The following is a 115,343-nucleotide window of genomic DNA, read 5'->3' on the forward strand; positions in this document are numbered from 1 at the left end:
CCTCTCGGTCCTCAACCACGACTCGGCGATCGCCGCGGCGGCCTCCCGGATGGCGACGGCCGCGGGCGGGCGCCGGCTGATCGAGATGGGCGCGCGCCGTACGCACGAGCTGGCCGCGGTGGCCGCCGCGCGCGCCGCGTACGTGGGCGGCTTCGACGCCACCTCCGACCTGGCCGCCGGGTTCCGGTACGGCATCCCCACGGTCGGCACCAGCGCGCACGCCTTCACCCTGCTGCACGACACCGAGCGCGACGCCTTCCGCGCCCAGATCGACTCGCTCGGCCGCGGCACGACGCTGCTGGTCGACACGTACGACGTGGCCGAGGCCGTACGGACCGCCGTGGAGATCGCCGGGCCCGAGCTGGGCGCGGTACGGATCGACTCGGGCGATCTGCTGCTGGTCGCGCACCGGGTGCGGCAGCAGCTCGACGAGCTGGGCGCGGTCAACACCAAGATCGTGGTCACCTCGGACCTGGACGAGTACGCGATCGCCTCGCTGGCGGCGGCGCCCGTGGACGCGTACGGCGTCGGCACCCAGCTCGTCACGGGCAGCGGGCACCCCACCTGCTCCATGGTCTACAAGATCGTCGCGCGGGCCGCTTCGGCGGACCCGAAGGCCCCGCTCCGGCCGGTGGCGAAGAAGTCGCTGGGTGGGAAGACCTCCGTCGGCGGGCGCAAGTGGGCGGCGCGCCGGCCCGACGCGCAGGGGTACGCGGAGGCCGAGGTGCTCGGCACCGGCCCGGTGCCGCCGGAGCTGCTGGACCGGCAGCTCCTGGTGGAGCTGATCAAGGGCGGCGAGATCGTGGCGCGCGAGTCGCTGGACGTGGCGCGGGAGCGGCACGCGGCGGCGCGGGCGGGGCTGCCGATGTCGGCGATGCAGTTGTCGCGGGGAGAGCCGGTGATTCCGACCGAGTACGTGTGAACGGGGTGCGGACGAGCAGGGGAAGAGGGTGAGTGTGATGCGTATGTCCCGTACTGGCGTGCGACCTCTCCCCTATGGCGGCCGGAGTCTCTACGCTCACATTCAGCCGCCCTCCCCCGGCCTCCGCACCGCTTTCCCTACCGCTCCGTCTCCTGTCCGCTCCCCCACTGAAGGACCCCCGCCATGCACCGCGCACTGATCGTCGTCGACGTACAGAACGACTTCTGCGAGGGCGGCAGCCTCGCCGTGGCCGGGGGCGCCGATGTCGCCGCCGCCATCACCGACCTGATAGGCCAGGCGACCGCCGGGTACCGGCACGTGGTCGCCACCCGTGATCACCACATCGACCCGGGCGACCACTTCGCGGTGGCCCCGGCCGAGCCGGACTACGTCACCACCTGGCCGGTGCACTGCGTGGCCGGTACGGAGGGCGTGGGCTTCCACCCGAACTTCGCCCCGGCGGTCGCCTCGGGCGGGATCGGCGCGGTCTTCGACAAGGGCGCGTACTCGGCGGCGTACAGCGGCTTCGAGGGCGCCGACGAGAACGGCGTCGGGCTGGCGGACTGGCTGCGGGAGCGCGAGGTGACCGCGGTCGACGTGGTCGGGATCGCCACGGACCACTGCGTACGGGCGACGGCGCTGGACGCGGTCCGCGCCGGCTTCGTCACGCACGTACTGCTGGACCTGACGGCGGGCGTGGCCGCGGGGACCACGGAGCGGGCCCTGGAGGAGCTGCGGGACGCGGGCGTGGTGCTGACGGGCAAGCCGGTCCTCTGACGTCCGCGAGGGCGCCGGGCGGGCGGGGAGGGCCGGGCGGGCCGGAGGGCTGGGAGCAGGGCTTCCAGGGGCCTCCTGGGCCTCTGCGGGGCTTCCCGAGGGCTTCCCCGGGCTCCCCGGGGACTTCCCAGGGGCTTTCCGTGCGGGCCGGGGGCTTCCCGTGGGGCCGGAGGGTTCCTCGCGTGTCAGTACCCCATCACCGCGGGTCTCAGCAGCGCGCGGATCGGCTGCCAGAGCTGGTCGGCCGTCCCCGTCCCCGGCGCGCCCGGTGTCGTACGCCAGAGCAGGCCGTCCGGGTGGTGCAGTACGGCCGTGACCTCGTCCGGTGTGGGCGGCTCCGCGTTGCCGCGCAGGTAGACCGCCCGGAGCCCCAGGTTCCGCAGCCTGGTCAGGGCGCGGGCCCGGTTCACCGCGTGCACCAGGACGCGTACGGTGCCGTCCTCGGCGGCCGGGCTCGGCAGGGTCAGTGCCACCACCACGGTGCCGTTCGGGAGCTTGCTGAAGCCTCCACTTGCCATGTCTTCATCTCCCCCGTGAGACGTCGTGTCAATAAGAGATCCGTAGGACGCACCTAAACACGAACGGCCGCCGCCCGCTAGGGGGCGACGGCCGATCACGCATTTGACCTGCGGTTACTTCCGGTTACTTGCCGGACTTACCTACCTTGACCGTCATCGTCGAGCCGTCCAGCGGCTGGCTGATGATGCTGATCTTGGTGTTGGTGTCAGGAACCTTGACGCTTCCGCCCTTGTTCTCCTCGCTCCAGTAGGTGCCCTTGCGGTCGTCGAAGACCGGGGCGCCCAGCGACGGGGAGATCCGCGTCAGCTTGTCGGCGCGGTGGAGCGAGAGACCGGTCGTCGGCCACCAACTGAAGGTGGAGTCGTACGACTGGATCCGGTTGCGCATCAGCGTGCCGTCCGACCACTTCAGCGGCTTGGCGTGGGCGTCGATCGGCAGGACCAGGCCCTCGCCCGGGTGCTGGCTGGTGTTGTTGTCCTTCTGCGAGGTGTCCCACAGCCAGATCAGCAGGCCGTTCTGGTACGGGAAGTGCTCGACCTTGCCGTCGTTCGGCGCCGTGAAGCCGAAGTTGTACGGGCCGACCTTGAGGGTCCGGTCGTACGAGACGTACTGGCGGTTCTCGGCGATGTAGTACTGCTCGTAGTCCTGGGTGAAGGACTCGCCGATGCGCGAGAAGCCGTTCGCGGTCCAGCCCGCGTCGTCGCCCTCGGCGTTGTCGGTGAAGACCGGCGCGCCGTCGGCGGTGACGGTGATCGCGTCGGCCGTGAAGCCCTTGCCGGCCACGCCGCCGTCCGTCTGGTAGCGGAAGCGCAGGTCGAACTTCTGGCCCGCGTAGGCGTCCAGCGGGAAGACGAGCTTCTTGTTCGTGCCCGAGACACCGGTCAGCGCCGGCTTGTCGGCGGCGTCGCGCGTCAGGGACTTGCCGTCGGCCGTGCCCTCCAGCGGCGTCCAGTTGGCGCCGCCGTCCGTGGAGACCTCGGTGTAGAGGTAGTCGTAGTCGGCCTCGATGTCCCACCAGCCGGTCAGGTCGAGCGACGCGGCGGACTTGCCGGTCAGATCCACCGAACGGGTGAGGGTGTTCTTGAGGTCGTCACCCATGTCGCTCCACCACTGCTTGGAGCCTTCCGCGGGCTTCACGACCGTCGTCGTCTTCTCCTTCTTGGGGAGTTCGACGACGAGCGCCTGCGGGTTCTTCGTGTTGTACGCGGAGACGCCCAGCTTGTGGGTCGAGTTGGTGGCCGCCTTGGCCTCGGCGTAGTTGAGCCAGCCGAGCTGGAGCTTGTCCCAGGCGGTCATGTCGCCGGGCAGGTCGCCGATCTCGTTCTTGCCGGTGCCCAGCCACGAGCCGGACGACATCAGCGTCCAGAAGGCGGTGGAGTTCTCGCCGCCCGCGGTGTCGTACAGGTCGGGCAGGCCCAGGTCGTGGCCGTACTCGTGGGCGAAGACCCCGAGGCCGCCGTTCTCCGGCTGCATCGTGTAGTCGCCGACCCAGATGCCGGTGTCGCCGACCGGCGCGCCGCCGGCCTTGTTGCCCGCGGGGCCCGTGGAACCGGCGTTGCTGCCGTACGCGTACCAGCGGTGCGCCCACAGGGCGTCCGTGCCCTGGACGCCGCCGCCCGCGGACTCGTCCTCACCGGCGTGGACGATCTGGAAGTGGTCGACGTAGCCGTCGGGCTCGTTGAAGTTGCCGTCGCCGTCGAAGTCGTACCGGTCCCACTGGTCGTACTGGGCGAGGTGGTCCTTGATCTCGGCGTCGGTCTTGCCCTGGGCCTTCTGGCCGGCGGTCCAGGCGGTGAGGCCGTCGCGGACCAGGTCCCAGACGTTGGCGCAGTTGGTGGAGCCGCAGTAGTTGGAACCGTAACGAGCCTCGTTCCACGGGACCTTGACCCAGTCGGAGACCTCGCCGTCGACCGAGTAGCGCCCGGAGGACGTCTTCTCGTAGTACGTCTTCAGGGAGTCCTTCTGCCGGCCCTTGGCGTCCTTGCCGGTGCCGAAGTACAGGTCCTGGAAGTGCTCCTGGCTGTAGTCGGCCTGCCAGGCGGTGGAGTTGTCCACCTTCCGGTCGGGCTCGGCTATCTCGTTGTGCAGCGGGCCGGGGTCGCCGCCGTACCTGACGACGGGCGGCAGGGGGCCGTCGGGACCGTCCGGGTCGTACGTCGTCGTGTTGTCGACGTCGTCGCCGAACTCCACGAGGATGGTGAAGATCTTGTCGGTCTTCTCCCGGCCCAGCTCGACGTACTTCTTGTTGTCGAGCTTGACGACCTGGGAGCCGCCGCGCTTCTCCACCTTGGCGTCGCCGGATATGACCTGCTGGAGCGCGGCCTCGCGCTGCTTGGACTGCTGCTTGCTGAACGGGCCGTCCAGGTCGTGGTCGACCTGCCCCTTCTGAGGCGCCGGGTCACGGCGCTCCGCGCCGGATGGGGCGCTGGAAGCGGAGGCGGGGTGGTCCTGGGCCTGAGCCGTGGTGAAGGCCGAAGCCGTCGCGGCGGTCGCGGCCAACGCCACGATCACTGCGGACACTCTTCTCGCCCGTCGGTTTCTGATCACTTGGTGGTGTTCCTCCCCGGCGCACGCGATCCGCGGACCGGGAGTGGAGGATCCGCGCGCGTCTGCGCGTCATAAGTGACGACATTGGACCCGAGTTGAGAAAGAAAAGACAGACCTTGACTTGAACCCGTCAATTGCATTATGCGGCCTTCCGGTTTCACTATCCGGACGGAGGGAGTGAACCGGCCAACCGATGCATATATTCGGCCTGTTGACAGGGGGGCGTGACTCGATGCGCCCCCCATGCACCGGGCCCGGAGGTCAGGTCACGCTTACCGGCCGTTCCGCTCGGGCATCCACCGTCTTAGAGTCGGTAGGCAGTGCGACCGCCTTGCCACGGCCTGGTCCCACTTGTCCCACTGCACGAGACAGCACCAGACACGCCAGACGCACCGAACATCCCCAGAACCACCGAATCCCCATAACCCCACAGATATTGACGCCCCCGAGGGACGGATTCCGCCATGCCGCGTCCGACTGCCGCACAGCTCGCCTACGGCTCCGCCACCATCGTCTGTTCCACCCTCGCCATGCTCCTGCTCTCCGGTACGAGTACGGGCATCGGCGTCGCGGTGATCGGCGTCGCCGCGCTCGGTCTGGGGCTGTTGGTCGCCATGACCGTGCCGTTGCCCCGCAAGGACCGGGCGGCGCGGGCGGCCACCCCCCGCCACCGGACCGGCGCGGACACCACGGCGCGCGCCACGGTGGCGGCACCGCGTACGCAGGGCTCGGGCGTGGGCGCTGAGGCCCGCCGCTAGCGGTTCAGGACGCCGCCACCGCGTCGCCGCCCGCCACCGCGTCGCCGCTCACTGAGTCGCCGTCACCACGACGGTCCTGGCCGCCTTGTCGTGCAGACCCTGCCGGTACGGCCGGCTGGCCAGGATCGTCACGATGATGATGAGCCACCAGAGACAGAGGCAGCAGAGCAGCGCGGGCACCCAGAGCACCAGGGCGCGCAGCAGCGACGCGTTGGACTCCGGTACGGATCCGTCGTTGAGGCATCGCCACCCGCAGCTTCAGCCAGCGCTTGCCGAGGGTCTGCCCGTACTTCTTCGTCATCAGGGTGTCGTAGCCGACGTACGCGATGATCGAGATGAGCGACCAGACCCACTGGGTGCCGGTGTTCACCTGGTTGGTGACCTCGTCCCAGTTCCCGGTGTTGTTCGACGAGTGGCGCCAGCCGCCGGTGAGCAGCGAGATGACCGCCAGCGGGATGAAGATGATCAGGGCGTCGATGATCCGGGCCGCGAGCCGGGTGGCGAACGGCGCGAGCGGCGGCATCCCGGCGAGCGGATCCGTACCGCCGTAAGGGCCGCCGCCCCCTCCCCCGTAGGGGTCCCGCCCGTAGGGAGAGCCGCCGTACGCGCCGCCGCCCGGGTCGTTCGGGTCGTAGGGCGGCGCCTTGGGCGGGCCGTGCTCGCCGCCGTAGGGAGAGCCGTACGGGGAACCCCCGGAGCCCCCTGAGCCCCCGGGCCCCTGGGGCGGCGGAGGCTCCTGGGGCCCCTGGGGCTCCTGAGGTCCCTGGCCCTGGGGCCCCTGCGGCTTCTTGAGGAAGGGGTCGTCCTCGGGGGGCTGGCCGGGCGGCGGCTGATCATTGCTCATGGGGGCAGTGCACCCCGGGCAGGAAGGGCCCGCAACGGCTGGGACGCCGTTCGGAGGAACGCCCCGCCGCCGCCTCACACCCCGTCAGCAGGGGTGTCGCCGGAAGGTCAGCGCGCCACGAAGGTATGGGCGATCTTGTCGTGCCAGCACTGCCGCCACGGCCGGTCGATCAGGCACCACAGCACATTGCCGAGCCCCACGACGAGCACCCCGAGCACGCTGTAGACCAGCCAGCGGCGCAGCGCGGCACCGAAGGCCGGGGCCTCGTGGGTCTCGATGTCCCGTACGTCGAGCCCGCACAGCTTCTTGCCCAGCGTGCGCCCCCACTTGGCGGTCGGTACGGCCTCGTAGACCACGCCGACGACCAGCAGGGCGACGAGGACGCCGCCGAGGTAGCCGGCCGTGGTGGCGTCGAGCAGCCAGACGGTGACGGTCTGTCCGGTCTGCCTGGCCGCCTCGACCTTGTCGTCGATATGAGCCAGGGCCCGGGTGATGAGCGGTACGGCGATGGCGCCGACGATGGCTCCCAGCACCAGCGTGTCGATCAGCCGGGCCACGACGCGCTTGCCGAGACCGGCGGGGCGTGAGGCGGCCTGGGCGCGCGCGGCCTGGAGGAACGGGTCCTCGACCGGCGGCTTCCAGGGCACCACGGGCTGGTCGGCCTGGTCCGGCTGGGCGAGCCGGTGCACCTGCTGGGCCCAGGAGGTGGCGCCGCCGCCGCTGCCGGAGCTGATGGGCCCCGGGTCGGGCTCGGGTACGGGCGGGGGCGGGGGCGCGTAGGAGTGCGGGACCGGCGGGGACGGCTGGGCCGGTGGCTGCTGGTGCGCCGGCTGACGGGCGGGGAGCTGCGGCTTCGGTCCGGCGTCGAGCGCGCGGATCGCCATCGTCCCCTCGTCCCTGGCGGGGCGCTCCGAGGCGGCGTCCTCGTCCTTCGCGCGCCGGGCGGCGCGCAGGGCGCGGATGGTCATGGTGGAGTCGGCGGGCGGCTTCCCGCCCTCGCGGGGCGCCGGGGCCCGTCCCGGTCCGGCGCCGCCGAGCCGCTGGGGGCGGATCGCGACCGTACCGTCGGGAACCGGCGCGTCGTCCCCGTCGCCGGTGCCGTCCCCGGTCCCGGGGCCGAGGGAGCGTACGCCGGGCAGCGCGCCCCCGGTCGGATCACCGGCCGGGGCGGGCGCGGGCGCGGGGACCCGGGGGTCCTGGCCGGTCGGGCTGGTCGGGCCGGTCGGCCCCGTCCCGCCCCAGGAGACCCGGGCGTCACGCTCGCCGCCGAAGCCGGTCTGGCGGGAGGCGTCGGCCTGCCACGCGGAGGCGGGCTCCTGCCGGGGCCGCTCGGGCGGGTCCTCGTCGAGGAAGACCGGCCCCGTCTCGTCCACGGCGGGCAGCGCGGGCGGCGTGGCGGCGGCGGGCAGCGCGGCCTGCGCGCCCTCGCCCTCCCGGGGCGCGGGCCGCGAGGTGCCGGGCACCCAGGCGGCACCGTTCCAGTACCGGACATATCCAGGAATGGAAGGGTCCGGGTAGAAGCCTTCCCGGGGTACGTTCCCACCGTCACCAGGAGGAGTAGCCACTGACCCCAACTCCGTTCGCTCACACCATGATTGACCTGAAAGGGCCGCCCGGCGCCGGAACGGCGACCGGATTCGTACTCCCGCTTGTCCAGGAAGACATTAACGAAGAACTCGGGGCCCGGAAGATGGCGCCCGGCAGAAAGAACCCCGTTCGGCCGCCAGGTCGGCGGCGCTGCTGCGAAGCGTAAAGCTGCGGGGTGGGATCTGTTCGCGGACCTGCACCAATTCAGCACACGAGTTCGATGCGAAACGGGTCCCCACGGGCCGGAAGCAGGGGAAAGCACCCCGCGCAAGAGCCCATCACCCGGACGGACCGGCAAACGCCCCAGAAGCTGACGCCCCGCCCCGGTTGCCGCCCGGTGACAGCCGGCCGTGAGCACGTGCGTGCGCTACGAGGGCGCGTGCCGCCGTCGGTCCTCTTCCGCGCGAGCCACCTCGGCGTCGTACTGGCAGGCTTCGAAGTGACATTCCGGCGGCGGCACCTCCAGGTGGGGCACCTGCCAGTCCGACCACCACACGATGTCCCCGATCCGCTGTACGGCCACGGACAGAAAGCCGCAGCAGCCGCCGGTGCACTCGGGCTCCCCCAACTCCAATCGGCGCCTCTCGCCGACGGCGCGCAGGGGGCTGGGGCGGCCGACGGGCAGCATCTCGGACACGTACGGCCCACGGCCCCCTTCGCCGACCGCGCCTGCCACCACGTCCTCACCGTTGACCCGGAATCGCAGGTGGGCCGCGAACCGGGGCCCCGGCGGCAGCACACGTATCTCCAGGTGATCGAACACCGGGCCACCCTATGGTGAACGGGGGTGAGAGGTTCCCTCACTCAAAGTCATCGCCGAAAGTCGCGTCATGAACCACGAGGTACTGCCTCTCTCCTGGTAAGGCCCCGCCGCTGGGCCCCCTGCCAGGAAAGGAAGTGCCCGCCATGCACTCTGTGGTCGAACGCGAGCTGGAACTGAATCTGGTGCTGTCGCCCGAGCGCAGCATCCCCGTGCCGGCTCGGCTGACGTACCGTACGGACGATCCGTATGCCGTGCACATCACCTTCCACGTCGGCTCGGACGCGCCCGTGAACTGGACCTTCGCCCGGGAGTTGCTGGTGGAGGGGGTCTTCAGGCCGTGCGGGCACGGGGATGTCAGGATCTGGCCGACCAAGGTCTGCGGGCGGCAGGTGCTGTGTGTGGCGCTGTCCTCACCCGACGGGGACGCCCTGCTCGAAGGGCCGTCGGGGGCGCTGTCGGCGTGGGTGGAGCGGACGCTGCGGATCGTGCCGCCGGGGACGGAGGCCGAGCGGCTCGGTCTGGACGACGCGCTGGCCGCGCTGCTGACTCCGGTGGCGACCGACGAGCTGTGGCTGCGGGACCCGTGGCCGTCGGACGAGTCCGTGGACGGCGAGGCGTGACGCCGGAGGGCGCGGGTCAGACGTTCAGTTCGCGGGTCTCCTCCACGAAGTCGCGGACGGTCGCCGCGTTCCGTACGGGGAGGTCGCACCGCCCGGTGCCCGTGCGGACCCGCAGCCGGGACGGGCCGAAGGTCGTCGTCTCCGCCAGCTCCGGCCACTCGATCACGGTCGGCGCGGCGGCGCCGCCGCTGTGCAGGGTGACGCCCTCGTCGGTGACCTCCAGGTCACCGAGGCGGACGCTGCCCTCCGTGTCCAGGGTCGCGCGCAGCCGTTCGAGCAGCCGGGGGCGGATGCCCGCCTCCAGCGCCTCGGCCAGCTTGTTCTGCCGTACGACATGGGCCAGGACGACCGGCTGCTCGCGGCCGGCCGGCCAGATCGCGGTGACGGGGGCCCGTTCCGTGGTCCGGAAGCCGCCGGGGGCGAGGCCGATGTCGCTCTCGCCCAGGTCGTGGCCGGTGGAGTCGATCTCCTGCCAGGCGTACGTGACCGGCTGGGACCGCGGGTGCCCCAGCAGCACGCCGCCCTCGTACACGACGGCCATCCGCACGCCCTCGGCGGGCGGTATGCGGCGCAGGCCGGCGAAGCCCGCGTAGACGAGGCCGGCCACCACCGGCACGTACAGGAAGGGGGACTTGAGGGTGAGGTAGGCGATCACGCCGGCCATGGCCGCCGGGACGAGGAGGATCTCCATCCAGCGCAGCCCGCGGTGGACCCGGTGCACGGAGCGCCGGTCGCCCAGGCCCCGTCTGCCCGCGGTCGTGTCGTACTCGGTCAGCTTGCTCACACGTACCTCACCCGTACCGCCGCACCCTCGGCCTCAGAAGAGCTTGCCCGGGTTGAGCAAGCCCAGCGGGTCGAAAGTCTGCTTGATACCGCGCTGCAACTCCAACCCCACCGGTCCCAGTTCTCGCGACAGCCACTCCTTCTTCAGGGTGCCCACGCCGTGCTCACCGGTGATGGTGCCGCCCAGCTCCAGGCCGAGCCCCATGATCTCGTCGAAGGACGCGCGGGCCCGCCGGGACTCGTCCGGGTCGGCCTGGTCGAAGCAGACGACGGGGTGGGTGTTGCCGTCGCCCGCGTGCGCGCAGACGCCGATGGTCAGGTCGTACTTCTCCGCGACGGCGGCCGTGCCGTCGATCATCGCGGCGAGCCGCGAGCGCGGTACGCACACGTCGTCGATCATCGTGGCCGACCGGACCGCCTCCAGCGCGGGGAGCGCGAGGCGGCGGGCCTGGAGCAGCAGTTCCGACTCGGCGGCGTCCTCGGCGGGGACCACCTCCGTGGCACCGGCCGCCGCGCACAGCTCGCCGACCGCGGCGAGGTCGGCGGCGGGGTCCGGCGTGTCGAAGGCGGCGAGCAGCAGCGCCTCGGTGGACTCGGGGAGGCCCATGTTGGCCAGCGCGTTGACGGCGCGGACGGTCGTACGGTCCATGATCTCCAGCAGCGACGGGGTGTGCCCGCTCTCCATGATCCGGCAGACGGCGTCGCACGCGGCGGCGGCCGAGCCGAACTCGGCGGCCAGGGCGAGCTGCTGGGGCGGCTCCGGTTTGAGCGCGAGGACGGCCTTGACGACGATGCCGAGGCTGCCCTCGGAGCCGACGAAGAGACGGGTCAGGTCGTACCCGGCGACGCCCTTGGCGGTGCGGCGTCCCGTGGTGAGGAGCCGGCCGTCGGCGAGGACGACGTCGAGGCCGAGGACGTACTCCGCGGTCACGCCGTACTTGACGCAGCACAGCCCGCCGGACGCGGTGCCGATGTTCCCGCCGATGGTGCACATCTCCCAGCTCGACGGGTCGGGCGGGTAGGCGAGGCCCAGCTCGGCGACGGCGCGGGAGAGCGTGGCGTTGATGACGCCGGGCTCGACGACGGCGATCCGGTCGACGGCGTTGATCTCCAGGATCCGGTCCATTTTGGTCAGGGAGAGGACGATGCACCCGTCCGAGGCATTGGCGGCGCCCGACAGCCCCGTACGGGCTCCTTGCGGGACGACGGGGACGCGGAGCGCGGTGGCCGTGCGCATGACGTGCTGGACCTGTTCGACGGTGCGCGGCAGCACGACGACGGCGGGCGTTCCGGCCGGGCAGAAGCTGGCCATGTCGTGGGCGTAGGAGATCGTGATGTCGGGATCGGTGATCAGGGCGTCGGCGGGGAGGCCGGTCCGGAGCCGTACGAGGAGATCGTCCATGATCCCAGGCTCGCACCCGGGGCCATCGGTGTGAACCCGTGGGCGATCCACAACTCAAGACAGTGTGTGCTCTTCATATTGACGCACAGTAATCATCATGAACGCCATGAAGACGGAGCAGGTCAGACAGGTCAGAAGGGCGGCGCTGGCAGCCGGGGTCGGCGCCGCGCTGGTCGGGGGCGTCCTGCTGTTCGTACCGGACCGCGAAGGGGCGGGCGCACCGACCCCGGAGGAGCGGGCGCTCGCGGCGGTGAGCGCGGGCGCGCCCGCGTCGCTGCCGGATCTCGACGCGCTCATCCTGGACCGCGAGAAGTGGCTGCGGACGCATCCGGAGGACAGCACGGCATGGGCGGTGCTGGGCGCGGCATACGTGGAACGCGGCGAGCGGCGCGGGGACTCGGCGTACTACTCGAAGGCCGACGAGGCGCTCCGGCGCTCGCTGAAAGGGCCGCCGGTGGGAGCGGCCGGCCCCGAGGACCACGGGGCCCGCGCCGCCGACGATCCGGACGGCGACGGTACGGACGGCGGCGACGGCGACGGTGCGGACGGCGGGGACGACGGGGACGACGGCAAGCAGGGCGGGCTGAACGCGCCCGCCCGCACCCGCGCCCTGGCCGGGCTCGCCTCGCTCGCCAACGCCCGCCACGACTTCACCACCGCCAAGAAGTGGGGCGAGACGCTCCGCGCCCGCCGGCCCGGGGCGTGGACGGCGTATCCGGTGCTGATCGACGCGTACACCGGTCTGGGCGACTACCCGGCGGCGGGCAAGGCGCTCGACAAGCTGAAGGAGCTGCGCCCCGGCAGCCCCGCCGTACTGGAGCGCGCGGTGTCCGTCTACCGCGACCGGGGCTGGCGCGAGGACGCGGAGGCGAAGGCCAACGAGGCCACGGCGCACGCCGACTCCCCCACCGCGAAGGCGGAGGCGCTGTACACGCTGGGCGAGCTGGCCTGGGAGCGCGGCGAGCCGACCGAGGCGATGGGCCACTACGACGCGGCGCTCGCGACGGTGCGCGACCACCCCGCCTCGCTGGCCGGCCGGGCGCGCGCACTGGCCGCGCTGAGCAGGACGGACGAGGCGTACCGCGACTACCAGGCGGCGCTGGCGAAGCTGCCGCGCCCGGAGTACGCGCTGGAACTGGGCGAGCTGTACGACGCCAACGGCCTGGACGGCGACGCCCGCACCCAGTACGCGACGCTGCGCGCGCGGGCGGCGCGGGCGCAGGGGCACGGCGTGAACGAGGAGCTGGTCCTCGCCCGCTTCGAGACCGACCACGGCGACCCGGCGGCGGCCGTGGCGCGGCTGCGCTCCGAGTGGGCGCGGCACCACAGGAGCATGGAGGTCGCGGACGCGCTCGGCTGGGCGCTGTACCGGGCGGGCCACGGCAAGGAGGCGCTGAAGTACGCGAAGAAGGCGACGGAGCAGGGCCGGCGGAGCGCGCTGTTCCTGTACCACCGGGGCGAGATCGAACGCTCCCTGGACATGTACGGCCCGGCCCGCCGCCATGTCGGGGACGCGCTGCGGATCAACCCGTACTTCTCACCCCTGCTGGCGCCGCGCGCGCTGACCGCGCTGGAGTCGCTCGGGGAGCCGGCGGAGGGCGGCCCGCGCGATGTCGAGGGGGCGGGGTCGACGCCGCAGCCTGCGGAGATGGTCCGGCCGACGAAGCCTCCGACGAGCGCCACGCCTTCGGGAACACCGAGCGGGAGCCCGGCCGCGCCGTCGAAGCCGGTGGCCGCGCCGTCGCCTTCCTGAGGGAGGGGTTCACGTACGCCCGGCCGCACCCACACCCACTGCGGGATGCGGCCGGACCGTGCGACCGACGATGGGTGAAGAAGCACCTTCTGCGCGTCGTACAGCGGTCCAACCCACCTGCCAACAGCGCAGGTTGGAAGTGGCTCGATATCTGAGCACAGATTGACTTTGAAACGCCTGTGACGTGAGCAGACCTGTGGGCAAACATGACCGTCGCCGGACAGCCCTGCCCGGCATTCCTTGAACCACCGTTCTTCAAGGGGTTGATCACGTGTCCCGCCTCACGAACGTCATCAAGGGAAGTGTTCGCAGCCGCGCCGTACTGGCCGGCATCGCGTCCGTCCTGGCCGTGGGAGCCACCGGTGTCACCGCCGGCCCCGCCGCCGCGGACGGAGCCTCGGTCCAGTACGTCCACTACGGGGACGGCACGTACTACAACACCGGACTCGGCGCCTGCGGGTGGACGAACAACGACAGCCAGCTCGTAGTGGCTGTCTCGCAGCAGTGGTACGGCACCGCTCCCAACCCCAACAACTCGGCCGCGTGCGGCAAGCAACTGAGAGTCCGCGGCCCGCTCGGCGTGGTGTACGTGACGATCGTCGACAAGTGCATGGGCTGCGCCACGGACGACCTGGATCTCAGCCCCGCCGCTTTCCGCAAGATAGCGAACATCAACGACGGCCGGGTATCCATCCGTTGGGTCTGGGCGTAGTCACCTCGCACGGCTGACGGCAGTACGCGTACACCGTCGCCGTCCGCGTCGGCGACCAGGTCCAAGGCCGGGATCTGGCCGCCGTCCGGGGCGACATACCGGTCCCGGGCCCGGGTGGTCCACGCCCGAAGCACCTCCCGGCCACGCGACCGCTTCCGCCGAGGGGGGTGGGGGTGTCAGACCGCCGCATGCGCGGTCCGCGCCGCGAGGTTCTGGGTGAAGAACGGGAGGAGTTCGGCGGTGACCTGGGGTACGTAGCGGTCGTAGAGGTCGACGTGACCGGCTCCTTCGATCCGGTGCAGCCGCTTGGGCTCGTTCGCCTTCTTGACCGCTTCCTCGGACATCCAGGCGGTGGCCGCTTCGTTGCCGGCGACCATCAGGAGCGGTCGCGGGGCGAGCAGGCCGACGAGGTGGAAGGCGTCGAAGTTCACGATCCTGTCGACGCTGGAGAAGGTGAACTCGTCGGCCTGGCGCGGGTGCCGGCCGCGGTCGGTGCTGTAGTACTCCCAGGCTTCGTAGGAGTAGCGGCCACCGGCGCGTGCCTCTTCCTCGGTCGGGCGCACGGACATCGTCGGGAGCGGCTCGCCGGCCGCCTCGGTGGTGCGTGCCGCGGCCGCCGCGTCGAGCAGCGCCTGGAGGACGGCGGGGTCCTGGGTGCCGTCGGGGCCGACCCGGAAGTACAGTCCGAGGTCGACGGCGCTGGCCGTCGCGACCGCGCGGATGCGGTGGTCGGTGACCGCGGCGGGAATGACGTAGCCGCCGGAGGCACAGATGCCCAGGGCGCCGATCCGGTCGGAGTCGATCTCCGGGCGGGTGGTGAGGTAGGAGACGGCGTTCTTGATGTCCTCGACACGCTGGGCGGGGTCCTCGGTGCCGCGGGGGGTGCCGCCGCTCTCGCCCTGGTAGGCGGCGTCGTAGGCGAGCGCGACGAATCCGGCGTCGGCAAGTCGCTGGGCGTAGGCGCCGGCGGTCTGCTCCTTGACGCCGGCGCCGGGGTGAGCGACGACCACGGCGGCGAGCGGGCCGTCGGCAGCGGTGTCGGGGGTGTACAGGTGGCCGGCGAGGGTGATCCCGGCGCTGGTGAAGGTCACATCGGTGCGCATGACCCCACCGTGCCCGCTGTGCCCCGTGTGCGGGAGAGGAAGGTTCCTGCCTGGGGAAGGGCGTGCCGGGGAAGATTCTTTCCCCCCTTGACGGCCCGAGTCCGCGGCCCAGCGGAACCATAGTGGTGTCATGTCCGATTCGCGTTCATCCCGATCCGAGTTCGGTGCGTTCCTCAAGGCTCGCCGGGCCGAGCTGACGCCCGCGCAGGTGGGTCTCGCCGATGACGGGACCCTGCGGCGTGTCCCGGGGCTGCGCCGCGACGAGGTCGCCCGCCTTGCCACGATGAGCACCGATTACTACACCCGTATCGAGCAGGGGCGCGTGCGGGCCTCCGCGACCGTCCTTGCCTCCCTGGTACGGGCGCTGCGGCTCGATGAGGCACAGCAGGCTTACCTGTACGAGCTGGCGGGCAAGACCCCCGCCCCGCGCCGCCGCGCTGGGTACCGGGTGCGGCCGTCGGTGCAGTGGATGCTCGACGCCCTCGGCCACTTGCCGGCGATGGTGCTGGGCCGCTACAACGACATCCTCGCCTGGAACACCGCCGCAGCCGCCCTCTACCAGGACTTCGGCAAGCTGACGCCGTCCGAGCGCAACTACACCAGACTGCTGTTCCTCGACCCGGCCATGCGCAGCCTCTTCACCGACTGGGAGGACACGGGCCGGCTCAGCGCGGCACTGCTGCGGATGGAGACGGCCAGCAACCCCGACGACCCGCGCCTGGCCGCACTGGTCGGCGAACTGTCGGTACGCAGCCCCGAATTCCGCGAGTGGTGGAACGGACGGATCGTCTCTCACACCACCTACGGCGCCAAACGCTTCCGGCACCCCCTCGTCGGCCCCCTCACCCTCGACTGCGACACCTGGACCAGTCCGAACGACCCCGACGTCATGTTCATGGTCCTCACCGCCGAACCCGGCACCCCTGAGGACCAGGCACTGCGGATCCTCAGCTCCTGGCAGACCGCCCCCGTCCCGACCACACATCCGGCCGACACCCCCCACGACTGATCCGGCGGTCCGACGCGTCCGTACCCGCCGCTCCATCGCCTTGGCGCTCAGGCACCCGGGACAGGTGGGGCCTTCGGTGTCGGCCGGTGCCTGGGCCGAGGGGCCTGGGGGCCGGGCCCGGCTCCTGCGCCGGAGTCTCGATCTTCGAGTCGGGGTACTGGATGCGCTTCCCTATGACTCGACGGCTACTCATCCGCGAGGGTAGCGCCTCGACGAAGGCCCCCCTCGGCTCAGTCGAGGCGATGCTCCCAGCTCAGGTCGGGCGCCCCTTCGATCCAATAGTGGTGGGACGCCTGAGTGATGCGGAGGTGAACGGAGTCAATCCCGGGGTTTCCTGCCGCCTCCCAGGCGACGAGCGCCTCCTCGATCCGGTCCCACAGAGGCACAGGGCCGCCCTGCCGAACCGTCCATCTGCCGTCATGGGCGATGAACTCGGCGAAGGACTCCCGGTCGGGGTCGAAGAGGTAGAGCAGGGGCGTTCCGTCGCTCCGGGCGGCACGGACGAGATGTGTGCCGGGCGCGGCGAGCTGGGCGAGAAAGGCCGGCATCCAGTCGTCCAGGAGGGTCGGCGGCGCCTTCGTTTCCCTCTCGCTGTCCGCGTAGGCGGTGCGGGCCGACAGGTCGCCGGCTACCGGCACGACAGCCTGGGAACGTGCCTGCATGAACGAGGAGCGACCGATGATCCGCCCTTCCGCGTTGCCGTTGTCATCCACGGCGACCTTGGCCAGGGCGGTCCCGTACGGCCAGGAGCCCACGGTGCTCAGGATGACGCCGCCGGGCTTGGTCTGGCGGACCCAGGTGTGCGGGATGCGCCGGACGGCGCAGGTGGCGATCACCCGGTCGTACGGAGCGCGCCGCGGGTGCCCCAGGAGGCCGTCGCCGGTGGCGGTCCACGCCGAGAATCCGAGCGTTTCCAGCGCCGCGTCCGCGCGCTCGGCCACCTCCGGGTCAACCTCGACCGTGGCCACGTTGTCCGCGCCGAGGTAGTGACACATGAGGGCGGAGGAGTATCCGGTGCCGGTGCCGATCTCCAGCACCCGGTGGCCGGACTCCAGGCCGAGGCTCTCGATCATGCTGATCACGGTGGCCGGCGTGGTTGAAGAGGACGTGGGCACCCCAGCAACCGGCTTGTCGGCCTGGTCGGCGGTCAGGTGTCCGTCGAGCTGGGTCGTGAGGGTGTCATAGCTGTACGCGATCCCGAGCCACTCGGCCGCGTCGGTGTCGATCGCCGTGACGGGCCTCCAGGCGCTCCCCTCGTCGAGGAACACCCCAGGGTGAAGGAACAGCTCGCGCGGTACGGCTTCGACGGCAGCACGCAGCCAGGGCGAGGCGAGGACGCCGTTCCGGACCAGCAGTTCGGCGAGGCGGCGGCGCTCGGGGCCGGAGTCGGCCATCAGGTTTCTCCTTGTGAGAGCAGGTCGGCGAATGCGGAGGACATCGGGAGGCCGGTCTCCTTCTCCAGCCACCCCCACTGGCCGTTCGGGTTCAACTCCAGCCACCAGTAGTTGCCCTCCCGATCCACCGCGAGATCGAAGCTCCCCGATACCAGACCGAGGAACTCCAGGTAGAGGTGCAGCGCCTTGTTCACCGGGTCGGGGAGGTGCTCGACGCTGTAGGTGAGCGCGCTGTAGTCCTTGCGCCAGTCCAGCAGATCGGACTCGATCCGTACGGCGAACGTATGCCGGCCGACTACAAGCACGCGGAGATCGGCGACTTTGTCAACGCAGACCTGGAACAGGTGCGGGGTGACGCGCACGCTCTCGTCGATCTCCTCGGCGGACACGGGGTCGGCCCAGCCGGTGACCTGCACTCCGTCTCGCGTGTACGGAGTCCAACGCAACGTCTTGAAGAGCACGTCACCCTGGACGCTGGCAATGAACTCGCGCGCTTCGTCAGGGTCGTTGGTGACCAGGGTCGCGGGGACGCCGAGCCCGAGCCGTTGGGCGAGAGCGAGCTGCGCGGGCTTGTAGTCGGCGGCGGCGATCCGCTGGGGATGGTTCACCCACAACGGACAGTCCATCGCGTAGAGGAGACCGCCGAGCCCGAAGCGGACCTGCGCAGCCGCGAACCGAGCGTCATCCGGTCCGAGGTGCGAGAAGGCCGGCCACTCGGGACGGCGCCAGTACACGGCTCGGACGCGGGTCAGGTCGGCGGTCCTCGACGGGGTGCGCACCCTCCCCGCCATGGAGGCCGGGCGGGTGCTGAACCGAGCCGAGACCGTCAGACCGGCGCCGATGTCCACAGGGTTGAACCGGACCACGGGCACGTTTCGCCGGTTGAGTTCGGTGATCACCATGTCGGCGGTCAGATCATCCGCCTCGGTGGCCACCAGGACCGGCCTCCCCTCGGTCATGTCGTCAGTCCTGCTCGGAGTCCTGGTCGTGCCCCTGGTCGTTCTTCGAGTCCGAGTTCGTGGTCGTGGAGGTTTCGGTGCCCTTGCTGGTGCCGTGCTTGCCCATCTCGACCACCAGGCCGGCGCTGTCCTTGAAGACGCCGAGCTGGGTGGTCGGGTCGACGGAGACCGTGGCGTGCGGGCGCTGGATGGTGGTCGGGTACGGCGCGAGGCGGCCGGCGCCCCACGGCACGGTGGGCTGTTCGACAGCGGTCGTCACTTGATCTCCTCGAAACGGAGTGGATGTTGGAGTGGAGCGAACGAAGTAGCCCTGGGCCGACCGGCTACGCGGCGAGCAGGCCGCCCACCAAGACTTCCGCCCCCGGTGGTGCGTTTCTACGCCGTTCGACGAACGTTAGGAACGAAGCAGAGCTACCGTCTGAAACGTGCCTAACGTCCCAAGGGGTGACCGTGAACGAAGCGCTTCGCCGCGCCATGCTTCATGCTCAAATCAGTGATCGACAGTTGGCCGAGAGGTGCGGCGTCGACATCAAGACCATTGGACGATGGATCACTGAGACGGGAAGGATTCCCAGGGCCCGGCATAGGTGGGCTGTCTGTGAGGCGCTCGGCGAGGAGGAGGCAGCGCTCTGGCCCGCAGCCGCCGCAAAGGCGATAAAGGTCGGTCCGGACCGTGAGATTGTTTCCGTCTACCCGTATCGGTCCGGCTGCCCAGCGTCGCTATGGCGCTCACTGATCGCCGGCGCCGAGGGAGAAATGACCTTCGCGGGTTACACGAATTACTTCCTGTGGCTCGAACAAGCACAATTCGGCGCCTCACTCAAGCGCAAGGCGGCCCAAGGGTGCCGAGTGCGTTTCCTGTTAGGTGACCCTGAAAGCGAACTTACGCGATTGCGCGAGGTAGATGAAGGCGCGAAGCTCACCCTGTCCACCCGCATCCGTGTCACACTTGCCGAGCTGGAGAAGATCAAGGGGCAGCAAGGCATTGATGCGAGATACAGCAGAGGTAACGCCTACTTGTCCGTCTTCCGCTTCGATGACGACATGATCGTCACGCCTTTGCTGACTCACAACGTGGGGCATGACGCCCCTACGCTGCATCTGCGCCGCTACCAGGATGACGGCATATTCGATCGCTTCGCCTCTCACGTTGATGAATTGTGGAACCGGGGCACTGCGGTATGGAGGGATGCTCATCATGGGCAGGCGTGACTACGAGAACGATCCGCATGCTCCGACTGCCAACAGTCTGGTCCCGGCCGCATCAGCCGTTGTCGTCGACGATGGAGGGCGCGTGCTACTCCAACGGCGAGTCGACAACGGCATGTGGGCGCTCCCCGGAGGAGCCATGCACATCGGAGAGTCTTTGCCGGATTGTGCAGTCAGAGAGACGCGCGAAGAAACCGGAATCAATATTGAGGTCATCGGTATAGTAGGCACGTACACCAACCCCCATCACGTATTTTCCTATGACGACGGTGAAGTGAGGCAAGAATTCTCCGTCTGCTTCCTGGGGCGTCCGGTATCCGGGACACTGGCCGCTTCGGAGGAATCCACGGACGTTCGTTGGTTCAAGCCCGAAGACGCAGATTCCCTTCCCATGGTCTCCAGCATCCGTAGACGCCTGGATGACTGGCGATTTGGTCACATGCCAGCAGCGCGGTAGCAAACCTGGGGGCTTGAGCTTCGGGGGTCGAGCCCTGCTTGTGAGGAGTGGTTGGTTCTTGTTTCCCACCCACCCTCCCTACCTCGGAGGTTGACTTTTCGCGATCGAGTTGCCACGCAGGGTGAGGTCCGTCTAGCGTGCCCCTGAACGGAAAACGGCCTCCGCCCGGTGTTAGCGCACCTGACGGAGACCTCACCAGCTAGATCGTGAGGCGATCCTTGTGGCTGCTCCGCAGTTTAGTGTTGCGCCGCCGCGCGTGCACACCGCTTCCCATCCGATGGCCAGTGCCGGGTACGGCAAGCGTTCGGCCGCCGGTCAACCGGCCCCCTCCGCAGACGACTTCGCGCTCCTGCCGGGGCGTGAGGCGGCCGTCGCCGGGTTCATCGACCGGCTGCCCGATGGGGCTGATATTTCGGTGAAGGCCCTGGCCAAGGTGATGGAGTACGGGCAGTGCGCCCTGCGCACCGCCCTCAACTTCCTTGAGCGGGCCGGGCATCTCCTCCGGCGGCGCGAGTTCCTTGTGGGGACGGGCGGTGGGCGGTGGGTCACCCGTACGTGGTTCTCGCGCGCCGCCCGGAGTGATGACTCCTGGGGTGCGGGTGCGGGTGCGGATGCGGGTGCGTCGGGAACGGTGGCGGCGACCGTCGCGGCACCGTACCGGGCGCCGCTCGCGGGCTCGGCTCCCGGCCCTGCCACGGTCGCGGCGCCCGGTACGCGGGCAGGACGGTCACGCGGCTATCTCGTGCTCGCCGCCGTCGGGCGGCGGTGTCCCGCGCTGTCGTTGTCCGCCGCCGACTGCGCGGCGCTGGAAGCGCTGGCCGCCGAGTGGTTCGTACGCGGGGCCGGTGAGGAGGATGTGCTGCGCGCCCTCACGGACGGGCTGCCCGCGCCCGTACATCACCCCGCCGGGCTCGTACGGTCCCGGCTCACCGCCAAGCTGCCACCCGAGCCGGCGGATATGCCAGTGGTGTCGCACCGGGTGGCACCGGCCATGGTGGAGTGTGGGACTTGTCGGGCGCCGGGGCAGCCGGAGGCGTTTCTCGACGGGGAGTGCGGCGCCTGCCGGGGTGGGGGCACGCCCGTACGCCATCCCGCCGCGCTGCCACTGGACCGGGTCCGGGCCCTCGCCGCCGAGGCACGGAGCGCCGCCGTACGCGGGTGAGCGCGCCGACGGCCCGTCGCCCGCGTACGGCGAGAACGGGCGCGGGTGCCCTCTCCCCCCGTCAGACGTCAGAGGTTGCCACGCTTCTCCTGCTCGCGCTCGATCGCCTCGAAGAGCGCCTTGAAGTTGCCCTTCCCGAAGCCCATCGAGCCGTGCCGCTCGATCATCTCGAAGAAGACGGTCGGCCGGTCCTGGACCGGCTTGGTGAAGATCTGGAGCAGGTAGCCGTCCTCGTCACGGTCGACCAGGATCTTCAGCTCGCGCAGCGTGTCGACGGGCACCCGGGTCTCCCCCGCCCACTCGCCGAGGGTGTCGTAGTACGAGTCGGGGGTGTCCAGGAACTGCACCCCGGCGGCCCGCATGGTCCGTACGGAGGCGACGATGTCGTTGGTCGCGAGCGCGATGTGCTGGACGCCGGCCCCGCCGTAGAACTCCAGGTACTCGTCGATCTGCGACTTCTTCTTGGCGATCGCGGGCTCGTTGATCGGGAACTTCACCTTGAGGGTGCCGTCCGCGACGACCTTCGACATCAGCGCCGAGTACTCGGTGGCGATGTCGTCACCCACGAACTCCTTCATGTTCGTGAAGCCCATGACCTTGTTGTAGAAGCCCACCCACTCGTTCATCCGGCCGAGTTCGACATTGCCCACACAGTGGTCGACGGCCTGGAAGGTGCGCTTGGCGGGCGGCGCGACGATCGGATCGGCCGCGCCGAAGCCGGGCAGGTAGGGACCGTCGTAGCCGGAGCGGTCGACCAGGGTGTGGCGGGTCTTGCCGTACGTGGCGATCGCGGCCAGGACGACGGTGCCGTGCGCGTCCTTGATCTCGTACGGCTCCTGGAGGCCGTGGGCGCCGTGCTCGGTGGCGTAGGCGTACGCGGCGCGCGCGTCCGGGACCTCGATGGCGAGGTCCACGACCCCGTCGCCGTGCTCGGCGACATGGGCGGCGAGGAAGCGGCCCCACTCCGTGGACGGCTTGATGACGGACGTGAACACGAAGCGGGCGGAACCGTTGGTCAGGACGTAACTCGCGGTCTCGCGGCTGCCGTTCTCCGGGCCCGCGTAGGCGACGAGCTTCATGCCGAAGGCCGTGGAGTAGTAGTGCGCTGCCTGCTTGGCGTTGCCGACGGCGAAGACGACCGCGTCCATTCCCCTGACCGGGAAGGGATCGGCCTCGCGCGCGGTGTCGGGCGCCGAGTCGGGGGTGGTGCCGGGGGTGCCGAGAGTGCTGTGCGTCGAGGTGTCAGCCATGGGGCCAGCGTCACCCCGTTCCACAAGGTGCGCAACAGTTCGCGTTTTCACTGGGCATTCTGTACAGCGGATGGCCAGAATGACGGGACGATCCGCACAGGATGACCATGCTGGAGGAGGGAGACGGACGATGGGTATCGACGGGCTCGACGGCAGGCTGATCGTGCTGCTCGCGCAGGAGCCCAGGATCGGCGTGCTGGAGGCGTCGCGCCGGCTCGGCGTGGCGCGCGGGACCGTACAGGCGCGGCTCGACCGGCTCCAGTCGAACGGGGTCATCCGGGGGTTCGGCCCGGCGGTCGACCCGGCGGCGCTCGGCTATCCCGTCACGGCCTTCGCCACGCTGGAGATCAAGCAGGGCCAGGGCACGGACGTACGGGCCCACCTGGCGGGCGTCCCCGAGGTGCTGGAACTGCACACCACCACCGGCGAGGGGGACATGCTCTGCCGCCTGGTCGCGCGCTCCAACGCCGATCTCCAGCGGGTGATCGACCGGGTCGTCGGCTTCGAGGGGATCGTACGGGCGGCCACGGCGATCGTCATGGAGAACCCGGTGCCGCTGCGGATCATCCCGCTGGTGGAGCAGGCGGCGCGGGACGACTGAGGAAGCGGAATCAAGCCGCAAAGACTCCGTTGCAAAGAACATGTTGCAACGGAGTCTTTGCATGCATACGCTGACACCATGCCCGAGCACGAAGACCACGAAGACCACGAAGACCGCGAAGAGCACGAGCCGAAGCACGAAGAAGCACAGCCGAAGCCGCCGCAGGAACACCGCGAGCGCACTCTGGACGCGCGGTCGCTCCGCGGTCTCGCCCATCCGCTGCGCATCCGGCTGCTGGGCGTCCTCCGCCACGACGGCCCCGCCACCGCCTCCCAACTCGCCGCCCGGCTGGGCGAGTCGAGCGGCGCCACCAGCTACCACCTGCGCCAGCTCGCCGCGCACGGCTTCGTCGCGGACGATCCGACGCGGGGCAAGGGCCGCGAACGGTGGTGGAAAGCCGCCCAGGAGGGGACACGGTTCAGCGAAGACCTGCACGCGAACACCGATCCCGAGGTGCGCGGCGCGGTCAACCTGTTCCTGCACGAGGTGGCCACCATCCACACCCAGGAACTCACCACCTGGCTGGGCACGGCGGGCGACTGGCCAATGGAGTGGTCGCAGGCCGCCGACATGAGCGACTTCACCCTGCGCCTGACGTCGCAGCAGCTCACCGAGTTGAACGCGGAACTGCACGCGGTCGCCGAACGCTATCGCCGGATCGGGCCCGCCGCCGAGGACGCCCCGCAGGTCCGCGTACACCTGCACTCCTTTCCGCGCCGCGGCTCGACGGACTGAAGCAGACTCCAGGGGGGACCACCATGCACGCCGACATCCATCTCACACTGCACACCCTGCGCTCCGCCGAACTACGCCGGGAGGCCGCCGAGTTCAGGGAAGCCGCCGCGTTCCGGGAAGGCGTCGCGCCCCGCCGGGACCGTACGGACCTGCGTACCCGACTGGGCTGGTCGCTGGTCGAGTTGGGGCTGCGGCTCGTCAACCGCCCGGTGGCGCGCACGAGAACGCACCTCGCATGAGCGGGCCCAAGGAAATCCGGGACGCGCGCCTCCTCGACAAGAACCCGCGCGACCGGTGGCCCTTCGTCGCCACCCTCGCCGCCAACACCATCTCCATAGCAGGGAGTTCGCTGACCCTGATCGGGGTGCCCTGGTTCGTCCTCCAGACGACCGGCAGCGCGGCCGATGCCGGGATCGTGGCCTTCTGCGCGACGCTGCCGGTCGTCGTCTCCGCGATCGTCGGCGGCCCGGTCATCGACCGGATCGGGCGGCGGCGGATCTCCGTCGCCTCCGACCTGGTCTGCGGCCTCGCCGTGGCCGCGATCCCGCTGCTGGACCACGCGGGCGCGCTGGAGTTCTGGATGCTCTGCGCCCTGATGGCCGTCAGCGGCCTCGTCCACACCCCCGGGCTCACGGCTCGCTACGTCCTGCTGCCCGATCTCGCCGAGCGCGCCGGGACGACCCTGCCGCGCGCCGCGAGCCTGTACGACGCGGTCTCGCGGGGAGCGCGGATGATCGGCGCCGCGCTGGCCGGCGTACTGATCGCGGTGGTGGGCGCGGAGACAGTGCTGCTGCTGGACGCCGTGACCTTCGCGGCGTCCGCGGCACTGATCGCCACCGGGCTGCGCGGGGTCCGCGCGGCGGAGCCGCAGCGTCTCGCCCCGGTCTCGCTCACCACGTACCGCACCGAACTCCGCGAGGGATACGCCTTCCTGGTCCGTACGCGACTGCTGCTGGGCATCACCCTGATGGTGATGGTCACCAACGGCCTGGACCAGGGCTGGAGTTCGGTCCTGCTGCCGGTCCATGCCCGCGACGAGCTGGGCGGCTCGGCCGATCTCGGGCTGCTCATCGCCGTGTCCGGCGGTGCCGCCCTGGTGGGCGCACTGCTGTACGGGGTGTACGGGGAGCGATTCCCGCGACGCGCCATCTTCGCCGGGGCGTTTCTGCTCTGTGGAGCACCGAAGTTCGTGGTGGCGGCGCTGACGGACGGGACCCTGCCGCTGGCCGTGACGATGGCCGCGGGCGGTTTCGCGGCGGGCGTGCTCAACCCGATCCTCACCACCGTGATCTACGAGCGGGTGCCGGACGCGCTGCGCAGCAGGGTGTCCAGTGTGACCACGGCGGGGGTCGAGCTGACGATGCCGCTCGGCGGGCTGGCCGCGGGCCTGCTGGTCGAACGCGCGGGGCTGGACAGCGCGCTGCTGGCCGTCGGCGGGGTCTATCTGCTGGCGACGCTGAGCCCGCTGGTCTTCCCGGCCTGGCGGTCCATGGAACGCGCCCCCGACCAGGGGACACACGCGCAGGCCCCCGGGGTCAGCAGCTCGGGACCTGGTCCTTCCGCCCCTGCTCCAGCGCCGTGAGCGACGACACCGCGCCCTTCAGCGTCGTGACCGGCACGAGCCGCATCCCCTTGGGCAGTTCGGCCTGGGCGTCCGCGCACTCCGCCTTCGGTACGAGGAAGACGGTCGCCCCGTCCCGTCCCGCCGCCTGGGTCTTCAGGGCCACCCCGCCGACCGGGCCGACCTCGCCGTCGTCGGTGATCGTCCCCGTACCGGCGATGGTGCGGCCGCCGGTGAGATCGCCGCCCGCGCCGTCGCCGTCGAGCTTGTCGACGATGCCGAGCGCGAAGAGCAGCCCGGCGCTGGGGCCGCCCACGTCGGCGAGGTGGAGGCTGACGTCGATCGTCGCCGGGTCCTTGCCGAGCAGGCCGAGGGCGGCCGTCGTCGCGGAGTTCTGCGACTCGATCATGTCCTGGGTGTTGTGCTTCTGGACCTGCTGGTCGGTCTTGCCCGACGGGTAGACCGCCTCGCGCGGCAGCACGGCCCGGTCCGCGCGGAACCAGCCCTCGACCACATCGCCGAAGTCGACGTCGGTGGACGGCCCCGTCGCCTCGATCGTCGTCATCCGCAACTGACCCTCGGTCTTGCGGGTGGGCGCGCCGCTGACGGTGATGACCGGCCGGTCCTTGTTCGTGCCGAGGACGTCCGCGGTCATCCCGGGCTGCGCCACCGCGTACGGCAGGGGCGCGACGCCGACGACGACGAAGAGCGCGACGACCGGGACGGCGCAGACGATAAGGACGCTGGGGCGCGAGAGGCGAGAGAACCGCGGGAGGCGAGAGAACACGGTGTCAATGTATCTGCCGCGCGCCACCACCCGTCCGCCAGCGCGGGGCACCACCACCCGCCGACCTGCACGGGGCGTCCCCCGGCGCAGGCCACCCCCGCCGGTCCGGCGCCGACCGTCCCTCAGCGCGACCGTCCCTCAGCGCAGCGCGTCCGCCACCTCGCGGGCGGCGTCGACCACGCGCGGACCGACCCGTTCCGGTACGGCGTCCGCGAGCATCACCACCCCCACGCTCCCCTCGATCCCGGTCACCCCGACCAGCGCCGCCGCGGCCCCGCTCGCGCCCGCCTCCAGCTCGCCGCTGGTGAGGGTGCAGCGCGGCTCGGTGAGGGCGCCCTGCCGGGCGGCGAGGATCGCCTTGCCGGCCGCGCCCCGGTCCAGCGGATGGCGGAATCCGGCCCGGTAGGCGACGTGGTAGTCGGTCCAGGTCGGCTCCACGACGGCGACGGCCAGCGCCTCCGCCCCGTCCACGAGCGTCAGGTGCGCGGTCGCGCCGATGTCCTCGGCGAGCGCCCGCAGCGCGGGCAGCGCGGCCTCCCGTACCAGCGGATGCACCTGACGGCCCAGGCGCAGCACTCCGAGGCCCACCCTGGCCCGGCCGCCGAGGTCACGGCGTACGAGCGTGTGCTGTTCGAGGGTGGCGAGCAACCGGTAGACGACGGTCCGGTTGACCCCGAGTCTGGTGGACAGCTCGGTGACGGTCAGCCCGTGGTCGGTGTCGGCGAGCAGCTTGAGGACGCGCAGTCCCCGGTCGAGCGTCTGGGAGGTCTCCGCGGTCACGACGCCCTCTCCTTCGGTGTGAGTTCGGAGCGAGTCCGGATGGGGTCTCCCGTGGTCGAGCGAGGCCGAGACCTTGGGAGGAGTGACGACGGCGCTCTCCCCCCGCCCTGGAGCTTCTGCCACGCCGGGTCCCGTCCCGGCGCCGCACGGAGAGGCCACCGGCGGGCCATGGCACCACCGGCTGCGCTACGCGGCGGAGTTGCCACGGAGCGTTCACATTGCGGGGACAGTAACCATCGGTACCGCTCAGCGGAAGCCCTCGTCCAGAATCCGGGCATGAGAGGCGAGTCAATCCGCGTTAACGGTAAATGTCCGGCCTGATGGTGACGTTACGTACCGACTCACGACCCGTGGAGTGACGGACGGGGGCGGACAGGGGCGTACGGAGGCTCCGAACAGCAGGCGTGGCCGCTGCCCGGATCCGGGCAGCGGCCACGCTTGTTCATCAACCGTTACAACACTTACGCCGTCCTGCGCATACCTCTACGACGTCCACACCTCTCGCGGACCTCGCCACGCCATCTTCGAGATGCGCTCAGCGCCGCGACGCGCTGCTCAGCGCATCCGGGTGGCCCACTCCCCCACCTTCGAGATGCGCTCCCTGAGCTGCCCCGCCGTGGCCTCCGCGCTCGGCGGCCCGCCGCACACCCGGCGCAGCTCCGTGTGGATCACCCCGTGCGGCTTGCCGCTCTGGTGGACGTACGCGCCGACCATGGTGTTGAGCTTCTTGCGCAGCTCCAGCAGCTCCTTGTGGGAGACGACGGGGCGCCGCTCGGCCGGCAGCTCCAGCAGGTCGGCCTCGGTGTCGGGCTTCTTGCGGCTGTGCGCGATCTGCCGGGCCTGCCGCTTCTGGAGCAGCAACTGCACCTGGTCGGGTTCGAGGAGCCCCGGGATGCCGAGGTAGTCCTGCTCCTCCTCGCTGCCGGGGTGCGCCTGCATGCCGAACTCGGCGCCGTCGTACAGCACCCGGTCGAAGACGGCGTCGGACTCCAGCGCCTCCCAGGGCAGCATGTCCTGCTCGCCGGTGTCCTCGTCCTGCTCGCGCTCGGCCTCCGCCATCTCCTTCTCGGACTCGGCGTAGGGGTCCTCCTCCCCCTCCTTCTTCGGCTTGTCGAGGACGTGGTCGCGCTCGACCTCCATCTCGTTGGCGATGCCGAGGAGGGTGGGGATGGTGGGCAGGAAGACGGACGCGGTCTCGCCGCGCCGCCGGGACCGTACGAAACGGCCCACGGCCTGCGCGAAGAACAGCGGGGTCGAGATGGTCGTCGCGTACACGCCGACGGCGAGGCGCGGCACGTCGACGCCCTCCGACACCATGCGGACGGCGACCATCCACCGCTCCTGGCTCTCCGAGAAGTCGTCGATCCGCTTCGACGCGCCGACGTCGTCGGAGAGGACGAGCGTCGCCTTCGTCCCGGTGATCTCGCGGATGAGCTTGGCGTAGGCGCGCGCCTGGTCCTGGTCGCTCGCGATCACCAGCCCGCCGGCGTCCGGGATGCCCTTGCGCACCTCGGTGAGGCGCTGGTCGGCGGCGCGCAGGACGCTCGGCATCCAGTCGCCGCGCGGGTCGAGCGCGGTGCGCCACGCCTGGGAGACCGCGTCCTTGGTCATGGGCTCGCCGAGGCGTGCGGCGATCTCGTCGCCGGCCTTGGTGCGCCAGCGCATGTTGCCGCTGTAGCTGAGGAATATCACCGGCCGGACGACGCCGTCGCGGAGCGCGTTCCCGTATCCGTACGTGTAGTCGGCGGCGGAGCGGCGGATGCCGTCGTTGCCCTCCTCGTACGCGACGAAGGGGATCGGGTTGGTGTCGGACCTGAACGGCGTACCCGTCAGCGCGAGGCGCCGGGTCGCGGGCTCGAACGCCTCCAGGCACGCCTCGCCCCAGGACTTGGAGTCGCCCGCGTGGTGGATCTCGTCGAGGATGACGAGGGTCTTGCGCTGCTCGCACCGGTTGCGGTGCAGCATCGGCCGGACCCCGACGCCCGCGTACGTGATGGCGACACCGTCGTACTCCTTGCTCACCGGTCCCGCGCTGTACTCGGGGTCGAGCTTGATCCCCACCCGCGCGGCGGCCTCGGCCCACTGCTTCTTCAGGTGCTCGGTGGGCGCGACGACGGTGACCTGCTGCACGACATGGTGGTGCAGCAGCCAGGAGGCGAGCGTCAGCGCGAAGGTCGTCTTGCCGGCGCCGGGGGTCGCGACGGCGAGGAAGTCACGGGGCTGCTCCTCTAGATAGCGGCCGAGGGCACCTTCCTGCCAGGCACGCAGCTTGTTGGCGGTGCCCCAGGGCGCGCGGCCGGGGAAGGCGGGCGAGAGGTGGTGGGAGGAGGCGGTAGTAGTCACGGTCTCCGGTTCGGACGCTCGGACGTGGGTTACGTGGGGTCACGCTGGTTACGTGGGGTCACGCGGGGGCCCGGCCGGACGCGTGGACGCCGGTGGGCACAGGGGCTTACGTACGACAACCGGGCCACCCTACCGGCGGGGTGACCCGGTCCTCGTACGAACGAGGCGGTGACCGGACCGAGTGCGACGCCTGTCACACCGGCGGGACGACCAGCTCCCGCGGGCAGTCCGCGATGGCCTTGATCCCGTCCGTCCGACCTGTGGCCACGGCGATGACCAGCCGCTCGGCCGCGTCGATGTCAGGACGCAGATGCACCTCGTTCAGGGCCAGGAACGTGACGCAGGACAGCCACGCCGTCCGCTTGTTGCCGTCGAACAGAGGACGGTTGATGGCCAGGGACCGGAGCAGTGCGGCGGCCTTCTCGATCACATCCGGATACGCCTCCTGACCGAACATCGCGGCCGACGGGCGGTGCACGGCCGACTCCAGGAGCCCGGCGTCGCGGACCACCACCTGCATGTCATCGCACGCGGACCCGCGTGGCCACCCACACCCCCGCCAGCGCCACCACCGCCATCGGCAGGAACACCGCCGCGAAGGCCGCCGGGTGCGACACCGTCGCCGAGGCGGCCAGGTCCGACGCGGCGTGGCCCGCCGCGCCCACCGCGCCGCCGCCCAGCGCCGCGAAGGCCGCGCCGCCCGCCGCCAGCAGCAGGACGTTCGACAGGCCGTCGGAGATCTGGAGCGCCGCCGAGTTCGCGCCCGCCTCCTCCGGCGCCGAGAGCTGGAGCAGCAGCACGCTCGTGGAGGCGATCACCGCGCCCATGCCCAGACAGCCGAAGGCCCAGGCGACCGCCACGATCCAGACCGGCACGGCCTCGATCAGCACGCTCGGCGCGATCGCGATGGACAGCGCCACCAGCACCATGCCGCCCGCCATGAGCCGTCCCCGGTACGGTTCCATGCGCGGCCGGGACTGTACGTACGAGCCGAGCGCCCAGGTCGCGCCGCCGACCGCGAGCGAGAGCCCGGCCATCGTCGGCGACAGGCCGCGCTGCGTGACCAGCATGAGCGGTACGAAGCTCTCCGCCGCGATGAACGCCCCGGACGCGACGCCGCGCAGCAGCACCACGGACGGCAGCCCGCGCGCCGCCCGCCAGGTCCCGCCCGGCAGCAGTCCGAGGACGGCCGGCACGAGGAACGCCAGCCCCGCCGCGGCCGGCAGGAGCGAGAGGACGCGCAGGTCCTGGCCGGCGTACTGGAGGAGCGCCGCGCCCAGCGAGATCCCGAGCGCGAGCCGGATCCTGCGCCGGTCGAAACCGGCCGCGGGCCCCGACGGGTCGGCGGGCCCGGACGCCATCCGCCGGATCGCGGGCACCGCGAAGACCAGCGGCGGTACGACGAGGACGGGGATGCCGACGAAGACCCAGCGCCAGCCGAGGTGTTCGGTGACGGTCCCGGCGGCGAGCGGCCCGACGACGGACGGGATCACCCAGCTCGCGGCGATCGCGGCCATCATCGCGGGCCGCAGCCGCTGCGAGTAGGCGCGGCTGATGACCACGTACAGGGCGACGATGACCAGCCCGCCGCCGAGCCCCTGCACGGCCCGGCCCAGGACGAACAGCCACATGGAGCCGGCCGCGCCGGAGAGCAGCAGCCCGGCGGCGAAGGCGCTGACGCCGGTGACGAGCGGCGCGAGCGGCCCGGCGCGGTCGGACCACTGGCCCGAGAGCACCATGGCGAAGAGGCTGGTCGTGAAGTACGCGGAGAAGGCGAAGGCGTACAGCGACACCCCGTCCAGTTCGCGCGCGGCGACCGGCATCGCCGTACCGACCGCGGTCGCCTCGAAGGCGATCAGCAGCACGACGGAGACGATGGCGATGCTGAGCGCCCGATGCTCCGGCCCGAGCACACCGCCGCGCCACCCGGAGACGGGCACGGGGACGGCGGCCGGGACGGCCGGAGGCGCGGCGCTGGGACCGGGTATGCCGGAGGGGGCAGCGGGGGCGACGTCGGCGTCGCCGGGTTCCAGTGCGGTCATTGCTTCAGCGTAAGGGGCGTATCAAGGGTTGGGCCCTGTCACGAGATGGGTCTTCGCTGGGCCGTTGGTCGTACGACCGACTCGGCGATCGACGCGGCGACCGACGCGGGGCGTCCGTGAACGGAGTGTGGCAGTCACGTTGCACGCCACCGGAAATCCTTGAGCCCGGCCGTCCGCCCTCGTACGGTCATGGACAGGAAGGAAGAGGTACGACGCGATACAGCGAAGTGCACGGCCGTGTGCCCGAGTGGTTCAGGGGCTCGACTGCAACTCGAGTTACGTGGGTTCGATTCCCGCCACGGCCTCGGTTCACGTTCACGTACGCGTACGGGCCGCCCCGGGAAGACCGGGGCGGCCCGTTCCGCCGTACAGGGGACCTGACGTACAGGGAAGGCTAGGGAGCGTCCGCGTACCGGTCGAAGGTCTCGGTGCCGGTGCCACCGGAGGTCCACTCCACGCTGAGGGTGCCCCCGCCGAAGGTGAAGGACCCGGCTCGGTCCTCGGACTCCACCGGAACGTCGTCACGGGAGCAGATCAGCGCGAAGCGGTACTTCTTGCCCGGCTCCGTCACCGTGCGCAGACCTTTGCACTCCAGGCCGCTCTTGACGTACACCATCGTGATCTTGCTGTCCTTCTGGATGGTCTCGATGTCCTCGCCCTTCAGGACACCCAGGACCCCGCTGCCGGAGGTGGACCGCCACATGCCCTCCATACCGGTACCGGTGGGCGCGGCGTCCGAGGGCTCGGGGTCGTCGGGGTCGTCGACGTCGGAGGATTCGGAGGATTCGGAGCCGGAGGTCTCCGACGCCCCACCGGTCGGCTCCTCCGTCGCTCCGCTCGACACGTCGTCGGACGGCCCGGCACTCGCGGCGACATCCTTGCCGCCGCCCCCGCCCCCGTCCCCGCTGGTCGCCAGCCAGACGCCGCCCCCGGCGAGCAGCACGACGGCCGCCACGGCGCCGGCCAGCAGGGCGGTCTTCCGACGGCCCCCGGGGCGCTGCGGGGGCTGGGGCGACAGGGGTGGCTGGGGCGACTGGGGTATGTACGGCGGCGGGGCCCCCTGGTACCCCTGAGGCGCCTGAGGCCCCTGGGGTCCTGGGTAGCCGCCGTAGGCGGGCGGCGGGGCCGGCTGCGCGTACGGGTTGCCCTCGACGGGGACGCCCTGCGGGGGCGCCTGCGGCTGAGGGGGAAGCGAGTACGGCCCCGGCTGGCCCGGCTGGCCCGGTTGGCCCGGTTGGCCCTGAGGAGCCCCTGAACCGTCGGGAGCGGGTGGGTACGGCGGCTGGCTCATCGGTCTCCCTCGCTGGCGTACGGCATGGTTGCAGGAGCAACGCCGGTCGGATCAGCATATGTTGAACGCCCTTCCAGGACGGGATCCAGCCCCGCGCCCGGAAGGCCGCCGGCGGCCGTGACAGGACTCTTGACTACCCGTCAGTAGCTGCCTCACTGTTGTGTCCATGACGACCACCGGGGCGGGACCGCGCACGGCACGTCGCACCACACGTCGCACCACACAGCGCAGCACGCTGGGCACCACACGGCGCAGCACGCGGCGCAGCACGCTGGGCACCACACGTCGTACGACCCGCCGGTGCGCCCTGCTCGGCGCCGTACTCGCCCTGCTGACAGGGGTCGCCCTCGGCGGCCCCACGACCGCGACGGCGGACAGCGCCCGGGCCGCGCTGTGGTTCGACGACCGGGCGGCGACCGAGGTCACCGTGGACGGCGCCCGGTTCGCCGACGGGCACGGCCGTGAGGTCGTCCTGCGCGGATTCAACGTCTCCGGTGAGACCAAACTGGACGAGAACGGCGGCCTGCCCTTCGCCAGTGCCGCGGACGCCCGTGAATCCGCCGTGGCCCTGCGCTCGCTGACCGGAGGGAACGCCGTACGGTTCCTGCTCTCCTGGGCCTACGCCGAACCCGAGCCGGGCCGGATCGACACCGCGTATCTGCGCGGCGCCACCGAGCAGATCAGGGCGCTCCTCGACGCCGGGCTGCGGGTGTTCCCCGACTTCCACCAGGATCTCCACTCCCGGTACCTCTTCGACAAGGACAGTTGGTACACGGGCGACGGCGCGCCCCGGTGGGCCATCGAGGCGGGCGGGTACCCGCGCGAGTCCTGCGGCATCTGCGTCCTGTGGGGCCAGAACATCACCCAGAACCAGGCGGTCAAGAGCGCGACCCGGGACTTCTGGAACAACCGCGTCCTCGGCATCCCCGTCCAGACCGCGTTCCTCGACACCGCGCAGAAGACGATGGCGTACCTCGCGCAGAACCTCGACGCGGACGAGTTCGCGGGCATCGTCGGCTTCGACCCTTACAACGAACCGTTCGCGGGCGAGTACGCGGCCGGCCAGAACAGCCGCGCCTGGGAACGGGACGTGCTCTGGCCGTTCTACGAGAAGTTCCGCTCCCGCATGGACGCGGCGGGCTGGCGTGACAAGCCGGTCTTCGTGGAGCCCAACATGTTCTGGAACGCCAACCTGGACTTCGCGCGGCACGAGGGCGGCCTCCTCGACGCGGGCGCCGTCGGCCCGCGCTACGTCTTCAACACGCACTTCTACGACCAGAAGGCCATCTCCGGTGTCTTCATGTGGGGCAAGGCGAACGACGGCCAGTACGCCACCGACTTCTCGACCGTCCGGGACCGCTCGGCGGCGCTGGGCACCAGCGGCATCGTCAGCGAGTTCGGCCACCCGCTGAACGGCATGACCGCCGACAAGGCGCCCACCGTGAACAAGGCGCTGTACCAGGCGCTCGACTCCCGGCTGCCGGGGGCGACCTGGTGGACGGGGGCCGCGCGCTCGGGGCCGGTGCTCTCGGGCACGCAGTGGCAGTGGGACATCTACAGCGGGCGCCACCGCGAGGCGATGAACGGCAACCCCGACAAGATCCTCACCGAGGGCGACGCCTGGAACGACGAGGACATGTCCGCCGTCGGACTCGACGCCTCGGGCCGGGCCGTACTGCGCCAGGACGCCCGGCTGCTGGACCGGCTCTACCCGGGTGCGGTGGCGGGCCGTACGGTCGCGTTCACGTACGAGGACCGCTCCCGTGACGGCGGTACGACGCTGACCTGGAACCGGATCCCCGACACCCTGCCCAACACCGCCCGCCTGGTGGGCACCGGCCGGTACGGGATCCTGGTCTGGCGCTCCGAGGGCGCCACCCGCGCCCCGACCCAGCTCCACCTGCCGAACGGCTTCACCCCCGCCACCACCACGGTCGTCTCCGACCTGGGCACGGCCACCGGCCTGCCCGCCTACACCGCCCAGGGCCAGACCGCCGACCACGCCCTGGCATCCGCCACGGAACCCGGCACCACCAACGCCCAGCGCCTCCTCCTGACGGCCCCACCCGCGTCGGACACCGCGGGCACCCTGCACTACGCCCTGGTGGCGGAAGGCCCCACAACCCCGGAACTGCGCGCCGCGGCCCAGCGCGAACTGACCGCGTGGGCGGCGTCCACCGCGTTCCCCGGCCTCCCGGCAGCCCCGTAAACACCCAGGAAGGCCGCACACTCTCCGCGTGTGCAGTCGCACATCCCGTCCGCTAGCTTGATCCGAGCAGCACGCGGCGCGGGGAGACTCACACATGGCACCTGGCCTGTATTCGCACGAATTACGACACACGTTCGCCCCACTTGGGCATGACAGCGCCTGCACGGAAACGTCACCCACCGGCATCGCACCCGCGAAGTGCCCGCTGTGCTGACGTGGCAGCAGTTACGGGACCTCACGTACACGGAGCTCCAGAACGCGGCGGAGGGCTGGGGCGAGGTGAGCAACCGGGCCGATGCCGCACGTGACCAAGTGAGCAACGAGATGACGAACAGGCTCGCGGCGTCACAGAGAGGCGAGGCGGCGAGCGCGGCGCTCGGACGACTGAAGCAACTTGAACGGAACTTCGACTATCTCCACACCGAATGCGGCCTGATCCGTACGACGCTGAACAGCCTCGCGTTCGAACTGAGCAGCTCGCAGAAGCGGTTGAACGCCGCCCTGGAGGAGGCCGTCAACCTCAGGTTCACCGTGCACCCGGACGGTTCCGTGAGTTATCCGCCCGCCGGCGAGAACATCATCGACGGCACGCCGATCCCGGGCGGCACCACAACAGGCTCCGCCGCAGGCACCCCGTACGGCCCCCCACTGGGCGCCGCCTCCGGAGCACCCCCACTGGCCCGGCCCAACCCCCACCACGCCACGGCCCAGGACATCGCCGACCGCATCCTCAAAGCGGTCAACGAGGCCAGAGAAACCGACAGTCGCTTCACGGAAGCCCTGTCCAAACTCAAGGCGCCCCCCGGCCTCACGGTCGACACGAGTACCTGGACGGACGCCGCCGCGGACGCCGCGACCATCCGTGACGTGGCGGTCGGCTACCTGAAGAACGACATTCCCCAGGACAAGTCCCCCGCGGAACGGCGGGCGTGGTGGGCCCACCTCACGCAGGAACAGCGGGAGGAATACCTGGCCGTCTACCCGGACGTGATCGGCAACCTGGACGGAATCCCCGCCGAAACCCGGGACACGGCCAACCGCGACAACCTGCGGTTACTGATCGGCAAGCTGGAGGGCCAGACCGGCGAACAGGCACAGATCCGACTGGCCGGACTGAAGTCACTCGACCGCCAGTTACGCGCGGACCCCGCGGAAGGCGTCCCCCCGATGTACCTGCTGGGCATCGGCGACCAGGGAAACGGCCGCGCGATCGTGTCCTTCGGCAACCCGGACACGGCGAGGAACGTCTCGGCGTACGTTCCCGGCCTGGGCACGGCGCTGGACGAGAGCTTCGCGACGAACGACGTACAGCGGGCGCGCGACACGGCGAAAGGGGCGAGAGCCTATGACAAGTCCAGCGCGGCGATCGTCTGGCTCGGCTACGACGCGCCCCAACTCCCCGCCGAGAAACTGGCCGACAACGCGGGCGTGATGTTCGACCACAACGCCAAGGCCGGTGCCTACGCGTACAACGAGTTCATGGCCGGCATCTCGGCAACGAACCAGAACGCCGACCCTCATGTCACCGCCATCGGCCACTCGTACGGCTCCTTCACCGTCGGGCAGGCGGCACAGCGGCACGGCGGAATCCCCGGCGCCGACGACATCGTGATCCTAGGAAGCCCCGGCACGGGCGCGGCCTCCGCCAAGGACCTCGGCGTCGGCAAGGACCACGTCTATGTGGGCGCCGCGGACAACGACCCGGTGACCATAATGCCGAGCAAGGACGAGTCGAGCGCCCTAGGAGCCGGCGCAGCGGGCGGGGCCTCCGTCGGACTGGTCCTGGGCCTCGGCATGGGAGGCCCAGCAGGCGGCCTGGTCGGTGCGGCGGCGGGCGGCGTGGTGGGCGGCGTCGCAGGGCTCCGCTCGTCGGAGGACGAGAGCCAGATCTGGTTCGGCACGGATCCGGCGCACAAGGACTTCGGCGCGACCCGCTTCAAGGTGGACGACGGGGCACGCCCGTTCATCGACGGGCAGGGAGCGACGCCGGCGCACTCGAACTACTTCAATCCTGAGCGGGACAGAACGTCAGCCCGCAACATTGCCAAGATCGTAGCCGGCCACGGCGACAGGATCTCGTCCCAGGAGCCCCGATGAAAGTGCTGCACATTGTTTTGGCAGCAGCAGTACTGGCTGGTGCGACCGGATGCTCTGGCCCGGGAACTTCGGGAGAACAGGGAGTGGAAAAACCAGTGGTGAGCAAAATCAGTCTGCAAGAGGCAGCCGAAAAAGCCGACGCGATCCTACTGAACAGCATCTCATCGGTTCAGCCTCCTCTGAACTGGGTGCATGACGCGTCGACAGGCGGCGGGTGTGGTGACTACACCATCGACGGCAGGACAACCGGTTCGGTGACACGGCGCGCTGCCGTGATGACCATCGTGTCGGACGCCAGGCGCGGGAGTCTGCTCGGCGTTGTGGAACGCCACTGGAGAAAGCAGGGCTACATGATCACCAACGTGGACAGCGATCAGGAGTTCCCTGCAATCGACGCCAGTACCCCGGAGGACTTCCGGATGAGCGTCTCAGTGGGCGCCACGGGTCAGTTCTTCTTCGACATCGTGACCCCGTGCTTCATCAAATCGGATGTCGTTCCGCCCAAGACAGCAGCCAACGGAACGCCCTTCGAAGGCGAGGACGTTCCCTACCCCTCCGTGCACTCCGACTTCTGGTCCGCGACCACTCCGGCCCCGTCCGCGTCTCCAACCCGCTGACGAAGCCGGAGGCTTCAGCTCGTCGCCCTCAATGACCGGACCCGGGAGGGGCGTTACGGGGATCGCCCTGCCCCTGACCGGGCTGCGGCGGGGCGTAGACGGGCGGGTACGGCGCGTAGGCAGGAGCGGGCGCCACCGGCGCCGCCGAGGCCACTGCTGCGCGACGGCGGGACCGGATGACCGGTATGGCGACCGCACCGCCCAGAAGCGCGGCAGCACCGACACCCAGGCCGATCCAGAGACCAGTGTTACCGGCATCGTCGGATGCGGCGACGGGCTTCTTGTCGTCTTCCTTGTCATCGGCGGCGCCGCCTGCGGCCTTGGAGGCTTCGGCCGAAGGAGAGGGCGACTTAGACTCGGCGGCTACGAGATCCGGCAGCGGATACTCGTCCGCCGGGCCCAGGTCACCGGGAGTGTTGATCGCTCGAAGGGGGCGGATCGCTCCGTAGCCGACATAGTCGTTTCGCTTGTTGCCGCTCGTCGGACCACCGGCCGTGTTGAGCATGGCCCGAAGCACCTGATTGTTGTTCCATTCAGGGCGCTTGGACCAGATCAGCGCGGCGGCCGCTGACGCAATGGCGGTCGCATCGCTGGTGCCGCTAGTTACGCACAGTTTAGTGTCTGAATTTTTACAGGCGTGCACCATGTCCTTGCCGGGCGCGGCAAAGTCCACCTGCGGGCCCCACTGAGACGCTTCAGTCTTCTTGAGGTCCTTACCGACAGCTCCAACTCCCACAACACCGGGCGTGGCTGCCGGATAGGACAACGATGAATCACCGTCGTTTCCGGTGGCCGCAAAGACCAAAGCCCCTTTTCCGAGAGCATATTTGACCGAGTCCGTCATCTCCTGGGAACTCATACTCGCCCCCATGGAGATATTAATAATTCGAGCACCAGAATCAGCCGCGAATCGTATCGCCGCCGACACGGAATCGGTGAATTGAAGGTTGTTGACCGACTCTCCGCTATTTACACGAATGGGCAGAATTTTTGCACCCGGAGCCAAACCGAACGCGCCGTCACCGCCCCCACTTTTCCCCGTACCGGCGATAAGTCCAGCCATATTGGTGCCATGTCCGCTATGGTCAGAACGCTCATCACCCGACTTGTTCGGGGCCAGGTCCTTGCCCTTGAGGACCTGGCCCAGAAGGTCTGGATTCGTGTCGTCAACCCCCGAGTCGATGACTGCAACCGTGACCCCCTTGCCGGTACTGACCTCCCAGATCTTCTCGGCGCCCATGACATCCAGATGCCACTGCCGCGAGCGGATGGAATCCGCGTATGCGGGCGATACCGCTCCGCCCAGCACGAGCAACCCCAGAGCGGCAGCAACCGCCATCCGGCCTCGGGTCCCCGAACGGCTACTGATACGCATCTGCTCTCCCACACCGTTCCCCTGCGACATCAGTCGATAACCGGAGGCACAATACGTCGCCCACCCTGCTGCCAGGTCTCCTCGTCTTCGACGAGGTAGTCCGGACGATTTCCCTGGGCGTCGTCACGACGACGTGCCGCGCCGTTGGAATGTGGCGCAACGGCTCCACCGCGTGCTGCTTGAGCGCCTTGTCTGCCTTCACCGTTCGCGCCGCGGACAAGGCCGGAGCCTCCCGGAGTGAACGGGCGCCCGGGGGTGGCACCAGGCTGCTGCGGACGGCCCATGCCAGCACCCATACCGTTGGCCATCGGGGGGCGCCCGTGCGCACTCTCGCCACCGATGACCGTGCCCCGGGGGATTCCTCCCGTTGGCTGGCCCGAGTTGGGCGGGACGGGTCGGCCACCGACAATGGCACGCTCCTGTGGCGCGCGTGCGGTCGGTCCTCCAGTAGGCCCGCTCTGCCCGGGCATCAGTGGAGCACGTACTCCGGCACTGGGTCTCCCCGTGCCGGGCTGCCCGGGAACAGGGACAGGACTTCCGACAAGTGTGGGCGGCAGCATTCCCGGTGCCGGGGTACCCCCCTCAGGGCGGCCGACTGTCACGGGAACGGTCGAGGGTGCAGAGGAAGGCGACAGCGTCGTCGGCAGCGTCTCCGCACCAGCGATCTCGGTGGTGGTGGCCCGCTCAGGTACCGTCGCAAGCGGAGGAGACGTCATGGCCGCACGGGACTGCGCTGCGACTCCCCCGGCCCCAACTGCGCCCTCGCTGTGCGCCAACGACGAAGCGCCAATGGCTCCGGGCATCGCACCGCTACCTCCGCTGCGCGCAATGCCCTGTTCACTGTCATCGAGGCCTTCAGCGTCCGGCACAAACGCCCCCGGCGGCGGCTGAAAAGTAGGCACCTCCAGCTTCGTCATCTGCGTCTGCGCCTGCTGGTACGACTGCGACAGCTTTCTCATCTCGTCGGCGGCTTCCAGGCGGCTCTTCTCCGCTCCCGCCTCCAGCGTCTCCAGCGACTTGCCCGCCACCAGCCCGGCGTCCGGGTCGTTGCGGTGGGCGTTCGCCGCCGCCAGGTTGGCCTTGGCGCCTGTGACGTCGCGGGGGATGGAGCTCTGCGCGACCGCGATCGCGTCGGACGTGCGGGAAAGCCACTTCGAGGCTTCGTCGCTGTACTCGGCCAGCCGGTACGTCGAGCTGGCCAGGCTCGCTCCCCAGCTCTCGAAGGCGTCCTTGCCCTCCCCCTCCCACTCCACCCGCTGTGGACGGAACTGGAACTGCTGGGCGATGTCGCGGATTTCGGCGGCCGCGGCCGACAGCCGGTCGGCCGCCGCCTGTACCGTCGCGCTGTTCGCCTTGTCCAGCCATGCCAGCATCTGCTCGTGTGACATGGCTTCGAAGGACGTCGAGCCGCCGCCCCCGTTGCTTTCGCCGTACTCCGCCATCCCGATGTCCTACCTGTTCCCCGTAGTCCCCGTGGTTCCCGTTCGACCGGCGCCGAAGCCCCGGCCGTTATTGAGCTACGACGCCGGCGGTGTCGCCCGGCTGCTCCTTGTTCTGGTCCTGCCCCTGGTCCTGCCCCTGGCTCTGTCCCTGGCTCTTGTTCTGGTCCGCCGCCGGGTCGAGTTCCGGGTTGTAGTGCTTCTTCATGTTCTTCTGAATCGCGAGCATCCGCGTCCGGATGTCGTCGTCCTCGCCCTCGTAGCCATGCTTGGACGACACCACCGCGATCCCCATGCCCTCCAGCGAGTCCGCCAGGAGTTGCGAGAGATCCTTGAGTTGCTTGATGACCGATGTGTACGCGGTCGACAGGCCGTTCGCTTCCGCCCAGGCGCCGCCGTCACCGCCGAAGTGGCTTCGGCCCACCGGCTCCTGGCCCACCTTGTCCGGGGCGGCCGGTGAGTCGTTCAGGTTGGTGATCAGCTTGTCGACGCGCTTCTTGAAGTCCATCATCGACTCGGCGTCGTAGAGCATGGAGGCCATCGCCGGATGGACCGAACGCAGCATGCTTTCGTCGCTCATCGGCGTTCACCGGCCCCCGGGCCCGAACCCCCGCGCCCGCCGTTGTCCCCGCTCGGGACATTCTCCCCGCTCAGGACATTGTCCCTACTCAGGACGTTGTCCCCGCTCAGGACGTCCGTGATCAGCACGGATGCCTCCCCCCTTTGCCAACATCTGACTCATGAGCTTAGCCAGTGGTGCCGACACCCCGCACTTCAAGGTCACGACCGCAACGAGAATCACGCCGACGCCCCGCGGGGACCCCGCGCAGGGGACGGGCGCGTCCGCCGAGGATCGGGCTCGGGTTCCTATCCGCCCGGCGCCGCCGCCACCGCCGCCTGGGGGCGGATCGGGAGGCGGCTGATCGGGCGGCCCGTCGCGGCCCTTACCGCTGCGGCCACCGCGGCCGGGGAGGTGACGACCGGGGCCGCGCTGGCCGGTTTGGCGCCGAAGGGGGCTACCACGTCGCGTTCCTCGACCAGCCGGACGATGCGGATGTCCGGGGCGTCCAGGGACGTCGGGAGCGCGTAGCCGGTGAGGTCGGGGCGGCGGATGAGGCCGCGGGTCGTGCGGAGGTTCTCCGTCAGGGCGGTGCCGATGCCCTGGGTGATGCCCGCCTCGATACGGGTGGCGAGCTGGGCCGGGTTGAGGACGCGGCCGACGTCCTGCGCCACGGCCATCTCCACGACCCGGATCGAGCCGAGTTCGATGTCGACGTCCACCACCGCGCGGATCGCGCAGAAGGCCATGCCCACGAAGGCGTCGCCCTGGCCGGCGTCGTCCAGGGGTTCCGTGGGGTGGGGGCGGCACTGGGCCGTGGCCCAGAGTTCCTTGCCGTCGAGCGCCTCCGTGACGGTCGTGGAGAGCACGCCGTCGTACGAGGTGATCTTGCCGTCGGTGATCTGGAGCAGTTCGGTGGACATCCCGAACTTGTGGGCCAGCGGCTGGAGGAGCTGCGTACGGACCATCTTCGCGGCCCGTTCGACCGCGCCGCCCGAGACCCAGGTGTGCCGGCCGTGGGCCGCGGGGCCCGCCGGGGGCTGGTCCGTGTCGACCGGGGCGACCTGGACCTCCTCGATGCCCAGGGTCTCCTGGACGATCTGCCGGGCGAGGGTGGTGAAGCCCTGTCCGGTCTCGACGGCGGCGCAGATGACGGTGGCGATGCCGTCGTGGACCTTCACGGTCGCCGTGGAGACCTCGTCCGCGCCCTCGGCGCCGAGCATGTGGACCATGCCCAGCGCGTAGCCGACGCCGCGCCGTACCGCGCCCGGTTCGCCCGCGCCCTCGGGGCCGCCGGGGAGCAGCCAGGCGGCTTCCGGGGTGTCCTTGGGGAGGGGGGGCAGGGGGTAGTCCCGTACGGCGGTGAGGAGTTCGGCCACCGGGGCCGGGCAGGTGACCGTCTGGCCGGTGGGGAGGATGTCGCCGGTGGCGAGGACGTTGCGCAGGCGCAGTTCGGCCGGTTCGAGGCCGAGTTTGGCGGCGAGCTTGTCCATCTGGCCCTCGTACGCGGCGCAGACCTGCATGGCGCCTTCGCCGCGGACGTGGCCGGAGGGCGGGTTGTTGGTGCGTACGGCCCAGCCTTCGATGAAGGCGTGCGGGACGACGTACGGGCCGCAGGCGAAGGCGACGGCCGCCGCGAGGGATTCGGAGGAGGCGTCGGCGTACGCGCCCGCGTCCAGCAGGATCTGGGCCTCGACCTTGACGAGGCGGCCCTCGGCGTCCGCGTGGTGGCGGTAGCGCAGCAGGGTCGGGTGGCGGTGGGCGTGGCCGAGGAAGGACTCCTCGCGGGTGGCGGCGAGTTTGACGGGGCAGCCGGTGCGCAGGGCGAGGAGCCCCAGCGGGATCTGGAAGCCGGGGTCCTCGCGGTCGCCGGTGGCGCCGGGGACGCCGGTGACGACGACCTTGACCTGTTCGGGGTCGAGGCCGAAGCAGGCGGCGGCCAGGTCGCGGTCGGTGTGGGGGTCGGTGGAGGCGGTGTAGATCTCGACGCCGCCGTCCGGTCTCGGTACGGCGAGGCCGGCCTCGGCGCCGATGGGGGCGGGGTCCTGGCGGCCGATGCGGTAGAGCCCTTCGACGATGACCTCGCCGGTGAGGTCGGGGTCGCCGTAGCGCAGCGGGATGTGGCGGATGAGGTTGCCGTCGGGGTGGAGCGGTTCGGCGGCGAACGCCTTCTCGGGGTCGGTGACCGGTTCGAGGATCTCGTACTCGACGGCGATGGCCGCGGCGGCGAGCCGGGCCGTGTCGGGGTGGTCGGCGGCGACGGCGGCGATGGCCTCGCCGTGGTGGCGTACGACGTCGGAGGCGAAGACGGGGCGGTCGACGACGCTCCTGCCGTACGCGGAGTCGCCGGGGATGTCGGTGTGCGTGACGACGGCGCGTACGCCGGGCATGTCGGCGGCGGCGGCCGTGTCGACGGAGACGATGCGGGCGTGCGGGTGCGGCGAGCGCAGGATGGCCGCCCACAGCAGGCCCTCGGCCCACAGGTCGGCGGCGTACGGGAACGTGCCCTCGGTCTTCGCGCGCGCTTCGGCCGGCGCGAGTGAGGCTCCGAGGCCGTGCGCGGGCGGCTCCTGGTGGGGACCGTCGAGCGCGGTCCCGGTGGCCGCGTCGTTGCTCACGCCATGCCTCCGTCGGGCGAGTGCGGGTGCGGGTTCGGGTTCGTGTGCGGGTCACCGGCGGCGCCGGTCCCCGGGGGTGCCTGGTGCGGGATGCGCGCTTCCTCGGAGGCGGCGGCCGCGGCTTCCGCGCTCGCCTGGCGTTCGGCGACGACCTCGCCGACGGCGTCGAGGACGCCGCGGTAGCCGGAGCAGCGGCAGAGGTTGCCGCAGAGCGCCTGGCGGGTCTCCAGCTCCGTGGGGGCGTGGTTGCCCTCCAGGAGGTCGTGGACGGTCATGGCCATGCCGGGGACGCAGAAGCCGCACTGGACGGCCCCGCAGGCCGCCAGGGCCCGCTGGACGTCGGAGGGTTCGCCGTCGACGGCCAGGCCCTCGACCGTACGGACCTCGGATCCGGCGGCGGTCGCCGCGGGGACGAGGCAGGAGGCGACGAGCCGGCCGTCGACCTGGACGTTGCAGGCGCCGCACTCGCCCTGGGAGCAGCCGTCCTTGGCGCCGGCGAGGCCGAGGCGTTCGCGCAGCACGTACAGCAGCGACTCGCCGATCCAGGCGTCGGTGACGGGGCGGTCGGCGCCGTTGACGCGCAGGACGTAGGAGCCCGCGGGGTGTTCGGCGCTGTCGTTGCTGTGGGTGAGCGGGGCGAAGTCGTGGTCGGGCGAGGCGTCGGGCGCGTGGTCCGGCTCGGGTGCCGCTTCCGGTACGGGGCCGGGCGCGGCCTCGGTCTCCGGGGCGGGCTCGGGTACGGAGGGGTCCTCGGCCGGTTCCGGCGCCCAGGGCGCGGGGGCACCGCCGGGCAGGGTCGCGGGCGGGGCCTCGCCGGCCCACTGGGAAGCCAGTACGGAGGTGCTGAACTCGCCCGACTCGTCCGGGAGGTCGCCTCCGGCGACCGGGATCGTCCACTGGCCGGTGAGTTCGGCGGGGGCGTCGGCGGGTGCTTCGGCGGAGTGCGCGCCCGCTTCCTGGACGACGTCGCTGAAGTTCCAGTGGCTCGTGCCCTGTGGCTCGTAACCGCCGGGCCCGTAGCCGCCGTGGCCGTACCCGCCCTGGCCGTAGTCGCCGCTCTGGCCGTACGCGGCGTCCTGGGCCCCTGCGACGGGCTGGGCGGCCCAGCCGCCGGGCCCGGCCTGATCGGTCCTGGACGGGTCGCCGGGGGCCTGTGGCTCGATGCTGGGCGGTACGTAGCCGTGCCCCGGCGCGGCCAGGGGCGCGTCCAGGGAGTCCTCGGGCGGCAGTTGCACGAAGGCGGTCGCCTCGGCGTCGTAGTCGCCGCCGTGCGGGACGGGCTGCCAGCCGCCCTGGTGCTCGGCGGGCCCGGCGCCCTGGCCGGATCCGGAATGGTCGTTGGTGGTCACGACAGCGCCCTCCCCAGTGCTCGTCGGGCCAGCGCGGCGACGGTGCGCCGCAGGTGCAGTACGGCGGCGGACGGCGCGGGCGCCTCCCCGCCGTCGGCGGGCGGCGGCGGGTCCGGGATGCACGCGGCGGCGACGTACTCGCCGAAGGCGGCGAGCGCTTCCTGCGCGAGCCCCCGCGCGCCGTCCCAGTCGATCAGCGAGGCGATCCAGCGCTCCGCTTCGAGGGGGCGCAGCGGCATCGGGGCGATCGCGCCGACCGCGCAGCGCACGCCGCGCCGCGCCGGGTCGAGGACGACGGCGACGGACGCGGTGGCGCGGCCGGGGCCGGTCCGTCCCGTCGCCTTGAGGAAGACCTGCGGGGCGTGCAGGAGCGGGACGCGGACGAAGCCGATGAGTTCGGCGGGGGCGAGCATCTCGCGCCCCGCCAGGAGGTGGGAGACGGGGATCTCGCGGCGCGCGGCGCCGGGTCCCGCGACCACCAGGTCGGCTTCGAGCGCGGCGAGGACGGGCAGGGCGTCACCGGTCGGCGCGGCGGTGGCGATGTTGCCGCCGAGCGTGCCGGCGTTACGGATCTGGGGCGGCCCGGCCGCGCGCGCCGAGGCGGCGAGCGCGGGGATCAGGGCGGCGAAGTCGGGCCTGCCCATGCGCGCGTGCGTGAGGCCGGCGCCGAGCAGGGCGTGGCCGTCCTGGTAGTGCCAGCCGCGCAGTTCACTGATCCGGCCGAGGCCGACCAGTCCCGCGGGCCTCAACTGGCCTTTGTTGACGGCCGCCATCAGGTCGGTGCCACCTGCGACGGGCACGGCGGCAGGCATCTCGGTGAGCGCCGCCACGGCCTCGTCGAGCGAGGCCGGCAGCGTCACGAACTGCGCCGTCTGCGGTGCGTGCGTGGTCAACCCCACTGCCCCTTTCCGGTGTCCCGGTGTCCCGCCTGTGTTGCCGTACCGTACGTGCTCACAGGCCGGACGTGGCAACTCTGGCACATCTTCCGGGCAGGGCGACGCGAGGGTCCACGAAGGGCGCATCCGTCCCCGACCAGGGGGAAGGTCCGCTTTCACCCCTCTTCGCCGCCACATACTGAATGCCACTCTTCGGCGGTCGTTGTATGACTTATCCGCCTGGGGTGACGGGGAGTACGGCGCGCCTTACCGTGGCTAGGATCCGTCCCGGATCGGCCGGGAACCGTCCCGGATCCGACGCGGATCCGCCCCGACTCCGGCCCGGATCTGCTCAGATCCGCGGCGGCGGCCCTTCGAGCGGCCGTCCCGCGACACCGGGGCGGCGCTGCCAGGGCAGCGGGCCGCCGGGCGGCCGGTAGGCGACCCCGAGTGCGTCAAGACGCCGGTAGTGCTCCGTCATGCGCTGTTCGAAGTCGGCGAAATCACGTTCCCCGGGGGCGGGCAGGGCCGACCAGGCGACCTCGGCGAAGGCGGCCAGGCGCGGGAAGACCTGGTAGTCGACGCGGGAGCGGTCCTGCATCACCTCGGTCCAGACATTGGCCTGGGTGCCGAGGACATGGGCGGCCTCCTCCTCGGTGAGCTGCGGGGGCAGGGGCTCGAAGCGGTAGACGTCCTCCAGGGTGCGGACGTAGCCGATGGGCATCGGCTCGTCCTCGCCGGGCGCCTGACGGTGGTCCAGGTAGACGTACTGCTCCGGGCACATGACGACGTCGTGGCCGGCCCGTGCGGCGGCGATGCCGCCCGCGTAGCCGCGCCAGGACGAGACGGCGGCGCCCGGCGCGAGGCCGCCCTCCAGGATCTCGTCCCAGCCGATCAGGCGCCGCCCGCGCGCGGTGAGCCAGCGGTCGAAGTGGCGGATGAACCAGGACTGGAGCTCGTCCTCACCGGCCAGGCCGAGTTCGCGGATCCTGGCCTGGGCGGCCGGGGAGCGCTTCCACTGGTCCTTGGGGCACTCGTCACCGCCGACGTGGATGAACGGCGAGATGTCGGCGGGGAAAAGGTCGAGTATCTCGGTGAAGACGTCCTCGTAGAACCGGAGGGTGTTGTCGGTGGGGGCGAGTACGTTGTCGTTGACGCCCCAGGTGTCCCAGACGGTGAGGGAGGTCGTGTCGATGACATCGGTGTTGCCGAGTTCCGGGTACGCGGCGATGGCGGCCTGCGAATGGCCCGGGATCTCGACCTCGGGGACGACGGAGATATGGAGCGCGGCGGCGTGCGCGACGATTTCGCGGATGTCGTCCTGCGTGTAGTAACCGCCGTGCGGTTTCTCGTCCCACAGCTCCGAGGCGCGGTGGCCCCATTTGGTGCGGGCCCGCCAGGCGCCCACCTCGGTCAGTCTCGGACGGCTCTTGATCTCGACGCGCCAGCCCTGGTCGTCGGTGAGATGGAAGTGGAAGACGTTCAGCTTGTGGGCGGCGAGCAGATCCAGCCACCTCAGGATGTCGTCCTTGGGGGTGAAGTGGCGTGACACGTCGAGCATCAGCCCCCGCCACGCGAAGCGCGGCGCGTCCTCGATGACCGTCATGGGTACGGACCAGTGGCGCCCGGACCCCAGGGGCGCCGCGCGGAAGGCGTCGGGGCCGAGGAGCTGACGGAGTGTCTGGGCGGCCCGGAAGACCCCGGCGGCGCTGCCGCCGTCGATCCGGACGGCCTCGGCGTCCACGGTGATCCGGTGGCCCTCGGGGCCCAGTTCGCGCGCGATGTCCGCGCTGACGCCGAGGACGATCAGGTTGTCGCCGGGGCCCGTCCCCGCGTCGGGGAGCAGGGGCAGTCCGGTGGCGGCGCCCACGGTGGTACGGAGCCAGTGCGCGACGCCCTCCGTGCCGGGCCCCGCCGCGACCGCGGTCTCCGCGTCGAGCGGGAAGGCGTCCGCGGTGCGCGGCGCCGGCCAGGAGCGCAGGGGGTCGGGGATCAGGTCCATGGTGGGTCGCTCCTCCGCGCCGGGTTCGGGGTGCCGGTGCCGCGACCGGCGCCGGGTCCCGGACGCACCGGCCCGGGACCGCTTGCCTACCCGGGATCGGCGGCTCCCAGACCGGGGCCGGCGACCTGCCCGACCGGCCGGATCCCGCCGCCCCGTCCCGGCGACCGGAACCGGCCACGCCCGCGCCTCCGGAACCCGCGGGCCGCGCCCGGCCCGTGCCCTGCCCGTGCCGTGCCCGCACCCCGCCCCGGCCCGTGGGTCCCGGGAACGCGTACGGCCCCCGGAGCACGTGCTCCGGGGGCCGTACGAACGGCGTACGAACGGCAGGCGGGCGGCTACTTCTTGCCGCTGTCCTTGCCGCTCTTCCCCTTGTCCTTGTCCCCGCCGGGGCCCATGGACTCGTAGATCTCCTTGCACATGGGACAGACCGGGTACTTCTTGGGGTCGCGCCCCGGCACCCAGACCTTTCCGCACAACGCGACCACGGGAGTGCCGTCGAGCGCACTCGCCATGATCTTGTCCTTCTGGACGTAGTGGGCGAAGCGCTCGTGGTCGCCGTCGCCGTGCGACACCTGGGGTGTCGGCTCCACGAGGGTGCTTGTACCTGCCCCGCGATCGGGCTCAAGAGTGCTCATGGGAACCAAGGGTACCCACGCCGGAGGCATCACGGAGTAGCCGGGTCCGTGCACTCCGCAGCCGAACACGCGCCCGTCGCGGCGACACGCCGGGCACGGACCTCTGAGTGGCGAGTTCAGGCCACGGCTCAGCCCCTTCAATTGACGGGGCTGGCGCCGGCTCCCTCACCGCCTCCTCAATTGAGGGAGGGGTCGTCCGGGTACGTCGCGACCATCGCCAGTTCGCTGCGCTGTCTGCGCAGCACGGCGCGCCACAGGCTCTCCGGGCGCGGCGACGACACGTCGCCCGGCTCGGACTCCACCACGTACCACGCGCCTTCGCGCAGCTCCCCTTCGAGCTGGCCGGGGCCCCAGCCCGCGTACCCGGCGAAGATGCGCAGCGAGCCGAGCGCCCGCGCCAGCAGCTCCGGCGGGGTCTCCAGATCGACGAGGCCGATCGCCCCGTGCACCCTGCGCCACCCCAACGGCCCCTCGTCGCCCGGTATCACGGCGAGCCCCAGCGCCGAGTCCAGCGAGACGGGGCCGCCCTGGAAGACCACGCCCGGCTCGCCCGCCAGCCCGCCCCAGGGCTCCAGGATGTCCCCGACGCCCACGGGCGTGGGCCTGTTGAGGACGACGCCGAGCGAGCCCTCGTCGTCGTGATCGAGCAGCAGGACGACCGCGCGCTCGAAATTCGGGTCCGCCAGGGAGGGTGTCGCGACAAGCAGCCGCCCTGTGAGCGAGGACACCTCGGTCATGCGAGACATGATCCCGCATATTCGCCGTCCGCGGGGCGTGCCCGGCACAGTGGGCGTGCGCGCAGCTCAGGGCGCACGGCGGCAACGGGAGCGCACGGCGCGCCGGGAGCCGCGGCGGTGACCCTGCGCGAGGGACGTTCCACCGTACGTATCAAGGGCGTTCCCGTACGTGTCCATTACGTATCCGACGCCGCCCGGGCCTTACGGCACCGGGGGTGAGGAGCCGTACCCTTTTCCTTGGCCACCCGCCCGCCCACTCCGGAACGCGAGATTCATGACCGGCACTGACGATGTAATGCTTGTCCACGGCGGCACCCCGCTGGAGGGCGAGATCCGGGTCCGCGGCGCGAAGAACCTGGTGCCGAAGGCCATGGTCGCCGCCCTCCTCGGCAGCGGCCCGAGCCGGCTGCGCAATGTGCCCGACATCCGCGATGTGCGGGTGGTGCGGGGACTGCTGCAGCTCCACGGCGTGACCGTGCGCCCCGGCGACGAACCGGGTGAGCTGATCCTCGACCCGACGCATGTCGAGAGTGCCAACGTCGCCGACATCGACGCGCACGCGGGTTCGTCCCGTATCCCGATCCTCTTCTGCGGACCGCTGCTGCACCGGCTCGGCCACGCGTTCATCCCCGGTCTCGGCGGCTGTGACATCGGCGGCCGGCCGATCGACTTCCACTTCGACGTGCTGCGCCAGTTCGGCGCGACGATCGAGAAGCGGGCGGACGGGCAGTATCTGGAGGCCCCGCAGCGACTGCGCGGCACGAAGATCCGGCTGCCGTACCCGTCGGTCGGCTCGACGGAGCAGGTGCTGCTGACGGCCGTGCTGGCCGAGGGCGTCACCGAGCTGTCGAACGCCGCGGTGGAGCCGGAGATCGAGGACCTGATCTGCGTGCTCCAGAAGATGGGCGCGATGATCTCGATGGACACCGACCGGACGATCCGGATCACCGGTGTCGACCGGCTGGACGGCTACACGCACCGCGCGCTCCCGGACCGGCTGGAGGCCGCGTCCTGGGCGTCGGCCGCGCTGGCCACCGAGGGCAACATCTACGTACGCGGCGCGCAGCAGCGGTCGATGATGACGTTCCTCAACACCTTCCGCAAGGTCGGCGGCGCGTTCGAGATCGACGACGAGGGCATCCGCTTCTGGCATCCGGGCGGCTCACTCAACGCGATCGCGCTGGAGACGGACGTGCACCCCGGTTTCCAGACCGACTGGCAGCAGCCGCTGGTGGTGGCGCTGACGCAGGCGTCGGGGCTGTCCATCGTCCACGAGACGGTGTACGAGTCGCGGCTCGGGTTCACCTCGGCGCTCAACCAGATGGGCGCGCACATCCAGCTCTACCGGGAGTGCCTGGGCGGCTCGGACTGCCGCTTCGGGCAGCGCAACTTCCTGCACTCCGCGGTCGTGTCGGGCCCCACGCGGCTCCAGGGCGCCGATCTGGTCATCCCCGACCTGCGGGGCGGCTTCTCGTATCTGATCGCGGCTCTGGCGGCCCAGGGCACGTCCCGGGTGCACGGGATCGATCTGATCAACCGTGGCTACGAGAACTTCATGGACAAGCTGGTCGAGCTGGGCGCGAAGGTCGAGCTGCCGGGGGGCGCGCTCGTCTGACCGCCTGTCGCGCGCTGCTGTGGCCCCGTCTCCTCGGAGCGGGGCCACAGGCGTCTGCGGGGCCGTTCGGGGCTGAGGGGCCGCCCAGGGCCCTCTGACGGGACGGCAGCCCGCGGCCACGGCTGAAGAGCCCGCGGCCAAGGCTGAAAGACGGAGAACACAGCGGAGGCGGCTCCCCGGTCGGGGAGCCGCCTCCGTGCGTCGCCTGTGCGGGGTGCGGTTTACCCGTACCCCTTGGCGCTTACTTGCCCTTGGCGGCTTCCTTGAGCTTGGAGCCCGCGGAGACCTTCACGCTGTAGCCGGCCGGGATCTGGATCGGGTCGCCGGTCTGCGGGTTACGAGCGGTGCGAGCGGCACGGTGGGTGCGCTCGAAGGTCAGGAAGCCGGGGATGGTGACCTTCTCGTCGCCCTTGGCGACGACCTCGCCGACCGTCTCGGCGAGAGCGGCCAGCACAGCGTCGGCGTCCTTGCGGGTCACCTCGGCGCGGTCGGCCAGGGCGGCCACCAGCTCACTGCGGTTCATGTTTGTACTCCCGTGTTCTTCTTGCCTGTGAGGCGTGAGATCGAAGCCGATGCTGCCAGGGCCCTCGGACAGTCCCCGGACCCGGGTCTGCTGACAGACCCTCGCGCCCGAATACGCATCCTGCCCCCACCAGCGGCGGGAAAGCCAATCCGGCACCCTCCGGAGCCGGACGAAGAGCGCCACTGCCTCGTCGTCGTGACGTTCCGTCGACTCTGTGGAGACTCCTTGGAGCCTTGGGGCCCTATGAGCCCTCCATGAGCCCGCCGGAGGCCCTGAAACCTCCCTGGAGCTGCGGGGCTCATGGTCCGCCACCCTAGAGGGGCCCGCCTGGCCCGGCGAATCGCGACGCGCCGGGCACCGGACGGACGTGAGATGTACCGCAGTGGCCGCTACCGTGACCGGCCCGGGGTGGGCATGGTCACACCGACGGCGTCGCGTCGCCCTCGGCGGCCTTCGCCGCGTCACGCACCGCGCCCGCGACCGCGCCGGCGACCTTGTCGTTGAAGACGGACGGCACGATGTAGTTCGGGTTCAGCTCGTCCTCGGTGACGACGTCCGCGAGGGCGGTCGCCGCCGCGAGCATCATCTCCGTGTTGACCGTACGGGACTGGGCGTCCAGGAGGCCGCGGAAGACGCCGGGGAAGACCAGCACGTTGTTGATCTGGTTGGGGAAGTCCGAGCGGCCCGTGGCCACCACGGCGGCGGTCTCGCGGGCGATCGCCGGGTCGACCTCGGGGTCCGGGTTGGCCAGCGCGAAGACGACCGCGCCGTCCGCCATGGCGGAGACGTCCTTGCCGTCCAGGACGTTCGGGGCGGAGACGCCGATGAAGACGTCCGCGCCGACCACGGCCTCCTTGAGGGTGCCCGTGACGGCCTCGGGGTTGGTGTTGTCCGCGATCCAGCGCAGCGGCGACTCGGGGGCCGCCTCGACCAGGTCCGCGCGGCCCGCGTGGACCACACCGTGGATGTCGGCGACGACCGCGTGCTTGACGCCGGCGGCGATCAGCAGCTTGAGGATGGCCGTACCGGCCGCGCCCGCGCCGGACATGACGACCCGTACGTCACCGATGGACTTGCCGACCACGCGCAGCGCGTTGGTCAGCGCCGCGAGGACCACGATGGCGGTGCCGTGCTGGTCGTCGTGGAAGACGGGGATGTCGAGCGCCTCGCGCAGCCGTGCCTCGATCTCGAAGCAGCGGGGCGCGGAGATGTCCTCCAGGTTGATGCCCGCGAAGCCGGGGGCGATCGCCTTGACGATCGCGACGATCTCGTCGGTGTCCTGGGTGTCCAGGCAGATCGGCCAGGCGTCGATGTCGGCGAAGCGCTTGAAGAGGGCCGCCTTGCCCTCCATCACCGGCATGGCGGCCATCGGGCCGATGTTGCCGAGGCCGAGCACCGCGGAGCCGTCCGTCACGACCGCGACGGTGTTGCGCTTGATGGTGAGCCTGCGGGCGTCCTCGGGGTTCTCCGCGATCGCCATGCAGACCCGGGCCACACCCGGCGTGTAGATCATCGAGAGATCGTCACGGTTGCGGATGGGGTGCTTGGACTGCATCTCGATCTTGCCGCCGAGGTGCATCAGGAACGTACGGTCCGAGACCTTGCCGAGGGTGACTCCCTCGATCTCCCGCAGTTCCTCCACGATCTGGTCCGCGTGGCTCGTGGAAGTCGCGGCGATGGTGACATCGATCCGCAGCTTCTCGTGGCCGGAGGCGGTCACGTCCAGGCCGGTCACCGAGCCACCGGAGGACTCCACGGCCGTGGTGAGCTGGGAGACCGCGGTACCGCTCGCGGGCACCTCCAGCCTGACCGTCATCGAGTACGAGACGCTGGGCGCCGTTGCCATGACCGAGTCCTCTTCTTTCCCTAGCCGCATTGCCGCCCCGCGGGAACTCACGTTCCTACGCGACCTTCAGATGGTCGCACCTACCCGCAGGTAACGGGTAAAGACCTTTATCTACGGAACCCGCGTTCGCCCTTTCGGGACATCGTCCCTGGACATCGCGGGGCCGAGGCCGTCGCACGGCGGCGCGAAAGACCTTAACAGTGGTGTCTTCAACAAAAGCAGGCCCCCACCGTTCTCCGGTGAGGGCCTGCTGAAGTGAGTGTGAAAGATGACACCGACCCGCCATGCTCGCCTCGCGGCAAGTGGTCGCTCGTAGCGACGAAGGTTGGGCCCGGGGGCTTGGATCGGGCCGGTGCCACACCCAGGCTAACAAACCACCCCGGTAAGTGATTCCCTCCTCGCGAGTTGACCGGAAGTCAATGCGTACGGTCAATCCCCGGCCGGGCCCTGGCGGCTGCCCGCGTCACTCCCCGAGGCCGCCCGCGTCACTCCCTGAGCAGGTCGGGGACGCCCTCGGCGTCCGGCTCGTCGCGGGCCGCCGAGACCACCGTGAGCTGCTGCGTCGCCCGGGTCAGCGCCACGTACAGGACCCTCAGGCCGGCCGGGGACTCGTCGGCGATCTCCGCGGGCGAGACCACGACCGTCGCGTCGTACTCCAGCCCCTTGGCCTCCAGGCTGCCCAGCGCTACCACCCGGTCCCCCAGTCCGGCCAGCCAGCGCGCCGCCTGCTCGCGCCGGTGCATCGCGACGACGACCCCCACCGTGCCGTCGACCCGGTCCAGCAGGTCCTGGGCCTGCGCCCGTACGGCCCCGGCGAGGTCCCCGTCCGACACGACCGCGAAGCGCGGCCGTACGCCCGTGGAGCGCACCGCGCGCGGTGACTCCATGCCGGGCATGGCCAGCGCCAGGACCTTCGACGCCAGCTCGGCGATCTCGGCCGGGTTGCGGTAGTTGACGGTCAGGGTGAAGCGGCGGCGCGGCCGGGTGCCGAGCGCCTCGTCCCTGGCCTCCGCCGCCTCGTCCGGGTCCGACCAGGACGACTGCGCGGCGTCGCCGACGACCGTCCAGGTGGCGTGCCGGCCGCGGCGGCCGACCATCCGCCACTGCATGGGCGTCAGGTCCTGCGCCTCGTCGACGATGACGTGCGCGTACTCCGTGCGCTCCGCCGCCAGCCGTTCCGCGCGCTCCCACTGCGACTCCTCGCGCCGCGGCATCAGCTCCTCCAGACCGGTGAGCTGGTCCAGCGGGTCGAGATCGCGGCGCCTGCGCTTGCGGGGCGGGGCGCCGAGCAGGGTCTCCAGCTCGTCCAGGAGGGCCACGTCGTGCACGGAGAGCGGTCCGGTGCCGTCCGGGCCCAGCCGCTTGAGGGAGCGGGCCAGGCGCCGGGTCTCGCCCGGGTTGAGTACGCGGCGGGACCAGCGGCCGAGCCGGCGCTCCTCGGCCATCGAGGCGAGCACCCCGCGCGGGGTCAGCTCGGGCCACCAGGCGTCGAGGAAGGCGAGGAAGCTGTCCTCCGAGGTGATGTCCTCGTCGAAGGACGACCGCAGTTCGGCCGCCAGTTCGGGGTCGGTGTGGCGGCCGGCGGAGCCGGACTTCGACCAGAGGGCGTCCAGCAGGAGTCTTCGGGCCCTGGGTCTGAGCAGGTTGACGGGCGCGGTGCCGCCGAGCACGGAGTGCCGGATGCGGCGCAGCTCGTCGTCCTCCAGTTCCAGGCGGCGGCCGAAGGCGACGACCCGCAGCAGGTCGGTCCGTACCGCGGGGCCGGGCGTGGCGGCGTCGTCGGCGTCCTCGTCGGCGGCGGCCTCGGGGGACTCGGGGGACTCGGGGTCACCGAACGCGAGCTGGCCCACCGGACCGCCCGTCCGGGCCCCGCGGGACGGGGCGGGCCCCGTCCCGGCTTCCAGCGCCCCTCTGGCGGCCTTGCGCAGCACCTTCAGCATCCGGGCCGAGCCCTTGACGCGGGCGACGGCCGGTTCGTCGTACGCCGTGGCCTCGGCGCCGTCCACCAGCGAGCCGACCGCGCGGATCGCGACCTGTCCCTCCTCGCCCAGCGACGGCAGCACGCCCTCGGTGTACGCGACGAGCAGCGGCGTCGGCGAGACGATCAGGATGCCGCCCGCGTACCGCCGCCGGTCCTGGTAGAGCAGGTAGGCGGCGCGGTGCAGCGCCACGGCGGTCTTGCCGGTGCCGGGGCCGCCGGAGACCTCGGTGACGGAGGCGGCGGGCGCCCGGATCACCAGGTCCTGCTCGGCCTGGATGGACGAGACGATGTCCCGCATGGTGTGGCTGCGGGCCTGCCCGAGGGCGGCCATCAGCGCGCCGTCGCCGATCACGGCCAGCGCGTCGCCGCCGAGCGAGGCGGTCAGCTCGGGGCGCATCAGGTCGTCCTCGACCCCGAGGACCTGGCGGCCCTTGGAGCGGATGACGCGGCGCCGTACCACCCGGCCGGGATCGACGGGCGTGGCGCGGTAGAACGGCGCGGCGGCGGGCGCGCGCCAGTCGATGACCAGCGGCGAGTAGTCGGAGTCGAGCACCCCGATCCGGCCGATGTGCAGGGTCTCGGCGATGGCGGCCGTACGGTCGGGCCCGACGGCGTCGTCGGCGGGCTCGACCGAGGTGTACGCGCCGTCCGGGCCCTTCCGGCCGTCCTTGCCCCGGAGGAGGTCGATCCGGCCGAAGAGGAAGTCCTCGAACTCGTTGTTGAGCCGGTTGAGGTGGATCCCGGCCCGGAAGACCTGGGCGTCCCGCTCGGCGAGGGCTCCCGGCGTACCGACCTGCCCCCGTTTGGCGGCGTCGTTCATCAGGAACTCCGCCTCGTGGATCTTCTCCTCCAGGCGGCGGTACACCTGGTCGAGATGGTGCTGTTCGACGCCGATCTCACGGGCGCGTACGGAGTCGTGCCCCGTGTCGCGTCCGGGATCGACGGCGGGTCCAGCGGATTCAACAGCGGCATCCTGCGCGGCCACCGAGGCCCCCTTCATGACGTGCGTCGGGCAGCCGTCAACCGTACGCGAAGGGGGCACGTATGTCAGGCGTCGATCTCCAGCAGTCGCTTGCCGTCGTCGGTCCGTACCTCGAAGTGATCGAACTCGCTGTCGGTCATCGACGTACTGCCCTGGATGTAGAGCGGCTTCCTGGCGTCCTTGTTCGAGCTGTCGGGGATGCCGTACCCCCACTTGGGCACGGACCAGGTCGTCACGACCTCCTGCTCGCCCGTCTTGGAGACGGCGATCAGGCTGCACGTCAGCGGCCCCTTGACGTTCTTCAGCTCCAGGGTCATCAACGTGCCGTAGAGCTTCTCCTCCATGGCGACGGTCCCGCTGACCCCCGTGACGGGGTCCGTGCCGCCGACCTTGTTGGTGATGTGGCCGAAGTCCTGCGCGGCGGTGGAGCGTGTGGCAACGTTGCTGGTCTCATTGCCGCCGCTGCCCTGCGTGGCCACCCCGACCGCGACGGGACCGCCGACGATCAGCGCCGCTGCGGCGGCGACGAGGTAGAACCCCCGGCGCTTGCGCTTGGCGCGTTTCGCCGCGACCTCGTCGACCAGCTTGTCGAGAAGCTGGGGACTGGGCCGTACGGAGACGGACGGGGTCGGGAGCTGGGAGAGCGGGACCGGGGGCGGAGCCTGCGGATTGATGGAGGACACCGAGGCCATCGAGCCCGGTGGCCCCATGGAGCCGAACGGGTCCGGGTTGTCCGCCAGCATCGCCAGCATCGGTTCCATCCCGGAGAACTCCTCCAGATGGACCGCGCAGATCCGGCACCCGGCCAGATGCGCTTCGAAGATGGAGGCGTCGACATCGTCCAGAATGCCGAGAACATACGCGCCGACGGTTTCATGCACAGTACTTTCGTCGCCCAGTCCGTACTGCTCGTGCGTGGTCATGCCGAGACCCCCCTCTCCTCCAACGCGAGCTTCATCGAACGCAGTGCGTAGAACACACGGGAACGCACCGTCCCGCTGGGTATGCCGAGCGTCTCCGCCGCCTCATTGACCGTACGCCCCTTGAAGTACGTCTCCACGAGTACTTCCCGGTGGGCGGGGGTCAAATCCTCAAGGGCATCTGAGAGCGTCATAAGCCACAACGCCTTGTCGATCTCGTCCTCCGCGGGCATGACCTCCAGCGGCGACGGATCGACTTCCTGCGGCCGGGCCTGCCGGCTGCGGTGTCCGTCGATGACGATGCGCCGGGCGACCGTCACCAGCCAAGGTCGGACAGAGCCGGTCGCCCTGTTGAGCTGACCGGCGTTCTTCCAGGCACGGATGAGCGTCTCTTGCACGACGTCCTCGGCTCGCTGGCGGTCGCCCGCCACGAGACGCATGACGTAGGCGAGCAGCGGTCCGGCATGTTCCCGGTAGAGGGCTCGCATCAACTCCTCGTCAGGTGCGGGAGTGTTGGTGCGCGGTGTCGCGCTCCGGTGTCGGGCCCGGTGAGGGCGGTCATCGGCCACGGCCGCATCCTTGCGCACCTAAACCTCCCGGTCGAGACCTTCATGGCTGCTTCTCCCTCATCACTACGGAAGCCCGACCAGCGGTGCTCAACCATTCCGAAAAAACTTTCAAGATCTTTTGGGCGCGCTCCCACGCCCCCTGGGCGGGTTGCACGCCGATCCGGGCCGCGCACGGGGATTCGTGCAGAACTCATGGAGGACATGTCTGTGACTCGCAAAGAAGGCGCGCAGAGTTGGCTTGAAATAGCGCAAGAACCTTATGGAATCGGCCGGAGAGGCACCCTTGTCCGGCCAACCGCAGTATGCCGAACGACCGTTCGCACGGCCGTCGGCGAGTTCAGGGGTGCGTTCAGGGTGCGCTCAGGGGTGCGCTCAGGGGTGCGCTCAGGGGTGCGTGACGGAGGCCGCTCTGCGCCGGTGTCTGGCGACCCGTTCACGGTTCCCGCAGACCTCGCTGGAGCACCAACGGCGGCGCCGCCCCCGCGAGGTGTCGAGGTAGACCCGCCGGCACCGGTCGCCCTCGCACCGCCGCAGCCGGGCGCGCGCGTCCTGGTCGGTGAGGAGTTCCACGGCGTCCCTGGCGACGGCGGCGAGCAGCGCGGCGCACTCCGGCTCGGGGATCGGCGCCCGTACGAGGACACCCGCGTCGTTCCGTACGGCCCTGATCCCCGGCGGCGCCCCGGCCGCCAGCGCGTTGACCCGCTCCAGGGCGGCGGGCGCCTGCCGGCCGTCGATCTCGGCGCGTACCAACCGCCCTATACCGTCACGGAGTTCGGCGAAGGAGCGGACCCAGTAGGCGTCGATGCCGGAGAGCGGGGTGCCGGGCGGCAGCAGTCCGGCGCCGAGCAGCCACCGGCCGAGCGGTACGGCGCCGTCGAGCCGTCCCCGTCCTCCCGCGGCCGGTTCCGCGGTGGCCATCAGGTCCAGGCAGACCCGCCCGGAGTCGAACCGCCAGCCGTACGCGCCCGCGCCCGCCGTCGTGTTCGCCGTGTTCGCCGTACGCGCCGTGCCCACCGTCCTGCCCGCCGCCATGCGCCTGTCACCGCCTCGGACTCGCCGTGGGTGCCGCCCCGGGTTCCGTCCTCCCCAGAGTGCCCGCAAGGCGGCGCGACCGGAACCCCCGCCACCGGCCGCTGTCCGATACCGCGTCAGGGGGCCGTGTTCGGCGGGCCGTTGTGCAGGATGCGCTGGAAGAGATGGTGATCGCGCCATGCGCCGTCGACATGGAGGTAGTCGGGCGCGGTGCCGATCAGTTCGAAGCCGCATTTGCGCAGTACGCGCTGGGACGCGGCGTTGGCGAGAACGGTCCCCGCCTCGACGCGGTGCAGCCCCAGATCCTCCCTGGCCGCCCGGCAGACCTGCTCGACCAGGCGCGTCGCCAGGCCGCGCCCGGTGTACTCGGCGTCGACCCAGTAGCCGAGGTTCGCGCTGCGGAAGGGCCCGAGCGCGATGTGGGAGAGGGTCGCCTGGCCGACGACACGCTCCCCGTCCTTGAGGTGCCAGAGCCGTTCGGACGGGTCGGCGAGCCGGTGGGCCTGGGCCTGCGCGGTGAAGAAGTCGGCGGGACGTATGGGCCCCCAGGGCCGCATGTGGTCACGGTTGCGCAGCAGCGCCTCCGCGACGCGCTCGGCGTCGCCCGGAGTGGCGGGGCTGATGAGGATCGAGGAGTCATGGGCCATCTCCGTACCGTACCGACGCGTGTACGAACCCCCGGGCGGTTCAGGCGCGTTCCGAGCCGTTCACGCGCGTTCGGAGCCGCTCGCCGCGCGCTCCGAGCCGTTCCCGCGCGGCTCAGGCGTCGGCGTACTTGGAGTCGGCCGACGGGTCCAGCGCCAGCCGGTAGCCGCGCTTGACCACGGTGTGGATCAGTTTCGGGGCGCCCAGCGCGGTCCTGAGGCGGGCCATCGCGGTCTCGACGGCGTGCTCGTCGCGGCCGGCGCCGGGCAGCGCGCGCAGCAGCTCCGCCCGCGGGACCACCCAGCCGGGCCGCCGGGTCAGCGCCTTCAGCAGGGCCATGCCGGCGGGCGGCACCGGCCGCAGCTCGCCGTCGACGAGGACCGCGTGGCCGCGGATCTCCATCCGGTGACCGGCGACCGGCAGCGTACGGGCGCGTCCCGGCAGCTCGGCACAGAGCACCTGGACGAGCGGGCCGAGGCGGAAGCGCTCCGGCTGGACGGTGTCGATCCCCCGCGCCTGGAGCGGCAGCGCGGTGACCGGTCCGACGCACGCCGCCAGCACGTCGTGGTGGAGGGCGTCGAGCAGCTCGGTGAGCCGGCCGCGTTCCTCGGCGCGGGAGAGCAGCGAGGCGGCGGCGGGCGCGCTGGTGAAGGTGACGGCGTCCACGGAGCGGGCGACGGTCGCGTCGATCAGCCGGTCGACCGGGGCGAGGTCCTCCGGCGGCATCCAGCGGTAGACGGGGACGACCACCACGTCGGCGCCGCCCGCCCGCAGCGCCTCCACGAAGCCCGGCAGGGGTTCGCCGTGGAGCTGGAGGGCGATACGGCGCCCCTCGACGCCCTCGCCGAGGAGCCGGTCCAGGACCTCGGCCATGGATTCGGAGGTGGGCGACCACGCCTCGGTGAGCCCGGCGGCCCGGATGGCGCCCTTCACCTTGGGTCCGCGGGCCAGCAGTTCGACGCCGCGCAGGCAGGAGAGCAGGTCCTCGCCGAGTCCCCAGCCGTCGGCCGCGCCGACCCAGCCGCGGAAGCCGATCGCGGTGGTGGCGACGACCACGTCGGGCACGCGGTCGATCAGCTCCTTCGTGGCCGTGAGCAGCTCCGCGTCGTCGGCGAGCTGCACGATGCGCAGGGCGGGCGCGTGCACGACGGAGCCGCCGCGGCGCTGGAGCAGCGCCCCCAGCTCATCGGCGCGCCGGGCCGCGGTGACCCCGATGGTGAACCCCGCGAGCGGGCCGTGCTGCTGATCGTCCATACGTCGCCTCCCGCTCTCTCCCGCTCGCGCTCACCCGCGGCTCGGACTCGTCAAGGCGTCCGAGCCTGTCAACCGCGCGTGACGGGCCCGGTACGCCACCATTTCACCGAGGTTACGTACGGCTCCGGTCTAGACCTCGGCGTAGCTGAGCTTGGGCTTGCTCTCAGCGTGTACGGAGCCGGTCGGCACCCTTCGAAGGTATACCGCCCAGGTGAGGGCGAAGCAGCAGGCGTAGAAGAGCAGGAAGGCGACGAACGCCGAGGTGCCGGTCCCGGCCGTCTGGAAGGACTGCCGGAAGGCGAGGTTGATCGCGAGCCCGCCGAGCGCGCCGACGGCCCCTATCAGTCCCATGGACGCCCCGGAGAGCCGGCGGCCGTACGCGGCGGCGGCCTCGCCGGACATGCCCTGGTCCAGCGCCTTCGCCTGGAAGATGCCGGGGATCATCTTGTACGTGGAGCCGTTGCCGAGCCCGGTGAGCAGGAACAGCGCGACGAACCCGACGAGGAAGACGGTCAACGACTCGATCACGGAGGCGAAGACCACGACACCGGTCGCCGCGGCCATGGCGGCGAAGTTCCACAGGGTGATGCGGGCGCCGCCGTACCGGTCGGCGAGCGTGCCGCCGACGGGCCGGACCAGGGAGCCGAGGAGCGGCCCGATGAAGGTGATCGAGGCGGCCTGGAGAGGGGTGCGGCCGAACTGGGTCTGGAGGACGAGCCCGAACGCGAAGCTGTACCCGATGAACGACCCGAACGTCCCGATGTAGAGGAACGACATGATCCAGGTGTGCCGGTCGCGTACGGCTTCCCTGGCGGCGCCGGTGTCGTTCGTGACGGGCGCGAGGTTGTCCATGAACAGCGCGGCGCAGAGGGCCGCGCCGATGATCAGCGGGATGTAGACGCCGAGCACGATCCGGGGGTGCGCGGCGCCCGCGACCCCGATCACCAGCAGCCCCACGAGCTGCACGACGGGTACGCCGATGTTCCCGCCGCCCGCGTTGAGGCCGAGGGCCCAGCCCTTCTTGCGCAGGGGGAAGAAGGAGTTGATGTTCGTCATGGAGGAGGCGAAGTTCCCGCCGCCGACCCCGGTGAGCGCCGAGACCACCATGAAGGTGGTGTACGAGGTCCCGGGCTCCATGACGGCGAACGCGGCGACGGTCGGCAGGAGCAGCATCAGCGCGCTGAAGATCGTCCAGTTCCGTCCGCCGAAACGCGCGACGGCGAAGGTGTAGGGGACCCGCACGATCGAGCCGACCAGGGTGGCGGTCGCGATCAGGAAGAACTTCCCGGCCGGGTCGACGCCGTACTCCGGCCCCATGAAGAGCACCATCACGGACCACAGGGTCCATATGGAGAAGCCGATGTGCTCGGAGAGGACGGAGAAGAGCAGATTGCGCCGGGCGACCCGCTCCCCCGTCTCCCGCCAGAAGGAGTCGTCCTCCGGATCCCAGTGCTCGATCCAGCGGCCCCCTTTACGTGCTGCGACGGTGGTGATCGGGGCAGTCATCACGCCTCCACGGACGGGTTCGGTAGGTGATCCCCGACCGTAGATACGGCGCGTTTCGCCCCCGTGCCTCAAAATGACCGCCGCGCAACCTTGCTCTCACCCGGGGCGGGGGGCCGCTGTGAGCGGGGTTCCGGCCGCGGCGCGCGGACCGGACGGGGGCCAAATCCGGGGCGGCGTCTCCCGCGCGCGGATTATCGTTCCAACTCGGGGTGGCACAGCACGCGTTGGAACAGCCGGCGCGCCCCCGGACGCGGAGGAGACCGCATGGCGCGTACCACGACAAGATCCACCGGCCACCCCGACCGGCCGGCCACCCTGGCACTGGTCGCCCAGCGGGCGGGGGTGTCGCCGCAGACCGTGTCCAACGCGCTCAACGCCCCGGAACTCCTCGCACCGCCGACCCTGGAGCGGGTCCGCAGGGCGATAGCCGAGCTGGACTACCGGCCGCACCAGGCCGCGCGCGCCCTGCGGACGCGTACCAGCAAGCTGATCGGCTACGGGGTCCACCCCATGACCCACGGGAGGTCCGGGCCGGTGATGGACCACTTCCTGCACGCGCTCTCGCGGTCGGCCAACGAGGCCGGGTACCGGGTGCTGCTCTTCACCGCGCCCGCCGGGGCCGAGTACGAACCCGACTGCTACGCCGGGCTGCTGCGGGAGCAGCCGGTCGACGGCTTCGTCCTCACCCACACCTTCCGGGGCGACCGCCGCCCCGACTGGCTGCGCAAGCGCGGTATCCCCTTCGTCGCCTTCGGCCGCCCCTGGTCGGCGCGGCCCGCCGGGGACTGGGTGGACGTGGACGGGGCCCACGGCACCTCGGCCGCCGTCGACCACCTGGTGGCGCTGGGCCACCGCAGGATCGCCTTTCTCGGCTGGCCCAGGGGCTCCGGCGTGGGCGACGACCGGGCCGGGGGCTGGCGGGAGGCGATGCGCCGCCACGGGCTCTCCGTGCGCGGGCTGCGGCTGTACGCGGAGAACGACGTGGACGCCGCGCGGGACGCGGTGGCCCCGCTCCTGTCCGCCGGTACGACCGCCGTGGTGGCGGTCAGCGACACCCTCGCCCTCGGCTGCTACCGCGCGCTGCTGGAGGGCGGCCGTACGCCGGGGCGGGACGTCGCCGTCGTCGGGTTCGACGACTCCTCCGCCGCCGCGCTGCTCACCCCGGGGCTGACCAGCCTGCGCCAGCCGCTGCCCGAGGTGGGCCACGCCTGCACCCGGCTGCTGCTCGCCCGGATCAAGGAGCCGCTGGGCGAGCCGGAGCAGGTGCTGCTGCCGCCCTCGCTGGTCGTCCGGGAGAGTTCGGCGCACGCGGTCTGAGGCCCGCCCGCCGGGGCCGTCCGCCGAGCCCGCCCACCGGGGGCCGACCACCGGGCCCGCCCGCCGGGGTCAGCGTTTGTGGCCGCCTCCTGAGGACGACCGGCGCCCGCCCCCGCTCCGTGTCTCCCCGTTCGGCCACAGCCTCGGCCGGCGCCGCGCCGCCAGGTCCTCGACCCATCCGACGGCCAGGATCATCAGCCCGATCATCGGCCACACCATGACCAGGGGCAGCACGTTGTACAGGGAGTCCAGCTCCGAGGCGAAGGACTCGGTCCCCGGGATGTTCCAGAGCTGGTCGATGAGCGGATACGTCATCATGATCAGCAGGTTGTGCCAGAGGTAGATCGTGACGGCGCGGTTGTTGGCCAGGGTGATCGTCGAGTCGAACTGCTTGAGCTTGCCCGGCAGTTCACGCCAGGACGGCGAGTACTGGAGCAGGATCATCACGAACCCCAGCGACCAGGTCGCCTGCGCGAGCGGGATCTCGTCCAGGTTCCAGCCCTCGTCGGTGAGATGGCCCGAGGCCCACCACAGGCCGAACGCCATCGTCAGGGCCGCCAGCGAGACCGTCAGATAGCGCGGCACCTTCTGGAACATGCCGTCGTTGTGCGCGAAGCCGAGCACCCAGCAGGCGCCGTACACCGCGAAGTCCGTCAGGGCCAGCCCGAACTCGCCGGGGACCTCGACCAGTCCCGTACCGATGACCGCCGTCAGCGCGACGGGGAAGAGCAGCGTCACCCACGGCGCCCGGCGGAACGCCCGTACCAGCAGCGGCGAGAGCAGCACGAACCACAGGTAGGCGCGGATGTACCAGAGCGGGCCCGCCGAGTCCTGGGCCCACGTCGTGTCCAGTACGCCGCTGCCGTCACCGCTCTCGAAGGGGTACGGCGGGGCGCCGATCGGCACGAGGTAGTTGAGCAGCTTGACGACGCCCCACAGCCCCTCCTCCCGCACCGGCTTCCAGCCCATCAGGAACATCACCGGCACGATGACCAGCGCCAGCGCCCACATCGGCGGCAGCAGCCTGCGCAGCCTGCCCCGCAGCACGCTCCACGGGGGCCGCTTCGCGAGCGACCTGGCCATCAGCGACCCGGCCAGCGCGAACATCACGCCCATGGACGGGAAGAGGATGGTCAGCCAGGCCCAGCCGAAGATGTGGAAGACCACGACACGGACCAGCGCCACCGCGCGCAGCAGGTCGAGGTAGCGGTCCCGGCCGGGCGGGCGGGGTGCCGGTTCGGCCGCCTCGGCGGGTGGTGCGGGGGCCGGAGCGGGGATCAGGGTCGGGTTCGAGTTCGGCAGGGTCGGATTCGGCAGGGTCGGGTTCGGTGTCAGGGTCGGGTGGCCGTACGGGGGCGTCGCCTCCGTACCTCCCGTACCCGTGTCCACGAAGTGGTGGCTCACGCGACCGGCCTCCGCTCCGGGTCCCGCGCCGCGTCCTGGCCGCGCGGGCTCGGGATCGAGCCCGGCGCCTCCACCACGCCGGTACGGCGCAGCTTCTGCCAGCGCAGCCGGCCGCCGGTGAGGGCGGTGATCCAGGACTGGAGCAGCACCACGTACATGAGCTGCCGGTACAGGATCTGCTGGAGGGGCAGTGAGATGAGATGGGTCATGCGTTCCCCGTCGAGCCGGAAGGCGTACGCGGCGCAGACGGCCTGGACGAGCAGGACGCCCAGCCATGCGCCGATGGTCTTCTGCGTGGGGCCGAAGACCAGGCCGTACACGAGGAAGACGTCGATCAGCGGGGCCAGCAGCGGCGCCAGCACCATGAAGAGGGAGACCAGCGGCAGGCCGACGCGGCCGAAACGGCCGGAGGGGCCGCGTTCGACGAGGGCGCGGCGGTGCTTCCAGATCGCCTGCATCGTGCCGTAGCTCCAGCGGTAGCGCTGGGACCAGAGCTGCTGGACGGACTCCGGGGCCTCGGTCCAGGCTCGGGCGCGCTCGGCGTAGACGACGCGCCAGCCGTCCCGGTGCATGGCCATGGTGATGTCGGTGTCCTCGGCGAGCGTGTCGTCGCTCATACCGCCCACCCGGTCCAGCGCCTGCCGGCGGAAGGCGCCGATCGCGCCGGGGATGGTGGGCATGCAGCCGAGGACGTCGTACATCCGCCGGTCGAGGTTGAAGCCCATCACGTACTCGATGTGCTGCCAGGCCCCGATCAGGGTGTCGCGGTTGCCGACCTTGGCGTTGCCCGCGACGGCGCCGACCCGCTCGTCACCGAAGGGCTGCACCAGCTCCCGTACGGTGGACGGTTCGAAGACCGTGTCGCCGTCCATCATCACGACGATGTCGTGACTGGCGTGCGCGATGCCGTTGTTGAGGGCGGCCGGTTTGCCGCCGTTCTGCTGGCGTACGACATGGACGTTGGGGAGCCAGAGCGCCTCGACGATGTCGGCGGTGCCGTCGGTCGAGCCGTCGTCGACGACGATCACCTCGATCGGATGGTCGCTCGCCATCAGGGAGTTCACCGTATTGGCGATGCACTCGCGTTCGTTGTACGCGGGGACGAGGACGGTGACCGGTTCGGTGACCTCCGGGCCCCAGTGGAAGTCGCGGCGGCGCACCTTGCGGGCGTGCGCGAAGGAGAGCAGCAGCATCAGCCCGAACCGCGAGATGACCAGGAAGCCGATCACGGCGAGCCCGGCGACCAGGACGGCGGTGAGGTTGTCGGAGAGGGCCACGGCGGCGACCCACGCCTTGCCCTTCCACAGCTCGACGCCGGTGACCGGGGTATGGGCGCTGGGCGCGCCGAGCGCCTCGGTGAGGTTGGCGAAGGCGAAGCCGCGCTTCTGCATCTCGGGCAGGTAGCGGCCGAGCGCCTCGACGGTCTGGGAGCGGTCGCCGCCGGAGTCGTGCATCAGGACGATGGAGCCCTGGTGCCCCTCGGGCGTGGCGCCCTTGATGATCGCGTCGACGCCGGGGCGCTTCCAGTCCTCGCTGTCGAGGCTGTCGAGGACGGTGATGTAGCCGCGGGAGCCGATGTACTGGGTGACCGGCCACGACTTGTTGTCCATGGCGTCGGCGAAGGAGGAGTACGGGGGCCGGAAGAGCGAGGAGCGGATCCCGGCGGCGCCCGCGAGCGCGAGCTGGTTCTGGGTCAGCTCCCAGTCGATCCGGGACTTGGTCTGGTAGGAGAGGTCGGGGTGGTTGAAGGTGTGCAGCCCGATCTCGTGGCCCTCGTCGACCATGCGCTTGACGAGCGCGGGGTAGCGGGAGGCCATGGTGCCGGTGACGAAGAAGACGCCGTGGGCGTCGTACTTCTTGAGCTCGTCGAGGACCTTGGGGGTCCACTCGGGGTCCGGGCCGTCGTCGAAGGTGAGGACGAGCTTCCGGTCGGGGAGATCGATCGACCGGGGGGTCTCGGTGCCGCGCGCGTCGATGACGGGGCCGCCTTCGAGGATGTGACGGGGGACCTGGTCGGTGGCGGCCGGGGGGCGGACCCGGTGGTCGGCGAGGATCTCGCTGTGGACGTAGCCGCGCAGCATGAGCATGGCGGCCAGCGCGACGAGGACGAGCGAGGGCAGCAGGTAGCGCATGGGCAGCCTGCGCCGCCGGGTGTTCCCGCGCTGCCTGGTGGCGCGGTGGTGGTGGGTGCCACGGTGGTGGGTGCCGCCGGGCGTGGCCTTGTGCGGCTGGGCCTTGCGTGGCTGGGCCCGCCTGCCGGAGGAGGTCATCTACTGTGCGCCTTCCACTGCCAGTTGGCCGCCGTCGTCGACCGACGGGGTTTCGACGGGAGGGCTGGGGTCGGCGGGCGGCGAGCTGACGCCGCTGGCGGTGTCCGTCGGGGTCGGGCCCCCGGCGCCGGCGGAGCCCGCGCCGCTGCCGGCGCCGGTGTCGTCGCTCACGCCCGGGTCGGGGTCGAGGCGGCCGGGGGTGTCGGAGGCGACGGGGGGCGCCACGGAATTCGACGCGCCCGGGGCGGGATCGCCCGAGACGCCGCTGGTCACGGCGTCGGAGGTACGGGGGGCCACGGCGCCGCCGGTGTCCGTCGCCGCGGGCGGGGCGGACGGGTCCGCGCTGGGGGCCACCGCGGTCGGGGAGGTCGTGGCGGCCGGCTGTATCTGCACGGTGTCCGGCTTCTTCTTGTCCGCGAGGCCCGGTATCTGGAGCCAGGGGGCGGAGGAGTCGCCGCCGAGGAGCGCGGCCACGACGGTGACGGCGTAGCAGGCGCAGGCGATCGCGATGACCCAGCCGGCCCGGCGGAGCTTCTTGCTCCGCCGGCCGCTCTCGTCGACGAAGACGGGGCCTTCGGGCGCTTCGGCCGCGTCGGCGGCGCCGTCCGGGTGGATCCCGTGGATCCCCGTACCGCTGCCGGGGCCCGGGCCGGGTCCGAAGCCGGTGCCTATGCCGGTGCCTGTGCCGGTGCCTGTGCCGCCGCCGGTGCGTATGCCGGTGGTCGTGCCGGTGCCGGCGGTGCCTATGCCGGACGCTGCCTCGGGACGGGTCCCGGCGGGCAGTTCGGAGAGCTGACGGCCCAGACCGTCCAGCTCCACGGTGACGTCGTTCGGCTCATACATATGCCCGGTTCGGGCATCTTCACGCCACTGTTCCACTGGAGTACGCACATCCCCCACCGCTGACTGATTTAGGTGCATACATACGCTGGCTGATTTTGTCGGTCGGATCCCCACCCGAACCGCACGCCCCTACCACACCGCACCCGGGCAACGAATGTAGCGCACCGAGAGAGTGTGTGGATCCGGTTCACAAGTTGTGATGTATCAATGCAATGACAGTGGTAGGAGGAGATGGGCAGGGTCGGGATCAAGCCAACCTTCTTCGGCCCCGAGCCCGGCAGCGGCAGCTCGGAGCGCCTCCAGCCCCGGATGACGTAGGTCTTTGCGCCACACCAGCGAAAGCGGCGACAGAGGTACGGGATCGACGAGCGGACGCAGCACTGTGTCCGGCATCACCGGGAAATCTACGACGGCCAGGACCGGTTGGCGATGCTTGGCCATGACTCGGCGGAACTCCTGCGCGCCGACCGCCATCGGCGCTGGCGCGGCGACCTCGACGGAGCGGCCCGCGAAGAGCCGCCGCGCCAGCCCGGTCCACTCCGCGGTCCCCGGGGTGCCGGCCCCCGCGTACACGCTCTCGCCGGCGAGCGCGTCGAGCGGCACCTCGGGGAACCGGGCCAGCGGATGGTCGTACGGCAGGAGCACGGCCAGCGGCTCGTACCGTACGAGCTGGTGGGAGAGGGCGTCGCGCAGGACGGGCGCCAGCCCTCCCACATAGCCGAAGGAGGCGTCGAGGCGCCCCGCGAGGAGGTCGGCGGCGGCGCCGGTGAGCCCGCTCAGGAAGCGGGCCATCAGCTCGTGGCGCGGGACGAGCTCGCGGGCGCGCGCCAGCACCCGCCCGGAGACCATGCCCTCGGTGTTGAGGTCCACGAGCAGCGGCGGCACCTCGTCCGCGCACGCGGCCAGCAGCTCGTCCTGGGCCGCCAGCACCCGGCGGGCGTACGGGAGGAGCCGCTCGCCGTCCGCCGTCAGGGTCACCCGGCGTGTGGTCCGGACGAACAGCTCCACGCCCAGCTCCCGTTCCAGCCGCCGCACATCGCGGCTCAGGGCCTGCTGGGCGACGTAGAGCCGGGCGGCGGCGCGGGTGAAGTGCAGCTCTTCTGCGGTGACGGTGAAGGCGCGCAGCAGCCGGGGGTCGATGTCCTGGGGCACACGGCATTGAACAGCCCCCGCACGCCATTGACAACAGGATGGCGTGAACGGCCGCTCATCAGGTGTTGGACCGGGTACGGAGCGGGCCGCGAGGGTGAAGCCATGCCGCACCCCCGATCCCCGCGCCTCCGCTCCCCGCGCCCCCGGTCCCGTCCGTTCCCCGCGCCGCGCCCCGAACCCGTCCCGCGGAACACACCGCTGATGTCGGTGACCGGCTCCACACTCGTCCTGGCCGCGCGGGACGAGGCGCCCGGATCCCCCCACCGCGGTGGGCGACACGACACCGCACGCCGGAGCGCACGGCGGCGCGCACATCCGTACGCCCGCCTCTTCGCGCCGCCGGGCGCCCGCGCGTTCACCGCGGGGAACCTCCTCGCGCGCCTCCCGATGGGGATGTTCAGCGTGGCCGCCGTGATCATGATCGCCGGGTCGCGCGGCTCGTACGCCCTGGCCGGCGCCGTCACCGCCACCGGCCTCGCTGCCACGGCCCTGGTCGCCCCCTGGACGGCGCGCCTCGTCGACCGGTACGGACAGGCCCGGATCGCCGTCCCCGCCACCGCGATCGCCGTACTCGGCTCACTCGCCCTGCTGCTCTGCGTACGGTACGGAGCCCCCGACTGGACGCTCTTCGCCGCCTACGCCGCGACCGCCACCACCCCCAACACGGGCGGCATGTCCCGGGCCCGCTGGGCGCATCTGCACCGCGGTGACGCGGCGGCCCTGCACACCGCCACCGCCTTCGAACAGGCCGCCGACGAGCTGTGCTTCATACTGGGCCCGGTGCTGGCCGCCTTCCTGTGCACCGCGCTCTTCCCCGAGGCGGGCACTCTGACCGGCGCGGTCCTGCTGCTGACCGGCGTCCTGGTCTTCGCGGCCCAGCGCGCCACGGAGCCGCCGGCCGCCGGGCGCACGCCGGCGGCCCTGGCCCCGCTGCACTCCCCCGCGCTCACCCGGCTCCTCGCCGTCTTCCTCGCCACGGGCGCGGTCTTCGGCGCCACCGAGGTCGTCACCCTCGCCTTCGCGGACGACCGGGGGCACGGCGCGTGGGCGGGCGCGGTGCTGGCGCTCCAGGCAGCCGGTTCGGGCGCGGCGGGGCTGCTGCTGGGCTCCCTGGCACCGGCCCGCCGCCCGCACGCCCGGCTGCTCCTCTGCGTCGCCGCGATGGCGGCGCTGCTGACCCTGCCGCTGCTCGCGGCGCGTACGGGCTCGCTGCCGCTGCTGGGCGGGGCGCTGCTGCTCGCGGGCGCGGCGACGGCGCCGACGATGGTGACGGGCATGACCCTCGTCCAGCGCCTCACCCCGGAGGCCCGGCTGAACGAGTCCATGACCCTGGCGGTGACCGCGCTGCTCGCCGGGATCGCGGCGGGCGCGGCCACGGGCGGCTGGGCGGCGGAACACACCACCGCGGCCCACGCCTACGCCGTCCCGCCGGCGGCGGCGTCACTCGCACTGCTCATCGCGGCCTTCGGCGCACACCGGCCCCGGAAGCGCCGGGCGGCCGGAACAGCCGGAACAGCAGGAAAAGCCGGAACCGTACGGTGACGGGGACCGGGCACCTCACCCCTGACCGGCGTGACCGCTCGCACGGTCCGGGGAGCATGTCCGGGAAGCGTCTCCGGGCACGACGAAGGCCCCACTGCCGGGGCAGTGGGGCCTTCGTCTCACATGGGAATTGTGGAGATGGCGGGAATCGAACCCGCGTCCAACGGTGCGGAACCAGGGCTTCTCCGAGTGCAGTCCGCTATGATTTTCTCGGCCCCGGAGATCACACGGACAAGTCTCCGACGGGCTCAGTCACTGTTTGATTTCCTTCTCAACCCCGTGACCGGGCTCAGAAGTTTAGTTCCCTTGTTGATGCCAGGATCCGGGTCGGGAACAGCCCCGGGCTGACACTCCGCAGAGTCTTCGCTAGCTGCTAATTAGGCAGCGAGGGCGAAGGCGGAGGAATCGCGCTTAGAAGTGGCGATTATTGTTTGCGACATATGGTTTACGAGATCATTGCCGCTTCCTCGACTCGCTTCCCCTGCTTCGACATCCGCTGTCGAAACCGATCATCCCCATGTTTATTTTTCAAACGTGCGCCCTCTGTGGGGTGCACGGCCCATCGTACGTGACCAACGCGTCCGGGGGCCAGTCCATTCCCCGGCGGGGCACGGCCCGCCGGGCCCCGTGTGCCGTCCGCCCGGTCAGGCGCGCTGGCGTCGCTTGACCGCCGAGATCGCCCGGTCCGTCTCGCGCCGGTCCTGCTTCTCGCGGAGCGTCTGGCGCTTGTCGTACTCCTTCTTGCCCTTCGCGAGCGCGATCTCGACCTTGGCCCGGCCGTCCTTGAAGTACAGGGCCAGCGGCACGATCGTGTGCCCCGTCTCCTGCGACTTCGACTCCAGCTTGTCGATCTCGGCCCGGTGCATCAGCAGCTTCCGCTTGCGGCGGGCGCTGTGGTTGGTCCAGGTCCCCTGGGTGTACTCGGGGACATGCACATGGTGCAGCCATGCCTCGTGCCCGTCGATCTGCACGAAGCCGTCCACCAGTGAGGCACGTCCCTGGCGCAGGGACTTCACCTCGGTGCCGGTGAGCACGAGACCGCACTCATAGGTGTCGAGAATGAGGTAGTCGTGCCGCGCCTTCTTGTTCTGCGCAATGATTTTGCGCCCTTTTTCCTTAGCCATGGTCTCCCCATTTTCGCACCCCCGCGCAACTCCTTTACGCGTACGCGGGCCCCGTACCCGGCGACCCCCGCAGGGCCCGGGTCCTACTCCGTACCGCCGAGGCCGCTCAGCACCGTCCTGGCCCGTTCCTGGGCCCCGTCGCCGACCTGGAGGTCGGGGGTGACGCCCTGGCCGTCCACGCCGTGGCCGGCCGGGGTGCGGTAGTGGCCCACGGTCAGCTCGGCCACCGAGCCGTCGGGGAGCTTGCTCGGCATCTGGACGGAGCCCTTGCCGAAGGTCCGCGAGCCGACCGTGACGGACCGGCCGCGGTCCTGGAGGGCGCCCGTGACCAGCTCGGCCGCGCTCATCGTGCCGCCGTCGACCACCACGACCACGGGCCGCTCGGTGTCGCCGCCGGGATCCGCGTACAGCGCGCGCTGCTCGCCCCGTATGTCGTACGTGGCGACCAGGCCGCCGTCGAGGAAGGCGGAGGTGGCCCGGACGGCCTCGCTGACCAGGCCGCCCGCGTTGCCCCGCAGGTCCAGCAGGACACCGGCGCCCTTCGGCGCGTCCAGGACCGCGTCCCGTACCCGCTCGCCCGTGCCCTTGGTGAACGCGCCGACCTTGATCCGCAGGGCGCCGCCCTCGATCGTGTCGACGGTCACGGATTCGGTGGTGAGCCGGGCGCGGCGCAGGCTCTCCGTCCACCGCCGGCCGTCGCGCTCCAGACCGAGCGCCACGGAAGTGCCCACGGCGCTCTCGCCGGAGGCGGCGGCCGTGCCGGTCCCGTCGCCGCGGAGCAGCGCCATGACCTCCGTGACGGGGCGCTTGGCGACGCTGCGGCCGTCGATCTCCCGGATGAGGTCACCGGCGCCGATCCCGGCCTTCCCGGCGGGTCCGCCGGGCTGGACCCTGGTGACCTCGACCAGGCCGCCCGCCGTACGCCGCGCCGAGAGCCCCACGCCCGTGTACGCGCCGTCGAGGGACTGCCGGAACTCCTCGTACTCCCGCTTGTCGTAGACGGCGCCCCAGCGGTCCCCGCTGCGGCTGACGACCTCCTCCGCGGCGTCCGTGGCCGACTTGCCGTTGGCCATGGCGTCGGCGGCGGCCCGTGCGACCTCGTCCCGGTCGGCCGTCGAGGAGACGGGCCGGGCCGGGTCGGACGGGGCCTCACCGCTGGTGCGCGGCAGGGAGTTCGTGGCGGCGGCCGTGGCGAGCACCGTCGCGAAAACCAATGTCAGGGCCGCCCCGCGGCGTACACCGCGGGCTCTCAGAAGCGACTCGGAACCCGACATGGCGTTGAGTCTAGGACAACGCGACCCGGCCGGACGGTGCTTGTCGTCACCACGCCAAGGGCGCTTGTCACACCCGGAGGTACTTGCGCAGCGCGATGAAAGCGGCCACGGCGGGCATCAGCAGACCGATCGCGACCACCAGCGGAAGCTTGGCGAGCACCGCGTCCCAGCCGATGAAGTTGACCAACTGCATCTTGTCGGCGAGGGCGAGACCGTGATCGATCAGGAAGTACCGGCCGAGGAGCAGCATCACGCAGGCGACCCCGCCACCGATCAGTCCGGCGAACGCGGCCTCCATGATGAACGGCATCTGGATGTAGAAACTGGAGGCGCCGACGAGCCGCATGATCCCGGTCTCCCTGCGCCGGCTGAACGCCGATACGCGCACGGTGTTGACGATCAGCATCAACGCGATGACCAGCATCAACGCCATCACACAGAGGGCGGCGATATTCATGCCGTTCATCAGGTCGAAGAGATTCTGCAGGATGTTCCGCTGGTCCTGGACGGACTCGACCCCGTCCCGGCCGGCGAACGCGGTCGCGACCACCTGGTACTTCTCCGGGTCCTTCAGCTTCACCCGGAAGGATTCCGGCATCTGGTCCGGTGTGATGGTCGCGGCGATGGGGGTGTCGCCGTACCGCTCCTTGTAGTGCTTGTACGCCTCGTCCGACGTCTCGTAGTGAACGGTCTCGACGATGTTGTCCATCTTGGACAGATCGGCCTTGATCTGGTCCTTCTGCTGACCCGTGGCCGCGCCCTTGGCGCACTTGGGCGCGGTCGCCGCGTCGTTCTTGTTGCAGAGGAAGATGGAGACGTTGACCTTGTCGTACCAGTAGTCCTTCATCACGCTGACCTGCTCGCGCATGAGCAGCGCGCCGCCGAACAGGGCGAGCGAGAGGGCTACGGAGACGATGACCGCGAAGGTCATCGTGAGATTGCGACGGAGACCGACGCCGATCTCCGACAGGACGAACTGGGCGCGCATGGCGTCCTTTCAGCTTTCGCTACTCAGTGCTCGGTGAATCGGTGACCCGACGGCGCGGTGACTCAGCGACCCAGCGACTCAACGAATCGGTGAATCGGTGAAATCGGTGAATCGACGGTGCGGCGCCGCGCGGTGAGCGGAACGGCGGTGGTCAGTGCTGGTATCCGTAGACGCCGCGTGCCTGGTCACGCACGAGACGGCCCTTCTCCAGCTCGATCACGCGCTTGCGCATCTGGTCGACGATGTTCTGGTCGTGGGTCGCCATCACGACAGTCGTACCGGTGCGGTTGATGCGGTCCAGCAGCTTCATGATGCCGACCGACGTCTGCGGGTCGAGGTTGCCGGTGGGCTCGTCCGCGATCAGCAGCATGGGGCGGTTGACGAAGGCGCGCGCGATCGCCACGCGCTGCTGCTCACCACCGGACAGCTCGCCGGGCATCCGGTCCTCCTTGCCGCCGAGACCGACGAGGTCGAGGACCTGGGGGACGGCCTTGCGGATCTCCCCGCGCGGCTTGCCGATGACTTCCTGCGCGAACGCCACGTTCTGGGCGACGGTCTTGTTCGGCAGCAGCCGGAAGTCCTGGAAGACGGTGCCGAGTTGACGGCGCATCTGCGGCACTTTCCAGTTGGACAGGCGCGCGAGGTCCTTGCCGAGGACATGCACCATGCCGTGGCTGGTGCGCTCCTCACGCAGGAGCAGTCGGAGAAAGGTCGACTTTCCGGAACCGGAGGAGCCGACGAGGAAGACGAACTCGCCCTTCTCGATTTCGAGGGAGACATCACGAAGGGCAGGGCGGTTCTGCTTCGGATAGGTCTTGGAGACGTTGTCGAATCGGATCACGGGTGCACCACGGTCGGCCGGGAGTAGGTGAGCGAGACCTTACGCGAACCCGACTGGCACGCGCAGTCCGCATCCGAAGTCGGACCGTCACGAGGGTCCGGGCGTGACCGGTCCGGGGGTGGACGGGTACCGGCTTGGGCGATTTATCACGGATACGGAGCCGCCGCCACCGGTAAGGTCCCGGCCTGAATCCGTCCGGCCGCGCCGAACCGGCCGGAAACTGGCACAGTGGGGGGTGGGGAACGGTCGTGTTCCCCCGAGCGTTGAGCGGACAGACGCTGTCAGCGGCTCCGCCGCGCGGTGAGGAGGAAAGCGCATGACCTACGACCGATTGGTGTGCGCCAACTGCGCGGGGCCGGTCACCGAGGGCAGATGCCGGGTGTGCCGCGCTCACCGGGAGCGCCTGGAGCAGCAGGGCCCCCTGGGGGGACTCAGCCCCGTGGCGCTGCTGACTCTGGTGGTACTGCTGCTCGCGGCGATGGCGCTGGTCGCGACCTATCAGCCCGCGTGACATCACGCACACGCGCGCAGGACGAAGGGCCCGGGCTTGATGCCCGGGCCCTTCTGCCGTGATCGGGCGCTCACGCCGTCAGGCGGTCACGCCGTGCCGCGGTCGGACGACCGCGTGATGATCAGACGGCGGTACGGCCACCGCCGACCAGACGCGGCAGCATCCGGAAGCCGATGCCACCCGCGATCATGGTCGCGGCGCCGATCAGCAGGAACGAGGTCTCGGCGGCGCCGGTCTCCGCCAGCTCCTCCTTGGCCTCACCCTGCTGCACCGGCTTCGAGCCGGCGTTGTCGGTCTCGGTGTTGTCCGCGCACGCGGCGCCGTCGAGGTCGACGGTGCAGGTGCCGGCGCCGTTGTCGCCGCCGGTGGCCGAGCCGCCCGTGGCGGTCGAACCGCCGCTGGTGGAGCCGCCGGTCGTCCCACCGTCGGTGGAGCCGCCGTCCGTGGTGCCGCCGTCGGTGGAGCCACCATCGGTGGTCCCGCCGTCCGTCGTACCACCGTCGGTCGTCCCACCATCGGTGGTGCCACCGTCCGTGGTCCCACCATCGGTGGTCCCGCCGTCCGTCGTACCGCCGTCAGTGGTCCCGCCGTCCGTGGTGCCACCGTCGGTCGTCCCACCATCGGTGGTCCCGCCGTCCGTGGTCCCACCATCGGTGGTGCCACCGTCCGTCGTACCACCGTCGGTCGTCCCACCATCGGTGGTGCCACCGTCGGTCGTCCCGCCGTCCGTGGTGCCGCCGTCGGTGGTGCCACCATCGGTGGTCCCGCCGTCCGTCGTACCACCGTCGGTCGTGCCACCGTCCGTCGTGCCACCGTCCGTCGTGCCGCCACTGTCGACGCCACCCGGGTCGCCGCCACCGTCGGTCGTGCCCTCGGTGTCGTTGCCGATACCGAGGCCGACATCGACCACGCCCGTCTCGACGGAAACGCCGATACCGGCGGCCTGAGCGGCGCCCGCGATGGTCAGCGAGGCGCCCGCGGCGATTACCGCGCCGGCCGCCACACGCGCCACGCGGATCCGCGTCTTTTTGGTCATCTGCTTGCTACCCCCAGTAGCTCATTCGTCAGTGGTGCAGCGTCCGGGGCCGCGGCCGCTGGGGGTTCGTGATCGCCGCCCCCGGTCTCACGCGCCCCGGATATACGCGTGCCACGCGTCAGAGTTCCCGGTTTTCATATACGCGTCAAGGTCGTTGCGCGTGCGATGCCCGATATCACGGGAGTTGTCCGGCGTGCGGGGATGCAACTGTGACGTAAAAGGGAACTGCCGCCCATCGGACGGCAGTTCCCTTGTCGACAAAGCGTGAATTTACTTGTCCTGCTGCTTGCGCCAGCGAATTCCCGCCTCCAGGAATCCGTCGATCTCGCCGTCCAGCACACCCTGCGGATTGCCGACCTCGAACTCCGTCCGCAGGTCCTTGACCATCTGGTACGGGTGCAGGACGTACGAACGCATCTGGTTGCCCCAGGAGTTGCCGCCGTCGCCCTTCAGGGCGTCCATCCTGGCCTGCTCCTCCTGGCGGCGGCGTTCCAGCAGCTTCGCCTGGAGGACGTTCATCGCGCTCGCCTTGTTCTGGATCTGCGAGCGCTCGTTCTGGCAGGAGACCACGATGCCGGTCGGGATATGCGTGATCCGGACCGCGGAGTCCGTGGTGTTGACGCCCTGACCGCCGGGGCCCGAAGCGCGGTACACGTCCACGCGCAGCTCGGACTCGTCGATCTCGACATGGTCGCTGGACTCCACGACCGGCAGCACCTCGACGCCCGCGAAGGACGTCTGGCGGCGGCCCTGGTTGTCGAACGGCGAGATACGGACCAGACGGTGCGTGCCCTGCTCCACGGAGAGCGTCCCGTACGCGTACGGCGCCTTCACGACGAAGGTGGTCGACTTGATGCCGGCCTCCTCCGCGTACGACGTCTCGTACACCTCGGTGCCGTAGCCGTGCCGCTCCGCCCAGCGCAGATACATGCGCTGAAGCTGCTCGGCGAAGTCGGCGGCGTCCACGCCACCCGCCTCGGCGCGAATGTTGACCAGCGCCTCGCGCTCGTCGTACTCGCCGGACAGGAGCGTACGGACCTCCATCTCGTCCAGCGCCTTGCGCACCGACTCCAGCTCGGTCTCGGCCTCGGCGCGCGCCTCCGCGTCGTCCTCGGACTCGGCCAGCTCGAACATCACTTCCAGGTCGTCGATACGCCCGCGCAGCGCCTCCGTCTTGCGGACCTCGGCCTGGAGGTGCGACAGCTTGCTGGTGATCTTCTGCGCCGCCTCGGGGTCGTCCCAGAGGGACGGGACCGCGGCCTGCTCCTCCAGCACGGCGATGTCGGCCCTCAGCCTGTCGAGGTCCAGGACGGCCTCGATCGACCCCATGGTCGAGGAGAGGGACTTCAGCTCTTCGGATACATCGACGACTGCCACGGCACCAGCCTAACGCGTATTTTTTTGGGGCTCGGTTCGCCTCCGGGGCGCTTCATGTCGGCGCCGACGCGCCCCTTCGGCTCACTCGCCGGTCTGGTCTGCTTCACGCCTGTCCGGCGAGTGAGGACAAGACGATACGGGGAGGGGTGGGCCCGGTCGCTCCGTGCCCCGTGGGACTAAGGCCCCGGGGACTACGGGACCGGGGAGGTCGTCTGCTTCGAGTCCTGGGGGGTGTCGTCCGCGTCGCCGCCCGTGGCCAGCCAGCCGCCCACGCCCAGCCCGGCGATCAGCAGGACGCCGACCGCGCCCAGTGTGATGCGGCGCTTGCGGACCGCCTCCGCCTTGTGCCGGGCGCTCCCCGGGCGGCGCTGGCCGGCGGAGCGGGGCGCGCGGGCCGTGCCGCGGGCGCCGCCCGCCAGCTCGTCCGGGGCCGGGACGCGCATGCTCGTATGGGTGTCCCGGTTGGAGTCCGGGGCCGCGCCGGGCACCAGCGGGACCGCGCCCCTGCGGCGCGGCTCCTCGGTGGCGGTGCCGGGCTCCTCGTACGGCTGCTCCGTGGGCTCCGCGTCCGGCTCGTCCACGTCCAGCGGGGGGATGCCCGCGAGGAGCGGAAGCTGCTCGCGCAGCCGCGCGGCCAGCTCCGAGGCGCGCAGCCGGGACGCCGGGGCCTTCGCCAGGCACTGGACGAGGAGCTGCCACAGCTCCTCGGGGATGCCGGGCAGCGGGACGACGGTCTCGGTGACATGGCGGCGCAGTACGGCCCCGGGGTGGCCGCCGCCGAACGGCGTGAACCCGGCGAGCAGCTCGTACAGGACCGTGGCCAGGGCGTAGATGTCGACGGCGGCGCGCGGCGGCAGGCCCTCGACGATCTCGGGCGCCAGGTAGTCGGGCGTACCGATGATCTTGCTGGCCTTGGTGCGCCGGGGCGTGTCGATCAGCTTGGCGACGCCGAAGTCGGTGAGCAGCGCGGGGTGCGCGCCGCCGGGGCCGAGCGGGCCCTCCATGTCGAGCAGGATGTTCTCCGGCTTGACGTCGCGGTGGACGACCCCGGCGGCGTGCGCGGCGGCGAGTCCGTCCGCGACGTCCGCGACGATCGCGACGGCCGCCTCGGGGGCGAGCCTGCGCTCGCGGTCGAGCCGGGTGCGCAGGTCGGTGCCGCGGATGAGGTCCATCACGAGGGCCAGGTCGTTGCCGTCCACGACGAGGTCGTGGACGCCGACCACCCGGGGGTGGTCGAGCCCGAGCAGGGCGGTGCGCTCCTGGACGAAGCGTCCGACCAGCTCCTGGTCGGAGGCCAGGTCCTCGCGCAGCAGCTTGATGGCGACCGGGCCGTCGGGCCCCTCGCCGAGCCACACCGTGCCGGCGCTGCCCCGCCCCAGGATCTGATGGGCGGTGTACCGGCTGCCGATATTCCGTGCCAAGACTGCTCCCTCAGCGGCTGGCGTTGCCCATCAAAGTACGCGGAAGTCGGGTCGTTCCGTGCGCCGGTCGGCATCAACTCCCGCACCGAGGGGGGAAATGGGGTGATCCGAGGGGGTACGCCCCTCGGATCACCCTCGGTTTCACCCTCGGGCTAGCCGCTGATCCGGGAGAACCAGTCGGTCACCGCGGAGATCCCGTCTCCGATCGCCGTCCAGTAGCTCTTGCCCTCGTCGATCCAGCTCTGGAGCGGGGTCAGCTCCCAGATGAGCCAGCCGGCGACGACGAACAGGATGATCGTGAAGAGACAGCCCTTGAGGCAGCCGAGGCCCGGGATGCGCATGGGGTTGGCGCTGCGCTGCCGGGGCGGGCGCGGTTCGCGCGGCTGACGGGGCGCGGGCCGCTGGGGTTCCTGCTGGGGCGGCGGCTGCGGCGCGTACCGCTGCTGCTGGGGCTGGTGTTGCTGCGGGGGCGGGGGCGGCGGCGCGTACCGCTGCTGCGGCTGCTGCTGCGGTGGGCGCTGCTGCTGGGGCGGCGGGGGCTGCTGCCGGGAGCCCTGCGGGCCCGGCGGGCCCTGAGGGCGCTGCGGGCGGCGGCGCAGCGGGTCCTGGCTGGGGTCGAGGTACTGGACCTGGGTCTGCTCGTTGCGGTCGCGCGCGGCCTGCAACTGGCCCTGCCAGGGGTGCGGGCCTTCGGGCTCCTGCGGTACGGGCGGCATCATCGCGGTCGGGTCGGCGCCGCCGCCGGGGCCGCGCCCGCCGGGACCGGTGGACGGCATGACGCTCGTGGCCGCGGCCGGGTCGTACGAGGCGGCGTTGCTCGGCAGGACCTGGGTCGGGGCCGCGTCGCCGCCGCCCGGCTGGTCGGGGACGGTCGCGGGCGACGGGTCGGGCGCGAGGAGCGCGGCGACGCCGAGCGCGGCGTCGATCTGGGCGGGCGTGGAGTGCACCCCGACCCCGGCGGCGACGGTCCGCAGGGCGCGGGCCAGGTTCTGGGCGCTGGGCCGCTGGTCCGGGTCCTTGCGCAGGCAGCGCTCGATGACCGTCCACAGCGGCTCGGGCACGGTGCTGGGGCGGCGGGGCTCCTCGCTGAGGTGGCGGTGGAGCACTTCGAGGGCGGTCGCGCCGGCGAACGGCGGCTGCCCCGTGACCAGCTCGTACAGCAGGATGCCCGCGCCGTAGATGTCCACGGCGGAGGTCTGCGGGCGGCCCTCGGCGGACTCCGGCGCGACATAGGCGGGCGTGCCGACGAACTCGTGGGTACGGGTGAGCCCCGGCGAGTCCGCGAGGCGCGCGATGCCGAAGTCGGTGAGCATCGGGTGCAACTGCTCGCCGTCGTTCCTCAGCAGGACGTTGGCGGGCTTGAGGTCGCGGTGGACGACGCCGTCGGCGTGGCTGGCGGCGAGCGCGTCCGCGATCTGGGCGGTCAGCAGCGACGCGGCGACCGGACTGAACGGGCCGTTCTCGCGCAGATACCGGTGCAGGTCGGGGCCTTCGACCAGGTCCATGACGAGGGCGAGGAGATCGCCCTCGACCACCAGGTCACGGGTGCGCACGATATTGGGGTGGGTCAGGCGGAGCAGGACGGAGCGCTCGCGCAGGAAGCGCATCACCACGTCCGCGTCGTTCGCCAGCTCCTCCTTGAGGACCTTGATCGCGACGGTCTCACCGGGCTGGCCGGCGACGGCCGCCTCGGCCCCCGCGGTCTCGCGCTGACGGGCTCGCCAGACGGTGCCCGTGGCGCCGCGTCCGATCGGCTCATCGAGCAGGTACTTGCTGCCTACGGGCCGCACGTCATGCGCTCCCTAGCTGATCGAGGTCGTCTCGCTGGTCGTGATCATCATCGCCCGGCGTGGCCGGGCTTCCGACCCACCTTAAACCGGCCGGTCGGGTCCCCGGCCGGGGTGTGGACAACCGTCCACCGGCACGGACCTCCGGACCGGTTTCCGATTCTGATCGGATTCCGATCGGGTCGGTCCATGTCCGAGAGGAAGACGCAGGCATCGTACGGCTGGTTGCCGGACGGTGCGGCCGAGGACATCACACCCGGTCCCAACCCGTTGCGAAGAAGCGCCCAAGCAGGCACTTTTACGCCAACAGCCGACTATTCAAGATCACTTGTTGCCGGTACCCGGGCGTGTTGTCAGTGGCAGGTGCGAAGATGCCCTCAAGCACGTGACGTGTGGAGTGGGGGAATCACGCCGCCCCGTGCCGACCTGTACCGGACGACGCGTCCGTGCGTGGCGTTGGGGGGAGATCACCGGGCTTCCCCCCTCTGCCGGGCACCCCGCGCAGAAGGGACCGCTGACGGCGATGCAGATCCGGCTGACCGTCCTCGCGCCGCGTGGCGGCCATGCCGCCGGGCGCTCCTGTGACGTACTCGTCACGGCTCCGGCGGGTACGGCGCTCGCCGCCGTCGCCTCCGGCCTCGCCACGGCCGTCTCGGGCCCCGACGCCCCGGGCACCGTCGTCCTCTACGCCGGCCGCGAGCGGCTCGACGCGCAGCGGTGCCCCCTGGGCGAGCCGCCGCTGATCGACGGCGCGGTGCTCTCGCTCCAGGTCCCGGGCGAGGCGGACGTCCCGACGGAGGACGCGCCCGCCCAGCTCCATGTGGTCGCGGGCCCGGACGCGGGCGGGGTCCATCTGCTGCACGGCGGACAGATCAGGATCGGCCGCTCCGCCGACGCCGATGTGCCGCTGGACGACCCGGACGTCTCGCGGCTGCACTGCGCGGTGACGGTCGCGGAGGACGGCGGGGTCACGGTCGCGGACCTGAACTCGACGAACGGGACGACGCTGGAGGGCGCCCGGGTGGGTGTCCGCCCGGTCCGGCTGTCCCCGGGCGCGCTGCTGCGGCTCGGTGAGTCGGCGCTCCGCCTCACGGGCGGGGAGCGTACGGCGGCGCTGGCGACGGCGTCGGACGGCGAGGGCCATCTGCGGATCACCCGGCCGGGCACGGACCGCGACGACGGTACGGAAGAGGCCGGGCACCAGGCCCCTGGCGGGGCCTCGGCAGGGAGCTCCGTCCCGGGAGCGCTCCCGTACGGCGCGGGGACGGGCGACGGCGGCGGTACGGGGCCGGGCGCGGCGCGCGGCGGGGCCCCCTCCGGCAGGGGCCGCGCGTACGAACCGGGAGCGGCGCCTGCCGGGGCGTCGACCAGGATCCCCGGCCCGCAGTACGACCGGACGGCGCACGACGCGCGGTACGGCGCGGGGACGTACGACACCCACACCGGCTCCCGGCCCGAGTACGGCGGCTCGCAGTACGGCAATCCGCCCGGCGCCCCGCGCGTGCCCGACCCGCGCAGCGCCGACACGCACCACGGCACCCGGGCCCCGTTGGCCGGGGGCCCCTCCGGGTCCCCGTACGGCGCGAGGGACGGCGCGCAGGACAGCGGGCACAGCAGACCGGCGGCGGCCGGCCCGGACGCGGACCCGGCGGCGTACGAGGAACCCCAGTCGCACAGCAGGACACCGGGCTCGCGCCGCCAGGAGACTCCCCCGCGCGGTACGGAGCCGCCCGACCTGACCACCCGCCGGCGCGGCGGCATAGGCGCCTGGGCGCGGCGGCTCGCGGGCAGCCGCGGCGAGGAGCTGCCGGAGACCGCCCCGGGCCCCGAGGGACCCGCCACCCTCACCGGACGCGGCCCCTCCCCCGAGACCTGGCCCGATCCGGCCACGGTGCTGCTGACCGCGCTCGGCCCGGGGCCCCGGCTGTGGGAGCGGGGCAGCCGGCACGCCGAGGCGCTCGCCGTCCGGCTGGGCACGGCGGACCGCCCGTCCTCCGACGGCACCCGGCAGTTGCCGCTCGTCCCGGTGACGGTCGGGCTGCGCGAGGCCGGGTCGCTCGGTCTGGCGGGCCCCAGGGAGCGGCTGACGGGGCTGGCCCGCTGGACGGTGGCCCAGCTCGCCGCGCTGCACGCGCCCGCCGATCTGGAGATCGTGCTGATCAGCGCGGACCGGGCGCGGAGCCTGGCGGAGCGCCGACAGGACTGGAGCTGGCTCGGCTGGCTCCCGCACGTCCGGCCGGCGCACGGCCAGGACTGCCGGCTGCTGCTGGCGTACGACGGGGAGCAGGCGACCGCCAGGACGGCCGAGCTGACGCGCCGGCTCGACGACGGCCCGCTGGGGCCCGGCTGGGCCTCGGCCGACCCGTGGACGATCACGGAGGCCGCCGCCCGCCACGACGGCCCGTACACGCTGGTGATCGTGGACGGCGACCCCGGTTCCGCCGCGCTGCGCGAGACGACGGCGCGGCTCGCGGGCGGGGGCGCCGCCGCGGGGATCCATCTGCTCTGTCTCGCCGAGACGGAGTCCGCCTCGCCGCTGTCGCCGATCGCCGCGACCTACGAGACGGCGTGCGCCGCCTCGCTGCCCTTCCGCGACTGCGGGGCCGTCGCCCTGCTGAGCGGCGACGTGGCCACCACGCTGCGGCTGCTGCGTACGGCGGTGGGACAGCCCGCGGGGCACGGCACGCTCGCCGTGGTGGACGCGGTCTCGCCCGCCTGGGCCGAGCGGTTCGGCCGGGCGCTGGCGCCGCTGCGCGCCGCAGGGAGCGGCCGGAACAGGCCCGCCGCCGCACTGCCGCGCACGGCCAGGCTGCTGGACGAACTGGGGCTCGCCCGCGCCACCCCGGCGTCCCTGATGGCCCGTTGGGCGTCGGCCGCCGACGGCACCCGGGACTGCACGGCGGTCCTGGGCGCGGGGCCACGCGGTCCGGTGAGCGTCGATCTGACGGAGGAGGGCCCGCATCTGCTGATCGAGGGCCCGGCGGGCAGCGGCCGCACCGAGCTGCTGCGGTCCATCGCCGCGTCCCTGGCCGCCGCGGCCCGCCCCGACCGGCTGGGGCTGCTGCTGGTCGACGGCGCCGGGGGCGAGCGCGGCGAGGGGCTCTCGGTCTGTACGGAACTGCCGCATGTGACCGAGCACCTGGTGGCGTCGGACCCGGTCAGGATGCGCCAGTTCGCGCAGGCGCTGGGCGGTGAGCTGAAGCGCCGGGCGGAGCTGCTGGGGCGGCTGGACTTCACGGAGTGGCACAGCGGCGCCCGGGACGAGGCGCGGGAGCTCCGGGAGACGCGGCAGACGCGGGAGACACGGGATCCCCGGGAGGCGCAGCAGGCACCCGAGCGGCTGATCAGCCAGCGCGGACCGAGCGCGGCCGAGCAGCGGACGGGCGAGCAGCGCGCGGGCGAGACGCTGGGCGGCGGCACGCTCAGGCTCCGCCACCAGACCGCCCGCACCGGCCAGGCCCAGGCTCAGAACCAGGGACAGGGACAGGGACAGGCTCAGGCCCAGAGCCGGACCCTGGGCCGCGAACAGACCAGAGAGCAGACCCGGGAGCAAGCAAGGGACCAAGCCCGGGACCAGGTCAGAGAGCAGGCACGGGAACAAGCGCGGGAGCAGACCCGGGAGCACTCCCCGGGCCAAGGCCGGTCCCAACCTCGTGCCCACGGCGCCGAGTCCGCGCCTCTCCCCCGCCTCGTCGTGCTGGTCGACGACTACGACGCGCTGGTCGCGCCCTCCCTGGGCAGCCCGGGCCGGCCCTCCGCCGGTTCCGTCGTACGGGCCCTGGAGGCCGTCGCGCGGGACGGCGAGCGCCTCGGTGTCCATCTCGTGGCGGCCTCGGCCTGCCCCGAGCGTACGGTCGACACGGAACTGGCCCAGGGCGCGCGGCTGCGCGTCGTACTCGACACGCCACCCGCCGCGCCCGCGCCCGACGACCCCGCGCCCGGCCGGGGCAGGCTCGGTCATCCGGACGGCCGGGTCACCCCGTTCCAGGGCGGCCGGGTCACCGGCCGCATCCCGCGTACGGCGACGCTGCGGCCGACGGTCACGGTGGTGGAGTGGGAGCGGATGGGCGATCCGCCGGCCCGCCGGCCGGTCCGTGAGCTGGGCAACGGGCCGACGGATCTGGCCCTGCTCGCGAGCGCCCTGGAGCGGGCCGCCCGCTCCGTCGACGCCGTACCTCTGGCACCTCTGACCCCAGCTCACCCCTGAATCGCACGGACCCTACCGAAAGATCATCAGACCGCCCGCTTTCGTCTGACGGACCACGTCACGAGCCCATCACGATCGGCTCGTTCACACCCGGCCCGGTATTGCGGCCCTCGGTAACGCGGCGTAGGACTGAGCGCACGGGACGAGAGCAGCGCCGCCACGTCATGCCGCGATGCCGGTCCCGCACGCGTAGATCCGTACGCATACGGGAGAGAAACGGGGCAGTGATGCGCACAACTCGCAGGGCATCCACGGTGCTTGGCACCGGCATAGGCACGGGTGGCAGCGGCAGGACGGTCCACGGGACCCGCCGGGCCGCCGTCGCCCTCGCCGCCGTCGGTGCCCTGGCCCTCAGCGGCTGCGGTGGCGACTCCGGCGACGACGACGGCAAGGGCTCGGGCGACAGCGCGAGCAAGCCGGCCGCCGTGACGGTCGAACTCCCCAAGCTGGACGGCGAGAAGATCCAGGTCGCCGCCGTCTGGACCGGTCCGGAACAGGCCAACTTCACCAAGGTCCTCGCCGAGTTCGAGAAGCGGACCGGGGCAACGGTCACCTTCGTCCCCGCCCAGGACCCGATCGTCAACTTCCTCGGTACGAAGATCGCGGGCGGCAGCCCGCCCGATGTGGCGATGCTCCCGCAGGTCGGCGCCATCCAGCAGGCCGTGGAGAAGAAGTGGGCCAAGCCCGCGAGCCCGGAGGCCAAGGCACAGCTCGCCAAGAACTACGGCAAGGGCTGGCAGGACCTCGGCGCGGTGGACGGCGAGCAGTACGGCGTGTACTTCAAGGCCGCCAACAAGTCGCTGGTCTGGTACAACAACGCCGCGTTCGAGAACGCGGGCGCGTCGGCCCCGAAGACCTGGAAGGAGTTCCTCACCACGGCCGAGACGATCTCCGCGTCCGGTGTCACCCCCGTCTCGGTCGGCGGCGCGGACGGCTGGACCCTCACCGACTGGTTCGAGAACATCTACCTCTCCCAGGCGGGCCCGGAGAAGTACGACCAGCTCGCCCAGCACAAGATCAAGTGGACCGATCCGTCCGTGAAGGACGCGCTCACCACGCTCGGTGAGCTCTTCGGCAAGCCGAACCTGATCGCGGGCGGCACGGACGGCGCGCTCCAGACGGAGTTCCCCGCCTCCGTCACCCAGACGTTCACCGGCGGTGACCAGCCCAAGGGCGCGATGGTCTTCGAGGGGGACTTCGTCGGCGTCAACATCGCGGAGACCGACGCGAAGATCGGTACGGACGCGAAGGTCTTCCCGTTCCCCGCGGTCGGCAGCGACTCGCCGGTGGTGACGGGCGGCGACGCGGCCGTGGCGCTGAAGGACACCAAGGGCGCGCAGGCGCTGCTGACCTTCCTGGCCTCCACGGACGCCGCGCGGATCTGGGCGGAGGCGGGCGGCTTCGTCTCGCCGAACAAGTCGCTGGACCTCGCCTCGTACCCGAACGACGTGCAGCGCGACATCGCCAAGGCGCTGATCGCGGCGGGCGACGACTTCCGCTTCGACATGTCGGACCAGATGCCGCAGTCGTTCGGCGGTACGCCCGGCAAGGGCGAGTGGAAGTCCCTCCAGGACTTCCTGAAGAACCCGAAGGACGTGGCCGGGGTCCAGCGGGAGCTGGAAGCCGCCGCGGCCAAGGCGTACAAGAGCTGACGCGGTGACGACGGCGACCTCGGGCGGCGCCACGCCGCCGCCCGCCCCCGCGTCCGGCCCGGCGGATCCGTCCCGTACGTCCCCCAAGGGGCGCGGGCCCAGGAGCGTGACCGGTACCCGCAAGCTCGTCGCTGCGGGCTTCCTGCTGCCCGCGCTGGTGCTGCTCGGCGCGCTCGTGGTGTATCCGATCGGCTTCTCGGTCTACCGGTCCTTCTTCGACAAGTCCGGCGCGAACTTCGCCGGTCTCGACAACTATGTGGAGCTGTTCACCGACGACACCATCCTGACCGCCGTCAAGAACAACGCGATCTGGGTGGTGGTCGCCCCGACCGTCGCCACCGCGCTGGGTCTGATCTTCGCCGTACTCACCGAACGGGTGCGCTGGGGAACGGCGTTCAAGCTGATCGTCTTCATGCCGATGGCGATCTCGATGCTCGCCGCGGGCATCATCTTCCGGCTGGTGTACGAGCAGGACCCGGCCCGCGGGGTCGCCAACGCGGTCTGGGTCGGGGTCCATGACACGTTCAGCGAGTCGGCGGGGTATCCCAAGGCGCATCCGCTGCCGGTGCATCCGCTGAAGGCGGGCGGCGGCGGCTCGTTCGTCACCAAGGAACCGGTGACCGCGGGTACGGAGGTGCTGCTCCCGCTGGTCGGCGTCGCCCCGGCGAAGATGCCCTCCGACGCGCGGCCCGCGAAGGCGGCGCGGTCGGAGGACGGCCGGGTCACCGGCACGGCCTGGCTGGACTTCACCCCGGGCGGCGGCGGGAAACCGAACGTCATCGACCCGAAGGAGCTGGGGCTCGGAAGCCTCAAGGTCGAGGCGGTCAAGGACGGCAAGGTCGTGGCCTCGGCGACCGCGGGCGCCGACGGTACGTTCAGCCTGCCGGCCGCCGCCGACGGGGCCCAGCTCCGGCTGCCGGCGGCCAACTTCAGGGAGCCGTACAACGGGGTGGAATGGCTCGGCCCCTCCCTGGTCACCCCGGCGATCATCGGCAGCTATCTGTGGATGTGGGCCGGGTTCGCGATGGTGCTGATCGCGGCGGGGCTGGCGAGCGTGCCCCGTGAACTCATGGAAGCGGCACGGGTGGACGGCGCGACCGAATGGCAGGTCTTCCGCCGGATCACCGTGCCGCTGCTGGCCCCGGTCCTCGCGGTCGTCATGGTGACGCTGATGATCAATGTGCTGAAGATCTTCGACCTGGTCTTCATCATCCCGCCGGGGTCGTCCCAGGCCGACGCGAACGTGCTGGCGCTCCAGCTCTACCGCTCGTCGTTCGGCACGGACGCGGACCTCGGGGTCGGCAGCGCCATCGCCGTACTGCTGCTCCTGCTGGTGATCCCGGTGATGCTCTTCAACGTACGGCGCATGCGAAGGGAGACGCGACGATGACCACGACGACGGCGTTGGACGCGGACCCCGGTCCTGAACGCGGCCCCGGCTCCGGTCCGGCGAAGGCGCAGACGGACGCGGCGCGAGCGAACCCGGCGAAGGAGTCCCTGGGCAGCCGGATAGCGGCGCACGCGGGCGGCGGGGCGGTACGGGTCTTCCTGGTCCTGGTCGGCCTGTTCTGGCTGATGCCGACGATCGGCCTGTTCATCTCCTCGCTGCGCGACTCCTCGGACATCAACGCGAGCGGCTGGTGGAAGGTGTTCACCGCGCCCGCGCAGCTCACCACCGAGAACTACACGCGGCTCCTCGACAACGACATCATCACCAACTCGCTGCTCTCCACGATCATGATCACCGTCCCCTCGACGCTCCTGGTCGTGGTGATCGGCTCGCTCGCCGGATACGCCTTCGCCTGGATGGACTTCCCGGGACGCGACTGGTGGTTCCTGGGGGTCGTGGGGCTGCTGGTGGTCCCGGTGCAGGTCGCGCTCGTCCCGGTCGCCAAGCTGTTCGGCGCCATCGGCATCTTCGAGACGACCTTCGGCGTGATCATCTTCCATGTCGCCTTCGGTCTGCCCTTCGCGATCTTCCTGCTGCGCAACTTCTTCGCGGAGATCCCGAGGGAGCTGCTGGAGGCGGCACGGCTCGACGGGGCGGGCGAGATACGGCTCTTCACCCGGGTCGTGATGCCGCTCGGCGGCCCGGCGATCGCCTCGCTCGGCATCTTCCAGTTCCTCTGGGTCTGGAACGACATGCTGGTGGCGCTGATCTTCGCGGACTCGAAGAACCCGCCGATCACGGTCGCGCTCCAGCAGCAGGTACGGCAGTTCGGGAACAACATCGACGTACTGGCGCCCGGCGCGTTCGTCTCGATGGTGATCCCGCTGGCCGTGTTCTTCGCGTTCCAGCGGCAGTTCGTGCAGGGCGTGATGGCGGGAGCCGTCAAGTAGCGCCGTACTGGGTGAGGTTGGTACGGAGAGGGTCGGCAGATGTCCGCGAGGACATCGACCGACCCTCTCCCTTCCCTCGGGTCCTGCACCCCAACTCCCTTTTCTTGCCGGACAGATGTTCCGTCCGTCCCCCGAATGCCACGCCCCGCGTAACCAGTTGGCCGCGCGGGCCGTTCCCGGGCCATGCCCCGGTTCAGCGTCATCGTCCCCGCGCACCAGGTCCAGGCGTATCTGACGGAGTGCCTGGAGTCCGTGCTGTCCCAGGCCCACGACGACCTCGAACTCATCGCGGTGGACGACGGATCGACGGACTCCTGCGGCGCGATCATCGACGCGTTCGCCGCCCGCGACCCCCGGGTCAGCGCCGTCCGGCTGCCCGACCGGACGGGCCCGGGACCGGCCCGTAACGCCGGACTCGCGCGCGCCACCGGGGACTACGTGCTCTTCCTGGACGGCGCCGACACCCTCGTACCGGGCGCGCTCGGCTGGATCGGGGACCGGCTCAAGGAGACCGAGGGCCCCGATGTCCTCGTCCACGACTACGTCCGTACGGACGACCGGACCGGCGAGACGGTACGGAACGCCTTCGCCGCCTCGCTCGGCCAGGAGGGCTCCGCCGCGTTCCGGCTGGCGGACCGGCCGGGGCTGCTGACGTATCTGATGACCGCCACGAACAAGGCGTACCGCAGGGAGTTCGTCGCACGCGAAGGGCTCGCCTTCCCTCCGGGCCGCCACGCGGACCTCGCCTGGACCTACCCCGCGCTGATGACGGCCGGGACGATCGCCACGCTGGACCGGGTGTGCGTACGGCTGCGCCACCGTGACGAGGCGGCGGAACCGGCCGGGGCGCTGGAGGTCTTCGCCCCGTACGAGCGGGTCTTCGCCTTCGTCGAGGAGCGGCCCGCGCTGGCGCGCTGGCGGCCGGTGCTGCACCGGCGGATGCTCGACCACCTGGCGGCGCTCGGCGGACTCGTACCGCTCGCGGCGACGGACGGGCCGCTGCCGGACGGGGCCCTCCCCGGCGGACCGCTGCCGCGCCGTGTCCGCGCCGCGTTCTTCCGCGCGGCGCGCGCCCACCACCGCCGCTACCGCGCCCCGCGCGCCTCACCCGTCCCCCACACCTCTGAAGGCGCGGCGGCGGGCGCCCCGCCCCGGCACACGCTGCTGCTCCGGCTCGGCGCGCACCGTACGTACGGGATGCTGCGCGCCGCGCGGGCGGTACGCGGGCGCGCGACCCGGGGCGCGAGGGCGGCGCGCCGGGCCGCCCGTGCGGTCGCGCTGCGGCTGCACTACGGGATCCAGCGGCGGCTGCCGGTCCGCGCCGACCGCGCGGTCTTCGCCTCCCGGAGCACGGGGCACGGCGCGGGACACGGCGCGGGGCGGCCCTCGGCGTACGGGTACGGCGGTGATCCCGCGGCCGTCGAGGAGACCGTCCGCGAACTCGTCCCGCGCCTGCGCACCTCCTGGATCACCGACCCCGCGCACGCGCACCTGGTCCCGACGGGCACGCGCCGGGTCTTCGCAGGGTCGTTTCCGCACTGGACCGCGCTCGCCCGCTCCCGCTACCTCGTCAGCGACGCCGGTTTCGACCCCCGGCTCGTCAAGCGGCGGGGGCAGATCCTGCTCCAGACCCACGACGGGACGCCGGTCGGCTCGACCGGGCTCGATCTGCTGGACCGGCCGGCCGTCGCGGGCGCCGCTGACATCGCCCGGCTGCTCGCCGACGCGGCCCGCTGGGACTACTCCCTCTCCGCCAACCGCCACTCCACGCTGGTACGGGAGCGGACCTGCCCCTCCCCCGCCGCCACCCTGGAGTACGGCCGCCCGCGCACCGACGCCTTCCACCGGGCCACGCCGGCCGACATCGCGCGGCTGCGGGAATCGCTCTCCGTCCCGGAGGGCTTCACCGCCGTCCTGTACGCGCCCGCGTACCGCGACTACCGCCGCACCCAGCGCCTCCCGTTCGACCTGGAGCGGGTGGCGCAGTCGCTGGGCCCGCGCTTCGTGCTGCTGGTCCGCGCGCACCCCGGGTACGGCGCGCCGGTGCCGCGTCCGCCGCACCCCCGGATCACCGATGTCTCCGGCCATCCGTCGGTCGAGACGCTCTGCCTCGCCTCCGACGTACTGCTCACGGACTACTCGTCGCTGATGGTCGACTACGCGGCCCTCGACCGGCCGATCGTGCTCCACCACGACGACCGGGAGGCGTACGAGGCGGCCAGGGGGACCTGTCTCGATCTGCGGGCCTGGCCGCCGGGCGCGATCGCCCGCACCCAGGACGAGCTGATCGACATCTTCACCTCGGGCCACTGGCGCGGCTCGCGCTCCGCCGAGCTGCGGGCGGCGTTCCGGGCGCGGTTCTGTCCGTACGACGACGGGCGGGCGGCCGAGCGGGTCGTCCGCCATGTCTTCCTCAGCGACGGATCAGCACCGGACCGGCACCGGATCAGCGGCTGAGCGCGGCGACCGCCGAGGCGGCCAGGTCGTCCAGATACCCCGGGGGCAGCGCCCCGCGGACGACGACCAGCCGCCAGTAGAGCGGTCCGACGATCAGATCCAGCGCCCGGTCGGCGTCGGCGCCCTCGGGCAGCTCACCGCGTTCGACGGCCTCCCGGACGATCACGGCCGCGATGCCCCGCTGGCCGTCCAGCAGCGCCGTCTTGATCGCGTCGGAGATCTCGGGGTGGCGGGCCGCCTCCACCAGCAGATCGGGGATGACCTGCGAGGCGACCGGGTGGCTCAGGGCGCCCGAGGCCACTTCGAGCAGGGCGCGCACATCGCCGTACAGCGAACCGGTCGAGGGGGCGGGCAGCCCCTGCGCGGCGAAGGCCGAGACCAGGTCGAGGACGAGTTCCAGCTTGGACTTCCAGCGGCGGTAGACGGCGGTCTTGCCGACGCCCGCGCGCCGTGCGATGCCCTCGATGGACATCCGGGCGAACCCGACCGCGGCCAGTTCGTCGAAGACGGCGGCGCGGATGGCGTCGGTCACGTCCTCCCGGAGCACGGCGGCGCCCGCGGGCACACGGCGGGTGGCGCGGGGGTCCGGGGTGGTGCCGGGACGCGTGCGGGGGTCCGTAGTCATCAGCACCGAGCATAGCGGCGCCCCGGCGCCCGGGCCACGTGACGACGATACGGTTGCGTTGCGACGTAATCCGGGCCTACCTTGGGCGTTGCGACGATACGGAAGCGTTCCGTCGTCGGGGGTGGAGTCGACCGCCCCCGCCACCGTCGAAAGCGACACCTGTGCGCCAGAGCCAGAGTCAGAGCCAGAACCAGAGCCAGACGATCACAGCGACGCCACCGGACACTCCGCCGCGAGAAGCCCACGCGGCCCCCGGGCGCCCCGCGGCCCCCGGAGCCGCCTCGGCCCCCGGAGCCCTCGCGCCGGAGACCGACCTCGGCGCCCTCGCCCGCCGGCACGGGCTGACCGTGAGCGGCGCCCGCCCCTCGCTGCCCGACTACCTACGGCAGCTCTGGTCGCGGCGCCACTTCATCACCACGTTCGCGACGGCGCGGCTGACCGCCCAGTACAGCCAGGCCAAGCTCGGCCAGATCTGGCAGATCATGACCCCGCTGCTCAACGCGACGGTCTACTACTTCATCTTCGGGGTGCTGCTCGACACCAAGCACGACATCCCCGACTTCATCCCGTTCCTGGTGACGGGCGTCTTCATCTGGACCTTCACCTCGAACTCGATCATGGCGGGCACCCGCGCGATCTCCGGCAACCTCGGTCTCGTACGGGCCCTGCACTTCCCGCGCGCAGCCCTGCCGATCGCACTCGCCCTCCAGCAGCTCCAGCAACTGCTGTTCTCGCTGGGCGCGCTGGTGGTGATCCTGGCCTGCTTCGGCGAGTACCCCGACCTCGGCTGGCTGCTGGCGGTGCCCGCCCTCGCGCTCCAGGCGGTGTTCAACACCGGCGTCTCGATGGTGCTGGCGCGGCTGGCCGCCAAGACCCCGGACGTCTCCCAGCTCATGCCGTTCCTGCTGCGCACCTGGATGTACGTCTCCGGCGTGATGTGGAGCGTGGACCGGGTGACGAAGGGCGCGGACGTGCCGCACGTCGTCTCGGTGGCGCTCCAGTGCAATCCGGCCGCCGTCTACATCGATCTGATGCGCTTCGCGCTCGTCGACAGCTTCACCGCCGCCCAACTGCCCCCGCACGTCTGGGCGGTCGCCCTCGGCTGGGCACTGGCCGCCGGGGTCGGCGGGTTCCTGTTCTTCTGGAAGGCCGAGGAGGAGTACGGACGTGGCTGATACGGACCCGACATCCGACATGGCCCCCGAGCCGGTCCCCACCGTCGTCGTCGACGGCGTGCACATCACCTACACCGTCCACGGCACCAAGGGCGGCAAGGGCAGCGCCACCTCCGCCCTGAGCCGGATCCTCTCCCGCGGGTCCACCCCCGGCGCGCGCGAGGTGCACGCGGTCAAGGGCGTCAGCTTCGCCGCGTACAAGGGCGAGGCGATCGGCCTCATCGGCTCCAACGGCTCCGGCAAGTCGACGCTGCTCAAGGCCGTCGCGGGGCTGCTGCCGCCCAGCCGGGGCCGGGTCTTCACCCGTGGCCAGCCCTCGCTGCTCGGCGTCAACGCGGCGCTGATGAACGACCTGACCGGCGAGCGCAACGTCATCCTCGGCGGGCTGGCCATGGGCATGACGCGCGAGCAGGTGCGGGAGCGCTACGAGGACATCGTGGAGTTCTCCGGGATCAACGAGAAGGGCGACTTCATCTCGCTGCCGATGCGGACGTACTCCTCGGGCATGGGCGCCCGGCTGCGCTTCTCGATCGCCGCCGCCAAGAGCCATGACGTCCTCCTGATCGACGAGGCGCTCTCCACCGGCGACGCGCGGTTCCAGCGCCGCAGCCAGGAGCGCATCGCCGCGCTGCGCGAGGAGGCCGGCACGGTCTTCCTCGTCAGCCACAGCAACAAGTCCATCCTGGAGACCTGCGACCGCGCGCTGTGGCTGGAGTCGGGCACGCTGCGGATGGACGGGCGGGCGGAGGAGGTCGTCGCGGCGTACGAGGAGTTCACGAGCGCCGGCCGGAACAAGAAGAAGGAGGGGCCGGCCGGGGGGCGGCCGGGTGACGATGCGAGGCTTGGCCGCCGGGCCCCGCTCTGACATGATGGGCAAACGGAACTTTGTTCCGAAAGTGGGGTGCGGAACGGCATACGCCAGGGAACATGGTTCCGGTGGACGGGCCCGGCAGCGGAGGGAGCGGCGTGGTGAACGACAGCGACAAGGGCGCGGAGCGCGCGGCCCCGCCCCAGCGGGCGGACGCCCGGCGCAACAAGGAGACGCTGCTCGACGCCGCCGCCGCCGTCTTCGTCACGTCCGGCGTGGAGGCTCCGGTACGCGACATCGCGGCCGAGGCCGGCGTGGGACTGGGCACGATCTACCGCCACTTCCCGACCCGCGCCGACCTCATCATCGCCGTCTACCGGCACCAGGTCGACGCCTGCGCCGAGGCAGGTCCCGCCCTGCTGGAGACCAGCGCGACGCCGCACGCCGCGCTGGGGCGGTGGATCAACCTCTTCGTCGATTTCCTGGTCACCAAACACGGGCTCGCCGCCGTACTCCAGTCCGACAACACCGGCTTCGAGACGCTGCACGCCTACTTCCTCGACCGGCTCGTGCCCGTGTGCACCCACCTGCTCGACGCGGCGGCGGCCGCCGGCGAGGTCCGGTCCGACGTGACGGCCATCGAGCTCATGCGCGGCGTCGGGAACCTCTGCATCGGCGCGGACAGCGATCCCCGCTACGACGCCCGCCGAATGGTGGAGCTGCTCATCGCGGGACTACGCCAACCACGCTGACCCACGGCTCCCCGCGCGGGCCCGGACGGCGCTCGGCACGCATGCGGTGGCGCTCACCCGGCAGCGCTCACCCGCAGCGCTCACCCGGTGGCACTCACCCGGCAGCGCTCACCCGGTGGCGGCGCCGAACCACATCGGCATCCGGTCGAGCAGCTCCGCCTGGTCCTCACCGGCCCACGCCACATGGCCGTCCGGCCGCAGCAGCACCGCGGGCGCTTCCAACTCCTCGCTGACGTCGACGACATGGTCGACCCGGTCCTCCCAGCCCGCCACCGACAGCCGGCCGGTCTGGTCGAGCAGCAGCCCCCGGCCGCCGTGCATCAGCCCGTAGAGGCGCCCCCGCTTCAGCTCCATGTCCCGCAACCGCCGGCCGAGCAGTGCGTGCCCCTCGCCGAGGTCGTAGTGGACCCCGATCGCGGTGATCTTCTCGATCAGGTACCGGTTCACGTCCTCGAAGTCCATCAGCTCCGACACCAGCCGGCGCACCGACTGGGGGCCCGGCTCCGGGGAGAGCAGCAGCATCTGCGCCCGGGTGTTGTCCAGTACGGCGGCGGCCACCGGGTGCCGTTCGGCGTGGTAGGTGTCCAGCAGCCCCTCCGGTGCCCAGCCGTTGACCTCGGCGGCCAGCTTCCAGCCGAGGTTGAACGCGTCCTGGACCCCGAGGTTGAGCCCCTGCCCGCCGGTCGGCGGGTGGATGTGCGCCGCGTCGCCTGCCAGCAGCACCCGGCCGGTCCGGTAGCGCTCGGCCAGCCGGGTGGCGTCGCCGAACCGGGACAGCCAGCGCGGTGAGTGCACGCCGAAGTCGGTGCCGGCGACCGCCCGCAGCCGCTCCTTGAACTCCTCCAGGGTCGGCGGGACCGCACGGTCCTCGGCCACGCCCTCGGCGGGCACGATGACGCGGTACACCCCCTCCCCGAAGGTTCCGAGGCCGAACCGCTTCTGGGTCGTACGGACCTCCGCGACGACGGCGGCGACCGTCTCCGGGTTCTCGGCCACCTCCATCTCGCCCAGCAGCGTCTCGACCCGGGACGGCTCCCCCGGGAAGCCCACGCCGAGGAGCTTGCGCACGGTGCTGCGGCCACCGTCGCAGCCGACGAGGTAGCGCGAGCGGAGCCGCGTACCGTCGGCCAGTTCGGCGCTCACCCCGTCGTCGTCCTGGCTCAGCCCGACCAGCTCGCAGCCACGCCGGATCTCGGCGCCGAGCTCGGTGGCGTGCTCGGCCAGCAGGCGCTCGGTGAGGGGCTGCGGGATACCGAGGACGTACGCATGCGCGCTGTCCAGCCGGCCCGGCGTGGGCTTGTCGATGGCGGCGAAGAAACCGCCGAGCGGGTACTGCCGGCCGTGCGCGAGGAACCGCTCCAGCAGTCCGCGCTGGTCCATCACCTCGATGCTGCGCGCGTGCAGACCGAGTGCGCGGACGTACGCGGCCGGCTCCGCCTCCTTCTCCAGTACGAGCACGCGCACACCCTGCAACCGCAACTCGGCGGCCAGCATCAAACCGGTCGGTCCGCCACCGGCGATGATCACGTCGATCACTACATACCCCCATTTATTTCCACACGCTCGTGCTTCGGCTGGTGATTCTGCGGCATGACGGGGGTCTTGCCGCAAGCCCCCCGGTGCGCTATACGTTGAGAGTGGAAAGGAGTCCGTCGCCGACGTGACGTCGACTCCGTTCGCGTGACGTCGACTCCGTCCGCGCCTCCGACACAGAACTTCCCGCACACACAAGCGCCAGGGGCGCCCGGCTCGTTGGTGAGCCGGGCGCCCCTGGCGCTCTTGGTGCTGGCCTGCGGCCGCCCTCGCCGTCAGCGGTGGGTGCGCAGCAGCGTCCGCATCGTCCGCATCGCGACCGACAGATTCGCCAGGTCGAACGCGTCCGAGTTCTGGATCTCGTCGAGCGTGGCGCGCGACCGGGTCAGGATCGCGGCGTTCTTCTCCTCCCACGCCGTGAACCGCTCCTCCGGCGTCGAGCTGCCGTCGCCCACCGTCAGCACGTCCGACGTCAGCCCGGCGTGCGCCGCGTACAGGTCCTCGCGGATCGAGGCGCGGGCCATGGACTGCCAGCGGTCGGCCCGCGGCAGCTCCACGATCCGGTCCATGAGGCGGCTGATCCGCAGCCGGTCACCGAGGTCGTAGTAGACCTCGGCGACGGCCAGCGGGTCCTGCTCCGTACGGTCAGCGATGGCGACGATGTCGAGCGCCGGGAAGACCGACGAGAACCCGGCGACCCGCAGGGCCAGTTCCTCCGGAACCCCGGAATCGGTGAGCTCGGTCAGGATCGACCGGTACCACTCCAGCTCCGGGCCGCGCAGCATGGTGGAGAGCTGGGCCCAGACCTGCTCGACGCCCGCCGCGAAGAACTCGATCGTCCCCGCGATCTCCAGCGGCTGCGGCCGGTTGCCGAGCAGCCAGCGCGTGCCGCGCTCGACGAGCCGGCGCGAGTGCAGCCTGATCCGGGTCTGGACGTCCGCCGGGACCTGGTTGTCCAGCGCCTCGACGGCGTCCCACACCCCGTTCAGCCCGAAGATCTCCCGGGCCGCGGCCTGCGCCCGTACGATCTCCTCGGTCGACGCGCCGGTCTCCTCGCGCAGCCGGTGCAGGAAGGTCGAACCGCCGGTGTTGACGGTGTCGTTGACCAGGACCGTCGTGATGATCTCGCGGCGCAGCGCGTGCGAGTCGATCTGCTCGGCGAACTGCTCGCGGAGCTGCTGCGGGAAGTACGCGTGCAGCAGCGCGCGCAGATGCGGGTCGTCCGGCAGCTCGGTGTGGATCAGCTCCTCCGCCGCCGTGATCTTGGTGTAGGCGAGCAGCACGGCCAGTTCGGGCTGGGAGAGGCCCTTGCCGGAGTTGAGCAGCTCCCGGACCTGGCGGTCGGTGGGGAGGAACTCCAGCGCCCGGTCGAGATGTCCGTCGCGCACCAGCCGGCGCATGAAGCGCTGGTGGGCGTGGAGGAGGGAGGGCGCCTGCGCCTGGGCGTTGCCGAGGGCGGTGTTCTGCGCGTAGTTGTTGCGCAGGACGAGCGCGCCGACCTCGTCGGTCATCGCGGCGAGCAGCTTGTTGCGCTGCTTGACGGTCATGTCCCCTTCGGTGACCAGGCCGTTGAGGAGGATCTTGATGTTCACCTCGTGGTCGGAGGTGTCCACGCCGGCGCTGTTGTCGATGGCGTCGGTGTTGATCCTGCCGCCCTGGCCGCCGGCGCCGCGCCGGGCGAACTCGATCCGGCCGAGCTGGGTCAGTCCCAGGTTGCCTCCCTCGCCGACGACCTGGGCGCGCAGGTCCTCGCCGTTGACGCGGATGGCGTCGTTGGCCTTGTCGCCGACGTCCGCGTCGGTCTCGGTGGACGCCTTCACGTACGTACCGATCCCGCCGTTCCACAGCAGGTCGACCGGGGCGTGGAGGATCGCCTTCATCAGCTCGGCGGGGGTCAGCTTGGTGACGCCCGGCTCGATGCCGAGGGCGTCGCGGACGTGTGCGTTGACGGGGATCGACTTGGCGGTACGGGGGTGGATCCCGCCGCCCGGCGAGAGGAGCCCCTTGTCGTAGTCGGCCCAGGAGGAGCGCGGCAGTTCGAAGAGGCGGCGGCGCTCGGCGTAGGAGGTGGCCGCGTCGGGGTGCGGGTCGATGAAGATGTGGCGGTGGTCGAAGGCCGCGACCAGCCGGATGTGCTCGGAGAGCAGCATGCCGTTGCCGAAGACGTCACCGGACATGTCGCCGACGCCGACGACGGTGAAGTCCTCGCTCTGGGTGTCGTGGCCGAGCTCGCGGAAGTGCCGCTTCACGGACTCCCAGGCGCCGCGGGCCGTGATGCCCATGCCCTTGTGGTCGTAGCCCGCGCTGCCGCCGGAGGCGAAGGCGTCCCCGAGCCAGAAGTCGTAGGAGACCGCGACCTCGTTGGCGATGTCGGAGAAGCTGGCGGTCCCCTTGTCGGCGGCGACGACGAGATACGTGTCGTCCCCGTCGTGGCGTACGACATCGGCGGGCGGCACGACCTCGCCCGTGACCATGTTGTCCGTGATGTCGAGCAGCGCCGAGATGAAGATCTTGTACGAGGCGATGCCCTCGGCGAGCCAGGCGTCCCGGTCGACGGCCGGATCGGGCAACTGCTTGGCGACGAAGCCGCCCTTGGCGCCGACCGGCACGATCACGGTGTTCTTGACCATCTGCGCCTTGACCAGGCCGAGGATCTCCGTACGGAAGTCCTCCCGCCGGTCCGACCAGCGCAGCCCGCCGCGGGCGACCTTGCCGAAGCGCAGGTGGACGCCCTCGACGCGCGGGGAGTAGACCCAGATCTCGTAGGCGGGGCGGGGCGCGGGGAGGTCGGGGATGGCCTGCGGGTCGAACTTCATCGACACGTAGCTGTGCTGCCCGCCGCCGGCGGTGTGCTGACCCCTCTTTTCGCTTCCCTCGCTGGCGCTCTGACCCCTCTTTTCGCTTCCCTCGCTGGCGCTCTGACCCCTCTTTTCGCTTCCCTCGCTGGCGCTCTGACCCCTCTTTTCGCTTCCCTCGCTGGCGCTCTGGAAGAAGTTGGTCCGCAGCGTGGCCTTGATGAGGGTGAGGAAGGAGCGCAGGATCCGGTCCTCGTCCAGGCTCGCGACCTGGTCGAGGGCGCCGTCCAGCTCCTCCAGCATGGCCTCCGTCAGCTCCGTGCCGGCGCGCTGGCGGCCGGGCGACATGCGGGCCTCGAAGAGGGAGATCAGCAGCCGGGTGGTGTGCACGTTGGAGCGGAGGGTGTCCTCCATGTAGTCCTGGCTGAAGGTCGAGCCCGACTGGCGCAGGTACTTGGCGTACGCGCGCAGCACCATCGCCTGACGCCAGTCCAGACCGGCGCCCAGGACGAGGGAGTTGAAGCCGTCGTTCTCCGCCTTTCCGGTCCACACGGCGGCGAAGGCGTTCTGGAAGCGCTCGCGGTCGTCCTCGGTGAGGTAGTCGCCGCCTCCCGAGCCCCCTTGGGGCAGTCGCAGGCCGAAGTCGTAGATCCAGACGTGCGTACGGTCCGCGCAGCGCAGTTCGTACGGCCGCTCGTCGACGACCTCGACGCCGAGCCGCTGGAGCACCGGGAGGACGGCGGAGAGGGAGACCTGCTCGCCGGAGCGGTAGATCTTGAAGCGCCGTTCGCCGGGGCCCGCGCCGACCGGCTCGTACAGGGAGAGCGAGAAGTCCGCCTCGGCCTTGTCGAGCGCTTCCAGGTGGACCAGGTCGGCGACCGCGGCGCGCGGGGAGTGGTCGGCCTTGTAGCCCTCGGGGAAGGCGGTGCCGTACTTGCGGAGCAGTTCGGCGGCGCGCTCCTCGCCGCACTCGGCGTTCAGCGCCTCGCCGAACGCGTCGGCCCAGGAGCGGGCCGCCGCCACGAGACGGGCCTCGATCCGGTCCGTGTCGGCGTCGGTGAGCTTGGCCAGCTCCGTGCCGCGCGGGACGCGGACGACGAAGTGGAGCCGGGAGAGGATCGATTCTGTGTTCCACGCGGTGAAGTCGACGCTGGTGCCGCCGAGCTCCTCCTTGAGGATGTCGACCAGCCGCAGCCGGACCCCGGTGGTGTAGCGGTCGCGCGGCAGGTAGACGAGCGCGGAGTAGTAGCGCCCGTACTCGTCCTGGCGGAGGTAGAGCCGCAGCCTGCGGCGCTCCTGGAGGTAGAGCACGCTGGTGACGATCGACCGCAGTTCGTCGACGGGCGTCTGGAACAGCTCGTCGCGCGGGTAGGTCTCCAGGATCTGGAGCAGGTCGCGGCCGTCGTGGCTGTTGGGCGAGAAGCCGGCGCCCTCCAGCACCTCGGCGACCTTGCGGCGGATCACCGGGACACGGCGTACGGACTCGGTGTACGCGGCCGAGGAGAACAGCCCCAGGAAGCGGCGCTCGCCGACGACATTGCCCTTGTCGTCGAACTTCTTCACCCCGACGTAGTCGAGATAGCTGGGCCGGTGGACGGTGGCGCGGCTGTTGGCCTTGGTGAGGACCAGCAGCTTGTGCTCGCGCGCCTTGGCGCGGGCGTCGGCGGGCAGCCGGCTGAAGGACGGGCTGACCGGGTGGTCGTCGTCCGCGCTGTGCTGCGGGTCGGAGCGCAGCACGCCGAGCCCGGTGCCGGGGACGGCGGTCAGGGCGTCGCTGTCCGTGAGCTGATACTCGCGGTAGCCGAGGAAGGTGAAGTGGTCGGCGGCGAGCCAGCGCAGCAGCTCACGGGCCTCCTCGACCTCCTGGTCGCGCAGGTCGTCGGCGGTCGGCTCGCTGGGCAGCTCGTCGGCGATGCGCAGCGCGGCGCCGCGCATCTTCTCCCAGTCCTCGACGGTCTCGCGGACGTCGGACAGGACGCGCAGCAGATCGGCGGTCATCTGCTGGAGGTCGGCGCGGTCGCTCTCGCGGTCCACCTCGACATGGATCCAGGACTCCGTGAGCACGTCGTGGGGGCGCTCGGCGGAGGCGGCCACCCCTTCGGGAAGCACCTCGATCAGCTTGCCGGTGACATCACGGCGCACGACGATCTGCGGGTGGATCACGGCGTGGATGCCGCGGCCCTGCCGGGTGAGTTCGTTGGTGACGGAGTCCACGAGGAAGGGCATGTCGTCGGTGACGACCTCCACCACGGAGTGGCTGCACGTCCAGCCGTTCTCCTCGACCGTGGGGGTGTGGACCCGCACACTGGCCGTCCCCTGGGGGCGGTTACCGGCGAGCCGGTAGTGCGAGAGCGCGGCACCGAGGACGTCGGTGGATTCACGGCCCGCGATGTCCTCGGGAGCCGTGTGCAGGTAGTAGCGCTGGAGGTACGCGAGGATCGCGGCGCGGTCGGCGCCGTCCCCGGTACCGCCTGGACCGGTGCCGCCTGGCCCGGCGGCGTCGGACCCGGTGGTGGCCTCGTCCTTCCGGAGGCCGCCCCCGAGCCCCCCGGTACCCCCCAGCGGGCTGTTCTCAGCGGCCCGGGCCGCCTGTTCGAGCAGCTCGGCCTTGGCTTCGTCCAGCTTGGTCTGCATGTCCTCTGGCTCCTGTCGCGCGCCGTTGCGTGACGTAGGTGAAGGAAGCGACACAACGCCACGACGCGGGGTTTCCGGTCGAGGTCGACGTTATGCCGCGATGAGAGATGGCCGGGGCCTTATTGACCAATTTTGGCAGTCGCCCCGTTTCCGGTGCCGCGACCGGCAGGCGATCCTGACGTGGGCAATGACCCGGGTGAGCGGCGGTCGCCCGGGCGCGGTGGCGCTCCGGGCGCAGGCCGGGGGCTTCGCTGCCCCCACGGCGTATCGCGCTGATCACGGTCACCAGGCTATCGCTCTCCACCCAGGCTCCGTCATGAGCCGCTTGTGTACAAAAGCAAGGCACCGAATTGGCCACTTCGGACAGACCCGTGGGGTGGTTCGGGGTGACACGGTCCGCCCTCCCCCGCGGACGCGCGGACGGGGACGGCGCGGATCGGCAGACTGGTCGACAGGTGGACAGACCGCCCCATCCTTCCCGGGAGCAGCCATGGCAGCCAAGGTCCTGATCGTCACCGGCGACGCCGCCGAGTCCCTTGAAGTCCTCTATCCGTACCAGCGCCTGCTCGAAGAGGGGTACGAGGTCCATATCGCCGCTCCGTCCCGGAAAAAGCTCCAGTTCGTGGTCCATGACTTCGAGCCCGGCTTCGACACCTACACCGAGAAGCCCGGTTACACCTTCCCCGCCGACCTGGCGTTCTCGGAGGTCGACCCGACGGAGTACGCGGCCGTGGTCATCCCGGGCGGCCGGGCCCCCGAATACCTGCGCGGCGACGCGGAGCTGCGCAAGATCCTCAAGTCGTTCTTCGACGCGGACAAGCCGGTGGCGCAGATCTGCCACGGCCCGCTCCTGACGGCCGCGATCGGCGAACTCGCCGGCCGCCGGGTCACGGCCTATCCGGCCCTGGAGATCGACATGCAGACGGCGGGAGCGACGTTCCAGGACACGGAGGCGGTGGTGGACGGCACCCTGGTCTCCTCCCGCGCCTGGCCCGACCACCCGGCCTGGATGCGTGAATTCCTGACCGTGCTGCGCGCGAAGGCCCCGGTGTCCCAGGACACGTCCGCGCACGGGAACGACTGACGGCTCCTCGACGCGGACCGCTGGCGGCTCCCGGGTACGGCGCCGGGCTGGTCTCCGGCTCCGGGCGGGTCTCCGGCTCCGCCCGACGCGGGGCCGGGGGTTACGCCAGGTCCCGGGCGAGCGCCACCGCTTCCTCCAGGGTGTCCACGACCGGGACGCCCACCGACTCCAGGGTGGCCCGGCTGTTGGTACCGCCGGTGTAGAGCACGGCACGGGCCCCCACGTGCGCCGCCGCCACCGCGTCGTCGACCGCGTCGCCGATCACCACCGTACGGACGGCGGATATCTCCCCGCCCGCCCCGGCCAGCGCGGTCAGATGGCGTTCCAGGTGCAGCGCCTTGCTGCCGCCCGAGGGGCCCTTGCGGCCGTCGACGCGGAGGAAGTGGCGCTCGATTCCGTATCCCCGCACCGTCGGGACCAGGTGTTCGTGCCCGTACATGCTCAGCAGTGACTGGCTGCCGCCCGCGAGCGCCCACCCCGCGAGCAGTTCCTCGACGCCGCGCGTCAGCCCGCAGGTGTCACGCCGCTCCGTGTAGTGGCGGTGGAACGTCTCGTCCATGACGACCCACTCGGCGTCGCTCGGCAGGCGCCCCATGAGCCGCTCGTAGAAGCGCGGGATGGGGACGCAGTACAGCTCCCGGTAGCGGTCGAGCGTGATCGGCGCCAGCCCTATCTCCGCGAAGGCCGCGTTGGTCGCCCCGATGACCGCGCGCATGTCGTCGAGGATCGTGCCGTTCCAGTCCCACACCAGATGCGTGTTCTGCTTCCCCATGGACAAAACCGTACCGGCCGGGTCCGACAACGCCTCCGGACAACCCGTCCGGGCAGGTCAGGGGCGGTCAGGCGATCAGGCGATCAGGCGATCAGGTTCGGGATCTCCTGGATTCCGAACCAGAGCAGTTCGTGGTCCTCCGCGCCGTCCACCGTGAACCGCGCGTCGTCGTCCCCGTGGTCCGCCGCGCCCAGCGCCGCCGCCGCCGCTGTCACGTCGGCGTCCGCGTCGTCGGAGTCCACGTGCACCGCCGCGGCCTTCCGCAGGGCGATCGCCGCCGCGATGCGCACCTCGCCGAGCGAGGAGGCGTCCAGCCGCATGTCGGGGTCCGACACGGCCTCCCGGTCCGGTACGTCCGCCGCGACGACCACCCGGCGGCGGGCCGCGGCCGGGTCCGCGGCGATCAGCCGGAGCGAGGCGGCGGCGGCGCGGTTGAGGGCGGCGTACTCCAGCTCCTCGATGTCGTCCGAGACGTACCACTCCCGCAGCCCCGGCGTCACCGCGTACGCCGTCAGCGGCCCCGGTCCCAGCTCACCGGCCTTGTGCGCCTCTGCGAGACCGGGAAGCGTCAGGGGGACGTACACACGCATGGCATGGCCGCTTTCGTCGTCGGGAGAACACCTAAGGATACGTGGGCCGGTCCCTCTTCGGGGTGACACATATGGGGCTCCCAGGCGTCCACCGGGAACCGTCCCTACCCGTGCCACCAGGCCCCGTACCGCCCGCCGATCACCCGGATAGGTGATTTCACCGCCTCGCGCCCCGCCGGCGCCCCCTCCTTGCGGCGCTCCCCCAAGGGCACGTAAAAGATCCCCCAACAAGTTACCGACCGGTATCGGACCGGCCGGGCAGAACGGGGGCGATCTGCGTGAACAGGACCACTTCCTCCACTCCCACCACCGCCTTCTCCACCGGGGCCAGGCCGCCAGGCCGCCGCGATCCGCGCAGGCCCGGCGCCGTACGTCCGCAGCGGAGCCGGCACGTCCCGCCGCACGAGCTGTTCGCGGAGCGGCTGCTCGCCGTCCTCAGCGGCCACCGGCCCGTGCACTGGATGCTCGGCCAGACCGTCGGCGAGGCGTACGAACAGCTCGTCCGGCTCGCACCGGGCACCCCGCTCAGGGCCAGGGGCGTCCGCCCCGTGATCCGCACCTGCCGGTTCTCCCAGCCCAGGCCCGGGGTGGTCGAGGCGTCCGCCAGCATCGCCGCGGGCGAACAGGTCCGCGCCCTGGCCTTCCGGCTGGAGCGGAGCAGCGATCTGCGCTGGCGCTGCGCGGCGGTCGAGGTCGGCGGCGAGCGCGTCACCACCGACGCGTGAGCACCCGTACCCCGCGCACCCGGCCCGCGAGCGGCCGGACCACGGCCGCCCGGCCCGTGGACCCCCGGGACGGCACAGGGCCGGGGCGCGCACCACGAGAGTGCGCGCCCCGGCCCGTACGATCGGCCGCCCGGTCCGCTGTCCGGGCCCCGGCCCTACTTCTTGCGGCGGCGTCCGCTGGGGGCGCTCTTCTGCGCCTTGCGGCGCTCGGCCCGCGTCATGCCGTCCGACGTGGAGCGCGTCGGTCCGTCCGCGCTCTGGAAGTCGCCCTCGACGATGCCGCCCTCGCCGTCCACCGTGGGCGCGGAGAAGTGCAGCCGGTCGGGCCGCTGCGGCGCGTCCAGACCCTTCGCCCTGATCTCCGGACGCGCGGTGGCCGCGGGCACCGCGTCCTCCTTCTTGGCGAGGGACGGGCGCTCGGCGGAGTCCTCCACCGGGACCTCCTCGACCTGCTGCTCGACCTGGACCTCCAGGTTGAACAGGTAGCCGACGGACTCCTCCTTGATGCCCTCCATCATGGCGTTGAACATGTCGAAGCCCTCGCGCTGGTACTCGACCAGCGGGTCCTTCTGGGCCATCGCCCGCAGGCCGATGCCCTCCTGGAGGTAGTCCATCTCGTACAGGTGCTCACGCCACTTGCGGTCCAGGACGGAGAGCACCACACGCCGCTCCAGCTCACGCATGATGTCCGAGCCGAGCTGGTTCTCCCGCTCCTCGTACTGGGCGTAGATGTCGTCCTTGATGGACTCCGAGATGAACTCGGCGGTGATCCCGGCACGGTCGCCGGCCGCGTCCTCCAGCTCCTCGACGGTGACCTTCGTCGGGTAGAGCTGCTTGAAGGCGCCCCACAGCCGGTCCAGGTCCCACTCCTCGGCGAAGCCCTCGACGGTCTCCGCCTGGATGTACGCGTCGATCGTGTCGTCCATGAAGTGGCGCACCTGGTCCTGGAGGTCCTCGCCCTCCAGGACGCGGCGGCGCTCGCCGTAGATGACCTCGCGCTGCCGGTTCAGGACCTCGTCGTACTTCAGAACGTTCTTACGGGTCTCGAAGTTCTGCTGCTCGACCTGGGACTGCGCGGAGGCGATGGCGCGCGTCACCATCTTGTTCTCGATGGGGACGTCGTCCGGCACGTTCGCCATGGACATCACGCGCTCGACCATCTGCGCCTTGAACAGCCGCATCAGGTCGTCGCCGAGCGACAGGTAGAAGCGGGACTCGCCCGGGTCGCCCTGACGGCCCGAACGGCCGCGGAGCTGGTTGTCGATACGGCGCGACTCGTGGCGCTCGGTACCCAGGACGTAGAGCCCGCCCAGGTCCTTGACCTCCTCGAACTCCGCCTTGACGGCCTGCTCGGCCTTCTCCAGCGCGGCGGGCAGCGCCGCCGCCCACTCCTCGACGTGCTCGACGGGGTCCAGGCCGCGCTGACGCAGCTCCGCCTCCGCCAGGTCGTCGGGGTTGCCGCCGAGCTTGATGTCCGTACCGCGGCCGGCCATGTTCGTCGCGACGGTGACGGCGCCCTTGCGGCCCGCCTGGGCGACGATCGTGGCCTCGCGGTCGTTCTGCTTCGCGTTCAGCACCTCGTGCTGCACACCGCGCTTGCTGAGCTGCTGCGAGAGGTACTCGGACTTCTCGACGGAGGTCGTACCGACCAGGACCGGCTGGCCCTTCTCGTGCTTCTCCGCGATGTCGTCCACGACCGCGGCGAACTTGGCGACCTCGGTGCGGTAGATCAGGTCGGACTGGTCCATACGGACCATCGGCCGGTTCGTCGGGATCGGCACGACGCCCAGCTTGTAGATCTGGTGGAACTCGGCGGCCTCGGTCATGGCCGTACCGGTCATGCCGGAGAGCTTGCCGTAGAGGCGGAAGAAGTTCTGCAGGGTGATGGTGGCGAGGGTCTGGTTCTCGTCCTTGATGTCCACCCCTTCCTTCGCCTCGATCGCCTGGTGCATGCCCTCGTTGTAGCGGCGGCCGGCGAGGATACGGCCGGTGTGCTCGTCGACGATCATGACTTCGCCGTCCATGACGACATAGTCCTTGTCGTTCTTGAACAGCTCCTTGGCCTTGATGGCGTTGTTCAGATAACCGACGAGCGGGGTGTTCACCGACTCGTACAGGTTGTCGATACCGAGCCAGTCCTCGACCTTGGCGACACCGGGCTCGTGGATCGCGACCGTGCGCTTCTTCTCGTCGACCTCGTAGTCGCCGGTCTCCTCGATGCCCTTGAGCGGGTTGCCCGCCTCACCCTTGGTGAGCCGCTTGACCAGCTTGGCGAAGTCGCCGTACCACTTCGTGGCCTGGTCGGCGGGGCCGGAGATGATCAGCGGCGTACGGGCCTCGTCGACCAGGATGGAGTCGACCTCGTCGACCACGGCGAAGTTGTGGCCGCGCTGGACCAGCTCCTCCTGGGACCACGCCATGTTGTCGCGCAGGTAGTCGAAGCCGAACTCGTTGTTCGTGCCGTACGTGATGTCGCACGCGTACTGCTCACGGCGCTGCGCGGGCGACATGTTCGCCATGATGCAGCCGACCTTGAGGCCCAGGAAGTTGTGGACGCGGCCCATCAGCTCGGAGTCGCGCTCGGCCAGGTAGTCGTTCACCGTGATCAGGTGGACGCCCTTGCCGGACAGCGCGTTGAGGTACGCGGGCAGCGTGCCGACGAGGGTCTTGCCCTCACCGGTCTTCATCTCGGCGACAAAGCCGAGGTGCAGCGCGGCGCCACCCATGAGCTGTACGTCGTAGTGGCGCTGGCCGAGGACGCGCTTGGCCGCCTCGCGGACGGTCGCGAACGCCTCGGGGAGCAGGTCGTCCAGGCTCTCGCCATCGGCGTACCGCTCTTTGTACTCGGCGGTGAGCGCCCTCAACTCGGCGTCGGAGAGGCTGACGAAGTCCTCTTCGATAGAGTTGACCTGGTCCGCGATGCGGTGCAGTTTGCGCAGGATCTTGCCTTCGCCTGCACGCATGAGCTTGTTGAAGACGGACACTGAGGCTGGTCTCCTTGCCGGTCGGGCCTGGCACGTGGGTCGGAATCGGACACGGGCGCGGGCACGGCAGGCGGGCCCCACCGCAACGGCCATCGTAAGCGAGGACTCGGCCACGCCGGGAGGGCCGCCGTCACGCGGGTCTGCCGCCACCCGCATATATGAACGCGCGGAACCCGTGGAAGGTGCCGGTACGGCCCGAAAAGCATTCGTCCCGCACCGCCCCCCTCAGCAGAATCCGTCCATGGAACCCGTCACCCTCACCACCGAGCGCCTGCTGCTGCGCGCCCTCACGCCCGACGATGCCGACGCCGTGCACGCGATCTGCCAGGACCCCGGGATACAGCGCTGGATCGCCGTCCCCACGCCGTACGAACGCGGACACGCCGAGCACTTCGTCGAGCGGCTGGTCGCGGACGGCTGGCGCTCCGGGATCAACTGCACCTTCGGTGTGCTGCCCCTCGGCGGCGGCCCCCTCCTGGGCGCCGTCAGCGTGCATCGCCAGACCGGCACGTGGGAGATCGGCTACTGGACGGCGAAGGAGCACCGCGGGCGCGGCCACACGTCGGAAGCGGTGGGGGCCGTGGCCCGCTGGGCCTTCACGGCGCTGGGCGCGGAGCGGCTGGAGTGGCGCGCCGAGGTCGGCAACGAGGGGTCGCGGGCCGTCGCGGAGAAGGCCGGTTTCGTGGTGGAGGGCGTGCTCCGCGCCGCCCTGCTCCACCGGGACACCCTGCGGGACGCCTGGATCGGCTCGCTCCTCCCCTCGGACCTGGGGCTGCCCGGCGCCCACCCGTACCTGCCCGCGCGGAGCTGACCCCCGGCCTCCCGGACCCGTTGTCGGTGGGGCCGTCTATCGTGCGGACCATGACGACTGTGCCGCCCGCCACCATCGAGCTCTCCGCCGACGAGGCCCGCCGTATCGCGCTGCGCGCCCAGGGGTTCCTCGGCGCCCCGGACCGGCGCGGCGGCGTGCGGGGGGTGCTGCGGCACCTCGGCGCCGTCCAGCTCGACACCATCTCGGTGCTCGCCCGGTCCCACGAGCTGATCCCGTACGCGCGGCTGGGCGCGGTGGGCCGCAGAACGGTCGAGGACGCCTACTGGACGCCTCCGGCCGACGGCGTGTCGCCGGCCGAGCCGCACGCCTTCGAGTACTGGTCCCACGCGGCCTGTGTGCTGCCCATCGAGGAGTGGCCGCACTTCGCCTTCCGCCGCCGCGCGTACCGCGCCCGCCCGCACTGGTACCACGAGCTGGCGGACGGGACGTACGACGCGGTGATCAAGCAGTTGCGCGCGGAGGGCCCGCTGACCGCCACGGAGCTGGGCGGCGCCAAGAACGGCGGGCTGTGGTGGGACTGGTCCGAGGCGAAGGTGGCCGTCGAGCGCGCGCTGATGTACGGGGAGGTCGTGTGCACGGGGCGGCGGAGCTGGAAGCGGGTGTACGACCTCGCGGAGCGCGCCGTGCCGAGTGCGCTGCTCCATGACGACCTGGACGACACGGAGTGCCTGCGCCGCCTCGTGGCGCTCGCCGGCCGGTCGCTCGGGGTGGGGACACGCGCCGACATCGCGGACTACCACCGGATCAAGGGCGAGCAGGTCGACGCGGTGATCGCGGACTCGGGGCTGGTGCCGGTGAGCGTCGAGGGCTGGGCGAAGCCCGCGTGGGCGGACCCGGCGGCGCTGGCGACCGCCCCGCGCGGCCGGCACCGTACGACGCTGCTGTCACCGTTCGACTCCCTCATCTGGGAGCGGGCCCGCACCGAGCGGATCTTCGGCTTCACCCACCGGCTGGAGGCGTACGTCCCCAAGCAGAAGCGGGTGTACGGCTACTTCGCGATGCCGCTGCTCTCCGGCGGCCGGCTGCTGGGCCGGGTCGACCCGGCGCGCGAGGGAAAGACGCTGGTGGCCAAGCACGTCTCCCTGGACACCCCGAAGGGCGTGTCCCCGATGGCGTCGGCGCTGCGGGAGGCCGCTGAGTGGGTCGGCTGCTCGGACGTACGGGTGGAGCGCGTCGACCCGCCCGAGCTGCGCGGCCCGCTGGCCGGGGCGCTCGCCGCGTCGGAGTGACGCGGGAGCACGCGGCGAGCCGGGCGCGCGCACGGAGGCGGACGCAGGGGGCGTGAAGCCGACGCGTGGGGGCGTGGTCAGCGGATTTCGAGGATCTTCTCGCGCATCGCGTAGACCACGGCCTCCATCCGGGAGTGGAGCTGCAGCTTCTCCAGGATGTTGCGGACGTGGTTCTTCACGGTGTTCTCGGAGATGAACAGCTCCTTGGCGATGTCCCGGTTGTTCATCCCCGTGGCCACCAGCTTCAGGACCTCCAGCTCGCGCTCGGTCAGCCGCGGCGCGGGCACGAGCCTGCGTTCGTCGGTGCGCTGGATCATCGACTTGAACTCGGTGAGCAGCTTGGACGCCATGGAGGGGCTGATCTGCGACTGGCCGTCGGCCACGGCGCGGATCGCCGTGGCGACCTCGTCGGTGGAGATCTCCTTGAGGAGATAGCCGGTGGCGCCCGCCTTGATCGCGTCGTAGAGGTCGGCCTCCTCGTCGCTGATCGTCAGCATGATGATCTTGGCGCTGGGTGCCACCTCCTTGATGGAGGTGCACGCCTCGATACCGCCGCGCTTGGGCATCCTGACGTCCATCAGCACGATGTCCGGCAGCAGGTCCGCGGCCTTGTCGACGGCCTCGGCCCCGTCGCCCGCCTCGCCGACGACCTGGATGTCCTCCTCCTGCGCGAGAACGATCTCCAGCCCGCGGCGGAAGAGCGCGTGGTCGTCCACGACGAGGACCCGGATCGGCTCCGGGCGCGAGCCGCCCCGCTCCGCGTCCGTGTCGGACCCGGACCCGGCGCCGCCGACCGCGCCACCGGCCCCACCGGCGTGATGCACCGGTCCGAAGCTGTCCGCCATCGTTCCTCCCCCTGAAGGCCGGGGCCCGCATTCATGGAGCCGGCCAACCGCAGTTCGCAGACCACTTGTTGGCTTGCGGCTCCATGATTTCATGCCCGGGCCGCGGAGGGGTCGTCCTCAGGACGCACCGTGGTGCCCCCAAGGGCTCTACGAGCGCTCGGGGACACCGACGGGCGTGGGATTCCGGCCTCTTTTCCGGCTGAATTCGAGCGGTCCGCCGGTGTGTCAGCCGCTCCAACCGCGCTCAGCCGCCGAGAGCGCCACCCGCACCGTCCGGCTCCGAGCCGGCCAGCGGGTCCGTCCTGAGATGAATGACGCCGTAGTCGTAGGCGTGGCGCCGGTAGACGACGCTGGGCTCCTTGGTGTCGGAATCGACGAAGAGATAGAAGTCGTGACCGACCAGCTCCATCTCGTAGAGCGCCTGGTCGAGCGTCATCGGTGCGGCGACGTGGGTCTTCTCGCGGACCACCAGGGGGCCTTCGCCCTGCACCTCAAGCGTGCCGATCATGGTGGTGGGTACGGCCGCCTCGCGGGCCTCTTCCGCCGCGGTCTCGCCGTTCGCGTTCAACTGGGCCACGCCGGGGACGACATCGACGACCTCCGCGGCCGACAACCGGCCGTTGCCCCGCCGGTTGTGGCGCTTGTCGTGCTGCTTGCGCAGCCGCGCCTCCAGTTTGCCGGTGGCCAGGTCGAGCGCCGCGTACGGATCGGCCGCCGCCGCCTCGGCACGGATCACGGGGCCCCGCGAATGAAGGGTGATCTCCACCCGGTCACTGCGGTCGGCCTGCCGCGGATTGGGCTCCTTGGACACCTCGACATCGAGGCTGATCACCTTCGCGTCGAGCTTCTGGATCTTCTCCAGCTTCAGCTTCTCCGCCACGTGCTTGCGGAACCGCTCGGGCACCTCTGTCTTGCGGCCCTTGACGACGATGTCCACGCAGAACTCCGTTCCCGGATCACTCCGCCTCGCTGCGGAGTCACTCCTTGTTGCACCAGGCCCCGATAGTCACCGGAGCCTCGGACTTGGCGACTTTCACCTCCTCCTCCCCCAGCGGCGAGATCCCCACTCCCCTGAATTTCCGGGGGTCTGAAAAGCGCCGGAGCACACCAGTGCATTCAATGAGTCGCGGCTCGCGCCATTCCTCATAACCGAACATAGACCCCCCGGACGGGTGTCGGCACCCGCTACCGGCATGTACCTCTGTTCAGCTCTTTTCCTGCCCTGTTCACCTGCAACGATGCACGGTCCCCATCAGTTCCGGTTTATTTCGAAGGACAGCGGCGGAGCGGCGACGACCGCAGCACTCACCTGTACGAATCCGGGAATGCCCGGACCCATGGCGGCACGCAGTGCCCTCGCCCCTTCGGCGAGCGAGGCACCCGTCGTCATGAGATCGTCCACCAACACCACCCGGCCACCTTCCAGCAGCCGGGTACCCCCGATCGCGACCTCCAACGCCCCCGAAAGATTCGCCTGTCTCTGCCGGGCGCCGAGGGCCGCCTGATCGGCCACCGGGCGGCGCTGGCGCAGCAGCGGCAGGACCCGGCACTCTCGCCCGGTACGCCGCAGCTCTCCGGCGGCGGCCAGCGCCAGCCTGCGGCCCGCGTCGTGCCCCCGCGCCCCGACCGCGCGCAGGGTGGACGGCACCGGGACCAGGAGCAGCGGCCCCACGCCCGTACCGGGCGGCGCTGCGGCCCGTACAGCGCCCGCCAGGGCACGTCCCAGCGGCGCGGCGAGGCCCAGAGCCCCGCGCTCCTTGTGCGCCAGCAGAACGGCCCGTACGGCGTCCTCGTACGGAGCCGCCGCGTGGACGGCCGGCAGCCCCGGCGGCTCCGGCACCGGCCGCACCCGGCACGGCCAGGTCCCGTACAGCGCCCGGCCGCACGCCTCGCACAAAGGTGTCCTGGGGCTCCCGCATCCGCCACAGGCGACCGGCAGCACCAGGCCGGTGATCTCCCGCCACCACGCCCGCATGGGACACACTGTGCCAACCTCCGAGGCACCGGGCCACCCCTGTGGACAACTCAGTCGGGCAAAGCCCGTAACCAGCCGTTTCGGCGTCCCGGCGGTCCGTGACCACCGGCTGATTCCAGCCCCTCGGGCCGGTGCCGTCACCGGACGGCGCCGACCTGAGGTGGGGCCGTGGGACGTCAGCCCGGGTAGACGGGCGAGGAGCCCACTTCGACCATCGTCTGCCAGTTCGCGCCCGTCGGCAGCCGTACGATCCCGGCGTCCTCCGAGTCGGCCACCACGGGCTGCTGGTCGTCGTCGGCCGCGGCGATCGCCGTCACCTGGTTCAGCCCGGGCAGCACGCTCGACGCCGAGGTCGATCCGTCGGTCTGCATGTAGCGGACCTGCTGCACGCCCCCCTGCTCCTTGCCGACCACCACGAGCCTGCTCGGACCGGCCCAGGAGACCGCCGTGACGGTCTCCAGTTGCGGGGCGGCCGACTGGAGTTCCACCACGGACACCACCGGTTCGGCCGCTGAGCCGTGCCGCTCCACGCGCCCGATCTGGAGCGTGGTCCTGCCGTCCTTCGCCAGCAGCAGCGCCACCCGCACCCCGTCCGCCGACACCCGCAGCCCCTCGATGCGCGCGCCGTCCAGCCCGTCGACCGTGACCGTACGCGGCTCGCCCTCACCGTCCGCGAACCGCAGCAGACGCGGGTTCGCCGGGTCCCGGTCGGCGACCCACAGATCGCCGCGCCCGTCCCAGCTCGGCGCAGACAGCCGTTCCTTCTCGTTCGGTCCCTTGCTGGTCACCAGCGGATCGCCCGGCTCGCTGTCCGCGAGGATCGACGACACGTACAGCGACTTGGCGTCCTTCGTGACGCCCGCCGCGTGCTTCTCGTCGCGCGCCACCCCGACCCAGCCCAGCTTCAGATCGCCCTTGCCCAGCGGCCCGATGACCTGCGACCGGTCGACGCTCTCGCCGCCGCCCGCCTGGAGCAGCGAGAGCCGCCCCCGGTCGTCCACGTAGTACGGGTTGTCGGGCCGGCCGGTGGTGCGGTCCGGCGCGAACTCCTCGGCCTGGTCGCCGCTGAGCACACAGAGCGAGGAGCCGTCCGCCAGCAGCTCGACCTGTCCCACCGGCGTGGCGGTGAGGTCCCGCAGGGTGAACAGGAGCTGCGCGGCCATCTTCCGGCACTGCGTGCGCCCCGCCTTGGACGCCTTCTCGTTGAGCGGCACCTTCAGCGCGTTCCGGTCGTCGAACTCCAGTGACGTGGTGCCCTTCTGGAGGGCGGTGCCGCTGGGGAACGGGGAGTCGACGACCGGTTTCAGCCAGTTCGTCGGCCCGTCGAGCAGCACCCTGACCGCCTGGGTGACCGGATCCATCCGGCTCGTGGGGTCTATGCGCTGACGGATGTAGACCGGGTCGGCGACCAGCCAGTTCTCGCCGGAGGCGAAGTAGTACTTGTTCACGGACCGGTAGTTGCGCTGGAAGTCCGACTCACCGAGGACGAGCCCCTGCGGCAGATCGTCGATCCGCCACTCCTTGGTGCCCCCGATGTTCTGCCGCACCAGGTGGATGGTGCCGTTGTACGCCGTGGGATCGAGCGGCTGATAGGCGTGCGAGGAGTCCACGTCGGCGATCCGGTCGCCGTACAGCGGATATGTCAGACCGCCGCTGTCCGAGCCGGACGCCTCCTTCGGGACCGCGGGGTCCGGCGCGGCGCGCAGCACCGTCGTACCGGCGCCCGGCTGCCAGTAGCGGGACGCTTCCGGCGTCAGATACTTCCTGGCCATCGCGAAGTCGGGATCGTCACTGGTCATGGCCTCCAGAAAGCCGTCGACGATCTCGGCGGGACCCGCCTTCTCGCGCGGCGGTACGGCGTACACCCGCACCTGGGACTCACCGGCCGGCGACGCCTTGACCGGCTCCACCTCCCCGCTGTCCGGGATCGACGCGCACCCGGCCAGCAGCAGGGCGAGAACCCCCAGCACCGCCGGCGTCCTCACCGCCCTCCCCAGCCCGAACCGACGGCGGTCAGCGCCCACGTACCGTGTCCTCCCGCTGCGGATCCGACGGTGCGGATTCCTCTGATGGGGTGCCCGCCTCGGGGGCCCGCTCCCCCGCGGGCCGCGCCACCACCCGGGCGCCACTGCCCGGCAGGGCCGCGGGATCCACCGCGGCGGCCGTACGGGGCAGCGCGGGCGGTCCCGCTGCCGCCTGGAGCGGGGAGCGGTCCACGCGCGGCTGTGTCGGCACGCTCGCCAGCCGGTGCGCGCTCTCCTTCAGCTCCTGGGACCCGGCGCTCTCCCGGTTGCGCCGGGAGTCCTCGGGCTCCAGCGGTATCGGGGAGCCGCGCAACGCCTCGTCGGCCGTACGCGGCAGTGTCAGCCGGAACTGGGAGCCCCCGC

91 protein-coding genes, 1 tRNA gene, 1 other RNA gene and 1 pseudogene (2 of these 94 cut by a window edge) are annotated in these 115,343 nt (G+C 71.3%); 34 read left to right on the top strand and 60 right to left on the bottom strand.

Features of this window, described 5'->3' with window-relative positions; translation table 11 throughout:
* Both ACIO3P_RS05560 and ACIO3P_RS05565 read left to right on the top strand, forming a co-directional pair.
* Nucleotides 1-922 carry the 3' portion of a nicotinate phosphoribosyltransferase gene (locus ACIO3P_RS05560; RefSeq protein WP_329826861.1) on the top strand. It extends 407 nt beyond the left edge of the window, so 922 of the gene's 1,329 nt are visible here — the last part of the coding sequence; its start codon lies off the left edge, out of view; it ends in the stop codon at nucleotides 920-922.
* A gap of 183 nt (nucleotides 923-1,105) precedes the next feature.
* Entirely contained in the window at nucleotides 1,106-1,699 is a 594-nt protein-coding gene (locus ACIO3P_RS05565; protein ID WP_329826860.1) for an isochorismatase family protein, read from the top strand.
* A 185-nt stretch (nucleotides 1,700-1,884) separates the two neighbouring features.
* On the opposite strand, the gene ACIO3P_RS05570 is transcribed toward ACIO3P_RS05565, so the two are convergent.
* Together ACIO3P_RS05570 and ACIO3P_RS05575 are read right to left on the bottom strand one after the other, a co-directional pair.
* Complete coding sequence (locus ACIO3P_RS05570; protein WP_329826858.1) at nucleotides 1,885-2,217, bottom strand: hypothetical protein; 333 nt, start codon at nucleotides 2,215-2,217, stop codon at nucleotides 1,885-1,887.
* A gap of 124 nt (nucleotides 2,218-2,341) precedes the next feature.
* Nucleotides 2,342-4,765: an immune inhibitor A domain-containing protein gene (locus ACIO3P_RS05575; RefSeq protein ID WP_401855171.1), complete on the bottom strand. Its 2,424-nt coding sequence runs from the start codon at nucleotides 4,763-4,765 to the stop codon at nucleotides 2,342-2,344.
* A gap of 464 nt (nucleotides 4,766-5,229) precedes the next feature.
* Here ACIO3P_RS05575 and ACIO3P_RS05580 point away from each other — a divergent pair, with 464 nt between their 5' ends.
* Entirely contained in the window at nucleotides 5,230-5,523 is a 294-nt protein-coding gene (locus tag ACIO3P_RS05580; protein ID WP_329826855.1) for a hypothetical protein, read from the top strand.
* 48 nt (nucleotides 5,524-5,571) lie between these two features.
* Here ACIO3P_RS05580 and ACIO3P_RS05585 read toward each other — a convergent pair.
* From ACIO3P_RS05585 to ACIO3P_RS05595, 3 genes and pseudogenes are all read right to left on the bottom strand, one after another.
* Nucleotides 5,572-6,367: pseudogene (locus ACIO3P_RS05585) on the bottom strand (RDD family protein).
* Between the two features lie 107 nt (nucleotides 6,368-6,474).
* Complete coding sequence (locus ACIO3P_RS05590; RefSeq protein ID WP_401855173.1) at nucleotides 6,475-7,932, bottom strand: RDD family protein; 1,458 nt, start codon at nucleotides 7,930-7,932, stop codon at nucleotides 6,475-6,477.
* 389 nt (nucleotides 7,933-8,321) lie between these two features.
* Complete coding sequence (locus tag ACIO3P_RS05595; protein WP_401855175.1) at nucleotides 8,322-8,717, bottom strand: hypothetical protein; 396 nt, start codon at nucleotides 8,715-8,717, stop codon at nucleotides 8,322-8,324.
* Nucleotides 8,718-8,860: 143 nt separating this feature from the next.
* Here ACIO3P_RS05595 and ACIO3P_RS05600 point away from each other — a divergent pair, with 143 nt between their 5' ends.
* Nucleotides 8,861-9,337: an SsgA family sporulation/cell division regulator gene (locus ACIO3P_RS05600; protein WP_329826850.1), complete on the top strand. Its 477-nt coding sequence runs from the start codon at nucleotides 8,861-8,863 to the stop codon at nucleotides 9,335-9,337.
* Nucleotides 9,338-9,353: 16 nt separating this feature from the next.
* Here the strand turns inward: ACIO3P_RS05600 and ACIO3P_RS05605 are convergent, their stop codons facing one another.
* Both ACIO3P_RS05605 and ACIO3P_RS05610 read right to left on the bottom strand, forming a co-directional pair.
* Nucleotides 9,354-10,121, bottom strand: a complete 768-nt coding sequence (locus tag ACIO3P_RS05605; RefSeq protein WP_401794483.1) for a hypothetical protein — start codon at nucleotides 10,119-10,121, stop codon at nucleotides 9,354-9,356.
* 33 nt (nucleotides 10,122-10,154) lie between these two features.
* Nucleotides 10,155-11,522, bottom strand: coding sequence for an FAD-binding oxidoreductase (locus tag ACIO3P_RS05610; protein WP_401855176.1), 1,368 nt, complete (start codon nucleotides 11,520-11,522; stop codon nucleotides 10,155-10,157).
* Between the two features lie 97 nt (nucleotides 11,523-11,619).
* Here ACIO3P_RS05610 and ACIO3P_RS05615 point away from each other — a divergent pair, with 97 nt between their 5' ends.
* Nucleotides 11,620-13,275: a tetratricopeptide repeat protein gene (locus tag ACIO3P_RS05615; protein ID WP_401855179.1), complete on the top strand. Its 1,656-nt coding sequence runs from the start codon at nucleotides 11,620-11,622 to the stop codon at nucleotides 13,273-13,275.
* 271 nt (nucleotides 13,276-13,546) lie between these two features.
* The gene (locus ACIO3P_RS05620) at nucleotides 13,547-13,987 is read left to right on the top strand and encodes an RlpA-like double-psi beta-barrel domain-containing protein (RefSeq protein ID WP_401855181.1); all 441 of its coding nucleotides are present in this window, start codon (nucleotides 13,547-13,549) and stop codon (nucleotides 13,985-13,987) included.
* A 176-nt stretch (nucleotides 13,988-14,163) separates the two neighbouring features.
* On the opposite strand, the gene ACIO3P_RS05625 is transcribed toward ACIO3P_RS05620, so the two are convergent.
* Nucleotides 14,164-15,090, bottom strand: a complete 927-nt coding sequence (locus tag ACIO3P_RS05625) for an alpha/beta hydrolase (protein ID WP_401855184.1) — start codon at nucleotides 15,088-15,090, stop codon at nucleotides 14,164-14,166.
* 130 nt (nucleotides 15,091-15,220) lie between these two features.
* Here ACIO3P_RS05625 and ACIO3P_RS05630 point away from each other — a divergent pair, with 130 nt between their 5' ends.
* Nucleotides 15,221-16,099, top strand: coding sequence for a helix-turn-helix domain-containing protein (locus ACIO3P_RS05630; protein WP_401855186.1), 879 nt, complete (start codon nucleotides 15,221-15,223; stop codon nucleotides 16,097-16,099).
* A 230-nt stretch (nucleotides 16,100-16,329) separates the two neighbouring features.
* Here ACIO3P_RS05630 and tgmC read toward each other — a convergent pair whose 3' ends face one another.
* The 3 genes from tgmC to tgmA are packed head-to-tail and all read right to left on the bottom strand — an operon-like array spanning nucleotide 16,330 to nucleotide 18,711.
* Entirely contained in the window at nucleotides 16,330-17,493 is a 1,164-nt protein-coding gene (gene tgmC / locus ACIO3P_RS05635) for an ATP-grasp peptide maturase system methyltransferase (RefSeq protein ID WP_401855189.1), read from the bottom strand.
* Nucleotides 17,493-18,452 (bottom strand): ATP-grasp ribosomal peptide maturase, encoded by a 960-nt coding sequence (tgmB, locus tag ACIO3P_RS05640; protein WP_401855191.1) that lies wholly within the window; start codon nucleotides 18,450-18,452, stop codon nucleotides 17,493-17,495. The genes tgmC and tgmB overlap by 1 nt, the downstream gene beginning before the upstream one ends.
* A gap of 4 nt (nucleotides 18,453-18,456) precedes the next feature.
* Complete coding sequence (gene tgmA / locus ACIO3P_RS05645) at nucleotides 18,457-18,711, bottom strand: putative ATP-grasp-modified RiPP (protein WP_401855194.1); 255 nt, start codon at nucleotides 18,709-18,711, stop codon at nucleotides 18,457-18,459.
* 191 nt (nucleotides 18,712-18,902) lie between these two features.
* Between tgmA and ACIO3P_RS05650 the strand changes: the two genes are divergently transcribed.
* From ACIO3P_RS05650 to ACIO3P_RS05660, 3 genes are all read left to right on the top strand, one after another.
* A complete protein-coding gene (locus ACIO3P_RS05650; RefSeq protein ID WP_401855196.1) occupies nucleotides 18,903-19,664 on the top strand; it encodes a helix-turn-helix domain-containing protein in 762 nt (253 codons plus the stop codon).
* The gene (locus ACIO3P_RS05655) at nucleotides 19,651-20,118 is read left to right on the top strand and encodes an NUDIX hydrolase (RefSeq protein WP_401855199.1); all 468 of its coding nucleotides are present in this window, start codon (nucleotides 19,651-19,653) and stop codon (nucleotides 20,116-20,118) included. The genes ACIO3P_RS05650 and ACIO3P_RS05655 overlap by 14 nt, the downstream gene beginning before the upstream one ends.
* Before the next feature lie 256 nt (nucleotides 20,119-20,374).
* Nucleotides 20,375-21,280 carry a hypothetical protein gene (locus ACIO3P_RS05660; protein ID WP_401855202.1) on the top strand — a complete coding sequence of 302 codons (906 nt, stop codon included), beginning with the start codon at nucleotides 20,375-20,377 and terminating at the stop codon, nucleotides 21,278-21,280.
* Between the two features lie 68 nt (nucleotides 21,281-21,348).
* On the opposite strand, the gene hppD is transcribed toward ACIO3P_RS05660, so the two are convergent.
* Nucleotides 21,349-22,530 (bottom strand): 4-hydroxyphenylpyruvate dioxygenase, encoded by a 1,182-nt coding sequence (gene hppD / locus ACIO3P_RS05665; RefSeq protein WP_401855203.1) that lies wholly within the window; start codon nucleotides 22,528-22,530, stop codon nucleotides 21,349-21,351.
* 130 nt (nucleotides 22,531-22,660) lie between these two features.
* Here hppD and ACIO3P_RS05670 point away from each other — a divergent pair, with 130 nt between their 5' ends.
* From ACIO3P_RS05670 to ACIO3P_RS05685, 4 genes are all read left to right on the top strand, one after another.
* Entirely contained in the window at nucleotides 22,661-23,131 is a 471-nt protein-coding gene (locus ACIO3P_RS05670) for an Lrp/AsnC family transcriptional regulator (RefSeq protein ID WP_329826843.1), read from the top strand.
* Nucleotides 23,132-23,209: 78 nt separating this feature from the next.
* Nucleotides 23,210-23,866 carry an ArsR/SmtB family transcription factor gene (locus tag ACIO3P_RS05675; protein WP_401794501.1) on the top strand — a complete coding sequence of 219 codons (657 nt, stop codon included), beginning with the start codon at nucleotides 23,210-23,212 and terminating at the stop codon, nucleotides 23,864-23,866.
* A 23-nt stretch (nucleotides 23,867-23,889) separates the two neighbouring features.
* Complete coding sequence (locus tag ACIO3P_RS05680) at nucleotides 23,890-24,105, top strand: hypothetical protein (RefSeq protein WP_329826841.1); 216 nt, start codon at nucleotides 23,890-23,892, stop codon at nucleotides 24,103-24,105.
* Nucleotides 24,102-25,448 carry an MFS transporter gene (locus ACIO3P_RS05685; RefSeq protein ID WP_401855205.1) on the top strand — a complete coding sequence of 449 codons (1,347 nt, stop codon included), beginning with the start codon at nucleotides 24,102-24,104 and terminating at the stop codon, nucleotides 25,446-25,448. Before ACIO3P_RS05680 ends, ACIO3P_RS05685 begins: the two co-directional genes overlap by 4 nt.
* Here the strand turns inward: ACIO3P_RS05685 and ACIO3P_RS05690 are convergent.
* The 5 genes from ACIO3P_RS05690 to ACIO3P_RS05710 all read right to left on the bottom strand — a co-directional run bounded on the left by ACIO3P_RS05690 (nucleotide 25,402) and on the right by ACIO3P_RS05710 (nucleotide 31,379).
* Nucleotides 25,402-26,214 carry a S16 family serine protease gene (locus ACIO3P_RS05690; RefSeq protein WP_329826839.1) on the bottom strand — a complete coding sequence of 271 codons (813 nt, stop codon included), beginning with the start codon at nucleotides 26,212-26,214 and terminating at the stop codon, nucleotides 25,402-25,404. The genes ACIO3P_RS05685 and ACIO3P_RS05690 overlap by 47 nt on opposite strands.
* A 138-nt stretch (nucleotides 26,215-26,352) precedes the next feature.
* Nucleotides 26,353-26,994: a helix-turn-helix domain-containing protein gene (locus tag ACIO3P_RS05695; RefSeq protein ID WP_329826838.1), complete on the bottom strand. Its 642-nt coding sequence runs from the start codon at nucleotides 26,992-26,994 to the stop codon at nucleotides 26,353-26,355.
* 555 nt (nucleotides 26,995-27,549) lie between these two features.
* The gene (locus tag ACIO3P_RS05700; protein WP_329826837.1) at nucleotides 27,550-29,337 is read right to left on the bottom strand and encodes a DEAD/DEAH box helicase; all 1,788 of its coding nucleotides are present in this window, start codon (nucleotides 29,335-29,337) and stop codon (nucleotides 27,550-27,552) included.
* Between the two features lie 193 nt (nucleotides 29,338-29,530).
* Nucleotides 29,531-29,857: a type II toxin-antitoxin system death-on-curing family toxin gene (locus ACIO3P_RS05705; protein ID WP_401855207.1), complete on the bottom strand. Its 327-nt coding sequence runs from the start codon at nucleotides 29,855-29,857 to the stop codon at nucleotides 29,531-29,533.
* Between the two features lies 1 nt (nucleotide 29,858).
* Entirely contained in the window at nucleotides 29,859-31,379 is a 1,521-nt protein-coding gene (locus ACIO3P_RS05710) for an MFS transporter (protein ID WP_329826835.1), read from the bottom strand.
* A 233-nt stretch (nucleotides 31,380-31,612) separates the two neighbouring features.
* Between ACIO3P_RS05710 and ACIO3P_RS05715 the strand changes: the two genes are divergently transcribed.
* Nucleotides 31,613-31,684, top strand: a tRNA-Cys gene (locus tag ACIO3P_RS05715).
* 89 nt (nucleotides 31,685-31,773) lie between these two features.
* Here the strand turns inward: ACIO3P_RS05715 and ACIO3P_RS05720 are convergent.
* Nucleotides 31,774-32,670, bottom strand: coding sequence for a hypothetical protein (locus ACIO3P_RS05720; protein WP_401855209.1), 897 nt, complete (start codon nucleotides 32,668-32,670; stop codon nucleotides 31,774-31,776).
* A 166-nt stretch (nucleotides 32,671-32,836) separates the two neighbouring features.
* On the opposite strand from ACIO3P_RS05720, the gene ACIO3P_RS05725 reads away from it, so the two are divergent.
* The 3 genes from ACIO3P_RS05725 (at nucleotide 32,837) to ACIO3P_RS05735 (ending at nucleotide 37,593) form a co-directional block, all read left to right on the top strand.
* Nucleotides 32,837-34,879: a cellulase family glycosylhydrolase gene (locus tag ACIO3P_RS05725; RefSeq protein WP_401855211.1), complete on the top strand. Its 2,043-nt coding sequence runs from the start codon at nucleotides 32,837-32,839 to the stop codon at nucleotides 34,877-34,879.
* A 198-nt stretch (nucleotides 34,880-35,077) separates the two neighbouring features.
* Nucleotides 35,078-36,976, top strand: a complete 1,899-nt coding sequence (locus ACIO3P_RS05730; RefSeq protein ID WP_401855214.1) for an alpha/beta hydrolase — start codon at nucleotides 35,078-35,080, stop codon at nucleotides 36,974-36,976.
* The gene (locus ACIO3P_RS05735) at nucleotides 36,973-37,593 is read left to right on the top strand and encodes a hypothetical protein (RefSeq protein WP_401855215.1); all 621 of its coding nucleotides are present in this window, start codon (nucleotides 36,973-36,975) and stop codon (nucleotides 37,591-37,593) included. The genes ACIO3P_RS05730 and ACIO3P_RS05735 overlap by 4 nt, the downstream gene beginning before the upstream one ends.
* 28 nt (nucleotides 37,594-37,621) lie before the next feature.
* Here the strand turns inward: ACIO3P_RS05735 and mycP are convergent, their stop codons facing one another.
* The 9 genes from mycP to ACIO3P_RS05780 form a co-directional block, all read right to left on the bottom strand.
* Complete coding sequence (mycP, locus tag ACIO3P_RS05740; protein ID WP_401855217.1) at nucleotides 37,622-38,968, bottom strand: type VII secretion-associated serine protease mycosin; 1,347 nt, start codon at nucleotides 38,966-38,968, stop codon at nucleotides 37,622-37,624.
* A gap of 29 nt (nucleotides 38,969-38,997) precedes the next feature.
* Nucleotides 38,998-40,410, bottom strand: coding sequence for a hypothetical protein (locus ACIO3P_RS05745; protein ID WP_401855220.1), 1,413 nt, complete (start codon nucleotides 40,408-40,410; stop codon nucleotides 38,998-39,000).
* Between the two features lie 67 nt (nucleotides 40,411-40,477).
* Nucleotides 40,478-40,987: a hypothetical protein gene (locus ACIO3P_RS05750; RefSeq protein ID WP_401794533.1), complete on the bottom strand. Its 510-nt coding sequence runs from the start codon at nucleotides 40,985-40,987 to the stop codon at nucleotides 40,478-40,480.
* Between the two features lie 287 nt (nucleotides 40,988-41,274).
* Entirely contained in the window at nucleotides 41,275-43,584 is a 2,310-nt protein-coding gene (locus tag ACIO3P_RS05755) for a xanthine dehydrogenase family protein molybdopterin-binding subunit (RefSeq protein WP_329826827.1), read from the bottom strand.
* Nucleotides 43,581-44,933: a 2Fe-2S iron-sulfur cluster-binding protein gene (locus ACIO3P_RS05760; RefSeq protein WP_401855222.1), complete on the bottom strand. Its 1,353-nt coding sequence runs from the start codon at nucleotides 44,931-44,933 to the stop codon at nucleotides 43,581-43,583. The genes ACIO3P_RS05755 and ACIO3P_RS05760 overlap by 4 nt, the downstream gene beginning before the upstream one ends.
* On the bottom strand, nucleotides 44,930-45,826 hold the full coding sequence (locus ACIO3P_RS05765; protein ID WP_399299654.1) for an FAD binding domain-containing protein: 897 nt from the start codon (nucleotides 45,824-45,826) through the stop codon (nucleotides 44,930-44,932). The genes ACIO3P_RS05760 and ACIO3P_RS05765 overlap by 4 nt, the downstream gene beginning before the upstream one ends.
* A gap of 334 nt (nucleotides 45,827-46,160) precedes the next feature.
* Complete coding sequence (locus ACIO3P_RS05770) at nucleotides 46,161-47,810, bottom strand: beta-N-acetylhexosaminidase (protein WP_329826824.1); 1,650 nt, start codon at nucleotides 47,808-47,810, stop codon at nucleotides 46,161-46,163.
* Between the two features lie 335 nt (nucleotides 47,811-48,145).
* Entirely contained in the window at nucleotides 48,146-48,445 is a 300-nt protein-coding gene (locus tag ACIO3P_RS05775) for a DUF3039 domain-containing protein (protein WP_329826823.1), read from the bottom strand.
* A gap of 176 nt (nucleotides 48,446-48,621) precedes the next feature.
* A complete protein-coding gene (locus ACIO3P_RS05780) occupies nucleotides 48,622-49,182 on the bottom strand; it encodes a YqgE/AlgH family protein (RefSeq protein ID WP_329826822.1) in 561 nt (186 codons plus the stop codon).
* A gap of 274 nt (nucleotides 49,183-49,456) precedes the next feature.
* Here ACIO3P_RS05780 and murA point away from each other — a divergent pair, with 274 nt between their 5' ends.
* Entirely contained in the window at nucleotides 49,457-50,797 is a 1,341-nt protein-coding gene (gene murA / locus ACIO3P_RS05785; protein ID WP_329826821.1) for a UDP-N-acetylglucosamine 1-carboxyvinyltransferase, read from the top strand.
* A 241-nt stretch (nucleotides 50,798-51,038) separates the two neighbouring features.
* Here murA and ACIO3P_RS05790 read toward each other — a convergent pair whose 3' ends face one another.
* The 9 genes from ACIO3P_RS05790 to ACIO3P_RS05830 all read right to left on the bottom strand — a co-directional run bounded on the left by ACIO3P_RS05790 (nucleotide 51,039) and on the right by ACIO3P_RS05830 (nucleotide 62,055).
* Nucleotides 51,039-51,320, bottom strand: coding sequence for an HU family DNA-binding protein (locus tag ACIO3P_RS05790; protein WP_004571953.1), 282 nt, complete (start codon nucleotides 51,318-51,320; stop codon nucleotides 51,039-51,041).
* A gap of 418 nt (nucleotides 51,321-51,738) precedes the next feature.
* Nucleotides 51,739-53,166 carry an NAD-dependent malic enzyme gene (locus ACIO3P_RS05795; RefSeq protein ID WP_401855225.1) on the bottom strand — a complete coding sequence of 476 codons (1,428 nt, stop codon included), beginning with the start codon at nucleotides 53,164-53,166 and terminating at the stop codon, nucleotides 51,739-51,741.
* Nucleotides 53,167-53,651: 485 nt separating this feature from the next.
* Nucleotides 53,652-56,132, bottom strand: a complete 2,481-nt coding sequence (locus ACIO3P_RS05800) for a HelD family protein (protein WP_401855227.1) — start codon at nucleotides 56,130-56,132, stop codon at nucleotides 53,652-53,654.
* Nucleotides 56,133-56,194: 62 nt separating this feature from the next.
* The gene (locus tag ACIO3P_RS05805; RefSeq protein WP_329826816.1) at nucleotides 56,195-57,052 is read right to left on the bottom strand and encodes a zf-HC2 domain-containing protein; all 858 of its coding nucleotides are present in this window, start codon (nucleotides 57,050-57,052) and stop codon (nucleotides 56,195-56,197) included.
* The gene (locus ACIO3P_RS05810; protein WP_114624088.1) at nucleotides 57,049-57,636 is read right to left on the bottom strand and encodes a sigma-70 family RNA polymerase sigma factor; all 588 of its coding nucleotides are present in this window, start codon (nucleotides 57,634-57,636) and stop codon (nucleotides 57,049-57,051) included. The genes ACIO3P_RS05805 and ACIO3P_RS05810 overlap by 4 nt, the downstream gene beginning before the upstream one ends.
* A 366-nt stretch (nucleotides 57,637-58,002) precedes the next feature.
* On the bottom strand, nucleotides 58,003-58,650 hold the full coding sequence (locus ACIO3P_RS05815; protein ID WP_401855231.1) for a CGNR zinc finger domain-containing protein: 648 nt from the start codon (nucleotides 58,648-58,650) through the stop codon (nucleotides 58,003-58,005).
* Between the two features lie 116 nt (nucleotides 58,651-58,766).
* Complete coding sequence (locus ACIO3P_RS05820) at nucleotides 58,767-59,297, bottom strand: GNAT family protein (protein ID WP_329826814.1); 531 nt, start codon at nucleotides 59,295-59,297, stop codon at nucleotides 58,767-58,769.
* Between the two features lie 112 nt (nucleotides 59,298-59,409).
* Nucleotides 59,410-60,549, bottom strand: coding sequence for a uroporphyrinogen-III synthase (locus ACIO3P_RS05825; RefSeq protein WP_329826813.1), 1,140 nt, complete (start codon nucleotides 60,547-60,549; stop codon nucleotides 59,410-59,412).
* 129 nt (nucleotides 60,550-60,678) lie between these two features.
* Complete coding sequence (locus ACIO3P_RS05830; RefSeq protein ID WP_401855233.1) at nucleotides 60,679-62,055, bottom strand: nitrate/nitrite transporter; 1,377 nt, start codon at nucleotides 62,053-62,055, stop codon at nucleotides 60,679-60,681.
* A 264-nt stretch (nucleotides 62,056-62,319) separates the two neighbouring features.
* On the opposite strand from ACIO3P_RS05830, the gene ACIO3P_RS05835 reads away from it, so the two are divergent.
* The gene (locus ACIO3P_RS05835; protein ID WP_401855235.1) at nucleotides 62,320-63,372 is read left to right on the top strand and encodes a LacI family DNA-binding transcriptional regulator; all 1,053 of its coding nucleotides are present in this window, start codon (nucleotides 62,320-62,322) and stop codon (nucleotides 63,370-63,372) included.
* 69 nt (nucleotides 63,373-63,441) lie between these two features.
* Here ACIO3P_RS05835 and ACIO3P_RS05840 read toward each other — a convergent pair whose 3' ends face one another.
* From ACIO3P_RS05840 to ACIO3P_RS05855, 4 genes are all read right to left on the bottom strand, one after another.
* Entirely contained in the window at nucleotides 63,442-64,776 is a 1,335-nt protein-coding gene (locus ACIO3P_RS05840) for an acyltransferase (protein ID WP_401855237.1), read from the bottom strand.
* Nucleotides 64,773-66,908 carry a bifunctional polysaccharide deacetylase/glycosyltransferase family 2 protein gene (locus ACIO3P_RS05845; protein ID WP_401855300.1) on the bottom strand — a complete coding sequence of 712 codons (2,136 nt, stop codon included), beginning with the start codon at nucleotides 66,906-66,908 and terminating at the stop codon, nucleotides 64,773-64,775. The genes ACIO3P_RS05840 and ACIO3P_RS05845 overlap by 4 nt, the downstream gene beginning before the upstream one ends.
* 138 nt (nucleotides 66,909-67,046) lie before the next feature.
* Nucleotides 67,047-67,889, bottom strand: a complete 843-nt coding sequence (locus tag ACIO3P_RS05850) for a hypothetical protein (protein ID WP_401855240.1) — start codon at nucleotides 67,887-67,889, stop codon at nucleotides 67,047-67,049.
* A 204-nt stretch (nucleotides 67,890-68,093) separates the two neighbouring features.
* Nucleotides 68,094-69,041 (bottom strand): LysR family transcriptional regulator, encoded by a 948-nt coding sequence (locus ACIO3P_RS05855; RefSeq protein WP_401794571.1) that lies wholly within the window; start codon nucleotides 69,039-69,041, stop codon nucleotides 68,094-68,096.
* 102 nt (nucleotides 69,042-69,143) lie between these two features.
* Between ACIO3P_RS05855 and ACIO3P_RS05860 the strand changes: the two genes are divergently transcribed.
* Nucleotides 69,144-70,583, top strand: a complete 1,440-nt coding sequence (locus ACIO3P_RS05860) for an MFS transporter (protein ID WP_401855241.1) — start codon at nucleotides 69,144-69,146, stop codon at nucleotides 70,581-70,583.
* Between the two features lie 130 nt (nucleotides 70,584-70,713).
* Here the strand turns inward: ACIO3P_RS05860 and ssrA are convergent.
* From ssrA to ftsE, 5 genes are all read right to left on the bottom strand, one after another.
* Nucleotides 70,714-71,100, bottom strand: a transfer-messenger RNA (tmRNA) gene (gene ssrA, locus ACIO3P_RS05865).
* 127 nt (nucleotides 71,101-71,227) lie between these two features.
* Nucleotides 71,228-71,707 carry an SsrA-binding protein SmpB gene (smpB, locus tag ACIO3P_RS05870; RefSeq protein WP_329826808.1) on the bottom strand — a complete coding sequence of 160 codons (480 nt, stop codon included), beginning with the start codon at nucleotides 71,705-71,707 and terminating at the stop codon, nucleotides 71,228-71,230.
* Between the two features lie 83 nt (nucleotides 71,708-71,790).
* A complete protein-coding gene (locus ACIO3P_RS05875) occupies nucleotides 71,791-72,981 on the bottom strand; it encodes a S41 family peptidase (RefSeq protein ID WP_401855244.1) in 1,191 nt (396 codons plus the stop codon).
* 67 nt (nucleotides 72,982-73,048) lie between these two features.
* Nucleotides 73,049-73,969, bottom strand: a complete 921-nt coding sequence (gene ftsX, locus ACIO3P_RS05880) for a permease-like cell division protein FtsX (RefSeq protein WP_329826806.1) — start codon at nucleotides 73,967-73,969, stop codon at nucleotides 73,049-73,051.
* A 151-nt stretch (nucleotides 73,970-74,120) separates the two neighbouring features.
* Nucleotides 74,121-74,810 carry a cell division ATP-binding protein FtsE gene (gene ftsE, locus ACIO3P_RS05885; protein WP_329826805.1) on the bottom strand — a complete coding sequence of 230 codons (690 nt, stop codon included), beginning with the start codon at nucleotides 74,808-74,810 and terminating at the stop codon, nucleotides 74,121-74,123.
* Nucleotides 74,811-75,126: 316 nt separating this feature from the next.
* Between ftsE and ACIO3P_RS05890 the strand changes: the two genes are divergently transcribed.
* Nucleotides 75,127-75,321, top strand: a complete 195-nt coding sequence (locus ACIO3P_RS05890; protein WP_384925586.1) for a hypothetical protein — start codon at nucleotides 75,127-75,129, stop codon at nucleotides 75,319-75,321.
* Nucleotides 75,322-75,442: 121 nt separating this feature from the next.
* Here ACIO3P_RS05890 and ACIO3P_RS05895 read toward each other — a convergent pair whose 3' ends face one another.
* The 4 genes from ACIO3P_RS05895 to ACIO3P_RS05910 all read right to left on the bottom strand — a co-directional run bounded on the left by ACIO3P_RS05895 (nucleotide 75,443) and on the right by ACIO3P_RS05910 (nucleotide 80,945).
* Nucleotides 75,443-76,357 carry a hypothetical protein gene (locus ACIO3P_RS05895; protein ID WP_329826803.1) on the bottom strand — a complete coding sequence of 305 codons (915 nt, stop codon included), beginning with the start codon at nucleotides 76,355-76,357 and terminating at the stop codon, nucleotides 75,443-75,445.
* Nucleotides 76,358-76,627: 270 nt separating this feature from the next.
* Nucleotides 76,628-77,734 carry a peptide chain release factor 2 gene (gene prfB, locus ACIO3P_RS05900; protein WP_329826802.1) on the bottom strand — a complete coding sequence of 369 codons (1,107 nt, stop codon included), beginning with the start codon at nucleotides 77,732-77,734 and terminating at the stop codon, nucleotides 76,628-76,630.
* Between the two features lie 191 nt (nucleotides 77,735-77,925).
* Nucleotides 77,926-79,155, bottom strand: a complete 1,230-nt coding sequence (locus tag ACIO3P_RS05905; RefSeq protein ID WP_329826801.1) for a serine/threonine-protein kinase — start codon at nucleotides 79,153-79,155, stop codon at nucleotides 77,926-77,928.
* 152 nt (nucleotides 79,156-79,307) lie between these two features.
* Nucleotides 79,308-80,945 carry a serine/threonine-protein kinase gene (locus ACIO3P_RS05910; RefSeq protein ID WP_401855247.1) on the bottom strand — a complete coding sequence of 546 codons (1,638 nt, stop codon included), beginning with the start codon at nucleotides 80,943-80,945 and terminating at the stop codon, nucleotides 79,308-79,310.
* 520 nt (nucleotides 80,946-81,465) lie between these two features.
* On the opposite strand from ACIO3P_RS05910, the gene ACIO3P_RS05915 reads away from it, so the two are divergent.
* The 5 genes from ACIO3P_RS05915 (at nucleotide 81,466) to ACIO3P_RS05935 (ending at nucleotide 91,598) form a co-directional block, all read left to right on the top strand.
* Complete coding sequence (locus ACIO3P_RS05915; RefSeq protein WP_401855249.1) at nucleotides 81,466-85,149, top strand: FHA domain-containing protein; 3,684 nt, start codon at nucleotides 81,466-81,468, stop codon at nucleotides 85,147-85,149.
* A 227-nt stretch (nucleotides 85,150-85,376) separates the two neighbouring features.
* The gene (locus tag ACIO3P_RS05920) at nucleotides 85,377-86,801 is read left to right on the top strand and encodes an ABC transporter substrate-binding protein (protein WP_401855252.1); all 1,425 of its coding nucleotides are present in this window, start codon (nucleotides 85,377-85,379) and stop codon (nucleotides 86,799-86,801) included.
* 4 nt (nucleotides 86,802-86,805) lie between these two features.
* A complete protein-coding gene (locus ACIO3P_RS05925; RefSeq protein WP_401855254.1) occupies nucleotides 86,806-88,191 on the top strand; it encodes a carbohydrate ABC transporter permease in 1,386 nt (461 codons plus the stop codon).
* Complete coding sequence (locus ACIO3P_RS05930) at nucleotides 88,188-89,141, top strand: carbohydrate ABC transporter permease (RefSeq protein WP_401855256.1); 954 nt, start codon at nucleotides 88,188-88,190, stop codon at nucleotides 89,139-89,141. Before ACIO3P_RS05925 ends, ACIO3P_RS05930 begins: the two co-directional genes overlap by 4 nt.
* Nucleotides 89,142-89,324: 183 nt before the next feature.
* Nucleotides 89,325-91,598: a CDP-glycerol glycerophosphotransferase family protein gene (locus tag ACIO3P_RS05935; protein WP_401855258.1), complete on the top strand. Its 2,274-nt coding sequence runs from the start codon at nucleotides 89,325-89,327 to the stop codon at nucleotides 91,596-91,598.
* Here the strand turns inward: ACIO3P_RS05935 and ACIO3P_RS05940 are convergent.
* Nucleotides 91,588-92,223 carry a TetR/AcrR family transcriptional regulator gene (locus ACIO3P_RS05940; RefSeq protein ID WP_329826796.1) on the bottom strand — a complete coding sequence of 212 codons (636 nt, stop codon included), beginning with the start codon at nucleotides 92,221-92,223 and terminating at the stop codon, nucleotides 91,588-91,590. The genes ACIO3P_RS05935 and ACIO3P_RS05940 overlap by 11 nt on opposite strands.
* Nucleotides 92,224-92,564: 341 nt before the next feature.
* On the opposite strand from ACIO3P_RS05940, the gene ACIO3P_RS05945 reads away from it, so the two are divergent.
* The 3 genes from ACIO3P_RS05945 to ACIO3P_RS05955 all read left to right on the top strand — a co-directional run bounded on the left by ACIO3P_RS05945 (nucleotide 92,565) and on the right by ACIO3P_RS05955 (nucleotide 94,958).
* On the top strand, nucleotides 92,565-93,398 hold the full coding sequence (locus tag ACIO3P_RS05945) for an ABC transporter permease (protein WP_401855303.1): 834 nt from the start codon (nucleotides 92,565-92,567) through the stop codon (nucleotides 93,396-93,398).
* A gap of 19 nt (nucleotides 93,399-93,417) precedes the next feature.
* A complete protein-coding gene (locus tag ACIO3P_RS05950) occupies nucleotides 93,418-94,263 on the top strand; it encodes an ABC transporter ATP-binding protein (protein WP_401855305.1) in 846 nt (281 codons plus the stop codon).
* 104 nt (nucleotides 94,264-94,367) lie between these two features.
* Nucleotides 94,368-94,958, top strand: a complete 591-nt coding sequence (locus tag ACIO3P_RS05955; RefSeq protein WP_329826795.1) for a helix-turn-helix domain-containing protein — start codon at nucleotides 94,368-94,370, stop codon at nucleotides 94,956-94,958.
* Nucleotides 94,959-95,066: 108 nt separating this feature from the next.
* Here ACIO3P_RS05955 and rox read toward each other — a convergent pair whose 3' ends face one another.
* Together rox and ACIO3P_RS05965 are read right to left on the bottom strand one after the other, a co-directional pair.
* A complete protein-coding gene (gene rox, locus ACIO3P_RS05960; RefSeq protein WP_401855261.1) occupies nucleotides 95,067-96,494 on the bottom strand; it encodes a rifampin monooxygenase in 1,428 nt (475 codons plus the stop codon).
* A 272-nt stretch (nucleotides 96,495-96,766) separates the two neighbouring features.
* On the bottom strand, nucleotides 96,767-101,920 hold the full coding sequence (locus tag ACIO3P_RS05965; protein ID WP_401855263.1) for an NAD-glutamate dehydrogenase: 5,154 nt from the start codon (nucleotides 101,918-101,920) through the stop codon (nucleotides 96,767-96,769).
* A gap of 490 nt (nucleotides 101,921-102,410) precedes the next feature.
* Between ACIO3P_RS05965 and ACIO3P_RS05970 the strand changes: the two genes are divergently transcribed.
* A complete protein-coding gene (locus ACIO3P_RS05970) occupies nucleotides 102,411-103,004 on the top strand; it encodes a DJ-1/PfpI family protein (RefSeq protein ID WP_329826337.1) in 594 nt (197 codons plus the stop codon).
* A 100-nt stretch (nucleotides 103,005-103,104) separates the two neighbouring features.
* Here ACIO3P_RS05970 and ACIO3P_RS05975 read toward each other — a convergent pair whose 3' ends face one another.
* A complete protein-coding gene (locus ACIO3P_RS05975) occupies nucleotides 103,105-103,776 on the bottom strand; it encodes an HAD hydrolase-like protein (protein WP_329826338.1) in 672 nt (223 codons plus the stop codon).
* A gap of 83 nt (nucleotides 103,777-103,859) precedes the next feature.
* Entirely contained in the window at nucleotides 103,860-104,366 is a 507-nt protein-coding gene (locus tag ACIO3P_RS05980) for a DUF6912 family protein (RefSeq protein ID WP_401794611.1), read from the bottom strand.
* 278 nt (nucleotides 104,367-104,644) lie between these two features.
* Here ACIO3P_RS05980 and ACIO3P_RS05985 point away from each other — a divergent pair, with 278 nt between their 5' ends.
* Nucleotides 104,645-105,091: an Rv3235 family protein gene (locus ACIO3P_RS05985; protein WP_329826340.1), complete on the top strand. Its 447-nt coding sequence runs from the start codon at nucleotides 104,645-104,647 to the stop codon at nucleotides 105,089-105,091.
* A gap of 155 nt (nucleotides 105,092-105,246) precedes the next feature.
* Here ACIO3P_RS05985 and secA read toward each other — a convergent pair whose 3' ends face one another.
* Nucleotides 105,247-108,075 (bottom strand): preprotein translocase subunit SecA, encoded by a 2,829-nt coding sequence (gene secA, locus ACIO3P_RS05990; protein WP_329826341.1) that lies wholly within the window; start codon nucleotides 108,073-108,075, stop codon nucleotides 105,247-105,249.
* 241 nt (nucleotides 108,076-108,316) lie between these two features.
* Between secA and ACIO3P_RS05995 the strand changes: the two genes are divergently transcribed.
* The gene (locus tag ACIO3P_RS05995) at nucleotides 108,317-108,886 is read left to right on the top strand and encodes a GNAT family N-acetyltransferase (RefSeq protein WP_329826342.1); all 570 of its coding nucleotides are present in this window, start codon (nucleotides 108,317-108,319) and stop codon (nucleotides 108,884-108,886) included.
* 50 nt (nucleotides 108,887-108,936) lie between these two features.
* Nucleotides 108,937-110,136 carry a DNA glycosylase AlkZ-like family protein gene (locus ACIO3P_RS06000; protein ID WP_329826343.1) on the top strand — a complete coding sequence of 400 codons (1,200 nt, stop codon included), beginning with the start codon at nucleotides 108,937-108,939 and terminating at the stop codon, nucleotides 110,134-110,136.
* A 77-nt stretch (nucleotides 110,137-110,213) separates the two neighbouring features.
* On the opposite strand, the gene ACIO3P_RS06005 is transcribed toward ACIO3P_RS06000, so the two are convergent.
* From ACIO3P_RS06005 to mtrB, 5 genes are all read right to left on the bottom strand, one after another.
* A complete protein-coding gene (locus tag ACIO3P_RS06005; protein ID WP_329826344.1) occupies nucleotides 110,214-110,981 on the bottom strand; it encodes a response regulator transcription factor in 768 nt (255 codons plus the stop codon).
* Nucleotides 110,982-111,225: 244 nt separating this feature from the next.
* A complete protein-coding gene (gene hpf, locus ACIO3P_RS06010; RefSeq protein ID WP_329826345.1) occupies nucleotides 111,226-111,918 on the bottom strand; it encodes a ribosome hibernation-promoting factor, HPF/YfiA family in 693 nt (230 codons plus the stop codon).
* 315 nt (nucleotides 111,919-112,233) lie between these two features.
* Nucleotides 112,234-112,956, bottom strand: a complete 723-nt coding sequence (locus tag ACIO3P_RS06015) for a ComF family protein (protein WP_399299836.1) — start codon at nucleotides 112,954-112,956, stop codon at nucleotides 112,234-112,236.
* Between the two features lie 176 nt (nucleotides 112,957-113,132).
* Entirely contained in the window at nucleotides 113,133-114,980 is a 1,848-nt protein-coding gene (locus ACIO3P_RS06020; RefSeq protein ID WP_329826347.1) for an LpqB family beta-propeller domain-containing protein, read from the bottom strand.
* On the bottom strand, nucleotides 114,970-115,343 hold the 3' portion of the coding sequence (mtrB, locus tag ACIO3P_RS06025; RefSeq protein ID WP_329826348.1) for an MtrAB system histidine kinase MtrB. Its footprint extends 1,678 nt past the window's final position; 374 of the gene's 2,052 nt are visible here — the last part of the coding sequence; its start codon lies off the right edge, out of view; it ends in the stop codon at nucleotides 114,970-114,972. Before mtrB ends, ACIO3P_RS06020 begins: the two co-directional genes overlap by 11 nt.

It is taken from the genome of Streptomyces sp. NPDC087310, assembly GCF_044744405.1.
Classification (GTDB): Bacteria; Actinomycetota; Actinomycetes; order Streptomycetales; family Streptomycetaceae; genus Streptomyces.

Bases quoted from the DNA above. Each gene is read 5' to 3' on its own strand.
- ACIO3P_RS05565 (WP_329826860.1), top strand. From the start codon at position 1,106: ATGCACCGCGCACTGATCGTCGTCGACGTACAGAACGACTTCTGCGAG.
- ACIO3P_RS05570 (WP_329826858.1), bottom strand. From the start codon at position 2,217: ATGGCAAGTGGAGGCTTCAGCAAGCTCCCGAACGGCACCGTGGTGGTG.
- ACIO3P_RS05580 (WP_329826855.1), top strand. From the start codon at position 5,230: ATGCCGCGTCCGACTGCCGCACAGCTCGCCTACGGCTCCGCCACCATC.
- ACIO3P_RS05600 (WP_329826850.1), top strand. From the start codon at position 8,861: ATGCACTCTGTGGTCGAACGCGAGCTGGAACTGAATCTGGTGCTGTCG.
- ACIO3P_RS05610 (WP_401855176.1), bottom strand. From the start codon at position 11,522: ATGGACGATCTCCTCGTACGGCTCCGGACCGGCCTCCCCGCCGACGCC.
- ACIO3P_RS05615 (WP_401855179.1), top strand. From the start codon at position 11,620: ATGAACGCCATGAAGACGGAGCAGGTCAGACAGGTCAGAAGGGCGGCG.
- ACIO3P_RS05625 (WP_401855184.1), bottom strand. From the start codon at position 15,090: ATGCGCACCGATGTGACCTTCACCAGCGCCGGGATCACCCTCGCCGGC.
- ACIO3P_RS05630 (WP_401855186.1), top strand. From the start codon at position 15,221: ATGTCCGATTCGCGTTCATCCCGATCCGAGTTCGGTGCGTTCCTCAAG.
- tgmC (WP_401855189.1), bottom strand. From the start codon at position 17,493: ATGGCCGACTCCGGCCCCGAGCGCCGCCGCCTCGCCGAACTGCTGGTC.
- tgmB (WP_401855191.1), bottom strand. From the start codon at position 18,452: ATGACCGAGGGGAGGCCGGTCCTGGTGGCCACCGAGGCGGATGATCTG.
- ACIO3P_RS05655 (WP_401855199.1), top strand. From the start codon at position 19,651: ATGGGCAGGCGTGACTACGAGAACGATCCGCATGCTCCGACTGCCAAC.
- hppD (WP_401855203.1), bottom strand. From the start codon at position 22,530: ATGGCTGACACCTCGACGCACAGCACTCTCGGCACCCCCGGCACCACC.
- ACIO3P_RS05670 (WP_329826843.1), top strand. From the start codon at position 22,661: ATGGGTATCGACGGGCTCGACGGCAGGCTGATCGTGCTGCTCGCGCAG.
- ACIO3P_RS05675 (WP_401794501.1), top strand. From the start codon at position 23,210: ATGCCCGAGCACGAAGACCACGAAGACCACGAAGACCGCGAAGAGCAC.
- ACIO3P_RS05680 (WP_329826841.1), top strand. From the start codon at position 23,890: ATGCACGCCGACATCCATCTCACACTGCACACCCTGCGCTCCGCCGAA.
- ACIO3P_RS05685 (WP_401855205.1), top strand. From the start codon at position 24,102: ATGAGCGGGCCCAAGGAAATCCGGGACGCGCGCCTCCTCGACAAGAAC.
- ACIO3P_RS05705 (WP_401855207.1), bottom strand. From the start codon at position 29,857: ATGCAGGTGGTGGTCCGCGACGCCGGGCTCCTGGAGTCGGCCGTGCAC.
- ACIO3P_RS05710 (WP_329826835.1), bottom strand. From the start codon at position 31,379: ATGACCGCACTGGAACCCGGCGACGCCGACGTCGCCCCCGCTGCCCCC.
- ACIO3P_RS05720 (WP_401855209.1), bottom strand. From the start codon at position 32,670: ATGAGCCAGCCGCCGTACCCACCCGCTCCCGACGGTTCAGGGGCTCCT.
- ACIO3P_RS05725 (WP_401855211.1), top strand. From the start codon at position 32,837: ATGACGACCACCGGGGCGGGACCGCGCACGGCACGTCGCACCACACGT.
- ACIO3P_RS05735 (WP_401855215.1), top strand. From the start codon at position 36,973: ATGAAAGTGCTGCACATTGTTTTGGCAGCAGCAGTACTGGCTGGTGCG.
- mycP (WP_401855217.1), bottom strand. From the start codon at position 38,968: ATGCGTATCAGTAGCCGTTCGGGGACCCGAGGCCGGATGGCGGTTGCT.
- ACIO3P_RS05745 (WP_401855220.1), bottom strand. From the start codon at position 40,410: ATGGCGGAGTACGGCGAAAGCAACGGGGGCGGCGGCTCGACGTCCTTC.
- ACIO3P_RS05750 (WP_401794533.1), bottom strand. From the start codon at position 40,987: ATGAGCGACGAAAGCATGCTGCGTTCGGTCCATCCGGCGATGGCCTCC.
- ACIO3P_RS05770 (WP_329826824.1), bottom strand. From the start codon at position 47,810: ATGGACCTGATCCCCGACCCCCTGCGCTCCTGGCCGGCGCCGCGCACC.
- ACIO3P_RS05775 (WP_329826823.1), bottom strand. From the start codon at position 48,445: ATGAGCACTCTTGAGCCCGATCGCGGGGCAGGTACAAGCACCCTCGTG.
- ACIO3P_RS05780 (WP_329826822.1), bottom strand. From the start codon at position 49,182: ATGACCGAGGTGTCCTCGCTCACAGGGCGGCTGCTTGTCGCGACACCC.
- murA (WP_329826821.1), top strand. From the start codon at position 49,457: ATGACCGGCACTGACGATGTAATGCTTGTCCACGGCGGCACCCCGCTG.
- ACIO3P_RS05790 (WP_004571953.1), bottom strand. From the start codon at position 51,320: ATGAACCGCAGTGAGCTGGTGGCCGCCCTGGCCGACCGCGCCGAGGTG.
- ACIO3P_RS05795 (WP_401855225.1), bottom strand. From the start codon at position 53,166: ATGGCAACGGCGCCCAGCGTCTCGTACTCGATGACGGTCAGGCTGGAG.
- ACIO3P_RS05805 (WP_329826816.1), bottom strand. From the start codon at position 57,052: ATGACCACGCACGAGCAGTACGGACTGGGCGACGAAAGTACTGTGCAT.
- ACIO3P_RS05815 (WP_401855231.1), bottom strand. From the start codon at position 58,650: ATGGCGGCGGGCAGGACGGTGGGCACGGCGCGTACGGCGAACACGGCG.
- ACIO3P_RS05820 (WP_329826814.1), bottom strand. From the start codon at position 59,297: ATGGCCCATGACTCCTCGATCCTCATCAGCCCCGCCACTCCGGGCGAC.
- ACIO3P_RS05825 (WP_329826813.1), bottom strand. From the start codon at position 60,549: ATGGACGATCAGCAGCACGGCCCGCTCGCGGGGTTCACCATCGGGGTC.
- ACIO3P_RS05830 (WP_401855233.1), bottom strand. From the start codon at position 62,055: ATGACTGCCCCGATCACCACCGTCGCAGCACGTAAAGGGGGCCGCTGG.
- ACIO3P_RS05835 (WP_401855235.1), top strand. From the start codon at position 62,320: ATGGCGCGTACCACGACAAGATCCACCGGCCACCCCGACCGGCCGGCC.
- ACIO3P_RS05845 (WP_401855300.1), bottom strand. From the start codon at position 66,908: ATGCGCTACCTGCTGCCCTCGCTCGTCCTCGTCGCGCTGGCCGCCATG.
- ACIO3P_RS05850 (WP_401855240.1), bottom strand. From the start codon at position 67,889: ATGTATGAGCCGAACGACGTCACCGTGGAGCTGGACGGTCTGGGCCGT.
- ACIO3P_RS05860 (WP_401855241.1), top strand. From the start codon at position 69,144: ATGCCGCACCCCCGATCCCCGCGCCTCCGCTCCCCGCGCCCCCGGTCC.
- smpB (WP_329826808.1), bottom strand. From the start codon at position 71,707: ATGGCTAAGGAAAAAGGGCGCAAAATCATTGCGCAGAACAAGAAGGCG.
- ACIO3P_RS05875 (WP_401855244.1), bottom strand. From the start codon at position 72,981: ATGTCGGGTTCCGAGTCGCTTCTGAGAGCCCGCGGTGTACGCCGCGGG.
- ftsX (WP_329826806.1), bottom strand. From the start codon at position 73,969: ATGCGCGCCCAGTTCGTCCTGTCGGAGATCGGCGTCGGTCTCCGTCGC.
- ACIO3P_RS05890 (WP_384925586.1), top strand. From the start codon at position 75,127: ATGACCTACGACCGATTGGTGTGCGCCAACTGCGCGGGGCCGGTCACC.
- ACIO3P_RS05895 (WP_329826803.1), bottom strand. From the start codon at position 76,357: ATGACCAAAAAGACGCGGATCCGCGTGGCGCGTGTGGCGGCCGGCGCG.
- ACIO3P_RS05915 (WP_401855249.1), top strand. From the start codon at position 81,466: ATGCAGATCCGGCTGACCGTCCTCGCGCCGCGTGGCGGCCATGCCGCC.
- ACIO3P_RS05920 (WP_401855252.1), top strand. From the start codon at position 85,377: ATGCGCACAACTCGCAGGGCATCCACGGTGCTTGGCACCGGCATAGGC.
- ACIO3P_RS05930 (WP_401855256.1), top strand. From the start codon at position 88,188: ATGACCACGACGACGGCGTTGGACGCGGACCCCGGTCCTGAACGCGGC.
- ACIO3P_RS05935 (WP_401855258.1), top strand. From the start codon at position 89,325: ATGCCCCGGTTCAGCGTCATCGTCCCCGCGCACCAGGTCCAGGCGTAT.
- ACIO3P_RS05940 (WP_329826796.1), bottom strand. From the start codon at position 92,223: ATGACTACGGACCCCCGCACGCGTCCCGGCACCACCCCGGACCCCCGC.
- ACIO3P_RS05950 (WP_401855305.1), top strand. From the start codon at position 93,418: ATGGCCCCCGAGCCGGTCCCCACCGTCGTCGTCGACGGCGTGCACATC.
- ACIO3P_RS05965 (WP_401855263.1), bottom strand. From the start codon at position 101,920: ATGCAGACCAAGCTGGACGAAGCCAAGGCCGAGCTGCTCGAACAGGCG.
- ACIO3P_RS05970 (WP_329826337.1), top strand. From the start codon at position 102,411: ATGGCAGCCAAGGTCCTGATCGTCACCGGCGACGCCGCCGAGTCCCTT.
- ACIO3P_RS05975 (WP_329826338.1), bottom strand. From the start codon at position 103,776: ATGGGGAAGCAGAACACGCATCTGGTGTGGGACTGGAACGGCACGATC.
- ACIO3P_RS05980 (WP_401794611.1), bottom strand. From the start codon at position 104,366: ATGCGTGTGTACGTCCCCCTGACGCTTCCCGGTCTCGCAGAGGCGCAC.
- ACIO3P_RS05995 (WP_329826342.1), top strand. From the start codon at position 108,317: ATGGAACCCGTCACCCTCACCACCGAGCGCCTGCTGCTGCGCGCCCTC.
- ACIO3P_RS06000 (WP_329826343.1), top strand. From the start codon at position 108,937: ATGACGACTGTGCCGCCCGCCACCATCGAGCTCTCCGCCGACGAGGCC.
- ACIO3P_RS06005 (WP_329826344.1), bottom strand. From the start codon at position 110,981: ATGGCGGACAGCTTCGGACCGGTGCATCACGCCGGTGGGGCCGGTGGC.
- ACIO3P_RS06015 (WP_399299836.1), bottom strand. From the start codon at position 112,956: ATGCGGGCGTGGTGGCGGGAGATCACCGGCCTGGTGCTGCCGGTCGCC.